The organism is Mycobacterium sp. NGS51 (assembly GCF_059812525.1).
Genome location: NZ_JCALCV010000001.1, coordinates 55,860 through 167,345, shown reverse-complemented (window position 1 = coordinate 167,345; position 111,486 = coordinate 55,860). Strand labels below are relative to the sequence as shown.

Here is a 111,486-nt window from a genome sequence, read left to right as displayed (position 1 = left end):
GGGCGGCATCCCGATGGCCGGATTCCCGGTGCTCGGCGGCCACGAGGGCGCGGGCATTGTGGTCGAAGTGGGCGAGGGCGTCGAAGACTTCGCGGTCGGCGACCACGTGGTGCTGTCCTTCATCCCGTCCTGCGGGAAGTGTCCAACCTGTCAGGCCGGCATGCGCAACCTTTGTGATCTGGGTGCCGGGCTGCTGAACGGTGCATCGGTGACCGACGGCAGCTTCCGCGTTCAGGCCCGCGGCCAAGATGTCTACCCGATGACGCTGCTGGGGACGTTCTCGCCGTACATGGTGGTGCACAGAAGCTCGGTGGTGAAGATCGACCCGTCGATCCCGTTCGAAGTGGCCTGCCTGGTGGGCTGCGGTGTGACTACCGGCTACGGTTCGGCAACCCGGACCGCCGACATCCGCCCCGGCGACGACGTCGCGATCGTCGGTATCGGCGGCGTCGGCATGGCAGCGCTGCAGGGTGCGGTCAACGCCGGTGCCCGCTACATCTTCGCGGTCGACCCGGTGGAGTGGAAGCGCGACCAGGCGCTGAAATTCGGTGCCACCCATGTCTATCCGGACATCGAAGCCGCGCTGCTGGGCATCATGGAGGTCACCGCCGGCTTGATGGCCAAGAAGGTGATCATCACCGTCGGCGAACTGCACGGCGCCGACGTCGACAACTACCTGAACGTCACCGCCAAAGGCGGCACCTGTGTGCTGACCGCGATCGGCAGCCTGCTGGACACCCAGGTGACGCTGAACCTGGCGATGTTGTCGCTGATGCAAAAGAACTTGCAGGGGACCATTTTCGGCGGCGGCAACCCCCAGTTCGACATCCCGCAGCTGCTGTCGATGTACAAAGTGGGCAAGCTCAACCTCGACGACATGATCACCCGACAGTACAAACTGGAGCAGATCAACGACGGCTACCAGGACATGCTGGACGGCAAGAACATTCGCGGCGTCATCCGCTACACCGACGACGATCGGTAGCCACATGACCGGCCCGCTGCGGGTGTTCCAGGTGGCGTCCGGAAACGTCGGAACCGAGATGGTCAAACGAATCGCCCGTCATCCCGATCTGGAACTGGTTGGACTGCATTGCTATTCGCCAGACAAGGTGGGGCGTGACGCCGGGGAAATCGCCGGTATCGAGCCGATCGGGGTGACTGCCACCGCAACGGTCGACGACATCATCGCCGCTCGGCCGGATTGCGTCACCTTCCACGGCGTATGGCCGGATTTTTCGCTCTACGAGCAGGTGCTGGCGGGCGGGATCAACATCGTCACCACAGCGGACTGGGTCACGGGCTATCACCGCGACACCAACCACCGCTTGCCGGACGGACGCAGCGAGTCCGAGGTGCTGCAGGCGGCATGTGTGCGCGGGAACGCCACGTTCTACGGCACCGGGATGAACCCTGGTCTGGCGCAGATCCTTACGATCGTGCACAGCGCCGACGTGGCCGACATCGAGAACGTTACCTGCATCGAATCGGTGGACGTGTCGTGTCACCACTCGGCTCCGACGTGGGCGAATTGCGGTTTCGGCCGGCCGGTCGGCGATCCGGAGGTTCCGCGGCTGCTGGAGGTGGGCACCCGGGTGTTCGAGGACGGGGTGCGGCTGATGGCCGACTGTCTCGACATCACGCTCGACGAGGTCAGGTTCAACTTCGAGTTAGGCGCCTGCACCAAGGATGTGGATCTGGGCTGGTACCAGTTGCCGGCCGGGTCCGTCGGCGGCGCGGCATTCCAGTACGTCGGCATCCGCGACGGAGTGCCTCGGGTGGAATTGCATCTGGAATGGCAGATGACGCCGCACACCGACCCGCACTGGGACATTCAGGGCTGCTACATCACCAAGATCCAGGGTGATCCGTGTATCTACAGCAAGCATCTGATCTTGCCCAAGCCGGGAACCGACTTCTCGTCGTCTGACGCGTTCGCGGCGATCGGCATGACGGTGACCGGGCTGCCGGCGCTCAACGCGATCCGAGCGGTTGTCGACGCGCCACCCGGCATCGTCACCAGCGCCGATCTACCGCTGCGCGCGTTCGCGGGCCGCTTCAGCAGGTGAAAGAGTTTCCGAACCTCCTTCAGCCGGGGCGCATCGGTGCCATGACGCTGCGCAACCGGCTGGTGATGTCGCCGATGGAGACGATGTACGGCACACCTGATGGGCTGCCGTCACAGCGCAGCTGCGACTATTTTGCCGCGCGCGCGCAAGGTGGGATCGGCCTGATCACGGTGGGAGCCACCGGGGTTGACCATCGGCATCCGGAAACACCGGGCGGCTTGCATTTGGGCACCGACGCCGCGGTCGATGCGCACCGCAAGTTGGTGGACGCGGTGCACGAACACGGCGCCAAGATCCAGCCGCAGATCGTGCACGCCGGACCCGACGGCTTGGGCCCGGAAATGCACCGGGTGACCTCTTTGGGCCCGTCGGTGATCCCGTCGTATCTGACCGGACGGCCCTCGGAGGAGATCAGCACACGACAGCTCACCGAAGTACTCGACCTGTTCAAGGCTGCAGTGCGTCGCGCCGCCGAAGCCGGCTACGACGGCATTGAACTGCACGCTGCGCACGGTTACATGTTGCTGGGGTCGTTCCTTGCGCCGCAGCGTAATCGGCGCACCGACGACTATCGCGGCGACTCGGTTCGCGGCCGAATCCGGATCGTGCTGGAAACATTGGTCGCAATCCGCTCCGAGGTCGGCGACGCATTGCCGATCACGCTGCGGATCTCTGGATACGAGCGGGTGGCCGGCGGCCGTCCGATCCACGAAACCGCGCAGGTGGCACCGGAATTGGTAACGGCCGGAGTGGACGCCTTCCATGTCAGCGGCGGGGTGATCGACCGGCTCGTCACCCAGATGGTCAACGGCGCCGACGACGGCGACGAACTCAACGTGGGCGCCGCCGCCGCGGTCAAGGAGGTGGTCGACGTGCCGGTGATCGCGGTCGGCCGCATCCACGACCCGGTGCGCGCCGAGAAAATCCTGTCCGAGGGCCGCGCCGATTTCATTGCAATGGGACGGCCACTGCTCGCCGACGCAGAGCTGCCGCGAAAGCTCCGGATGGGCCAGGCGCGCCGCATTCGCAGATGTATCTCGTGTGAGAACTGCATCGACGCCATGGAACAGCGGTTTTCGGTCGACTGCGCGGTCAATCCGCGTACCGGCAAGGAACGTGACTTGGCGGCCAAGCCGGCCGGGCACGCCAAGCGGGTGGTGGTGATCGGCGGCGGTCCCGCCGGCTTGGAAGCCGCGCGCGTCGCATCCGCACGGGGACATCGTGTCACGCTGTTCGAGCGCGCTGGGCAACTGGGTGGCGCGCTGCGCTGGGCAGCGATCCTGCATCCGGAGAACGAGCCGTTTCTGCGATACCTGCGCGACGAGATCAGGATCAGCGACACCAAAGTGGTGCTGGGCCAAGCTGCGTCGATAACCGACGTCGTCGAGTTGAAACCGGACGCGGTGGTGGTGGCCACCGGCGGCCGCATCGTCGTCCCGGCGATCCCAGGCGATCACCTCCCACACGTGCAGACCGGACCGACGTTGCGCCAGTTGCTGGCCAAATGGACACCGCGGCTGGTGTCGCCGAAAGCAGTCCGATTCGCCACCCGCGCATGGATGCCGATGGGACGGCGCGTCGCAATCATCGGAGGTGACCTGGTCGCCCTCGAACTCGCCGAATTCCTGGCAAAAAGAGGACGTTTCGTGTCGATTCTCGAATCCGGCAAAGCCATTGCCCCGGAGGTGGGCAGCAAGCGCAAAACCGAACACATGGATCGTCTCGACCGCCTCGGAGTCACCGTGCACGTCCGAGCGGCCGTCGAACGCATCGCTGACGACGCGGTGGTCTTCACTCCGGCGGGCGGCACAACCCGCCAGTTGGCTGCCGACACCGTCGTCGTAGCAGGAACACCCGAGTCCGACACCGCCTTGTTCGACGCGGTGGTGGCTGCCATGCCCGACACTGAGGTACATGCCGCCGGCGACTGCACCGGGCTGGGACTAATCCGCAAGGCAACCGAGGACGGCGCCCGTGCCGCCTGTGCCATTTGATGATTGGAGTGAGAATGTCAGAAGAAACCGTTCAGCAATTGCCGGCGCTGGCTGCGTCACAGTCGTCGTGGCGCTGCGTGCAAGCCCATGACCGGGAGGGCTGGTTGGCGTTGATGGCCGACGACGTCGTCATCGAGGACCCGATCGGCAAGGCGATCACCAACCCGGACGGCACCGGCGTGCGGGGCAAGGACGGGGTCACCGGGTTCTACGACACCAACATCGCCGCCAACCAGCTGACGATCACTTGCGAAGAGACGTTCCCTTCCAGCTCCCCCAACGAGATCGCCCATATCCTGGTGCTGGACAGCAAGTTCGACAACGGGATCACCAGTTCGGTGCGCGGCGTGTTCACCTACCGGGTCAACGACACCGGACTGATCACCAACATGCGCGGCTACTGGAACCTCGACGCGATGACATTCGGCCCCCCGGAGTGAGCCGGCTGCTGGCCGGCCGCGCTGCCGTCGTGGTCGGCGGGTCCCGGGGTATCGGGAGGGCGGTAGCCAGCTTGCTGGCCCAGCACGGCGCGGCTGTGGTGGTCAACGGCCGAGATGCCGCCACCGCTCAGGCCACTGCCGATGCGATCACCGCCGACGGCGGCCGCGCGGTGGCTCACCCGGGTTCGTCGGCCGAGCCGGTGGCTGCAGAAGCGTTGGTGGACAGATGTATTGACGATTTCGGCGCCATCGATATCCTGGTGAACTGCGCGGGCATCGCCGAGCCACCGGGTTCGTCGATCCTCGACATCAGCGCAGCGCAATTTCGCGAGCTGCTCGACGCGCACGTGGGCACGGTGTTCGCCACCTGCCGCGCGGCCGCACCAAAGATGGCCGCCCAGGGCGGCGGCAGCATCGTCAACACCAGCTCGATGGCTTTCCTCGGTGATTACGGCGGCACTGGATATCCCGCCGGCAAAGGCGCGGTCAACAGCTTGACCCTGGCGATCGCCGCCGAGCTCAAGGAACAGCGGGTCCGGGCCAATGTGGTGTGCCCCGGCGCTAAGACGCGGTTATCCACCGGGCAGCACTACGAGACTCATATCAGGGACCTGCACCGGCGGGGTCTGCTGGACGAGGTCAGCATGCGCGGGTCGCTGGACGTGGCATCACCGGACTACGTCGCGTCGACGTATGTCTATCTGGCCAGCGACCTGGCCGCGCAGGTGACCGGTGAAATCTTCGTCGCCGCAGGTGGTTTCATCGGCCGGTTTCCGCGGCCGTCGCCGGCCTTCATCGCATACCGCGACCACCACGACTCGCCGCCGTGGTCGGTGACGGAGTTGGCCGGTTTGATCGAGGGCGCACTTAGCCAGTGATCGCGACCGTCGGGGCAAACTCGACGACGGTCGGCCCATATGCTGGTCGGTATGGCCACTGTGTTCACCAAAATCATCAACGGCGAAATTCCGGGACGGTTCGTGTATGAGGACGACGAGGTCGTCGCGTTCTTGACCATCGAGCCGATGACGCAGGGGCACACGCTGGTAGTGCCGCGCGCAGAGATCGACAATTGGCAAGACGTCGACAGCGCTGCGTTCGCCCGCATCATGGCGGTGGCGCAGCTGATCGGCAAGGCGGTGTGCCGAGCCTTCAACACCGAGCGGTCCGGCGTCATCATCGCCGGGTTAGAAGTTCCGCACCTCCACGTGCATGTCTTCCCGACCCGCAGGCTCAGCGATTTCGGCTTCGCCAACGTCGATCGCAACCCGTCGCCGCAATCCCTGGATGAGGCGCAGGCCAAAATTAAGGCTGCACTAGCCGAACTGACGTGATGCTCAACTGACCTGTGCCGGCACGTCGGCGATGCGCGGCAAGCTGACACGGAAACGACAACCCTCCTCGGGAGCGGTAGTCACCGTCACCGACCCGCCGTGGGCATGGACCAACGAGTCGACGATCGACAGGCCCAGCCCGGTGCCGCCGCTGGTTCGCGCCCGCGACGAGTCGGTCCGATAGAACCGCTCGAAGATGCGCAGCGCATCCTGCTGACTCATCCCCGGCCCTTCGTCGGCGACCTCGAGCACCGCGTTGTCGCCGTCGGTGCCCACCCGCACGGTGATGTCGGCGCTTTCGGGGGTGTGCTGCAACGCATTGGTCACCAAGTTGCTCAGGACCTGGCGCAGCCGGGCCTCGTCGCCGAGCACCTCGGGGGTGCCGGGCCCGTCGAGCACATCCATGGTGAGGTTGCGCTTGGGGGCGATCGCCTGCGCATCGTGCACTGCGTCGCTGGCCAGCGCCAGCAGGTCCACCCGGCGACGCTCGAGGGGGCGTTGGGCGTCCAATCGGGCAAGCAGCAGCAAATCCTCGACCAACAGGCCCAATCGACTCGCTTCGCTCTCGATCCGCGACATCAGCATCTCGAGGTCGCGCGCCGCGCCCTGGCGGTACAACTCCGCGAAACCGCGGATCGTGGTCAGCGGCGTGCGCAGTTCGTGGCTTGCGTCGGTGATGAAGCGTCGCATCCGATCTTCTGAACTGCGTGCCTTCGCCGCGGAGGACTCGGACGACGCCACCGCACGCTGAATCTGTGCGAGCATGCCGTTGAGCGCCAGGGACAATCGGCCCACCTCGGTTCGCGAACTGCGCTCGGGGACGCGGCGATCCAACTGGCCGGCCGCGATCGCGGCCGCGGTCTGCTCGACCTCGGTCAGTGGCCGCAGACTTCGGTGCACGACCGCATATCCGGCGATGCCGAGAACCAATAGCACCGCCGCGCCGATGCCAACCTGCAACCAGACCAGTGACCGCACGGTGTGCTGGACGTCGGAAAGGTCATAGGCGACGGTGATCAGTCGACCGAGCGGTCCCCGCACCGACACCGCGCGCCACTGCACACCGGATTTGTCGACGGAGCCGATGGTGGTGGGCTCGGGCCCGACATCGTTGTTGTTGGGCAGCGCGGGTTCGGCGTTGCGATCGTTGACCACCGTCCAGGTGCGGCCGTCCTTGCCAATGCTGCGCACGTAGAAGTTTGAGGGCGGGCGATCGGCGTTCGGCCGTTCGTTGGCGCGTGATGACGTGTGGCGCGGAGCCTGTGCCCAACCTCGGGATGCGTCGATCAGGTTCTGGTCGACCCGATTGATCAGGCTGTGCCGCAGGATCGACGTGACCGCGATACCCGAGGTCGCCAAGCCACCCGCTACCAGCACCAGGGTGGCCGCGACGAGGCTCACCCGGAGCGGCAGCGCTCCTCGATGAAGTTTGGCCATTCTTGTATTCTTCGCCTACGACGCGCTATCGCGGCTCGCGCAACACATATCCCACTCCGCGCAATGTGTGCAGCAGGCGCTTGTCGCCGGTGTCGATCTTGCGTCGCAGATACGACACATAGGACTCGACGACATTGACATCGCCGCCGAAGTCATAGCGCCAGACGTGATCGAGGATTTTCGGCTTGCTCAATACCGTGCCGGCGTTGATCACGAAGTAGCGCAACAGCGTGAACTCGGTGGGTGACAGCGACACCGGCTCGCCAGCCTTCCACACCTCGTGAGTGTCCTCGTCGAGTTCGATGTCGGCGAACGTCAGTCGGGCGTTGCGGTCCTCGGTGATGCCTTTGCCGGCGCGGCGCAGAATGACGCGCAACCGAGCGACGACTTCTTCCAGGCTGAACGGTTTGGTCACGTAGTCGTCGCCGCCGAGGGTGAGGCCGGCGATCTTGTCCTGCAACGAGTCGCGCGCGGTCAAAAACAGCGCGGGCGCATCGATGCCGTCGGCGCGCAGACGACGCAGCACCCCGAAGCCATCCATGCCCGGCATCATCACGTCGAGGATCACCGCGTCCGGTTTGACTTCGCGGGCCAAGTCAAGGGCTGCGGGCCCGCTGGCGGCGGTGTGGACCTCGAAGCCCTGGAATTTGAGGCTCACTGCGAGGAGTTCCAGGATGTTGGTTTCGTCGTCGACGACAAGGACTCGAGCCTCGGGGATGGTTCCGTCTGTGGATGCCGATGCCATATCGCTAATCTCCTCGCACTTCATTGAACGGAACCTCCATGGCAGCTGTGATGTTCCTGTGAATGCGTTGCCAGTTTGATCTGCGCGGTCCCGGGTCAGCGCAGGTCGGCGCGCATAGACTCGGGGGATGAATCTCGGGAAAAGCCTGGCGACGCTCGCCACCGCACCGCTGCGGGTCGGGCTGACCGCGGCCGACGCGGGCCTGGGCGTTGCGGCCTCGGCGGTTGGCCTGGCGAAGCAGACTATCGGCGAGGCCGGCGTGCAAACCCGGTCTAACGCCGTCGTTCACATGCTGGGCATCGATGACGCGCTCGTGCGAGCAAACCGCATTGCCGGGCTTCTCGACGACGACGCTCCGCTGGGACGCGCCTTGGCAGCCGACGGGCCGGTGGACCGGCTGCTGCGCCCCGGCGGGATTGTCGACATGCTGACCGCCCCCGGCGGGCTGCTGGACCGGCTGACTGAAGAGGGCGGTGGTCTGGAGCGGGCGCTGAAGCCCGGCGGGCTGGTGGATCAGCTGGTCGCCGACGACGGTCTGATCGAACGCGTCCTGGCCGAGGATGGGCTGGCTGACCGGTTGCTGGCCCAAGGTGGTCTGATCGACAAGTTGACCGCCCGGCACGGGCCGCTGGAACAGCTCGCCGATGTCGCCGACACTCTGAGCCGGCTGACGCCGGGGATGGAGGCGCTGGAGCCGGCCATCGAGACCCTGCAGGAGGCCGTCATCGCCTTGACGATGGTGGTCAACCCGCTGAGCAATATCGCTGAGCGGATCCCGTTGATACCGCGGCGGTCCTCGCGCCGCTCCACGCCGCGTCCCGTGCGTTCCCCGCGCGTTATCGAGGAGTAGGCGGGTTGGCTGCCAGCGGCTCGGCGCTATCCCTGAGGGCCGAGAGGTAATGGAGCCGCGTGAGAGACTCGAACTCTCGACATCCGCTTTACAAGAGCGACGCTCTACCAACTGAGCTAACGCGGCCAGGGCCGGCTCGATGAGCCATGGCGATTCTACGACGGGGTCGCGGCGTCGCTGCGGCGCGCTAAACGAGCGGTCCTCTGGTCAGCCGTGGGGCGCCTCAGAAATCTTGCTATCCGGCTTGCCGACTGTTTGGCAGTAGGTCGTCGCCGACAAACGCGTAACCGAGATCTCCATATTGTTGGGGTCAGCTCCGCTCTTGTCTTTAAGCATTTTGCTGATCTCCTCGTTTTGCTTCTTCTCGTCCTGCGTGGTGAAGTCCTTGCACTTGGTGTCGCCGCCGGTATTGATCACCTCTGAGGCCGAACATCCACTGAACAGCAGCGCAGCGGCCACAATCGTGACAGGAACAATCGACTTCATCGTCGGCCTTTCGGGTCGGAGTAGCTAGACATCTATAGACGGGCGCATCGGACTTTAAACGCCAGCACGCACGGAACCTGATCACCGCACGCCAACAACACCGGGTCAGCCGCTGGTATGCACGATCAGCACGTCGACCTTGGCCTTGCTGGCGACACTTCCGGGGATCGAAAACACCCGTCCGATGATCGCCGATCGTGCGTTCAGTCCCACGTTCCCGACCACGAGCAGATCGGCTTGAACCTCTTCGGCGAGGTCAACCAGCGCATCGACCGGAGCATCCTGAATCGGCCGCTCCTCGATGTCCTTCGCGCCGGCCGCCTTGGCCCGGTCGCGGCCCTCGCGCAACATCGCGTAGATCGGCGCATTGCCCTGCACTTTGTAGCCTTCGTCCCCGAGCGCGTCGGCGGCGCGCGGATCCTCCTTGTCAGGAACATAGCCGGTCACGATGATCAGCTTCGCGTTCGATTCGGCGGCAATCGCACCTGCGCGCTCGACCGCACCCAGCGACGAAGCCGAGCCGTCGGTACCGACCACCACAGTTTTATAGGCGGTCATCAGCCCTCTCCAGCGTCTTAGCAGTGCCTTTCGCAGACACTAACGCTGCGACCCGAGACGGTTATCAGGATCCGCGAAATGCATCGTCAACCGCTGGTCACACACTTGGACGAGGGTCTTCGCAGCAAGCTGCGGCATACTGGACGTCAAGCATTAAACGTCGTCGCCGCAAATTGCCGTCGGGGGCAGGGGCGGCGCTCAGGACAGAGTCGAGATTGTGGTGGCCAACCAATCCGGCGGTAGGCACCGCCGCCCAAAACCGGCACCCTGGCAGATCCGCCGCCGATTGACCCACGGCGCGGTGGCCACGGTGTCGGTGTTGGCCGTGCTGGCGACCGGCGCCGGCTGGTGGATGGCCCATGGGGTACTGGGCGGAATCACGGTGTCCGAGGCGTTGAGCTCCGACGACCCGCATTCCAGCGGCGGCGAGATGAACATCTTGCTCATCGGCTTGGACTCGCGCAAAGACCAAGACGGCAACGAACTGCCCAACGCGATCCTGAACCGGCTGCACGCCGGTGACTCCGACGCCGGCGGCTACAACACCAACACGCTGATCCTGGTGCACGTCGGCGCCGACGACAAAGTCACCGCATTCTCCATTCCCCGCGACGACTATGTGCCGTTCAGCGGCGTCCCGGGATACAACCACATCAAGATCAAAGAAGCGTACGGACTCACCAAGGACTACGCCGAGCAGAAGCTGATGAACAAAGGCGTCAGCGATCAGCGGGAACTCGAGACCAAAGGGCGCGAAGCCGGCCGGACAGCGACCTTGCGGGCGGTGCGCAACCTGACCGGCGTACCGATCGACTACTTCGCCGAGGTCAATCTGGCCGGGTTCTACGACCTGGCCCAAACCCTCGGCGGCGTCCAGGTATGCCTGAAACACGCCGTCTACGACTCCTATTCGGGCGCCGACTTCCCGGCCGGGCGCCAGACACTCAACGCCGAACAATCGCTGGCGTTTGTGCGGCAGCGCCACGGCCTGGAGAACGGCGACCTGGACCGCACCCACCGCCAGCAGGCGTTCCTGTCCTCGGTCATGCACCAACTCCAAAGTTCAGGCACCTTCACCGATCTGAGCAAGCTGAAAAGCCTGATGTCCGTTGCTCGTAAGGATGTGGTGCTGTCGGCGGGCTGGGACGAAAGCCAGTTCCGCCGGATGGGCGCGCTGGCCGGCGGCGACATCGAATACCGCACGCTGCCGGTCGTCCGGTACGACAACATCAACGGCCAGGACGTCAACATCGTCGACCCCGCCGCGATCAAGGCCGAGGTGGCAGCGGCGTTCGGTACCGGCGGGTCGTCCACCACCACAACCAGCACCGCGCCCAACCCGGCAACCGTCGTCGACGTCGTCAACGCCAGCAGCACATCCGGACTCGCCAGCACCGTGTCACGCACCCTTAGTCACCGCGGTTACACCAAGGGCACTGTGCGCGACCGGGAATACGGCGAACCAAGCGCCACGACAGTCGACTACGGGCCGGGTGCCAAGAGCGATGCACAGACGATCGCGGCGCTGCTAGGCATCGAAGCGGCCGATCATAGTGATTCGGCGCTGACCGCTCATCGCGTTCAAGTCTTTGTCGGCGACGACTACTCCGGGTCGTCGCATGACGCAACATCTGCTGCCACACCGATGGCCGGCTCCTACCACGGTTCACGCACCACCACCAGCACCGAGCCGACCCCAGATCAGGGCGCACCCATCGATGGTGGCGGAGTGCCCTGCGTCAACTAGGCCTGTCGCGAGAGTGCAACTGCCGACGCATTTCTCGAGTAGACCCGTCGCCAGTTGCACTTTCGCGGCGAAGAAGGAACGCCAGCGCCGCGCTCTCGAACCCTTCCTTCGCTTCGATCATCGTCCAGTGCCCGCAGTTAGGGAATACGTGCAGTTCGGCATTCGGGATGGTGCGCATCGGGATCAGCGCCATGTCCAGCGGGCTAACCCGATCATCGCGGCCCCAGGTGATCAACGTCGGCGCCATCACCCGGTGCATCATCGCCCACGGTTGCGGACCTTTCGATGACTCCATGGCTTGGATCATCTGCTCGAATGCCGCCCTGCTGTACATCCGCCGCGCACCGGCCAGCGTGGCGGGATCGGTGGCGTGCTGCCAGCGCTCCTCGATCAGGTCCTCGGTCACCACTGCAGGGTCATACACCATCGAGTGCAGCCAGCGGATCAGCCGCTCGCGTGACGGCTCTTCGGTGAACTCCTGCAGCAGTCGGATGCCCTCGGCTGGGCCGGGACTGAAGACGTTACGTCCGATACCTCCGATGGTTACCAGTCGGCCCACCCGGTCGGGCTGGGCCATGGCGAAGTTGAGCGCGACACCCCCGCCCATCGAATTACCGATGATATCGACAGTGCCGAGGCCCAGCACGTCGACGAACCGCCCCACCGCGTCGAACGCGGTGATCATCGGGTGGCCACCGAAGTCGTCGCTGACACCGAAACCGGGGAATTCCAAGACGAGGCAACGGAAGTGCTCGGCGAATGCGCCCAGCACACCGCGGAAGTTGCGCCAGCCAGTAACCCCGGGCCCCGACCCGTGCAACAGCAGCAGTGGTGGCCCGTTGCCAGCCTCGTGATAGCGCAGAACACCTGACTCGGTGGAGATTTCGCGAATAGTGCCTTCGTAGGTGACGCTGGCTGTCATGCGTGAGTTCCGCCGTCGATGCGGATCTCAGTGCCGGTGATGAACGCGCCGTCATCAGACACCAGCATGGCGATCACCCCGGCGACGGCGGAGGGAGCGGCCATCGGCGCTCCGCTGGATTCCTCTGTGGTGGGCATGATCGGTGACAGCCTGCCGAACAGCGTCCAGTCCGCATCCGGCGGAATGAATCCGCCAGTGGCATCGGTGATTCCGGATTTGATGCTGCCCGGCGCCACGCACACCGCGCGCAACCCTTGCTTTGCGTACTCAAGCGCCAGCGCATGGGTAAACGACTGGACACCGCCCTTACTGGCCGCATACGCCGCCATGTAGGGGTGCGCGAAGGACGCCGATGTCGAGCTGAAGTTGACGATCGCGCTGCGCGGATTGCTCAGTAGCGTCGGCAACGCCTCGCGTACCACCAGAAACGTCCCGGTGAGGTTGACACCGATGATCTGGTTCCACAGGTCGGTCGTCATCTGATCGGTGTGCGCGGCGCGCAGCATGCCGGCGGCATTGACCACCGAATCCAGGCCGCCGAGCGTGTCGACGGCCGACCGCACGCCGGCAACTACCGACGTCTCGTCGCCGACATTCATCCCCAGTGTGGTGAGGCGTTCGCTGACCCCGGCCTCTCCGGCCTGTGCACGGGTCTTGTCCAGTCCGTCCGCAGCGATATCCGCGGCGACGACGGCAGCGCCCTCGTCGAGCAGCCGCAGTGCAGTGGCCTGGCCGATACCTGACGCGGCTCCGGTCACCAGGATCCGGTTACCGTCCAGTCGTTTCATGTGAACTCCCTTTGATCAGGTTAAAGCCCTTGTAGCCGACCGCGGCCACCTCTGCACAGATGTCGTTGTAAACGGCGAACCCGCCGGTGAACAACATAAACACACGTGGCTTGCCGGGGACGTTGGCGCCCAGATACCAGGAGTTCGCTTTCGGGAAAAGCGTTGCCCCGGCCCGCTGGGCGCACTCGGTAATCCAGTTGTCTACCGACTCCCTGCTGGGCTCGATCGCGGTGTAGCCGTGCCCGTCGAGATAGCCGATGCAATCGGCGATCCAGTTCACGTGTGCCTCCGCGTGCAACACCATGTTGGCCAGCACGCCGGGCGCTCCCGGGCCGGAGACCATGAACAGGTTGGGGAACCCGTCCACACCCAGGCCCAGATAGGTGCGCGGACCGTCCTGCCAGTCGTCGCGCAGTGTTTGGCCTCCGCGGCCAGCGATGTCGATCTTGGCCAGCGAACCGGTCATCGCGTCGAAGCCGGTGGCTAACACGATCGCATCGACGTCGTAATGCGCGTCGGTGGTGTTGATACCGGTCGCGTCGATCGACGTGACCGGTGTCTTGCGCACGCTGACCAGCTTCACATGCGGCTTGTTGAAGGTCTGAAAGTAGTTGGTGTCGGTGCAGATACGCTTGGTCCCGATCGGATGGTCGCTCGGGATCAGCAGGTCGGCGACCTCGGGGTCGTCGATCACGGCGCGTACCTTCTCCTCGTAGAACCTTCTGGCCTCTTCGTTGGCATCCGAGTCGGTCATCTGGTCAGGGAAGGTTTTGGAAAACAGCACACCACCTAGCTGCCAACGCTTTTCGAACGCTGCTCGGCGCTCTTCTGCGGGTACTTCCATCGTCTTGCTCGGGTGCGCGATATGCGGTGAGCCTCCGCCGCTGCGCCACGAAAGCCGACGCCGCTCCGCGTAACTCGCCTTGATCGCGGTCACGTCCGCGGCAGTCAGCGGCTTGTTGCCTGCAGGAACGCTGAAGTTGGGGGTGCGCTGAAACACATAGAGTTGCGCCGCTTGCTCGGCGATCACCGGAATCGATTGGATGCCCGAGGAACCGGTGCCGATGACCGCGACCCGCTTGCCGGTGAAATCGACAGGCGTATGCGGCCACTGAGCAGTGTGGTACACCTCGCCGGCGAAGGTATCCAGGCCCATGAAATCGGGTGTCATCGCGGCAGAAAGCGAGCCGGTAGCCATCAGGCAGAACCGGGCGGTGACCACCTCGCCACCGTCTGTGGTCAACGTCCAGTGCAGGGTCTCCTCGTCGAGGACCGCCGAGCAGACACGGGTGTTGACGGTGATGTCCGTACGCAGGTCGAGCTTGTCGGTGACCCAGTTGATGTAGCGCAAGATCTCGGCCTGGGTCGCGTACTTCTCGGTCCAGTTCCATTCCTGCTGCAGCTCGTCGGAGAACGAGTAGCAGTAGTCGACACTCTCGACATCGCACCGGCAACCGGGATACCGGTTGAAGTACCAGGTGCCGCCAACATCGGGAGCGGCTTCCAAAACCCGCACCGACAACCCCTGTGAGCGCAGTTTGTGCAAGGCGTACAGTCCGGCGAATCCGGCACCGACAACCACCGCATCAAGGGTCACGACGTGACGGTAGGCCCATTCGATCGCGAACAACAGTTGCTTCCCGGTCACTGGGATCGCCAAAGGTGTCATCATCACGGGCAGGAGACCATCGATCGCGGCCCACGACGTAAGGACAACACCATGACCGAACGAGCAATCGACCGGGTGATGGCGATGGCGGAGCAGTTGCGCGACCAGGCCGCCGAAGCCGAACACATTGGCCGGCTCACCGACGACACCGTCAAGCTGATGAAGGGCGCCGGCCTGATCCGGCTGCTGCAGACCAAGCAATACCAGGGCTTCGAGGTTCGTCCCCGCGAGTTCGCCGAGACGACGATGGCCACCGCGGCGCTGGATCCGGCGGCCGGCTGGATCGTCGGCGTGGTGGGTGTGCACCCCTACCAGTTGGCCTATGCGGACCCGAGAGTCGCTGCTGAGATTTGGGCCGACGACGTCGACACCTGGATGGCCTCGCCGTACGCGCCGCAGGGCGTGGCTACGCCGGTCGACGGCGGGTATATCTTCAACGGCCGCTGGCAGTTCAGTTCGGGCACCGACCATTGCGACTGGATCATCCTGGGCGCCATGCTCGGCGACGACAAAGGCATCCCGTTGATGCCGCCGCAGATGCTGCACATGATCCTGCCGCGTAACGACTACGAGATCGTCGAAGACTCGTGGAATGTGGTGGGGCTGCGGGGAACCGGCTCCAGGGACGTCATCGTCAAAGATGCATTCGTCCCGACCTACCGGACGATGGATGCGACCAAGGTGATGGACGGCACCGCCCAGCGCGAGGCCGGGATGACCGAGCCGCTATACCTGATGCCGTGGTCGACGATGTTCCCTCTCGGCATCTCGGCGGCCACCATCGGTATCGCCGAGGGCGCGCTGGCCGCGCACCTGGATTACCAACGCGGCCGGGTGGGCGCCACCGGGACCGCGATCAAGGACGACCCCTACGTGATGCACGCGATCGGCGAGGCCGCCGCCGACATCAACGCCGCCCGCCAGGAGCTACTGGCCAACGCCGACCGCATCTACGACATCGTCGCGGCCGGCAAGGAGGTGTCATTCGCCGACCGCGCGGCCGGGCGCCGCACCCAGATTCGTGCGGTGTGGCGCGCGGTTTCGGCGGTCGACGAGATTTTCGCCCGCTCGGGTGGCAACGCGGCGCGGATGGACAAGCCGCTGCAACGGTATTGGCGCGACGTGCACGTCGGTCAGATGCACGCCATCCATGTCCCGGGCACCACCTATCACGCGTCGGCGCTGAGTTCGATCGGCGTCGACCCGCCCGAGGGCCCGCTGCGGGCTTTGATCTAGGAGCAGACAGTGACCGACCTGAAAAGCCTGGGTTACATCACGATTTCGACCAATGGCATCGACCGGTGGCGCCATTTCGCTTTCGACATCCTGGGTTTCGCGGAGGGCAAGGGACCCGATTCGTCGGCGCTGTATTTGCGGATGGACGAGCGCGCTGCCCGGCTCATCGTGGTGCCCGGCGAGTCTGACCGGGTGCTTACCGTGGGCTGGGAAGTGCGCGACCATCCCGGGTTGCAGCGCGTCAAGGCCGCACTCGATGGAGCGGGGGTGGCATTCAAACAGCTCTCCCTCGATGAGGCCGAGGCCCGCCGCGTGGAAGAGGTCATCACCTTCGAAGACCCGGCCGGCACCACGGTAGAGGTGTTTCACGGTGCAGTGCTTGACCACAGCCCTGTCGTCACCCCGTTCGGGGCGAAATTCGTCACCGGTGATCAGGGACTGGGCCACGTCGTCGTGCCGGCCACCGATCCCAACGGGCTGTTCGACTTCTACACCGATGTGCTGGGCTTCCGTTCCCGCGGCGCCTTCCGCGTGCCACTGCCGAAAGAGTTTGGCCCAGTCCGCGTTCGCTTCCTCGGCATCAACGAACGACACCACAGTCTGGCGATTGTCCCGGCCGCGCATCAGCGTGATCCACGCCTCGTCCACATCATGGTGGAGGTCGACAGCCTCGACGCCGTGGGTCAGGCGCTGGACCGCGTCAACGCCGAGGGTTTTCAGCTGTCGTCAACCCTGGGCCGCCACACCAACGACAAAATGGTGTCGTTCTACGTGCGCGCACCCGGTGACTGGGACATCGAATTCGGCACCGATGGCATGCGCGTCGATGAAACATATTACACCGCAGAGGAAATCACGGCCGACAGCTACTGGGGCCACCAGTGGGTCGGAGAAATGCCCGCGGCAATGCGGCTATGACACCTGACACCGACGTCACGCCCGTCCCGGCCGCAACCATCAGCTCCTGGGACCACCAGGCCGACGTCGTCATCGCCGGATACGGAGTTGCCGGCGCGGCCGCCGCGGTCGAAGCCGCTCGATCCGGTGCCGACGTCCTGGTACTGGAACGCACGGGCTCGTGGGGCGGCGCGGCGGCGATGGCCGGTGGCTTCATCTATGTCGGCGGTGGTACGCCACTGCAAAAGGCTTGTGGCTTCGATGATTCCGTCGAGAACATGACAGCATTCCTCAACGTCGCGATGGGACCGGGCGCCGACGAGAACCGCATCGCCGACTACTGTGCCGGCAGCATCGATCACTTCAACTGGCTTGTCGACTGCGGTGTGCCGTTCAAAGCGGAGTTCTTCTCCGAGCCCGGCTGGGAGCCGATGGGCGACCAGGGCCTGATGTACAGCGGTGGCGAGAATGCGCACCCCTTCAACACGATCGCGACGCCGGCCCCGCGCGGCCACGTCCCCCAGATGTCGAACAAGAAGCAGGGCGAGGCCAGCGCCGGCTACATGCTGATGAAGCCCCTCGTGGAGACCGCGACCGCGGCTGGCGCACAAGCGATTTACGACGTGCGGGTGCAGCGCCTTGTTGTCGAGTCCGACGGCCGGGTGGTTGGCCTGTGTGCGCGTCGGTACGGAATCGACGCGACGATCCGCGCCCGCCGGGCGGTGGTGGCCTGAAGACCACCCTGGATTCCGAAGTGCTGCACGTGAGCGGAGAGCCGATCTCCGGTCTGTATGCGGCGGGCCGCTCCACCGCGGGCTTGGCTGCGTGGGGTTACGCCAGCGGCATCTCGCTCGGCGACGGCAGCTTCTACGGGCGCCGTGCCGGCCGCGCCGCCGCCCAAGCCTGAGTCTTTCTGCCACCATCGCTTCGCACACCGGCGATGTGTGCTGCATCAATCCCATGCCGCTATGTGACAGCAACCACACCATGTGGTACAAAAAGGAATATTTCTATTAGAAATATCAAGGAGCGTGCCGTGGCTATCGAAACCAACACTCCAAGTGCTGTCATCGACCGGGTCTCGTTGGTGCTGGATGCCTTTGATGGGCCCGGCCGGCTGACGCTGGCGCAGATCGTGCGCCGGACCGGCCTACCTCGCTCCTCCGCGCACCGGATGCTGGAGCGGTTGGTGCAATTACGCTGGCTGCGCCGCGATGGTCGCGACTACGAACTTGGCATGCGACTGGTCGAACTCGGGTCGCTCGCCGTTCATCAAGATCGGCTGCACCGCGCGGCCATCCCGCTGTTACACGATCTGCACCGGTCTACCGGGCTGGTCGTGCATCTGGCCGTCCTGGACGGCGCCGACGTGGTGTACCTAGAGAAGATCGGCGGCCCGATGACCGCGGCGATCCCCAGCCGTGTCGGCGGACGGCAGCCGGCACACTGCACAGCTGTGGGCAAAGCGATGCTGGCCTACAGCGACAACGTCGAGGCCGTCGACCTCGCCACCCGCAAAACCAGATATTCGATCAGCAGCGGCGCACAGTTGACTGCCGAACTGACCAAGACGCGTGCGCACGGGGTGGCGGTCGACCGCGAGGAGTCGCTGGCCGGATTCGGCTGTGTGGCGGCGCCCATCGGTGACCCGGGCAAGGCCATCGCCGCCGTTTCCGTGTGCGGACCGATGAACGGGATGAGGTTCGACCATCTTATGGCGGCGCCGGTGCGCATGACGGCAATGCGCATTTGGCACAACATCGATGACGGTGCGCATCGAGTGGCGCCGACGCTGCAGCAGGTGCGCCCATGCCACGCGATCTCAGCGCCGCGTCCCGAACGGAGACCGGCCGCGTTGCAGTTCGCATGAGACTCGACCCGCAAATTGCGGACATGCGAGAGGCACTCGACGCGGGCTTCCCACAGGTGGAGACGATGACCGGAGCACAAGCACGCGAGGCGATCCGGGCACGAGTCGTCGCCCCGGCACAGCCTGAAGGCGTCGGCTCGGTGCACGACCAGACCATCCCTGGCGACGTCAGCGTCCGCATCTACCGGCCAGCCGCGGAGTCACTGCTGCCGATTCTGGTGTACGCGCACGGCGGCGGCTTTGTGTTCTGCGACCTCGACAGCCACGACGGCCTGTGCCGCAGCTTCACGAATCGCATTCCGGCCGTTATTATTTCAGTTGCATACCGGCTGGCTCCGGAGCATCCGTGGCCGGCCGCCGCCGAGGACGTCTACGCAGTGGCGCAGTGGGCGGCCCGCAATGCCGACGCACTTGGCGGCGACGCGAGTCGCATCGCGGTCGGCGGCGACAGCGCGGGCGGCAACCTGGCTGCCGCGGGGGCGCTGATGGCACGCGACCGTGGCGGACCATCGCTGGCAGGACAGCTGTTGGTCTACCCGATGGTCAACGCCGACTTCGATACCGAGTCGTATCGACTGTTCGGGGAGGGCTACTACAACCCACGCGTCGCGCTGCAGTGGTACTGGGATCAGTACGTGCCCATTGCCGCCGACCGCGAGCATCCCTACGCGTCGCCGCTAAAGGCCGACTTACGCGGTCTGCCACCGACCGTCGTGGTCACCGTCGGCCATGACCCGTTGCGGGATGAGGGCAGTGCGTTCGTCGCCGCGCTGAAGACGGCGAATGTGCAGACAGCGCACTACCACTACGAAGGCGGCATCCACGGTTTCATGACGATGCCGGTGCTGCACTTGGCTCAGCGGGCACGCGCGGAGGTCTGCGGCGAGCTGTCCCGTCTACTGCAACTGGCCCAGCGATCGGCCGGAATCTCCTAGGCGCGGCGAATGGCTGATGGTCAGGTGTATGTGATTGACCGGGTCATCACGCGGCCCGGCTGCGCCAAGACGTTCGTCGACACGTATCTGTCCGGCTACGCGCCAGGGGCACGTAGCCGTGGAATGACGTTGCAGCGAGTGCTGGTCAGTCCGCCGATCTGGGATGCCGACCAGCCCACCACGGTCACAATCGTCTGGTCGCTGCCCAGCCCACAGGCCTGGTGGGAGATGATCTGGCAGGCTCGGCCCGACCCCGCGGTTGGGCAGTGGTGGGCCGATCTCGCCGACCTGGTGATCGAACGCACCCGCAGCGTCGCAGCCGACGCCACAGACGTGGACGGACTGTGCGGTGTTTAGCGTCGTCAGGCTGATCGACGTAGCCGCTGAGGAAAACCGCGACCGTATGCTGGCAGCGTTGCGCAGCGCGGCCTCCCAGACCGGGGCCGAGCGCATGCTGGTGGAGCCGACACTGCCCGGCTCCCGCAACGGTGGCGACATCCTGATACGTCTGCGGTTTGCCGATCAACACCAATGGAATTGTGTCGCAGACCAATTCAATCGTGTGCTGGCACACTCCGCGATAAGCCACATCAACGGCGCCAGCTACACCGGCAGCCCCGCCAGCACCGATTGGTCAGAGGACCCAGGCACCGTCTACCGCACACTTTTGCTGCGTGTGACACCTCGTACAGACGACGCCACCCTCGCCCGTTTCGAGGCCGACCTGAAGTTGATGCCTAAATACGTGCGCACCATCACCGCCTGGCAGCTCAGCCACGTCGAACAAGCCACCGGCGCTTCGGGGTGGACGCACGTGTTCGAGCAGCAATTCACCGACATCGAAGGGTTGACCGGCCCGTATCTCATGCATCCGATTCATTGGGCCTACGTGGATCGCTGGTTCGATCCCGAATGCCCTGAGGTCATTGTGCGCGATCGCGTCTGCCACAGCTTCTGCCGGGCTGACACGGCGGTACTCGGCTGAGGGCTTGGCGGTGCTACAGCCCGGCGGGCAAGATATTCGGGTTGGCAGACGTCGGGGGCTCCAACCGGGGCAGCCGCGTCTTGCCGTCGAGGCTGTGCACCGGCAACCCTTGAGACCACGGGTAGTGCAGGCTGAACGCCACCAGCCCGGTGCGCTCAGCCGCGGCAAAATGACACATTGCCAGCACGGTTTCAGCCAGGTACTCGACAGGTTCGGTCGGGAACGTATCCGGAATCAATTGCGCTGCACCGGGAGTACGCACCGCGGTGGACGGGCCGACGCAGTTGACGGCGATATTCGCATCAAGCAACTCGGCGGCCAGCCCTTGGCTGAATCGGTGCAACGCCGCCTTTATCGACGCGTAGACCACGTCACCGGCGGTCTTGTTGTAATCGCGATACGGTCGGATCGGGGCCAGCCCGGTCGCCGATCCGATGTTGACGATCCAGCCCTCGCCCTGATTGCGCATGTGCGGCACCGCCGCCTTCGTCAACGCGAACGGTGTCCTCAGGTAGTGCTCCACCGTCCGGTCGAATGTCTCCAGCGGCATGTCTTCGACTAGCGAGTAATCGGCGTATCCGGCGTTGTTGACCAGAATGTCGAGTCTTCCGGTGCGATCGACCACCTCGTCGATCAACTGCTCGCGCTGTTCGACGTCCTCGAGGTCGGCGGCGATGCCCAGTGCACGCCCGCCGGCCCGCTCGATCGATGCCACGGTTTCCCCGATCGTCCCGGGCAGTTCAGCAGCCCTACCGGCGCGCAGCGATGGCGAGGGCTCATGGGATCGTGCTGTCACCACGACGACGGCACCCTCGGCCGCCAATCGTTGCGCGATAGCACGTCCGATGCCGCGGCTGCTGCCGGTGACCAACGCCGTTCTGCCAGACAACAGTTGGGTCATCGCAGCTCGAAGTGCTCTTCGACGGGCGCGCGGTGTTCTTCCCACCAGTCGATCATCCGGAGCGGGTTGGCCACCACGACGCGGCCGGAGGCCACCCGGTAGTAGGTGTGCGCGGTCGGGGTGTGCCGCCAAACCAGCCCTTCCATCGCATCGTCGAGACGAGCCACGTACTCGTCGTAGGCCTCGCGAGTGGGTTCCATCGACCCCGCACCCCGCAACGCCATCAGTTGCAGGCACTCCATGATGTAGTGCACGGCCACCTCGACGCCGAAGTTGTGACCGCCGCCATGGCCCGGACTGCCGTTGGGATGCGACGTGATGAACAGGTTCGGAAAGCCCGGCACCGTGCCGCCGCGATAACTACGCGGGGTGCCCGCCCATTCGTCGGCCAGGGACCGCCCGTCGCGCCCACGGATGTCGATCGTCGACAGGAAGTCGAGGTAATAACCCGTGGCATAGACAATTACGTCAAGCTCGACCTCGCGTCCATCCTCGGTGACGATCCCGTTGGGTGTGACTCGTGCCGGCTCGCTGGCCTCCACGTCGACATGCGGGCGGGTGAGCGCGGCATAGTAGCCGCCGGGGTCGCGGATGATGCGCTTACCGTACGGGGCGAAGTCGGGGGTGACCTTTTTGGCCAACTCGCTACCCGCACCGAAGACACGGTCGATGTAGTCCAGGCAATACCGCAGTAGCACATCGTTGGCGGGTGAGATCGACAGGTGCGAGGCCGACCACTCGTCGTCCACCTGGATGACCGGATAGTTGTTGTCGGCTGTCGACCAATACGACTTCAGCCGAATCCAATTCGCGTAGTGCGGCACCTGCCGGGCCAGCCACCGGTGATAGCCAGGCACGTCGTCGGATGGCCGGCGGCGCGGCGCCACCCAGTGCGGCTGGCGCTGGAACACGGTGAGGTGCTCGACGTCGTCGACAACCGCATCGACGATTTGAACCGCCGTGCAGCCGGCCCCGATCACCGCGACCCGCTTGCCGGTCAGGTTCAGTTCGGGATCCCACTGCGCCGAATGAATGCTGATGCCGCCGAACGTCTCCCGACCTTCAAGCTCCGGGAACCGGGGCCTGTTGAGGTAGCCGGCCGCGGTAATGACCACGGTAGCGTGGCTGACAGTGCGAGTGCCGTCGGCCGATCGGGCATGAATCTGCCAGCGCTGCTGTTCGTCGTCCCAACACAGCGCCTCGACCTCGGTATTGAACCAGGTGTGGTCACGGATCTTGTACTTGCCGGCGACGGCCTGCAGGTAGGACTGGTACTCCCACCCCATCGGGTAGTAGCTGGACCAGTCGGGGTTGAGTTCGCACGACAGCGAGTAATAGGTGGATGGCGTATCCACCCCGATGCCCGGGTACGTGGTGGTTAACCAGGTGCCGCCGACCTCTGGGTGGCGCTCATAAATCTCATAGTCGACGCCAGCGGCGGTCGCTGCGATCGCGGTCGCGATGCCGGCCAAGCCGCAACCGACGATGGCAACCTTGGTTGCCGACGGAATCGGGACCGTACGCGGCAGCACCGGACGGGACTTATGAAAACCACCCTGTTCCAACAGCATCGGTACTTCACGGTCGCTGACCGCCACGCCCAGCCCGATGGATGCGATCCGCGCGAACAGCGCAGGATCGTCATGGGCGACCGCGCCGGCGGGCGTCGAGACTCCCGTCAGGATGTCGATCAGCGAGTCGACGACGGCAGCGGCGGTCTGCGGATCGGTGACACCGGCTTGTTCGGGCGGATCGGGCAGGTGTGAGATCGCCGGCCCGAACTTGTCGACGATCGCGGGATCACCGCTTAGTTGCGCCAACACGGCGACCAGCACGCCGGGATCGGCTTGCTCCAGGTTGGCCCGCAGCCCCGTGGCCATGGATTGGGTACGCATGTCGACGCCAGTATCAGCTCAGCCCGATTGCCCAGCCCCGGTTGTGTCTACTGAGCGGGAAGCCTTTCGCGCCGGCGCGGATGATGTTCCACTGACCGGTCAACAACGATTCCGTCGCCACCGCGTAGCGGCTTGACTGAAGAACTGTGAGCAACGACATCTCGCTGGCCGAGCTGCAAGAATTCATCGCCGAGTTCTGGTACCACTACGACGCGGCGCACTACGACGAGCTGGCAGCGCGATATGCCGATAACGTCCGGTACCTGACTCGAAGCGATTCGGGCGCCAGTCCGTTCGAAGAACTGATGTCACCGGAGCTGCGCGGCCGCAACGCGGTGATGGAGTGGCTGACCGATCATCGCCAGCAAAGCCCGTACCCGCTGCGCCATCACGCCACCAACGTGCACCGCGCCGGCACCGACGGCGAGATAACCCGCGCGCGTTTCTACATATTCGTCAACCAGATTGCGAACTTCATTCCCTTCGCGGTGTCCAGCGGTGTAGCCCACGTCGCTGTACGGCGCTGCGCCAACGGGCTGGAGCTCACCGAGATGGATATCGTCCTCGACACCACCGACTCGGTTCCGCTGTCCGAGGCCACCGTCGTCAGCGCCGCCGGTTCCTAACCGATGGACGCCCGGGAAGTATTCTGCGGCGGCGTGGCCGTCATCACCGGTGCCGGCGCGGGAATCGGTGCCGGACTGGCACGGTATGCCAACCGGCTGGGGATGACCGTGCTGCTCGCCGACGTCGATGCTGCCGCGGTCGTCGCGCTCCGGGAAGAGCTCTGTGCCGCCGGCGGATCAGCCCAGGACGTGGTATGCGACGTGCGCGATCCCGAAGCAGTACAGCAGCTTGCCGAACGGGTTTATCGCGACTTCGGACCGGTGCGCCTCCTGGTCAACAATGCCGGGGTCGAACAGTTCGGGTATCTGTGGGACACGCCGGTACAGAACTGGCAGCGTGTCGTCGACGTCAACATCAGCGGGGTCTTTCACGGTGTACGTGCGTTTTTGCCGAAGATGCTGGCCACGCCAGAACCCGCGTGGGTGTGGAACCTGTCGTCGATCGGCGGGGTTGCGGCCGTGCCACTCCAGGCGCCCTACATCATGAGTAAGCATGCGGTGCTTGCGCTCACCGAATGTCTGCGGTTAGAGGTGCAGTTGGCCGGGCACGACGATCATGTCCACGTGCAAGCTGTGCTGCCAGGCGCGGTGGTGTCCAACATCTTTGAGTCCGCTGGCGGAGTCGACGACGGCGACGTGGCCGCCGCAGAATCGCAGCGTTCGGTCATGCTCGACATCAAAGCCGACGCCATGGACGCCATGGCCGCCGCCGAAGCACTGTTCGACCAGGCCGCCGAAGGACGCTTCTACCTGCTCACCCAGCCTGAGTATGTCGGCTCGGCTATGGCAGGGCGCGCCGAAGCCCTTGTCTCGCAGCGTCCCCCAACGTTACGCGGTCGCCGATTTGACCCCTCGCAGCAGTGAGACTTGATCCCGACGCCGCCGCGCGCGTCGCCTCGTTCGGTGACATTCCGCCCATGCGTCAGCGTGGCCTGCCCGCCGTGCGGGAAGCGATCGAATCGGCGCCGCTTCCCGGCGATATGCCGAAAATGGCGGCCATCGAGGACTGTGCGGCACCCGGTCCGGGCGGGCCAATCCCGCTGCGCATCCACCGGCCCAGCCGTGCAACCGACGCGCCGGTGTTGCTGTATTTCCACGGTGGCGGAATGGTTCTCGGCTCCAACCATTCCTTCGAGCCGCTGGCACGCACGCTGGCCGCCGAGAGCAATGCCACGGTGGTCGCCGTTGATTACCGGCTTGCGCCCGAGAATCCGTCTCCCGCACAGTTTGACGACGCCTACCGTGCGACCACCTGGGTTGCCGAAAACGCCGACCGACTCGACGTTGATCCGACTCGGCTTGCGGTGGTCGGCGACAGCGCCGGCGGCTCGTTGGCGGCCGCCGTAACGCTGGCCGCCCGCGACCGTGACGGCCCGGTGATCTGTTGTCAGGTGTTGCTGTACCCGGGACTCGACCGCGACATGAGTGCACCGTCGATCACGGCCCTGAGCGACCCCCCGATGCTCTCCCTCGACGACATCAACTACATGCACGAACTGGCCGACAGAGGTGCCGCCACAGGGACCGACGCGTATCGGGTGCCCGCAGATGTCACTGACCTTTCCGGGCTGCCGCCGGCGATCATGGTCACCGCCGAATGCGATCCAATCCGGGACTGGGGTGAGCGCTATGCAAACCGCTTGCGCAATGCCCGGGTACAGGTGACCATGACCCGCTACCCCGGTATGTATCACGGCTTCTTGATGCGCTCTGAGGCCACCGCACGGGGTCGACTGGCGATCGCCGAAGTCGGCGCGCTGCTGCGTGCGAAGTTCGCTCATCCGTTGAAGTTCTGACGGTTTGACGTCCCGATCACCGGACACCTGCGCGCTGCAATGCCGCTGGCAGCCGCAGAATCGAAAAACCAGCGGCAACCAAGAGGAGACCCGATGCTCACCGATCAGCGGCGCATGGAACTGTCCAACGTCCTGCGGCCCGCGTCGCCGCCACGGGAGGTCGACGATGTCTACACCGACGACCAGCGCGAGCTACTGCTGGACACAGTGCACGGCAACGGGCCGTGGAAGCTGATCCTCGCTCACCACTTCGCGTCGGCTGAAGAGCTCATCGCGACCATGAGCGGCATATTTCCCGAAGGCTTCGAACCCTCGCTGGATCTGTTTCTGACCCCGACCTTCCGCGGCTTCCTGGCGAACTACGGCGCCGTGCTGTATCCAGAACTGCACGATTGCTTTTACAACGCGCGCTTTGTGGAGATGGCCAAGGCCTACTGGAAAGCCGACTACGCCAAACCACAGATGATGCTGTTCAACATCAACGGCCCATGCGCCAATCGCGACCCGGGACATCTGGATTCGCCGAGCTTCCGCGGTGTGCGGTATGAGAACGCGCCGACGTGGCTGACCAGTGTCATGGGCAAGTCCGGGCTATTTCAGGATTACCTGATCAAGATGGCGCAGGTGATTACCTGGTTCTCACTGGATTCGGGCAGCGGCTTCACCTATTGGCCGGATGGGCCGCTCAAGCCGCCGCAGCGGGTGCTGCCACCGGTATACAACCGCGGCGTCGTGGTGCAAAACGAGATGATGGTGCACCGCGGCGAAGCCAACGGGCCCCTGGATGAGCAGATCCCCGCCGGGCTGAGCTTCGGCACTGTCTTTACCGGCGACCCGACCGAGCGCGACTGGTGGCTGCTGAAGAACGGCGACGACGTGATCGCCCGCCACCACACCGACCAACTGCGCTTCCTGGTGCACTGGTCGGCGGAGGTGTTCTCCGACTTCGACGAGTTGAAGAAGAACATGGACGGCTCCGATGACCTGACCATCGAGCAGGCTATCGACACCTTGGTCAAAGATGTCAACGCGCAGGGCATCAAACTCGCGACGCCGGACGACCCGCTGCACGACCCGGAGTTCATCCGCACCCTCAACGCGGCCTATGACTTCGGCGGCCCGTCGGTCTACCCGGAAGAAGCACCGATCAGCGCCTTCCAGTTGGCTTAAGGTGACCGGCGGGTGCCTGCTATCTGGACCGTTTCATCGACAACCGGCAGGTCGCCGTGGCGGGCTGCGTCGGCAAGCGAGCCGCTGAGCGCCGAACACGCCAGGAACACACCGCGTCCCGAGTGTGCGGCGAGGTTCTGGGCGTCCCGCCGTTCAAGGCAAAGGGCGGAGGCTTGCGCATCCCATTGCACGCTGGTCTGATCCCAGCTGCTCTTTCGCGCCAGGACCTGCGCGCCGCAGCGCCGGCAGGCTACCGACACCATTGGACAGTCGGATAGCCGGTTGTCGACCCGAGCAGTCATCAGGTGGCTCCCGCCGCAGACCTCGCGGCGAGGTTCGCTTCAACCACCTTCATCCACTCCTGGCGCGGACTGGTGGTATCCAGCTCATACTCGAAGCGATCCACCATGTCCGGCGTCACGTCGGCGACGTCGACGTAGAACTGCTCATACCAGCGGCGTAGTTGATAGACCGGGCCGTCCTCCTCGCACAACAGTGGATTGTCGATGCGCGCCTTGGTCTTCCAAATCGCAACGTCCTGCTCGAAGCCCATCTTGACGAAATCGCCCAGGCCGATCGCGGTCTGCACCGCGAGCTCATCGGGCAGCGCCTCGGACTTTTTCACGATGATGCCGTACTGCAGCACAAAGGATTTGGCGTCGATCGGGTAGTGGCAGTTGATCAGCACCGTCTGGTGGTCGGCGTCCTCATAGTGATACGTCAGGTCGTCGATCATGAAGGAAGGCCCGAAATACGATGCGACTGACGTGGTTCCGAGCATCTGCGACGTGCCCGGTTCGCCGACATCCGGGCGCCCCGCGCTGTTCATGTACTGAGTCGCAATGTGACCTTCGAAGATGTTCTTGAAGTGCGTTGGCAGCGACCCATGGATGTAGAAGAAATGCGCCATGTCGACGACGTTGTCGATGATCTCACGACAGTTGCTATTGACGGTTGTCGTGTACCAATGCCAGTCGGTCCATTCGTCAGTGGTCGCACCCTCGATACGCGGGATGGCGACTTCCGGCGGCGGCGGGTTGCCCTGCGGGTCGTTCCACACGAACAACATCCCGTCTTGCTCCAGCGTGGTCCACGTCGCGGTGCGGGCCAGCCTGGGGACCCGCTTGCTGTAGGGAACCTGCTTGCAGCGGCCGTCTCCGCCCCACCGCCAATCGTGGAATGGGCAGGCGATCTCGTTGCCCTTCACTTCACCTTGCGACAGATCACCGCCCATGTGGCGGCAATACCCGTCGAGGACATTGATCCTGCCGTCCCCGCTCCGGAAGATCACCAGCTTCTGTCCGAACGCATGCACGGCATGCGGCTTGCCGTCGCCGAACTCCTTGGCCAGGCCGAGACAGTGCCAGCCGCGAGCGAACCGAGACGGGACGGCCTCCACTTCGATGTGCCGAATCTGGTCGGTGTTGACTTGCAACGTCATGTCCTTGTTCTACGACTGCCGGTCGGCTTATCGGGGTGGCCATCCCGCTGGCAGGGAGAACAGCTCACGGCGGCAACTTGGCGACCTAGTGTCATTGTCGTGGCGACTTTTCCCTCCGGCACTATCCCGGCCGGTTTGCCTGTCCGCGATACCACCGTTGACCTCCTAGTCGTCGGCTCGGGCACCGGAATGGCAGCGGCGCTAGCCGCCCAGGAACGCGGATTGACCGTGTTGATCGTTGAGAAGTCGTCGTATGTCGGCGGCTCGACCGCCCGATCGGGCGGCGCGTTGTGGTTGCCGGCGAGCTCCGTCCTTGCCGAACGCGGCGGTCACGACACCGTTGAACGCGCCCGGACATATCTCCAGTCGGTGGTGGCCGGCAGCGCTCCTGCCGAGCGGTCCGACGGCTATCTGCGCAACGTGACCGCCACCGTCGACATGCTTCGACGCACCACGCCGATGCGGTTCATGTGGGCCAAGGACTATTCGGACTACCACCCCGAGGAACCGGGCGGAACCGCCGTCGGCCGTACCTGCGAGTGCCGGCCCCTGAACTCGGCGATCCTCGGCGAGTACCGATCCCGACTGCGACCGGGGGTGCTTGAGGTCAAGCTGCCAATGCCCACCACCGGCGCCGACTACCGGTGGATGAATTTGATGGCGCGGGTTCCACGGCGGGGGATACCGACCATCGCCAAACGCTTCGGCCAAGGCGTGGGCGGACTGCTGCTCGGTCGGCGTTATGTCGCAGGTGGGCAGGCCCTGGCGGCCGGGCTGTTCGCCGGGATTCTGCGGGCCGGGATCCCGATTTGGACCGGCACCGAACTGCACCGGTTGACCACCGACAGCGGCCAGGTCACCGGTGCCGTCGTCGGCCACAAGGGACGCGAGGTCACCGTCGCCACGCGGCGCGGGGTAGTGCTGGCCGCCGGCGGGTTCGACCACAACATGGCGATGCGGTGGAAGTTTCAGTCGGAATCTCTCGGCAAGAACATGAGCCTGGGCGCGGAAACCAACACCGGTGACGCGATCCGCACCGCTCAAGATATCGGTGCCGCAATTGATCTGATGGATCAAGCGTGGTGGTTTCCGGCCGTGGCGCCGCTGACCGGCGCCGCTCCGTCGGTGATGCTGGCCGAGCGGTCCCTGCCGGGTTCGCTGATCGTCGATCAACACGGCGCCCGGTTTGTCAATGAGGCAACGGATTACATGTCGTTCGGGCAGCGGCTGCTGCAACGGGAACGCTCCGGCAGCCCGGTGGAATCCATGTGGATCGTGTTCGATCAGCAGTATCGAAACAGCTATGTCTTTGCCGGCGAGCAGTTTCCCCGTATGTCGCTTCCGCAAAAGTGGTACGACGCCGGTATCGCCCACCGCTCGGATGACCTTGCCGACCTGGCCGGCAAGTTCGGCGTTCCCCGATCGCAGTTCACCACCACCGTGGCTCACTTCAATGAGATGTCGCGAGCCGGAGTCGATTCCGACTTCCGCCGAGGCAGCAGCGCCTACGACCGTTACTACGGCGATCCGACGATCAACCCCAATCCCAATCTCCGCCCTCTGGATAAGGGGCCGTTCTACGCGGTGAAGATGGTGCTCAGCGATCTCGGCACTTGCGGCGGTCTACGGGCTGACGATCGCGCTCGGGTGTTGCGCGAGGATGGCAGCGTCATCGAGGGGTTGTACGCGATCGGGAACACTGCAGCCAACGCGTTCGGAACTACATATCCCGGTGCAGGTGCCACGATCGCCCAGGGATTGGTGTACGGCTACATCTCCGCCCGCCACGCTGCCCGAGTGTGATCAGTCCGGTTCGTCGGCGTCGGCCTTCTTTTCGATCTCGTACCAGTATTCCGGTGTGGGCCATGGCACTTTGGAAGGGCCGCCCTTCCCTGGCTGGGGGAAGGCCGCTTCCGCCTCGTCAAGGTCCTTGATCATCTTCAGGGTAAGCTCCCGCTCATTGGCGTAATACCGCTCTGCCCACTGCAATGCGACGCGCGCGTATGCCCAGGACGGATCGGCGCCGGCCCACCGGGCGTCCTTGGCCGCCCTGCGGTGCATTTCATCGGCAAATGCCAGGTGGTCTTGCAGCACCTGCTTGAGTCTTTCCGGGGTGGTGAGATGTCCAAATGTCATCCGCAGCAACGGGCCATGCTTGAGCGTCGGGTGGTCGACTGGCGCCTCGTTTGCCCACCGAGTCACCGCCGCCAGCCCGGCCTCAGTGATTTTGTACAGTCGACGATTGCGCGTGCGACCCGTGTTCTCGACGCGCGAGGTCACCAGGCCCAGCCGCTCCAGCTTCTTGAGTTCGGAGTAGATCTGGCTGTAGGCCGGACTACCGTAGTAAAAGCGCATACTCCAGTCGATCCACTTGCGGATGTCATAGCCGGAGAGCTCGTACTCATACGACAACATGCCGAGCAATGCCCAGCTGGTTGCCGCAAGACTCGCCTTAACGGGCGGATCGCTGCCGTTCATTTGGCCAGGTTAACAACGCAGGGTAGCTGCTCGTCGGTCGCTCACCGCTGGCCGGGACACCGCGTTGCCTAGCGGGCCGGCCATCACGCAGGCTTTGTCCGTGATATCCGAACAGGAACGTGGACAGCTCGAGGCGGTATACGGGCCGTTGGCCGATTCGGTGCGCCGCCTCATCGACGCCACAATCAGAACGCAAGTCGACGCGGCAGCACTCGTTGAAGTGAAGAACAAGATCGATTGCGCCACCGAGGAATTGAGCGCGGCATTGATGCCGGGATCCTTCGGTGTGCGGCAGACCACCGATGGTCAACCCATGGCATGGGGCAACGTCATGATCGGACTGCGCAACCCAGTCGCCCCGCCGCTGGTCATCCACCATGGAGCCGACGGCGTGGTGTGGACCGAGTTCGGCCTCGGCGCGGCCTACGAGGGTCCGCCCGGACAGGTGCACGGCGGCGTGTGCGCGATGGTCCTCGACCATGTCCTGGGCGCAACCGCGCACAAGCCGGGACGGCCTGCCTACACCGGCACTTTGCGCGTCCGTTATCTGCGTGGCACGCCACTCGGTGCGCTACGCGCCGAGGCACGCGTCGACCGCGTGGAGGGGGTTAAGACATTCGCCGTGGGCCACATTGCCGACGCCCAGGGCGTCACGGTCGAGGCTGAAGGCGTGTTCATCCACCCGCGGGAGAATCGGCGCTGAATCGCTAACCGCGTGCCGGGGCCAGTCGCTTGAGGGCCAACCCGCCTTCGAACGGCCGGTAACCGAACGCCGCCGGGGCACGGTATCCGGTGTCCTCGAGCGGCGTGTGCACCTCGGTGACCTTCGGCCCGATCTTGGTGGCGACGAGAGCTAACGCGTCGAGGTCGAACCGATACAAGCGAGCTGCGTTGCCGCCCAAGATCTTCCGGCATTCGTCCGTTGACCTGTCGTGCAAAGCCCAGCGGATCGCCAACTTGGAGTGCGGCGCGAACCCCTCCTCGTGCGGATAGTCACTGCCCCACATAATGTGGTCTGCTCCCATGAAATCGATCATCATCGAGTCGTAGGGCGCCAGCTCGCTGGCCAGATAGCAGTTCCGCTGGGCGTATTCGCTCGGGGACATGGTCAGCTGGTCGACCGAGGACCCGCCGAACATCCCGTAGGTGCGGTTGCCGGCCTCGGTCTTCATGGTGGGCACCATGGCGTCGAGCACGGCCAATTGCGGCTGCACCCAGAGGGTGCCCTGTTCAGTGGGCACGAAACGCAAGGTCGGATATCGTTCGAATACCCCGGCGAGAATCAGGTGCCCGAGCGTGCGGTTGGCCCAAATCGCCATCTCGGTAATCAACACCGCGTTCGACGCAGGCTGGTCCATCGGCATCTCGGGGCTACCGGCCCCCGCATGCTGCACCACAGTCAGGTCCAAATCCGCGCACAGCGCCCAGATCGGTTCGTAGCGAGTGTGGAAGAGCGGGGCGACGTTCGGGTCACCCGGCGAGACCGGCGGGATCAGCACACCACCGAAGCAGTCCTGCTCGACGCCCCAGCGGATCTCCGCCAACGCCAGCTCGACATCGTTCGGGAAAATCTGAATCAACCCGCGGCGCCGGGCCGGAGCCAGCGAGCAGAAGTCGACCTGCCAGCGATTGTGGGCTTGGACGCCGGCCCAACGCTTCTCGAACTCGTCACGTGTCCGGGGCAGGCTGATGGTGATGTTGGGAGTAGTCGGGAAAAACGGCGGAACGGTGTTGGGCAGCAGCACTTCGGCGGCCACCCCGTCGGCGTCCATCTCGGCGATCCGGAGCTCATGGTCCCAGTTCCGGTTAGCGGTGGCGATGATCAGGTCGTCGAACGGACTGACGTACTCCTTCGCCCAGGCGTCAAACTCGTCGTGCAGGCACGCCGGCAAATACGGCTTGTAGTCATGCAGATCTGCCCCAGCATGAGTGTCCGTCGAAATGACCACATACCGATCGATCGTGTCCCAGGTTTCACGGTTTCCAGTCATCGGGTCCTCCGGCCTTGTCGCTATCTGAGGCTAGCCTCCCGAATGGTGCGACGAGCGCAAGATCCTCATCTCATTGAGCGGACGCACGCCGCAGCAGGCGGCATGGTGGAGACCATGGACATCGGATTCATCGGTTTGGGAAACATGGGCCGCGGTATGGCCGCCAACCTGATCGAGGCGGGGCACGCCGTCACCGTCTACAACCGCTCCCCCGCCAAGGCCGAGACGTTGGCTCAGCAAGGCGCGGCACACGCGCGCACGGTGGCCGACGCGTGCGGCGGTGACGTCGTCGTCACGATGCTGGCCGACGACCCGGCGGTCGAGGACGTGGTGTTCGGTGAGCGCGGTGTGCTGTCGTCGTTGCCGGCCGGCGCCACGCACGTCTCAGCGAGCACCATCAGTGTCGAACTGTCCAAGCGCCTGACCGCCGCGCACGCCGACGCCGGCCAGCGCTACGTCGCCGCGCCCGTGTTCGGCCGTCCCGAAGCCGCAGCTGCTGCAAAGCTTTTCGTGGTCGCCGCCGGCCCACCGCAGGTGCTCGAGTCACTGGCCCCGCTGTTCGACGCGATCGGCCAGCGAACCTTCGTGGTGTCCGAGCAGCAGCACGCCGCCAACCTGGTCAAGCTTTCCGGCAATTTTTTGATCGCGTCGGTGATCGAATCGCTAGGCGAGGCGATTGCATTGGTCGGCAAGGCCGGCGTCGATCCACTGCACTACGTCGACATTCTGACGTCGACGCTGTTCCGCGCGCCGGCCTACCAGACCTACGGCAAGTTGATCGCGAGCCAAGAGTTCGAGCCGGCCGGATTCGCCGCAACGCTAGGGCTCAAAGATGTCCGGCTGGTGCTCGCCGCGGCCGAGGACATGCAGGTGCCGCTGCCGGTCGCCAGCCTGCTGCGTGACCGCTTCCTCACCCTGCTGGCCAACGGCGGTGGGCACTTGGATTGGTCGGCGATCGCCACGCTCGCCAGCCGGGACTCGGGCTCAGACCACTCCGCGTAATCCGTCGGCCCCGAACGCCGGTTCCAGCATCGCGGTGAAGTCAGGGCCTCGGCGCAACATGTGCCCGCCGTCGACGTTGATGATCTGACCGGTGATCCAGCCGGCGGCGTCGCTAAGCAGAAACATCGCCATGTTGGCAATGTCTTCGACCTCGCCCACTCTGGGCAGCGGAGTGCACATCCGGTAGTCCTCGCTCAGCTCCGGCGATTCGGTGATCGCCGCGACGAGTTCGGTGCGAATCAGTCCGGGACGGATGCCGTTGACCCGCACCCACGATGGGCCAAGTTCGTCGGCAGCCAACATCATCAAGTGGTCGAGCGCCGATTTGGTCACCCCGTAGGCGCCGAACCAGCGGTGGGTATTACTGGCCGCGATCGACGAGATCCCGACGAATGACCCGCCGCCGCCGCGGACCAGTTCGCGGGCGGCGTGTTTGAGCACATACATGGTGCCGTTGACGTTGAGGTCGACGGTGCGACGCCACGCGTCGGAGTCGACTTGCGTGATCGGCCCGATGGTCTGCGACCCACCGGCACAATGCACCACCCCGTGCAGGCGGCCGTGCCAGGCGGTGGCGGCGTCGACGACCCGGGCGGTTTGGTCTTCGTCGGTGATGTCGGCGGGCTCACATCGGATCTCACCGGCGCCGCCGGCCGGCGCGATCTCCTGGGCGGCGGTATCCAGTCTGTCGGGGTCGCGGCCCACGATCATGACCGCAGCCCCGGCGGCCGCCAAGCCGGCAACTACGCCCTTACCGATTCCGCTACCACCGCCGGTGACCAGGTAGGTACGGTCCTCGAACGAAAGCTGCACATTGGCTCCTCAGAATGAAGTGTTCTGCCGAGCGTCACGCCAGCGCGACCGTGGCCGCCGAGCGTCACGCCAGCGTGGCGCTGGGTCCAAGAGGGGTTACGGCTCGTCCCGGCGGGCCACTTTCGACGGCTTCGCGGTACGCCAATCCTCGACATCGGGTGGCAGGCCGATGGGGTACCGATTCTCGTTGTGCGCCGCCCAGTGCGCATGCCCGAGCTCGTGAACGTGGAATGCGTGCCGCAGCGCCTCGGTGAATCCCATCGCATCGGAAGCCGCGTTGACCGAGTCCTTGATCAGCAGCGCTCCCATCGTGGGCCGTTCGGCGATACGTCGCGCAAACTCCAACGTCTTGTCCTCGAGCTCGTCGCGCGGAAAGACTTTAGACACCATGCCCAGCCGGTAGGCCTCGTCGGCGTCCAGCGAATCACCGGTCAGCAGCAGCTCTTTGGCTTTACGTGGACCGAATTCCCAAGGGTGAGCATAGTATTCGACGCCCGGCATACCCATGCGGACGCCGACGACGTCGCTGAACTTCGCGTTGTCGGCGGCGACGATCAGATCACAGGCCCAGATCAGCATCAGACCCGCGGAGATCGCGTTGCCCTGGACCGAGGCGATGGTGATCTTGCGCAGATCGCGCCACCGGCAGGTGTTCTGGAAAAAGAAGTGCCACTCTTGCAAGTAGGTCTTCTCGGCGATCGGTTCCCGGGTCGCGCCGTACCCGCGGAACGTCGGGTGCTGACTCGGGCCGGGCTTACGCTCCAGCAGTGCTGCTTCCGACCCCAAGTCGTGACCGGCGGAGAAGTTCTTGCCACGCGCCGCCAGGATCACCACCCGAACGTCGTCGTCCGCCTCGGCGCGGGCGAACGCCTCATCGAGCTGCACCAGCAGAGTCCGGTTCTGCGCGTTGTGCGCGTCGGGCCGATTAAGCCAGATCCGGGCGATTCGGCCCTCGTCGAGAGTTTCGTAGGCCACCAGATCGGCGGATTCGCCGTTGACCGCGCTGGCGCCGGCCTGATCCGGGCTCGTCATTGTGCCCACCTCGCTTGTTCTCGTTCCAGACGCTTTGCACATTACGGCCAGAACGTAACGCGTGCGGCGCCGGGTGCCACGTCGAACAACGGCTCCGTCAACGCCGGCTGCCAGCGCGGCTGCGACGCAAAACACACTTCGCATACAGTTATGTCATGCCTGCCAAATCAGATACTGCCGAAATCGGCGATGTGGAACCTTTAGCTGACAGCACCGCGCGCCAGGCCAGGCGGGTAGTCGCCGCCTACGCGAATGACGCCGACGAGTGCCGCATTTTCCTGTCGATGCTCGGTATTGGACCAGCGAAAACCGAGAGTTAAATGGCTCCCGGGGGCGGCAAGAGCTCCAAAGACTCGGGCCCCGGGGATTCCGACTTCGTGGTGGTCGCCAATCGGCTGCCCATTGACATGGAGCGGCTTCCCGACGGGAGCACCACCTGGAAGCGCAGCCCCGGCGGGCTGGTCACGGCGCTGGAGCCGCTGTTGCGACGTCGGCGTGGCGCCTGGGTCGGTTGGCCGGGCAGTAGCGATGGCGCCGTTGATGGGGACGACGCCCCGATCGAGGCGGAAGACCTGCGGCTTCACCCGGTACGGCTGTCCGCTGACGACGTCGCCGAGTACTACGAGGGGTTTTCCAACGCCACGCTGTGGCCGCTGTATCACGATGTCATCGTCAAGCCGATCTACCACCGTCAATGGTGGGACCGCTACGTCGACGTCAACCGCCGGTTCGCCGAAGCCGCCTCACGCGCTGCGGCCCGGGGCGCGACGGTGTGGGTGCAGGACTACCAGCTGCAGCTCGTCCCCAAGATGCTGCGTGAGCTACGGCCGGACCTGACCATCGGGTTTTTCCTGCATATCCCGTTTCCGCCGGTCGAACTGTTCATGCAGATGCCGTGGCGCACCGAGATTGTCGAAGGGCTCCTTGGCGCCGACCTGGTCGGCTTCCACCTCGCCGGTGGGGCGCAGAATTTCCTGATTCTGTCCCGACGTCTGGTCGGCGCGAACACCTCTCGCGGATCAGTGGGGGTGCGGACGCGGTTCGGCCAGGTGGAGCTTGATTCCCGCACCGTGCGGGTGGGCGCTTTCCCGATTTCCATCGACGCGGGCGATCTGGACCACAAGGCCCGGGACCGCGCCATCCGGCGGCGCGCAAGAGAGATCCGGGCCGAGATCGGCAATCCTCGCAAGGTGCTGCTCGGCGTCGACCGGCTGGACTACACCAAGGGCATCGACGTTCGCCTGAAAGCGTTCTCCGAACTTCTCGCCGAGGGCCGCGCCAAACGCGACGACACCGTGCTGCTGCAATTGGCCACCCCCAGCCGCGAACGGGTCGAGAGCTATCAGATCCTGCGCAACGACATCGAACGCCAGGTCGGCCACATCAACGGTGAGTACGGTGAAGTCGGCCATCCGGTGGTGCATTATCTGCACCGTCCAGTCCCACGCGACGAGCTCATCGCATTTTTCACGGCCGCCGACGTCATGCTGGTCACGCCGCTGCGCGACGGGATGAACCTGGTGGCCAAGGAGTATGTCGCATGCCGCAGCGATCTCGGCGGCGCACTGGTTCTCAGCGAATTCACTGGCGCCGCAGCTGAACTCAAGCAAGCTTACCTGGTCAACCCGCACGACACGGAAGGCATCAAGGACGCAATCGAGGCTGCGCTCAACCAGTCCGAGGAAGACGGCCGGCGCCGGATGCGGGCCATGCGCCGTCAGGTGCTTGCCCACGATGTGGACCGCTGGGCCCGGTCGTTTCTCGATGCGCTTGCCGAAGCCCGCCCCCAGAACAGCTGAATCGTTGCCTCCGGCGCTGCGACGCTGCGATACTCAACGCGTGAACATCTTCCGCGGCCTGAGCGCCGCTGCCGGCATGGCACTGGTGGCTGTGGGATCCGCGAGCCCCGCCCAGGCGCTGGGCCCGCCGCCCGACGGTATCTACACGTTCACCGAAGCGGGTGTGCCGGCAGGGACTTGGAAGATCACCGCGCTGTGCGACCCGATATCCCGCCAGCGTGCGATTCCGGACTTCACCGACCCCGTGATCGCCGCAGACCTTTGCGCGCTTAATGTCTCGAGCACGACGCCACGGGTCATCTCTGTCGGCGAGAAGCGGGCGAACTACATCGGGCGGGCCCGGTTGACGAGCGATCTGTGGACATTCAAGGTGGGGAAGTCCAATGGCGTGTCTTGTCCGGACGGCAGCACCGCGGCGTCCACGGACACCTACGCCTTCGACGACGTATCGCTGACCGGCACCCACACCAGCCTCCACGGCGCGGTGTGCGGCATGGAGCCGGCGATGACGAAAACACCGTTCACGCTGGCGCTCAAGGGGCCGCTGCCCAACCCGGTCGAGCGCTACCCGCTGGACTGTGACCCGATCGGCAGTTGCCGCTGAGCCGAACTGCCCGGCGGCCTAAATCGGGGTGATGTAGTTGATCAACCACTTTCCGCCGACGCGCTTATAGTCAACCCGCAACCGGCTACCGTCGTAGACCGGTTGCCGGGATTTATCGGTCACCGTGCGGTTCAGGTAGACCATGACCGACGCCGAATCACATTTGGCTACCATGACTCCCACACCGACAACGTTGGCCTGGACGACCACTTCGCGTTTCTTGGCTTCCGGGATGATCTGCTGGGTGGCGCTCTTTTCGAACTCCTGCCGATAACCGGGTGTGAGCAGCTGATAGGTGGCGGTCAGGCTGCGCTCGACCGTCTGGTAGTCGTAGCCGAACACCTGCGGTATCTCCTTGGCGGCCAACGGCGCCAGCACGGCGCGCGCCGACTGCTCGCCGTGAGCCTGCACCCGGTCCCAGTAGAACCAGCCTCCGGCCGCGGCCAACCCGACGAAGGCGGTAGTCATCAGGCTGACGGCGGCGGCGATCAACCACCGCATCAATTGCCACCCTCCGGATACTTCAGGTCATATCCGGTCATCCGTCCAGCGTCGTCCTGGTGCACGATGACTCGCATCCGGTAGGGCGACGACGGCTTGTTGACGCCGTCGAGGTCGGTAACGGTGACCCGCACCGACACCAGCACCGACGCATTGTCGGTGACATCGTCGACGCCCTCCAACGCGGCGCCGTTGACCACCACTTCTGAGGTGGCGTCGGTGTGGCGGTACAGGGTCTTGATGTTCTCGGCGTTGCTGCTGAGCATGCCCCGCAACGGCCCGCTGGTGCCCTCGACCGCTCGAGTCACGCTCTCGTCGATGCTTTCCTGCGTGTAGCTGAACATATTGACCACCGTCTGGGTGGCAGTGTCGACGAAGCGCTGGTCGCGCGCCCGCTGGGCGTCGGCATCGCGCTGCTGAAAGAACAACAGGCCCACCCCGGCAGTCAGCGCTGCGATCCCAACCAGTCCGGCCGTCAGCGCGACCACGCCCACCAGCCGGCGATGTGCGGGCCGGCGTGGCGGCGGCCCGAGCGGCGCGGCCCGCCGCTTGGCCGGTTCGGACGGTGTCTCTACGTGGACCGTGGCAGCGGTAGCCGCCTCACCGCCGGTCGGGCCGGCCGCGCGCGAAGCCCGCCGACGCGTGCGACGCTTCGTCGACTCGGGGTTCGTCGACTCGGGGTCGGGCTCGGCCGCGGTTGCGGTCGGCTCGGCGTCGGTCACAACTGCCTCGGATCGCGCATTAGGTCCACCCAGTTCTCCGCGGTCGATGGTCTGCCGGGCGCGAAGATACCAGTGCCGCCTGACGGGTCCTGGAAAGTCCCAGTGGCCTGGTCATAGGTCGTGTAGGCCGCACCGCTGGCCTGCGGCACCGGTCCGGGCGGCGGGCCCCACGGCTTTTCCGGCGGCGGGCCTTGCGGCGGATTGATTCCGATCGGCGGCGGCGGCGGCGGTTGGTTCTTTGGGAACGGGATTTGCGGTGGCTGCGGCGGGTACGGCGCCGGCGGTATCCACGCCTGTCGGCCATCGGTCCCGCCGGTGTTGGGTGGCGGCGGCGTCGGGAACGGCTGGTGCGGAGCGGGACCGGGTCCGGGAACCACACCAGGCGGGGGCGGGCCCACTATCGGTGTGCCCGGGTCCGGGTCGGCGCCCGGCGGGATATACGGGAAATGGTTGGGCGGCAGGATGTTCAGCCCATTGGTCATCGGGGTGCCGTAGGGGATCGGCGGTCCGCGCCACGGATTGGTGCCGATTGGCACGTAGCCGCGCGGGTCGCGGCACAGTGCCACCGTCGGCGCCCGCTTGCCTGGGAACTCCTGGCAGGGATAGTTGCGCGCGCCGCGGACGGTGGACGCGTCGTTCTGGGCGGTCTTGCAGTACATATCGGTCGGGATTTCGCGCACCGTCTCGTCGGCGGGTGTGCGGATCATCGGCGGCGGGATGAAGCCGGTGTTGCAGGGCGGCGGGTCGATATTGATCTTGAAGTCCAGCTTGGCGCCCTCGTCCTGGGGTGCACCGTTGGCGGCCGTGGTGATCGCGGCGAACAGCGCCGGCAACACCACCAGCAGCTGTTCGATCGATTTGTGGTAGATGACACCAACCCGCCCCAGGTTGGCCAGGCTGGCCGCCAGCATCGGGAACGACGGGCGGATGCCGGAGAACGCCGTGTTGGCTTCGTCGGCCGCGGAGGGAACCACCGCCAACAGCTCGCGAAGCTGTGGGTCAGCCTGGTGCACCTCGGACGTGAACCGCGCCAGCCCGTCGGCCAGCGACTTGATGTCGTCTCCCGAGCGGATTTGGGCTTGCAAGAACGGACCCGCCTGATCAATCAACTGCGAGGTCTGCGGATAGAAGGCGTTGGCCTCATCCACCAGCAGCCGCGACGACTCGATCAGCCTTGCCAAATCCGGGCCGGTTCCGTTGAACGCCTTGAACGTCTCGTGCAGCAGCTCCCGCAGCCGGGTGTCAGCCACGCTGTTGACCAGCGTCTCCGACTGACGCAGCAGGGTGGCGACGTCCAGGCCGATCCGGGTGTTCTGCTGGCCGATCCGAGATCCGTTGTGCAGCTTGGACGCCGCCGGGCTGTCGCCGGGTACCAGGTCGACATACTGCTCGCCGATGGCCGACACGCTCTTCACTGTGGCAGTCACATTCGACGGGACCGTAGTTCCACTGTTGAGCCGCATGACCGCATCGACGCCATGCGAGTTCAGCGTCACCGACTCCACCCGGCCGACCTCGACACCGCGATAAGTGACGTTGGCGTTCTTGTACAGACCGCCGCCGGCGACGAAGTCGGCGGTCACCCGGTAGGTACCGACGCCCAGCGCGGCGGGCAACCGTAGGTAGAACGTCGCCATCACGGCAACCGTGATCACGGTGACCACCCCAAAGATGATCAGTTGCGTTCTGGTCAGCCGGTCGATCATCAGCTCTGCCCTCCGACCGCCCCGGGCGGAATCTTGAACGGGTCAGCCGCCTGGCCGGACAGGTTGGCCATCGAGCCGATCAGCCAGTCCGGCGGGTTGAGGATCTCGTCCATGTGACGCATGTTCGGATCCAAAACCGATGTGGTGAAGAATGTTTCACCCAGCCGCCGCACGGTCAGGTCGAACGTGGTGAACACGTTGAGGTAGTCACCACGCACAGCCTGCTTGATGCCGTAGTTCGGGAATGGGAATGTCAGCAATATCTGCAGCGAGCTGACGAATTCTTTCTTGGTGTCAGCGATCGCTTTGGTCGCCGAGTAGATGTATTTGACGTCCTCGGTGAAGTCGACCTTGGTTTGCGCGAGCACATGCGAGGCCACCGTCGCCATTTTCTTGAGCGCGGCGAACGCATCGACGATGTGGTCCCGGTTCTTGTTGAGAACCAGCAGCGCCTCCGGCAGCGAGTCCAGCGCCCGTCCGAGACTGTCCTTGTTGTGCGCCAGGATCGTCGAGAACCGGTCCAGGCCGTCGATGGCGGCGATGATGTCGTTGACTTGAGTGTTCAATCCCGCGGTCAACTCCGCGAGCCGCGGCACCAGGCCCTCGAATGCGCCTTCCCGGCCTGCCACCGCGCGATATGTCTCGTCGGTGATCTCTTGCAGCGCGCCGAGATTACCTTTGTTGACCACCACGCCCAGCGCCGAGAGCACCTCTTCGGTGGTGGGATAGCGACTGGTGTGCGACTCCTGGATGGTCGATCCGTCGGCCAGCCTGCCCGCCGGATTCTTCTTCGGAGCAGCCAGTTCGATGTGCTGGGAGCCCAGCAGCGAGGTCTGCGCCACCTTGGCGGTCGAATTGGCCGGCAGCACCACATTGCGGTCCAGCGCCAACTTGACTGCGGCAAAGAAACTTCCGTCCGGGCGCTGCACCGCGTCGATTCCCGAGACACTGCCGACGGTGACGTCGTCGACCATGACCGGCGAGTTCTGCGGCAGCGTTGCCACGTCGGCCAAATCCACGGTGATCGAGTAAGCGCCAATGCCGTGACCGGCGGTGCCAGGCAGTGCGATGGAGTTCAAGCCGCCGAACTGGCAGCCGGCGAGCAGCACGCTGCCTGCCCCGATTACTGCGCCACGCAGCACTTTTCGGCTCATCCGCCGGCTCCCTGCTCAGCGGGCAACGGGCCGATCGGGGCGCCGGCGGGCGACGATGCAGGTCCGGGTGCCGGACCGCTGGGCGCGCTGGGGGCGGGCGGAACCAATAGCGCCTGCAGATCGTCCGGGTTGGGCGGAGTAACACCGGGCGCCGGTATCCAGGTCAGCTCCGGAATCGGTGTCTGCGCCTTGGCTTCGGTGGCCGGCGTGTCATAGATGATCTGACCCTTGTACGCGGTGATCGAGTTGATCGGGTGGAACATCATCGGCGGGTAGTTCGCCGTCAACCGGCGTAGCGGTGGAGCCAACCGCTCCCGGCAGATCTCGGAGCGCTTGTAGTAGTCCGGCCCCACCAAACCGGCGGCGGTGTCGAACGAGCCGCCGCAGATGAACTGAACCGGGTTGGAGAAGTTGGGGATCGACAGCAGACCGTTCAGCGTGCCCTGCGCAGGGTCATAGATATTGTAGAAGTTGCTGATCCCCGGACCGGCAACGTGCATCACCTGTTCGATGTTCTCGCTCTCGTCGCTGAAGGTCTTGCTCAAGTCGCCCACCTTGTTGACCGTTCCGATCAACGTCGAGTTGTTCTCGTGCAAAAAGCCTTTGACATCGTTGAGCGCCTGGTTGAGCGTGCCGATGGTCTGATCGAGATGGTCCGAGCTGTGGGCGAGCACCTGCGACACCGAGGCCACATGCCCGGAGAACGCGACGATCTGTTCGTTGCTCGACGACAGCGCTTCGACCAACACCTGCAGGCTCTTTACCGCGCCGAAGATGTCGGTGCGGGAATCGCCCAACCTGCCGGCGGCTTGCGACAGTTCGCTTAGCGCGCTGTGAAACGAGTCGCCGGTGCCGTCGAACGTGTCCGCGGCCTGGTTGATCACCTTGCCCAGCGGTCCCTGCATCTGTCCCGCGGCCGGACTGAGCCGGTTGGCCAGATCCGTCAGCGCTTCTTTGACCTCGTCCCATTCCACCGGCGCGGCGGTGCGAGACAAGTCGATGCTTGCCCCGTCAGGCATCGCCGGCCCGCCGGTGTAGGCCGGGGCGAGCTGAATGAAGCGCGCTGCCACCAGGTTCGGAGCCATGATGACCGCCCGGGCATCCTGGGGGACTTTGACGCCGCGGTCTACCGACATGGTGATCTTCACGTCCGCCGCGCGCGGTTCGATCGAGTCGATCTTGCCCACCGGCACCCCGGTAATGCGGATTTGGTCTCCGGGATAGAGCCCGACAGCAGACGTGAAGTAGCCGACGATCTTGTGACCGGTGCGGGCCGGAAACACCAGGTAAGCGCCCGCCGCGATGAGCACCGCGAGCGCGACGACCAGCGTCAGCCGCAGGGCGCGACTGCGTTGTTGGAGGACAGAGGCGATAGTCATGGGCGCCGCTCCTCCTCATCACTTCGTTCTGCATCGTCGACGGCGCGGGTCATGGCGACTGCGGCCTAATGATCCACCGCTCCTGGATCAGCCCGCGCAGGTAATCTGCCAAGCTGTCCGGGATCTTGCCGGGCTGGAAGACGGCGTCGAACATGATCCCGACGATCGGTGCCGGTATCACGCCGTACACGTTCACGTTGAATCCGGGTCCGGACCCAACCACCTCGCCCAGCGTGGTCGCGTATGAGGGCAGTCGTTTGAGCGCCTCACTGATGTATTCGTGGCGTTCGTTGAGCTGATCCAGCACCAGGTTGAGTTTGGAGAGCGACGGGCCGAACTCCTTGCGGTTGTCGGCCACGAAACCGGATAGCTGGTGGGAGACATCGTCGATCCCGCCGATCAACTGACCCAGAGCAGCACGGCGCGCATCTAGCGCGGCGAACAATTGGTTACCGTCCAGGATCAGCTGGTTCACCTGGCCGGCGCGGTCAGCCAGGATGGCCGTCACCGACTTCGCGTGTGCCAGCAGGCTTCCCAACGCTTCGTCACGACGGTTGAGCGTGCGAGACAATGACGTCACGCCGTCCAGGGCACCGCGCAACTGCGGGGTGGCATCCCGTAGCGAATCGGTGAGAACCTGCAGCGACTTTTCGAACTGGTCCTTGTCCAGGTCGCCGGAGTTGCGGCCCAGATCCTGCAGCGCGGAGTTGAGGGCATACGGTGTCGTCGTCCGGCTCAGCGGGATCACCGTGGCGCTACCGCTGCCCGCCGGGGTCACCGCGATCGCTCGCTGACCCAGGATGGTGCCGGTCCGAATCGATGCCAGCGACTGACTGCCGACGGCGATGTGGCGGTCCACGGTGAAGGACACCTTGGCGGCGTCCCCGGCCAGCGCGACCGACTTCACCTGGCCCACTTTGATACCCGACACGTAGACGTCGTTGCCGGGCGTGATGCCGCCGGCGTCGGTGAAGTAGGCGTCGTAACCCCGGCCCTGCGGCCAGAACGGCAGCCCGGTGTAGCCGAATGCGACCAACACGATGCAGATCACCAGGGTCAGTCCGAAGATGCCGGTCCGCAGCGGATCGCGGCCTTCTGCTCTATTTGGCAAAAGCGCACCTCCCCTTGCTGGGGTCCGGCTGGCCGCCCATCGGGATCAGGATGTCGCTACCGGCCGGCCCGTTGATCTTGATCGACACCGTGCAGAAGTAGATGTTGAAGTACGCCCCGTACGCACCGAGCGCGGACAGCCGCAGATAGTCCTCGGCCAGCTGTTCGATGTCGTTGTTCACTTCGTCTTGGCGATCGTGAAGTTCGGTGGCGATGGGCCGAGTGTTTTCGATGACGCCCTGCAGCGGCCTGCGTGCGCCCTTGAGCAACTCGGTCAAATCGGAGGTCGTGGATGCCAGCGGGGGGATTGCACCGGCCACCGCGTCGCGGTTCTGCGCCAGCCCGGTGATCAATTGCTGCAGCTGATCGACGCTGGCCGAGAATTGTGCACCCTTGTCGTCGACGGTAGTCAGCACGGCGTTGAGGTTGGTGATCACGTCGCCGATGATCTGGTCACGTGCGCCCAGCGCCGAGCTGAAGGCGTTGGTGTCGGCCAGCAGGTTGGACAGCGCTCCGCCCTGACCCTGCAGCAGTTGGATCACGTAGCCGCTGATCGTGTTGACCTTGTCGGCATCCAAGCCCTTGACCACCGGGCGCAGACCGCCGAGCAGCGCATCGAGATCGAGCGCCGGCTGGGTGTGGTTCCGGTCGATGGTCGCGCCCGCGGGCAACTTGCGCAGCTCGCCGGGACCGGAGGTGATCTCCAAAAACCGGTCGCCGACCAGGTTGTCGTAGCGGATCACCGCTCGGGTCGACGAATACAGCGTGTAGCGCTTGTCAACGGTGAACGCCACGTCAACGCTGTTGTCGTGGTTGAGCTTGACGCCCTTCACCGCGCCGACCGGCACACCTGCGATGCGGACTTTCTGCCCGGACTTCAACTTCGTCGCGTCGGAGAAGTTGGCGTGATAAGAGTTCGACGGGCCGAACCGGAACTCACCGAAGATCACCACCAGCCCGAGGGCGACCAGCAGCATGGTCAAGGTGAAGATGCCGACTTTCACCATCATCGAGCGGTGCGACTCGTGCACGGCGGCCATCAGAAATCGTCCCGTTCCGCGAAGGCGCCGTGGAACAGGAACTGCAGCGTCGAGGGCGCATCCACCTGCATTTCGGTGAACGGCTCGTACGGAATATAGGCGTTGTCGGTGACCAGGAACGGTGACCGGAACCAGGAGCCGCCGGTCTGCTTGGTCGGAATGTCGGGTAGCCCACGGCAATTAGGCCCGCCGGAGGCGTTGACGATCGGCAGGCTCTCCGGATAGGTGTACGACGGCGCGCCCAGAATAAAGCTCGACGAGGTGAACAGACCGGCCTTGTTCACGCCAAGCAGCGGCGCGAACTCGTCGAGACCCCGCTGGATTCCCTTGAACATGCAGCCGAACTCCGGCGAGTAGTCGCCGGCGACCTTCAGGGGAGCTCGCAGCCGCTTGATGGCGTCGATGATGTCGTGCTCAGCGGGTGCCAGCGTGTCATAGATGTTGTTGGACAGGCCAATTGTCGCCAACAGCGTGTCATTCAAGTTGCCTTGCTGGTCCACGACGGTCTTGGCGATCGTCGGCGTGTTCTGAAAGACGGTGACGAGGTCGGGTGCAGCGGCCGCGTAAATGTTGGCCACCTCGGCCACCTTGGCGAAGTCTTGCCGCAGGGTCGGCAATTGCGGGTTTGCCTGTTGGGTGAGGGTATTCGTCCCCGCCAGCAGCGCGCCCAAGTCATCGCCGTGACCGCGCAGCCCCTCGGCGACGGCACTCAGGGTGGCATTGAGGTCCACCGGGTCGATCTTGTGCAGCAGATCGATCAGCGACTGGAACAACGTGTTGACTTCCAGCGAAACCGCGTCCGCCTTCAAGTGCGCTCCCGGGCGAAGGGAATTCACCGACGGTGTCTGCGGCGGAATGAATTCCACCGACTTGGCCCCAAAGATGGTGTTGCTGGCGATGTGGACGGTGGCATTGGACGGAACGAAACGCAGTTCTCGGCTGTCGATAGCCAACTCGAGCTGGGCCTGCTCGTCGGCGTATTTGACGTTCTTGACCTTGCCGATCTGGATGCCGCGGTATTTCACTTTGTTGTCGCGGTCCATCACCAACCCGGCGCGCGGCGCGGTCAGCGTGACGGTGTCGGTCGAGGAAAAGGCGGCGTTGTAGGACAGGTACGTCAACAGCGCAAAGCCCACTAATAGAGAGGCCAGCAGCGTTGCTGCCAGCCTGACATGTGTGCGTCGCGCGCCCGTGCTTGCCATCGCTCCCTTTATCCGGAGAGGTTGAAGTTACCGGACGCGCCGTAAACGGCCAGCGAGATGAACAAAGTAATGACCACGACGACGATCAGCGACGTGCGCACCGCCTGCCCGACCGCTAGGCCGACGCCTACCGGGCCGCCAGAAGCGTTGTAGCCGTAGTACGTATGGACCAGCATGACCGCAATCGACATCACGATGGCTTGCAGGAACGACCACAGCAGGTCGGTCGGATTCAGGAATGTATTGAAGTAATGGTCATACAGCCCCGCCGACTGACCGTTGATGAACACGGTGGTGAACCGAGCGGCGAAAAATGAGGCCAGCACGGCCAACGAATACAGCGGGATGATCGCGATCAGGCCGGCGATCAACCGGGTGGACACCAGATAGGAAACCGAGTGCACGGCCATCGATTCGATCGCGTCGATCTCCTCGGCCACCCGCATCGCGCCGAGCTGTGCGGTGGTGCCGGCGCCGATAGTGGCGGCCAGCGCAATACCGGCCACCACGGGGGCGACGATGCGGACATTGAGAAACGCCGACAAAAACCCGGTCAATGCCTCGATGCCGATGTTGCCCAACGACTCGTAGCCCTGCACCGCGATGACACCGCCTGATGCCAACGTCAGAAACGCTGCGACACCGACCGTTCCACCGATCAGGACCAGCGCGCCGGTGCCCATCGTCATTTCGGCGATCAGCCGGATGGTCTCTTTGCGGTAGCGGGTCAGCGCATTCGGGATATAGCGCATCGATTCGCCGTAGAACAGCGCCTGCTCGCCGAAGTTGTCGACCGGTTCGGCGAACCGGGAAAAGAACCGGCGGAAGCGCAGCGTGGCGTCGTAACTCATCGATTCACCGGGCCAACACTCGAACGCCGATCGCCGTCATGATCACGTTGATCACGAACAGGCAGATGAATGCGTAGACCACGGTTTCGTTGACGGCGACGCCGACCCCTTTCGGACCGCCCTTGACCGTCAGCCCCCGATAGCAGCCGACCAGACCAGCCACCACACCGAACAACAGCGCCTTGACTTCGGAGAGGACCAACTCACCCAGGTGAGTGAGCACGGTCAGTCCGTTGACGAAGGCACCCGGGTTGACGCCCTGCAGCAACACCGAGAAGACGTACCCGCCGGCGATGCCGATCGCCGAGACCAGGCCGTTGAGCAACAGCGCGACGAACGTCGACGCCAACACTCTGGGGACGACCAGCCGCTGGATCGGGTCGATACCCAAGACCCGCATAGCGTCGATTTCCTCGCGGATGGTCCGGGCGCCGAGGTCGGCGCAGATCGCGGTGGCGCCCGCGCCGGCCACCACCAGCACGGTGACGACGGGACCGAGTTGGGTGATGGTCCCGAAGGCGGTTCCCGCGCCGGATAGGTCGGCTGCACCAAGTTCGCGCAGCAGGATGTTGAGAGTAAACGCCACCAGGACTGTGAACGGGATCGCGACCAGCAGCGTCGGGATCAGGGAGACCCGGGCGATCATCCAGGTCTGGTCGAGAAACTCGCGGAATTGGAATGGGCGCCGGACCGTCTTGCTGAACGTCTCCAGCGACATTTCGACGAATCCGCCCACGGCCCGGGCCGGAACCGCAAGTTGTTCGATCAACCTGGTCCCTTTCTCCCGCGGCTGCCTGCAACTTGGAGCGAAGCTACACTTCCCCGGTCGGCGCCGCCTAAGCTGCCTTCTGAGCGGACGACGCTCCGCGTGAGCGGGATCATATTAACTAGAACAAGTTCGCAGTGTCAAAGAACTGCAAAATTAGGTCAAGATTAGTAGTTTGACCAGGTCAGAAGCTATTGTGACCTAGGTCATTCTGAAACGTGTTCTAGCTCCATCGGGCCGACACACCTGTCTCCCGCACCGGATCAGGACTCCATCAAGGTGGACGCGGAAAAGTTCACCTCGGGGTCGCGTTCAGCAAAGTAATCGTGCAATGTTGCGCTGAGCTCGTCGGGGTCCCACGCCTGCGCGTCCGAGGTGAACTGACGTTCTGCAGTTGGCGCCGCCACCAGCGTGACCCGGGGTCCGTAGACGATGAAAACCTGGCCGTTGACCGCTTCAGCCGCCGGGGAGGCCAGGAAACCGACCAGCGTGACGACGTGCTCGGGTGAAAGCGGGTCGATCTGGCCCGCGCCGACCTCAGGTGCCTCGCCGAAGACCTCGGCGGTCATCGCGGTCCGCGCTCTCGGGCAGATCGCATTGGCGCAGACCCCGTAGCGGCCCAGCGCCCTCGCAGCAGACAGGGTCAGCGCGGTAATGCCGGCTTTGGCGGCACCGTAGTTGGCTTGCCCGACCGGACCGACCAAACCCGCTTCCGACGACGTGTTGACGATCCGGCCGTAGACCGACCCACCGGCTTCCTTGGCCTTGGACCGCCAGTAGGTGGCCGCGTTGCGGGTAAGCAGGAAGTGGCCGCGCAGGTGCACCGCGATGACCGCATCCCAGTCCTCGTCGGACATGTTGAACAACATCCGATCGCGGGTGATCCCGGCGTTGTTGACCACGATGCTCAAGCCGCCCAAGCCGTCGGCGCAGCTGACCAGTTCGTCGGCGGTCGAGCGCTGACTGATGTCGCCGGCCACCGCGACCGCCTTGGCTCCAGCCGCGCTGATCTCGTCGAGGACGTCGGATGCGTCCAGCGCGGCGGCGATGTCATTGACGACAACGCTGGCGCCGGCTCGGGCTAAGCCGATCGCCTCGGCACGTCCCAAGCCCGCGGCCGCACCGGTGACCACCGCGACCTTCCCGGACAGATCGGTCGCGTTCGTGCTGCTAGTCAATTTATGAATACCTCTAGTCTTCGCGTTTCAGCGCCGCACGCGGGCATTCGGCAATGGCCTGCTCGGCCAACACCTCCCGATCGGCAGGAATCGGATCGGTTTTGACCACGGCGTAATCCTCGTCGTCCAGTTCGAAGACATCCGGCGCGATTCCTACGCATATCGCGTTGCCCTCGCACCGATCGCGGTCCACTATCACTCGCACGGGATCCTCCTTGGGCGTTTCCGACTGCCGGTATTCCCACCATACGACGGAAGGTTGGGCGAATCGGCCGCTGGACCCCCAGACTAGAACGTGTTACAACCAGGGAGGTAAACGGGATCCCGAAGGGACGGCCAATGCGCATCAGTTATACCCCGGAGCAGGAGGAACTGCGCCGCGAACTGCGGTCGTACTTCGCCACGTTGATCACTCCCGAGCGTCGGGAGGCCCTGAGCTCCACGTCGGGCGAAGTGGGCGAAGGCAACGTCTACCGAGAGACCGTCGCACAGATGGGCAAGGACGGGTGGCTCACCCTGAACTGGCCCAAGGAGTACGGCGGCCAGGACCGCTCCTCGATGGACTCGCTGATCTTCGCCGACGAGGCCGCGATCGCCGGGGCCCCGGTGCCGTTTTTGACCATCAATAGCGTGGCGCCCACGATCATGGCGTTCGGCACCGAGGAGCAAAAGAAGTTTTTCCTGCCCAAGATCGCATCCGGTGACCTGCATTTCGCTATCGGCTACTCCGAGCCCGGAGCGGGTACGGACCTGGCGAACCTGCGGACCTCTGCGGTGCGCGACGGCGACGACTACATCGTCAACGGGCAGAAGATGTGGACCAGCCTGATCGCCTACGCCGACTACGTGTGGCTGGCGGTGCGCACCAACACCGAAGCCAAGAAGCATCGAGGCATCTCGATGCTGATCGTCCCCACTGCCGCCGAGGGCTTCTCCTGGACTCCGGTGCACACCATGGCGGGCGTGGACACCAGCGCCACCTACTACTCCGACGTCCGGGTACCGGTGGCCAATCGGGTCGGCGAGGAGAACGGTGGGTGGAAGCTGGTCACCAACCAACTCAACCACGAGCGCGTCGCACTGGTGTCCGCGCAACCGATCATCCTGGCGCTCAACCAGGTCCGGGAATGGGCGCAGAACACCAAAGACGGCGGCGGGGCCCGGCTGATCGACTCCGAGTGGGTTCAACTCAACCTGGCGCGGGTGCACGCCAAAGTCGAGGTGCTCAAGCTGATCAACTGGGAGTTGGCGTCGGCGGCTGACGCCGCCCCGTCGCCGGCGGATGCGTCGGCCGCCAAGGTGTTCGGCACCGAGTTGGCCACCGAGGCCTACCGGCTGCTGATGGAGGTGCTCGGCACCGCCGCGACGGTGCGGCAGAACTCGCCCGGTGCGTTGCTGCGCGGTCGGGTCGAGCGGATGCACCGGGCCTGCCTGATTCTCACGTTCGGCGGCGGCACCAACGAAGTCCAGCGCGACATCATCGGCATGGTGGCGCTGGGTCTGCCCCGAGCCAACCGGTAAAGGATTCTGATGGATTTCTCGACGACAGAAGCGGCGCACGACCTCGGTGATTTGGCCGGCACGATCGTCGACGCCGTGTGCACGCCCGAGCACCAACGCGAATTGGACGGCCTGGACCAACGGTTCGACCGCGACCTTCTGCGCAAGCTCATCGAGGCCGACATTTTGAGCACCGCGGCACCGGAGTCGCTGGGCGGCGGCGGGTACGGGGTGCTGGAGCAGACCGCCGTGCTGGTTGCGCTGGGCCGGGGGCTGGCCGCGGTGCCGTATCTGGAGTCGGTGGTGCTGGCCGGTGGCGCGCTGGCCCGGTTCGGCTCCGCGGACCTCCAGCAGCAGTGGGGCGCGCCAGCGGTGAGCGGCGAGAAGATCCTCACCGTGGCGCTGGACGGTGAAATGGGCGACGGACCGGTGCAGGCCACGCGTTCCGGTGCGGGCTACCGGCTGACCGGAACGCGTACTCAAGTCTTCTACGGGCCGGTGGCTGATGCATTTTTGGTGTCAGCCGAAACCGATTCCGGCACAGCTGTTTTCGTGGTTACTGCTGAAGAGGCATCGGTAACCGCGCTGGAGACCACCGGTCTGGGCAGTGTGGGACATCTGCGACTCGACGGGGTCGAGGTGGGTGATGCGCGGCGGGTCGGCGGCGGCGACGTGGTCGCTTGGCTTTCCACGCATGCTGCGCTGGGTCGCAGCGCATTTCAGCTCGGTGCGCTGGATCGCGGGCTGCAGTTGACCGCCGAATATGCGCGCACCCGCGAACAATTCGATCGTCCGATCGGCAGCTTCCAGGCGGTGGCCCAACGACTGGCGGACGGCTACATCGACGTCAAGGGTTTGCGGTTGACACTCACTCAGGCAGCATGGCGGCTGACCGAGGACTTGCCTGCCGACACCGAGGTGGCGACCGCGGCGTTCTGGGCTGCCGAGGCGGGACACCGGGTGGCGCACACCATTGTCCACGTGCACGGCGGTGTCGGTATCGATATCGACCACCCGGTACACCGCTACTTCCTGGCGGCCAAAGAGACCGAGTTCGCGCTGGGCAGCGCCACCGGGGCGCTGCGCAAGATAGGTCGTGAACTGGCGGACACGCCTGCGTGACGCAAGATCTCCCGACCGTCACCGACCTGCTCAAGCCGTTGGTCGACGTCGACGATCGTGGCATCTACTTCGAAGACTCGTTCACCAGTTGGCGGGAGCACCTTCGGCACGGCGCAGCGGTGGCCGCCGCGTTAGGCGAGCGACTCGACCCCGGGCGGCCACCGCACGTCGGGGTGTTATTGGAAAACACTCCGTTCTTCTCTGCCCTACTGATCGCGGCCGGCTTATCGGGCATCGTGCCAGTCGGGCTCAACGCCGTCCGCCGGGGAACCGCGCTGGCCCGCGATGTCGACCACGCAGACTGCCAGCTGGTGTTGACCGATTCGAAATCTGCTGCGGCACTGGGTGGTACGCCGCATATCGATGTGGACTCGACGACCTGGGCCGACGAGGTGGCCGCACACGCGGGTGCACAGGTGCAGTTCCGGTCCGCGACGGCCGCCGATCTGTTCATGCTGATCTTCACCTCCGGCACCAGTGGCGATCCCAAAGCAGTGAAATGCAGTCAGGGCAAGGTCGCGATCGCCGGCGTGACGATGACCGAACGCTTCGGCCTGGGCCGCGACGACCGCTGCTATGTGTCCATGCCGTTGTTCCACTCCAACGCGGTGCTGGTCGGGTGGTCGGTGGCCGTCACGTGCCGCGGCTCAATGGTGTTGCGCCGCAAGTTCTCGGCTTCGGGGTTCATGCCCGATATCCGACGCTACGGTGTCACCTACGCCAACTATGTCGGCAAGCCGCTGTCGTATGTGCTCGCCACTCCCGAGCTGCCCGACGACGCCGACAACCCACTGAAAGTGGTGTACGGCAACGAGGGTGCACCGGCCGACGTGGAGCGGTTTGCCCGCAGATTCGGCTGTATCGCCGTCGACGGCTTCGGTTCTACCGAGGGCGGAGTCGCCATCGCCCGCACACCGGACACGCCGGAGGGCTCGTTGGGTCCACTGCCCGACGGCATCGGGATCATCGACGTCGACACCGGTGACCCCTGCCCGCCGGGAGCGATCGGTGAGTTGGTGAACATCGCCGGCCCAGGCCGCTTCGAGGGTTACTACAACGATCCGGAGGCTGACGCGCAACGGATGGCTGACGGTGTCTATCACAGCGGTGATTTGGCTTACCGCGACGAGAACGGGTACGTGTATTTTGCTGGGCGGCTCGGTGATTGGTTGCGGGTCGATGGGGAGAACCTCGGCACTGCGCCGATCGAGCGGGTACTGGCCCGCTACCCGGGGGTCAGCGAGGTCGCGGTGTACGCCGTGCCCGACCCGGCCGTCGGCGACCAGGTGATGGCCGCAGTGGTAATGGCCGCGGGCACGGAATTCGATGCCGACACGTTCCGCGCATTCCTGGCCGAGCAGCCCGATCTGGGGCCCAAGCAGTGGCCGTCCTACGTCCGCATCAGTACGGCGCTGCCGCGCACCGCGACGTTCAAGGTGCTCAAACGGGAGCTCTCCGGCGAAGGTGTCGAGTGTGCGGATCCGGTGTGGCCGATCAAACGCTAGTGGGCGCCACTGAGATCGACTTGGTGTCCAGGTAGCTCTCAATTCCTTCGCGGCCCAACTCCCGGCCGTAGCCGCTGGACTTGACGCCGCCGAACGGCGCGTAGGGGTCCATCGTGTAACCCTGGTTGACACCGAAGGTGCCGGTGCGGATTCGGGCAGCCAACTCCACCCCGCGCCCGGTGTCGTCGGTCCATACCGACCCTGCCAGACCGTAATCGGAGTCGTTGGCGATGTGCACCGCGTCGTCGTCGTCGCGGTAGCCGATGACGGTGAGCACCGGTCCGAAGATTTCTTCGCGGGCAATCCGCATGGTGTTGTCGGCGTCGGCGAACAGCGTGGGCCGGACGTACCATCCGCGCTCGACGCCATCCGGCATCCCGGTGCCGCCGGTGATCAGCCGGGCACCCTCGGCCTGGCCGGTCTGGATGTAGCCGGTCACCCGCTCCTGCTGCCGCCGCGCCACCAGGGGGCCCATCTGGGTCGCGGGATCGGTAGGGTCACCGACGACGATCGTCTGCATCTCGGTCGCCAGTGCGTCGATGAAACCTTCTCTTCGGCTGTCCGGCACCAGGATTCGGGTTAGCGCATTGCAAATCTGCCCGCTGTTTGACAGGCTGGCTGACCGGATGCCGGCCGCCACCGTGCCCGGGTCGGCATCGTCGAGGACGATCGCCGCGGATTTGCCACCAAGCTCCAGGCTCACCCGTGTCAAACCGGCGGCACAGGTTTCGGCTACCCGTCGGCCCGCAGCCGTCGACCCGGTGAACGACACCTTGTCCACGCCGGGATGGCCGACCAAGTACTCACCGGCGTCGGCGCCGCCGGGCAACACGCTGACCACACCGGGTGGCAGCTCGAGTTGCTCGATGAGCTCGGCGAGCAGCAGCGCGTCCAGCGGCGATTCCGGCGCCGGCTTGAGCACCACGCAACAACCGGCGAGCAGCGCCGGCACCAGCTTGGTGACGATCAGGAACTGCGGCATGTTCCACGGCACGATCGCGGCAACCACCCCGACCGGTTCGCGGCGAATGTGAATATCGGCGCCGTAGCGGCCGGCCCGAATCTCGTGCCACGACAGGCTTTCAGCCAGATCACAGAACGCGGTCATCATCATCCACGGCAGTCCGACCTGGGCGCGCTGGGCGAAGCTGATTGGAGCGCCGATCTCAGTGGTGATGAGCTCGGCCATTGCCGAGCGCCGCTCGCCGTAGCGTTCGACCAGTCGCCGTACCGCGGCAATGCGCTCGGCGGGATCGAGCCGCGGCCACGGCCCCTGGTCGAATGCGGCACGCGCAGCTGCGACGGCAGCGTCGACGTCGGCAGGTCCGGCCGACGCCACGCGCGCAACCGGAGCTTCGGTGGCCGGTGAGGTCACCTCGATCACCGCGTCGCTACGGGGTGATGACCAACTCCCACCGATGAACAGTGCGTCGTGTCGCTGCACGCAGACCTCCCCGCGGCTGAATATCAACTACTTGCGATTGCGGTCTCGAGCATATACGGTCAGCGCTGCAGGCGGGTGGTCGTGAGCGACAGGAGTAGGCATGGCTCGTTTCCCCAAGCCGGCGGAAGGCAGCTGGACGCAGCACCACCCAGCGCTCGGAATCGGTCCGGTGTCATACGAGGACTCCATCTCAGCGGAGTTCTATGAGCTCGAGCGGGCCGCAATCTTCAAGCGGGCCTGGTTGAATGTCGGCCGCGCCGAGCAACTTCCGCGCAAAGGCCGCTACTTCACCAAGGAGCTGCAGGTTGCCAACACGTCGATCATCGTGGTGCGCACCATGACCGGCGACATCAAAGCGTTCCACAACATTTGCCGCCACCGTGGCAACAAACTGGTGTGGAACGACATGCCGCAGGAGGAAACCAGCGGCTTTTGCCGCCAATTTCGGTGCAAGTACCACGCCTGGTGTTACGACCTGGACGGCAACCTCACCCATGTCCCGCAGGAAAACGAGTTCTTCGCCTTCGACAAGAACCGCTACGGGCTGGTGCCGGTGCACTGCGACGTCTGGGAAGGCTTCATCTTCGTCAGCTTCGCCGCCGAACCCGAGCAGTCGCTACGGGAGTTTCTGGGGCCGATGATCACCGACCTGGAGGGCTACCCGTTCGGTCAACTGACGTCGCGGTGGTGCTACCGCTCGGAAGTGAAGGCGAACTGGAAGCTTTACCTGGACGCGTTTCAGGAGTTTTATCACGCGCCGGTGTTGCACGCGAACCAGTCGCCGACCAAATACTCCAAGGCGGCGGCAGAAGCCGGCTTCGAGGCGCCGCACTACCGCATCGACGGCCCGCACCGACTGGTGTCGACGTCGGGTGTGCGAGCCTGGGAGATGGATGCCGAGATGCGCAAGCCCATCGAAGACATCTGCCGCAGCGGGCTTTTCGGTCCGTGGGACGGCCCCGATCTCGGCACGCTGCCTGCTGGCGTCAACCCGGCTCACTGCAACCCATGGGGACTGGACTCGTTTCAGATCTTCCCCAACTTCGTGATCCTGATCTGGGGACAGGGCTGGTATTTGACCTATCACTACTGGCCGTCTTCGTATAACAGTCACGTATTCGAGGGCACCCTGTACTTCCCGCCGCCGCGCACTCCGCGCGAACGCGTCGCCCAGGAGCTGGCGGCAGTGACCTTCAAGGAATTCGGTCTGCAGGACGCCAACACACTGGAGGCCACTCAGTCGATGATCGAATCGCGTGCGGTTGACCGATTCCTCCTCAACGACCAGGAGGTGCTGCTACGGCACCTGCACCACGAGACCGCGGCGTGGGTCGAGAACTATCGGCGCAACTCGGTGGGGGTCTGATGTCGGCTAACCTGCCACCCGAATTCGCAGACCTGGAACAGTTTTCCGATTGGTGTCTCGCAAGCGAACCGCAGCGCTACCACAAGCGGCTCACCAGCACGATGGTCGAGATGCAGTCCCTCTACGATGCCATCACACCGCGCGCCGAGGATGCGCTGGCCTACTGCGACAAGTTCAGTCTTGACGACATGCCCGACGACGTCATGAACCTGATGTATCTGCTGTACTCGATGATCATGGTGTCTTTCCCGGTCGAATGCTGGAAGCAGCCGCGCATTCCCGATTCGGGCGCATCGACGTTGGATTGCGTCAGCGAACCCGTGCCGTGATCGTGCTGCGGGCCGCCCGCTGGGCGGATGTCGACTCCGGACAGGTGCACTCACCGGCGGTGGTCGTGATTGACGATGGCCGGATCGCCGCAGTCAATCCGTCTGAGCCGCCGCCAGCTTCGGCGGCCGAGATCGACCTCGGCGATGTGACGCTGCTACCCGGGCTGATGGACATGGAACTCAACCTGCTCATCGGCGGCCCCGGCGGGCCGGAGGGGTTGCCGTCGCCGATGCACGGTGTGCAGGACGACCCGGCCTACCGCACCCTGCGCGGCGCGGTGAACGCCCGCACCACCCTGGACGCGGGTTTTACCACCGTGCGCAATCTGGGCCTGATGGTCAAGAGCGGCGGTTACCTGCTCGACGTGGCGCTGGAACGCGCGATCGATCAGGGCTGGCATGCCGGTCCACGGATCGTGCCGGCCGGGCATGCCGTCACACCCTATGGCGGACACCTGGATCCGACGGTCTTCCAACGCCTGGCTCCCGGCATCATGCCGCTGTCGGTGGCCGAAGGGATCGCCAACGGCGTACCCGACGTGCGCGCCTGTGTGCGCTACCAGATCCGCCACGGCGCCAAGGTGATCAAGGTGTCCGCCTCCGGCGGTGTCATGTCGCACAGCACCTCGCCGGGCTCGCAGCAGTACTCCGACGAGGAGTTCGCCGCGATCGCAGACGAGGCACACCGCGCCGGGATCCGGGTGGCCGCGCACGCGATCGGCGATAGCGCGATCCGGGCCTGTATCAACGCCGGAATCGACTGCATCGAACACGGTTTCCTGGCCACCGACGACACCATCCAGATGATGGTCGACCACGGCACCTTCCTGGTTTCGACGACGTATCTCACCGAAGCGCTAGCCGTTGACCGCGTGGCACCCGAGCTTCGCAAGAAGGCGGCCGAGGTATTCCCGCACGCTAAAGCCATGCTGCCCAAAGCGATTGCGGCCGGAGTACGGATCGCATGCGGCACCGATGCGCCCGCAATCCCGCATGGCCAGAACGCCAAGGAACTCTGCGCACTGGTCGATCGCGGCATGACACCGATGCAGGCGATCCGCGCGGCAACCGTGACCAGCGCCGAGCTCATCGAAGCGGACCACGAACTCGGCCGGCTGGCAGCTGGCTATCTCGCCGACATCATCGCCGTACCAGGCGACCCGTCCCGCGACATCGCCACCACGCTGGACGTGTCGTTCGTCATGAAAGACGGTCGCGTTTACAAGCGCGCCTAGGACACACCATGGAACTCACGGACAACATCTTGTGGCTGCTGAAGCAGGCCTTCCACTTTTCGCTCAAAACCGTCAATGATGCGATCAGCAGCCACGGAGTGACCACCGCACAGATCGGATTGATGCGTCAGTTGGCCAACGAACCCGGCCTGTCCGGGGCCGAGTTGGCCCGGCGGCTGCTGATCAGTCCGCAGGGCGTGCAGTTGGCGATCAGCGCGCTGGAGAGCCGCGGCCTGGTGGAGCGCAAACAGGATCCGCAGCACGGCCGGATCCTGCAGTCCTATCTCACCGACCAGGGCCGCGCGGTCGTCTCGGCTGTACTCGCCGACGCGCTGACCGCCCACGAAAGGGTCTTCGGCGTACTGGACGCCGACGAGCGACAGTTGCTGCATGATCTGCTCGCCCGGGTGGTCGAACAAGGCACCGGCAATCCGCTCTTCACAGATCACCATGAATCAAGTACTTGATACTAATCACAAGTACTTGATACTCTGCTGGGCGATGGAGCAGACGACGAACGACGCTGTCACGGAGGAAGTGACGATTCAGCTGGACCGGCGCACTACCGTCGTGCCGTACCGGGACGGCAACACCGTTCTGCAGACCGCCCGGATGGCCGGCTTGGCCGCGCCGTCGTCATGCGAAACCGGCTCGTGTGCAACCTGTATGGCACGCCTGGTACACGGCAGCGTGCGCATGATCAACAACGACGCGCTGACCGAAGAAGAAGTTGACGACGGCTGGATCCTCACCTGCCAGTCGTTGCCGACCAGTCGTTTGGTGAGGGTGGTCTATGACTAGTCAGCGAGTTGCGGCGGTGACCGGCGGCGCGTCGGGCATGGGTGAAGCCACCTGTCACGAGCTTGGCCGCCGCGGGCACAAGGTCGCCGTTCTCGATCTCAACGGCCAAGCGGCCCAGCGGGTTTGCGACGAGCTGCGAAGCGATGGCGTCACCGCACTGGCGGCGGAGGTGGATGTCACCGATCGCCAAGCGGTCGAGGAGGCGTTCGCCAAGGTACGCAGTGAGCTCGGCCCGGTAGGCATTTTGGTGACCAGCGCGGGCATGGTGGGTTTCGAGCCGTTCAGCGAGATCACGCCAGAGTCATGGCAGCGGATCATCGATGTCAACCTCACCGGTACGTTTCACTGCTGTCAGGTGGCGCTACCCGACATGGTGGCCGCGGACTGGGGCCGCATCGTGATGATCTCGTCGTCCAGCGCCCAGCGCGGATCACCGGGCATGGCGCACTATGCCGCTTCGAAAGGCGCGCTGATCACCCTGACCAAATCGCTGGCGCGTGAGTATGCCGGTGCGGGAATCACGGTCAACAACATTCCGCCGTCGGGTATCGAGACTCCGATGCAGCACCAATCACAAGCCGACGGAAACCTGCCGTCGAACGAGACGATGGCCGCTCAGATTCCGGTGGGACACCTCGGCACCGGTGACGACATCGCGGCGGCGGTCGGGTTCTTGTGCTCCCAAGCGGCGGGGTTTATCACCGGACAGGTGCTCGGCGTCAACGGCGGAGCAGTGATGTGACAGGAGGTTCACGTGGCGCGATGGCCTAAACCGGCGGAGGGCAGCTGGACCGGCCACTACCCAGATCTGGGCACCGGGCCGGTTTCCTTCCGAGATTCCACGTCACCGAAGTTCTATGCGGCCGAACGGGAGGCGATCTTCAAGCGCGCCTGGCTCAACGTCGGCCGCATCGAGGACGTCCCGCGCGTCGGCAGCTACTTCACCAAGGACATCGCGGCAGCAGGCACGTCGATCATCGTGGTCAAAGGCAAAGACAAGGTGGTGCGCGCCTTCCACAATATTTGCCGACACCGCGGAAACAAGTTGGTGTGGAACGACTTTCCCAATGCGGAAACCAAGGGCGTGTGCCGACAATTCACCTGCAAATATCACGGCTGGCGCTACGACCTCGACGGTGCGTTGACATTCGTACAGCAGCCAGGAGAGTTCTTCGACCTGGACACCGACTCATACGGGCTGCGTTCGGTGCACTGTGACATCTGGAACGGCTTCATCTTCGTCAACTTCGATGCCGAGCCGCGGCAAAGTCTGCGGGAGTTTCTCGGGCCGATGATAACCGGACTCGACGATTATCCGTTCCACAAGCTCACTGAACGCTACGACTGGGTGGCCGACAACAACAGCAACTGGAAGATCTTTGCCGACGCGTTCCAGGAGTATTACCACGTTCCCGCGCTGCACCCACAACAGGTTCCACCCGCGGTGCGCGACCCCAATGCCGGATTCGAATGCGCCCATTTCCAGATCGACGGACCACACCGCTTGGTGTCTACCGCCGGTACCCGCCGCTGGCTGATGGCACCGGAGTACATGTACCCGATCGAACGAGCCACGCGCAGCGGTCTTGTCGGGCCCTGGCGAACCCCGGATTTGGGTGACCTGCCCGCCGGGCTCAACCCCGGTGGCATCGATCCATGGGGCATCAGCAACTTCCAGATTTTCCCCAACCTGGAGATCCTGATCTACGGCGGCTGGTACCTGCTCTACCGGTATTGGCCGACCTCGCACAACACCCATCGGTTCGAGGCCTACACCGCGTTTCACCCTGCTCGCAGCGTGCGTGAGCGCATCGAACACGAGGTCGCCGCGGTGGTGCTCAAAGAGTTCGCGCTGCAAGACGCCGGCATGCTGGGCGGCACCCAGGCCGCACTGGAAACCGGCATCGTCGACGACTTCCCACTCAACGATCAGGAAATCCTGGTCCGCCACCTGCACAAGGCGGTCGGCGACTGGGTCGCCGAATACCAACGCGAGCACGAACCGGCAGGGGCGGCCCATGTCTGACCCGCTTCTGCCCAGTGCCTTCGCCGAACTCGAGCCTTACGCCGAAACCTGGTGTCTACCGACGGAATCTGAGCGGTGGGATAGACGAATGGCCAGCAGCATGGCCGACATGCGGCAGTTTTACGACGCCTTTTTCCCGCGGCTGGAAGAGGCAATCGAATACTGCGACAAGTTCTCGCTCGACGACCTTCCCGACGACGCGCTGCATCTGCTGCACCTCATCTATTCGCTGATCCTGGTCGCGATGTCAGTGGAGGTCATGCATCAAATCAAACCCACCGACGCCGCCGACGCCGTCATGACGCGAATCAGCGAACCGGTGCCATGAGGAAAGGACAGGCGATGAGTCTGCTTGCCATCAACAAGCTCACGACCACGGTGGGCGCCGAGGTCGACGGTATTGATCCCGATCGACTGGCCACCGACGACACTCTCGGGGAGGCGGTCCTCGACGCGTTGGAAGAAAACGGCGTGCTGGTCTTTCCCGGTCTGCACCTGAATCCTGAAGCACAGGTGGCGTTTTGCCGTCGGCTCGGCGAGGTCGACTACTCCTCAGACGGACACCATCGGGTGCCGGGAATCTATCCGATCACCCTGGATGTGTCGAAGAACTCCTCGGCGGCCTATCTGCGAGCCACTTTCGACTGGCATATTGACGGCTGCACCCCGATCGACGACGAATGCCCGCAGAAAGCTACCGTGCTGTCGGCCGTCCACGTCGCCGAACGCGGCGGCGAAACCGAGTTCGCCAGCTCATATGCCGCCTACAACGCGTTGAGCGACGACGAGAAGCAGCACTACGGGTCGTTGAAAGTTGTTCACTCCCTGGAGGCCTCGCAGCGGCGCGTCACGCCTGATCCCACACCCGAGCAGCTGGCGCGGTGGCGGGCGCGCCGCACCCACGACCATCCGCTGGTGTGGACACATAGCAGCGGCCGCAAGTCGCTGGTGCTCGGCGCGTCCGCCGACTACGTCGTGGGTATGGATCTCGACGCGGGCCGCGAGCTGCTGGCCGAACTGCTCGACCGCGCCACGGTGCCCGCCAAGGTCTACAGCCACTGGTGGTCGGTTGGCGACACGGTGATCTGGGACAACCGCGGGGTACTGCACCGGGCTGCACCCTACGATCCGGACTCACCGCGAGAGATGTTGCGCACCACCGTCCTTGGTGACGAGCCGATCCAGTAGCCCGGCGACGCTGGCGCCGAGACTGCAATGAACGCGCCCAAACTGCGCTGAGAGTGCGTTTTTGCTCGATCGATCGCGCTGGACGCAGTTTCGATGGGAAGTCATTAGCCGAGCATTGAGGGAATGACGGCCTCGACGAGGTGCGGCCCTGGTTCGATGAACGCCGCGCGCAGCGCGTCGGCGAACTCCTCGGCGGTGGCGACCCGCCGCGCCGGCACCCCCATTCCCTCGGCGAGCTTGACGAAATCCATTCTTGGGCCAGTTAAGTCAAGCAGTTGCTGCGCTTTGGGTCCGGGCGCACCCTCGGCTCCGACGCGTTGCAGTTCGAGCCGCAGAATGTCGTAGGCGCCGTTGCTGTAGATGACGGTGGTGACGTCGAGATTCTCCCGCGCCTGGGTCCACAGGCCCGAATTGGTGTACATCGCCGAGCCGTCGGATTCCAGGCACAGCACCGGACGATCCGGCGCAGCGACTGCGGCACCCACCGCCGCGGGAATGCCGTATCCGATCGCCCCGCCGGTCAGGGTCAGCCAGTCATGGGCCGGTGCCCCGGCCGTCGCGGCAGCCAACGGCAGCCCGGAGGTGTTCGACTCGTCGACCACAATTGCGCGTTCCGGCATGAGCGCACCGATCACGTCGGCGGCCGAAACGGCGGTCAACGCGCCCGTGGGCAGCTGCGGGCGCGATGGCGCCGCAGTCTCGGCGACGGTGCCTGGCGCCACCTCGTCTGCCAATGCCGCCAGCGCGTCGGCAGCCCCGGTGTGATGCGCGAGCACGTGTACTTCGCAGCCATCCGGCACCAAGTCGCTGGGCTTGCCCGGATAGGCGAAGAACGACACCGGTGAGGCCGCACCGGCCAGGATCAGATGTTTGGCGCCGTCGAGTTGCGCGGCAACGGCTTCCGCGAAGTAGGCGATGCGCTCGACGGCGGGAGTACCGGCGCCGCGCTCCAGCCGGGTCGGGAACGTCTCGCAATACCAGCGGGCACCGCAGGCCGCCGCAGCCCGGGCCGCCGCCTGCAGGCCGGGAGCTCGGGTGGCGTCGCCGCCGACCAGAATCACCGCGGGCTCGCCGGAGCGCAGCACCTTGGCTACCAGCTTGACCGCGTCCGTGTCGACGGTTGACGTCGTTGGCTGGGGAGGCGCCGGACGACTGGTTTGCGCGACCTCGCTCCACGAAAGGTCCGCCGGCAGAATCAGGGTGGCGACCTGTCCCCCACTTTGGCTAGCGGCGATAGCCTCGGCGGCGGCGGCCGCGACATCGCCGTCGGTTCGGCGCAGCCACCCGGACACGCTACCGGCCACCGCGTCAATGTCGGATTCCAGTGGTGCGTCGTACTTTTTGTGATAGGTGGCGTGGTCGCCGACAACCACCACCATCGGCACCCTCGCCCGACGCGCGTTGTGCAGGTTGGCCAGGCCGTTGCCAAGCCCCGGCCCGAGGTGCAGCAGCACCGCCGCGGGACGTCCGGTGATGCGCGCATAGCCGTCGGCCGCTCCGGTGGCCACGCCTTCGAACAGGGCCAGCACGCCACGCATTCGCGGCACCGCGTCCAGTGCGGCCACGAAATGCATCTCGGAGGTACCGGGGTTGGCAAAGCACACGTCGACCCCGCCGTCGACCAGAGTGTTGATCAGCGCATGGGCACCGTTCATGTGTGCAGTCTTGCAGATCTGGTTCGGGGCGCCGCGAGCTCCTGGAGGGCGGACAGAAACAGCTCGTCCATCTGTGGGCTCAGGTCAGTCAGGGTTGCAGCGTTGGCGTAGCTGACGGCGCCGAAGACGCGCTCGAGCGCATCGGTGGCGGAGCCGCTCCCGATGGAAAGGCACAGGCAGGCAACGCCTTCCGTTCGGAGTTCTTCTAGCGCCTTGGAAGCGTCGGCTTCTGCATAACGGCCTTCATAGCCGTCGTCGTAGGGAAACCCATCCGAAAGCAGGAGCAATAGCCGATTCGGTGTACCGGCCTGGGTTTTGAGGATTTCGCCCGCGCCACGGATCGCGCCGCCCAGGCGGGTGTAGCCCGATGGCTGCAGCTGGTTGAGTCGCGCCTGCGCGACGACGCCGAATCGTTGTCCGAAGGTCTTGATGGCCGGCAGTTGGACGGCGTGCCGGCCCTGTGACCGGAATGCGTAGACAGCGACGCGATCACCCAGTTCCTCCAGCGTGACCGCCAGGGAAGCGGCCGCCCGCCGCTGATGGTCGTGTACCGCGAGTCCGTCCGGATCAGTATCGGTGGCGGACCCCGAGGCGTCCAGCAAGATGAGAACACCGAGGTCGCGCGCGAGTTTGCGGCGTTCTGCGTATACGCGCTCCGGTGTGGAGTAACCACTGCGCAAGTCGACGAACAGGTCGATGAGTGCCTCGATGTCGAGGTCGTCGCCGTCGGGACGGCCACGCAGAACCTTGGGACCGAGGCCGACGCGAGACAAGCGCCGCCGGAGCACCTCGTCGTGCGCAACGCCGGCCGCCGAGACATCCCCGCCGGCGGTCAGTGGAAAATCGATGACCCGGCACCAGTCAGGCCGATACCGGTTGTTGAAGACATCCCACTCTGGATGCAGGGCGCCGCCGACGCCCAGCGCCGCGCCGGGCTTGCCGTCGTTAGTGAACCGGATCTGCGTCGGAAGTGGCCGGACATTCGGGCCGAGCGCGTGCGCCCGACGCAGGGAGTTCACCTGTAACTCGCCACCGGCGGCAGCATCGCCCTGCGATCGCGAATTGCCGAACAGCTTGCGGAGAACGTCCGACACCAGCCGCGAGTTGAACAACGGATTTTCGAACAGTCGGAGAATTTTGCTCTCCCCGGCTCGTTCATCGTCGGCGTCGTCGCCTGCCTCGGGCGAGTCGACGAAGTCGAATTGCAGCCGCAGATCCTTCTCGGTAGCCGGTGTGCCCGGTCCGGAAGCTGATGCCAGCAGCCGCGACGGCTTGATGACACCGAACCACTCCGGAGCGGCGCCGACTTGCGCTCGGCTCCTTGCGATTTCGAGTGACTCGTCAGCGGTCACGGTGCGCGGATTCCCGTCAGGGCGCAACGCGGCTGCGACTGGAACCTGGTCGGCGAGTTCGGCAAGAACACGGTGCGAGGATCAACATCCGGGTGGATGCCACTTCGCGCAGCGGCGAGCCATCCAGGTTCCGGATGGTGTTTCCGAGGCCGACCAGGGCATGCGCCGTCTCGGTGTCGATTCCAGCCTCGTGGGCCACGATTTGCGTTTCGATTTCGGCGGGCGGGAAGCCGAGTTCGATGGCGACGAAACGTTGACGAGTCGACTCCTTGATGTTCTTCAGGACGCTCTGGTAGCCCGGGTTGTAGGAGATAACGAGCTGAAACCCCGGCGCCGCAGGCAAAGTCGTGCCGAGCCGATCGACCGGCAGCTCACGGCGATGGTCAGTGAGTGGATGGATCACCACGGTGGTGTCCTGGCGTGCCTCCACCACCTCGTCGATGTAACAGATCGCGCCCGTACGGACCGCCCGCGTCAGCGGCCCGTCCACCCAGACCGTTTCGCCGCCTTTGAGCAGGAAACGACCCACCAGATCCGCCGAGGTCATGTCTTCGTGGCCGGCAACGGTGATCAGTTCGCGGCCGAGCTCGTGGGCCATCGCCTCGACGAAACGGGTCTTTCCACATCCCGTCGGCCCCTTCAACAGCACCGGCAAACCGCGCCGGGCTGCCGCGCGGAACACCGCCACTTCATCATTCACCGCCCGGTAAAACGGGCCCTGCGAACGGCTTTCAGCAACAGCTTGGTGGCTGTTGGTCGACATCTCAGTCCCCGCGCTCGAAGGGCATGACGTGCGGAACCGCCACACCGTCGGGCATCACCAGCCGACCGTCGACATCGATGTAACCGGAGTGCTTGGTCGGCAACGGCAGCGCCGGATTCGGGCATGGCTTGTCAGTCCCCTCACCGCAGATGCCACCGTTGAAGTACGAGCGCTTCTGGTGGTCGTCGGGCCAGGGATCGGCGTGCATGCCGATCCATTGCGCGGGGACCATGTAGATGAAGAAGAAGCACCCGCTGACCCCGGCGAAGATCGCCAGGAACCGGGTGAACTGCTGTCTTGCGAACCCGCCTCGAACCTGGTCCAGGCCGCGTTCGACGAGTGTGCGGCCGCGGTCGTCGGTGAAGTAGCGCAGACAGCACAGCGCTGCCTGCACGCCTCCCCACATCAGTCCTTCGTAGACGGGCCATTGGTAATAGGTGTCGGCATTGATCGATACGGACCGGATGGCGCCAGGATAGGTGTAGAAACCGATCGGCAGGAGGATCAGGCCTTCCATGACGAAGTCGAAGACGAATGCGATCGCATAGGTTGCCGCTATCAGTCGGAGGTTGCTGATGTTGGGCCAGCGCGCCTTGATCTTTCGCATGAGCCAGCACCCGACAATGGTGATCAGCAGAACGCCGTAGGCGTATCCGGGAACGTTCGTCAACAGCGGTTCGGCGACCTGATGACCCGGTTCCTCGGGCGACAGCCAACCCGGAATGTGCGACGTCCACGAGCCCCGGTTGAACAGCCAGGTGTTGTAGGTGCACCAGGTGTTGAGGTAGTTGAGCAACGGGTCCTGGAAGAACATCAGGCCCATCGAGATCAAGAGCATGCCGTCCAACGTGATCCGCCGCTCGCGGCGCCACGGCCTGATGAAGAACCACCATATGGCGAACGGCAGGGCGGCCCAAAGAATGATGGCGTTCGCCAGCAGCGGCACTTTCATGTACATCGGCGGATCACTCGGGCCGGTGGGCACTCGCACGAAATAGGGGCCGGTGATCCACCGGACCCACACGTACAACTGCAGCGCCAGTAGCGCACCGCCGATGGCGGCCCAAATCTTGACCGGCTTGACCGCCGCCTGAACATCGGCGCCGAGCGAAGCCACTCCGCCAAGCGGCTCGGTGACCACCGCTGCAGGCCGGTTATCCGGTCGATCGCTCATGCCACCTTCTCCTACTCAGAGGTGCCGCCGTGGACGGCCGAGTCGTCCGGTAATATACCAATCAGTATCTCAGCATCCAATAAGTTTCTCAGAAACTATGACACAATCTTCCCCATGGTGGAGCGTTGGACGCGGGAGCGACGCCTCGAGCACACTCGTTCGCTCCTGCTGGATGCCGCCGAGGACGTGTTCGCCGAAAAGGGTTTCACCACAGCGACTGTCGATGACATCGCCTACGCTGCCGGGTACACGAAGGGCGCGATCTACAAGCACTTCGCCACCAAGGAGGACCTCTTTTTGGCGGTGAGCGACCGATACTGGCGACGCTACTTCGACAATTTCGCGGAGGTGATGTCCACGGCGCGGCAGATCGGGGCGCGCGAACTCGACGAGATCGCCGAGCGGTGGCGCCAACTGAGCCGCGACCGCGGCGCCGAACACGCCGCGCTGGGCCACGAGTTCACCCTGTATCTGCTCCGCAATCCGGATGCGCGGGAACGGGTGGCTGCCAAGAGATCAGAGGTCGTCGCGGCGTTGGCGAAGTTCATCGTCGAGGGCATCGACCGGCTCGGCGGGACGTTGCGCATCCCCGCGTTGACGTTCGCCCAAGCACTCGTCGCCACTAGCGATTCTGTCGTACTGGGTAGTCAACTCGATGAGGTCGACCTCTACCGGCCGATTGTCGAAATGTACGTGTCGGTGATCAAACTGCCCTGACTCAGGCACTTCAGGGTGATTTAGTGGCGACCCGCTGCGCCCGGCTCCGCCGCGCTAGCGGTCGCCACGTGGTTTGCGTGCCTGTCGTCGGCCGGCCTTGCCTCGGTCTGCTCCTTGGCCCAACGGTAGTCGGGCTTGCCGGCCGGTGAGCGCTTGACTTCATCGACAAACCAAAGTGCGCGGGGGACTTTGTATCCCGCGATCTCGGCGCGAACAAACTGATCGAGCTCGGTCAACGCCGGACGGGTTCCCGGCCGCGGCTGCACGACGGCGGCCACGCACTGGCCGTAGCGCTCGTCGGGCACTCCGACCACCAGCGCGTCGAACACGTCAGCATGGCCCTTGAGAGCGGCCTCGACTTCCTCGGGGTAGATCTTCTCCCCGCCGCTGTTGATCGACACCGAACCGCGGCCCAGCATGGTGACCGTTCCGTCGGCCTCTACCTGTGCGTAGTCCCCGGGGATCGCGTACCGCACACCGTTGATGGTTTTGAACGTCTCGGCGGTCTTCTTCTCGTCCTTGTAGTAGCCGACCGGGATATTGCCCTTCTTGGCGATGATGCCGCGCACACCAGAGCCCGGCTTCACTTCGTTGCCGTCGTCGTCGAGCACGACCGTGCGATGGTCGATGGTTACCCGCGGGCCGCCGGTGTGCGCTTCCCCTGCCGCGACGATGCTGGTGCCGCCGAAACCGGTCTCCGACGAGCCAATTGAGTCGGTGATGACCCGGTTGGGCAGCAGCTCGAGAAGCTTCTCCTTGATGCTCGGTGAGAACAGCGCCGCGGTGCTGGCCAACAAGAACAGCGATGACAGGTCGTAGTCGTTGTCTTTCATGAGTGCGTCGAGTAGCGGGCGGGCCATCGCGTCGCCAGTGAAAAACAGCAGATTGACCTTGTGGTCGTGGATTGTCCGCCACACTTCGTCGGCGTCGAATTCCGGTGCCAGAACGGTGGTTTGACCCGAGAACAGCGACATCCACGTGGCCGACTGCGTGGCACCGTGGATCATCGGCGGGATCGGGTAGCGGATCATCGGCGGATTCGCCGCGGCCTGCTTGGCCAGGTCGTACTCATCCTTGACGAATTCGCCTGTCGCGAAGTCGGTTCCGCCGAAGAGCACGCGGTAGATGTCCTCGTGCCGCCACATCACGCCCTTCGGGAACCCCGTGGTGCCGCCGGTGTAGAGCAGGTAGATGTCATCAGCGCTACGTTCACCGAAGTCACGCTCTGGTGAGCCTTCTTCGAGCGCGGAATAGAACTCGACTCCGCCGTAGCGCTGGTAGTCGTTGCCGCTGCCGTCCTCGACGACCAGGACGGTCTTCACATTCAGGGTTTCCGGCAACACGTTGGCGACGCGGTCGGCGTACTGACGCTCATGCACCACCGCCACCATGTCGGAGTTTTCGAACAGATACCGCAGTTCACCCTCGACATAGCGGAAGTTGACGTTGACCAGGATGGCGCCGGCCTTCACGATGCCCAGCATCGCGATCACGATCTCGTTGCGGTTGCGACAGTACAGCCCAACCTTGTCGTCCTTTTTGACGCCCTGGTCGATCAGGTAGTGCGCCAGGCGGTTGGCCTTCTCCTCCAACTGCGCATACGTCAGCTGGTCGTCGCCGCAGATCAGCGCGACACGGTCAGGCACGGCGTCAATGGCATGCTCGGCAAGGTCGGCGATATTCAGAGCCACGGACCCAAACTAGAACGTGTTACATTTCTTGACAAGTTTGTGACAGCCGCGCAGAAAGGCAGACACCGGTGAGCGAGGCTCATGCACTGATTGACCAGCGCGGACATACCCTGATCGTCACGCTGAATCGCCCCGAGGCCCGCAACGCGCTGAGCGGCGAAATGATGCAGGTCATGGTCGAGGCCTGGGACCGCGTCGACAACGACCCCGACATCCGCTGCTGCATCCTGACCGGGGCGGGCGGCTACTTCTGCGCCGGCATGGACCTCAAGGCGGCCACCGCCAAGCCGCCGGGTGAGTCGTTCAAAGACGGCAGCTACGACCCGTCGCGCATCGACGCTCTGCTCAAGGGCCGCCGGCTCACCAAACCGTTGATCGCCGCGGTCGAAGGCCCGGCTATCGCCGGGGGCACCGAGATCCTGCAGGGCACCGACATCCGGGTCGCCGGCGAAAGCGCCAAGTTCGGGATCTCCGAGGCCCGCTGGAGCCTGTATCCGATGGGCGGCTCAGCGGTGCGGCTGGTTCGGCAGATCCCCTACACGGTGGCGTGTGACCTGTTGTTGACCGGGCGACACATCACCGCCGCCGAGGCCAAGGAGATGGGGCTGATCGGGCACGTCGTTCCGGACGGGCAGGCGCTGACCAAAGCGTTGGAGATTGCTGACGCGATCTCCAACAACGGGCCGCTGGCGGTGCAGGCGATCCTGCAGTCCATCCGGGAGACCGAGGGCCTGGCCGAAAACGACGCGTTCAAGATCGACACCCAGATCGGTATCAAGGTGTTCTTGTCCGACGACGCCAAAGAAGGGCCGCTGGCCTTCAAAGAGAAGCGCGCCCCCGTTTTCCGCAGCCGCTAACGCGCCCGCTATTGCGCCGAACGTAACGCCAGCGCGAATTCTCGCCCGGATTTTCGCACTGGCGTTACGCTCGCGCTACGCGTTCACCGGCGCGCTGGGCGTGAACACGACCGGCATCGACTCGAGGCCGCTGACGAAGTTGGCCGGCCGCAGCGGCAAAGCTCCGTCGTGATAAGAGGCCAGTCGCAGATCGGGGAGACGCTGCAGAACGCGCGACGTCATCAGCGAAAGCTCCAGGCGGGCCAGCTGATTGCCCAGACAGAAGTGCGTGCCGAAGCCAAAGGCCAGATGGCTGTTGGGGTCTCGCCGGATGTCGAACTGCTCTGGGTTTCCGAACACGGACTCGTCGAAGTTCGCCGACTCGAACAGCAGCATGATCTTCTCGCCGTCGCGAAGCGAGGTGCCGTGAAAGTCGGTGTCGGCGGTCAACGTCCGGCACATGTTCTTCACCGGCGACGTCCAGCGCAGCATCTCCTCGATGGCGCCTCCTAGCAACAGCGACGACGGGTCAGCCGCTAGTTGCTCCCACTGGTCGCGGTGTCGAAGAAGTTGTTCGGTGCCGCCGGACAGCGTGTGCCGGGTGGTCTCGTCGCCGCCGATGAGGATCAGCAAGGTCTCGAAGACGATCTCGTCATCCGACATCCGCTGTCCCTCAACCTCGGCGTTGACCAGGATGGAGAACAGGTCATCGGTCGGTTCGGCCCGACGCATGGTGATGATGCCCATCGTGAATTCGGTATAGGCCGCAAACGCGTCCATGACCGCCTGGAACTCTGCCGACGTCGGGTCGATGTGCGAGCTCAGCCCGGTGACCAGGTCATCAGACCACTTGAGCAGCATCCCGCGCTCTTCGGGCAGCACGCCCAGCATGTCGCCGATCACGGCCATCGGCAGCGGCGCGGCGATGTCACGGACAAAGTCACACTCGCCGCGCTCACAGACCGCGTCGATCAGCGTGTCGCAGAGCCGCGCGATCGATGGCTCCTTCTCGCGGACTCGCTTGCGGGTGAAACCGGCGTTGACGAGCTTGCGCCGCAACAGGTGCGCGGGGTCGTCCATGTCGATCATGTACGGCATGCCGGGCTGGTCGGGACGAATCCCTCCGGTGCTGGAGAACAGCTCTGGGTTGCGCTCGGCATCGATGATGGCCTGATAGGTCGTGGCCGCGGCCAGCCCGTTGCGATCCCGAAACACCGGCTGGTTGGCGCGCATCCAGCGATACGCCTCCCGGGCTTGCCGGCCGTCGGCGTAGAAGGTGCCGTCTGTCAAATCGACATCGGGAATCGTGACTGTCATGGACTAACCTCCAGATATGCCTGAATCACAACACACCATTGCCGGAACGGTACTGACTATGCCGGTGCGGGTTCGAAAGGCAGACGTGCACACGGCGATGTTCTCGGTGGACGCCGAGGCGGCCCAGCGGCTCATCGACTACAGCGACCTGCAGGTCTGCCAACACCGCCCCGGCCGCGCCGTGGTCAACTTGATGCTGGCGCGCTACATCGACGGCGACCTCGGGCAGTACCACGAATTCGGCACCTGCGTGATGGTCAATCCGCCCGGCTCGCAGGCCCACGGCTGGCGCGCGCTGCAGGACGCGGCAGCGTTCATCCACCACCTGCCGGTCGACCAGAGCTTCACGTTGGAGGCTGGGCGCACCATCTGGGGATTTCCGAAGATCATGGCGGACTTCAGCGTTCGTGAAGGCGGCAACTTCGGGTTCGACGTCAGCGCCGAAGGCTCGCACATCGCGGGCATCGATTTCGGCCGCGGTCTGCCCGTCCCGTCGCTGTTCACGTCGAAACCGCAGGTGCTCAAGACCTACACCTACGCCGAGGGCACTACCCGCGAGGTGCCGTGGGAGATGAAGGTCAGCGGGTTGCGCGGCCGGATCGGCGGGGCGACGCTGCGATTGGGCGATCACCCCTACGCCGCGGAGTTGGCGTCGCTGGGCCTGCCGAAGCGAGCAATGGTGTCGGGATCGGTCGCCAATGTGGAAATGTCGTTCGGCGACGCCCACCCGCTGGGCTGACCGACGTCGATTGCCCGGCTCCTCCTCATCGCGCTGCGCACTCTGCATCATCGCCGGGCGGCTCATCCGGCCAATCTAGAACGTGTTCTAGTCGAGCCGCAAGGACTCTGACGAGCAGACGCAGAATCGCACGATTCGCTGCTCGAACGTGCGATTCTGCGTCTGCTCGCGGGGGGAACTAGACCAATGCGGCCAGCTCGCGGACCTGCTCTACGCTGCGCGCTGAGACCACCATCATCGTCACGCCTGCGGCCTCCCAGACCGTGATCTGCTTACGCACGTAGTCGATGTCGCCAACGATCACCGCGTCATCGACGAGTTCATCGGGAATGACTTTGGCGGCCTCGTCCTTGCGGTTACCGCGAAACAGTGCGGTGACCTCGTCGACGACCTCGGCGTAGCCCATCCGGCGGTAGACGTCAGCGTGGAAGTTGGTGTCCTCGGCACCCATGCCGCCCATGTAGAGCGCCAGGAACGGCTTGATGCCGGCGAACGCCGCCGGCCGATCGTCGGTGATGACCACCTGGGCGGTCGCGCAGACCTCGAAATCCTCGCGACTGCGACGGGCCCCCGGGCGGGCGAAACCCTCGTCGAGCCATTCGTTGTACATGTCGGCCAGTCGCGGGGTGTAGAAGATCGGCAGCCAGCCGTCGCAGATCTCTGCGGCCAGTGCCACGTTCTTCGGGCCTTCCGCGCCCAACATGATCGGAATGTCGGACCGCAGCGGATGGGTGATGGGTTTGAGCGCCTTGCCCAGACCCGTTGTGCCGTCACCTGTTAGCGGCAGCGGATAGTGCGGGCCGTCGCTGGTGACTGGCTTCTCCCGGGCCCATACCTGCCGGATGATGTCGATGTATTCGCGGGTGCGGGCCAGCGGCTTGGGGAATTTCTGCCCGTACCAGCCTTCGACCACCTGCGGACCGGACACGCCCAGGCCCAGCAGGTGGCGCCCGCCGGAAAGGTGATCCAGGGTCAGCGCCGCCATCGCGCACGCGGTCGGGGTGCGCGCAGACAGTTGCACCACCGAGGTGCCCAGCCGCAGCCGGCTCGTCGACGCTCCCCACCAGGCCAGTGGCGTGTAGGCATCCGAGCCCCAGGCCTCCGCGGTGAACACCGCGTCGAAGCCGGCGTCTTCGGCCGCCGCCACCAGCTCACCCGCGTTCTCCGGCGGCTGTGCGCCCCAGTAACCCAGTTGCAGTCCCAGCTTCATTCCCGGCTCCTTGCTCAGATTCTTAGAACCTGTTCTACTCGTTGCTGTGACCACCAGCCAAAGCAGCCCGGTGCAGATCGATACCGATCAGCGGCCTCTCGCGGCACCTCTGAAGCTGTCCTTCGACTACACCCGTTCAGTCGGACCTACCCTCAGCCAGTTCTTCACCGCCCTGCGTGAGCGACGCATCGTCGGTGTCCGGGGCTCGGATGGCCGGGTTTACGTCCCGCCCGCCGAGTTCGACCCCGTGACCTATGAACGATTGACCGAGATCGTACCGGTGGCCAGTGTCGGGACCGTGCTGTCGTGGACCTGGCAGCCCGAGCCTCTACAGGGGCAGCCGCTGGACCGGCCGTTCGCCTGGGCACTGATCAAGCTCGACGGTGCCGACGTCGGCCTGCTACACGCCGTTGATGTTGGATCGTCCGACGCGAGCATTACCGGGGCGCGCGTGCATGCGCGCTGGGTCGACCAGCCAGTGGGAGCGATCACCGATATCGCCTACTTCGCGCTCGGCGAGCAGGCCGAACCCAGTAACCAAACTGCCGATACGACTGACGACCGTGACCCGGTGACCGTCCAGGAGACGCCCAGCAGCATCGAAATCCAGCACACCGCTTCACTTCCCGAGACCGCGTTTCTGCGCGCCCTTGAAGAGGGCAAGCTGCTCGGCGCCCGCACCGGCAAGGACGGGAAGGTGTATTTCCCGCCGAAGGAAGCAGATCCAGCAACCGGCCGCGAACTCGACAACTTCGTCGAACTGCCCGACAAGGGCATAGTGACGACGTTCGCGATCATCAACATCCCGTTCGCCGGCCAGCGCATCAAACCGCCGTACGTCGCCGCCTACGTCCTCCTCGACGGCGCCGACATCGCCTTCCTACACCTGATTCAGGAGATCGACGCCGCCGAGGTGCGGATGGGCATGCGGGTGCAAGCGGTGTGGAAGCCTCAGGAGGAATGGGGCCTGGGCATCGACAACATCGAATACTTCAAGCCGACCGGCGAACCCGACGCCGACTACGACACCTACAAACACCACCTGTAAGAGGGATAACGTGACCGATCGCGATGTAGCTGTCGTCGGATTCGCCCATGCGCCGCATGTGCGCCGCACCGACGGCACCACCAACGGCGTCGAAATGTTGATGCCGTGCTTCCATTCACTTTATGACGAACTCGGGCTTGAGCAGACCGACATCGGCTTCTGGTGCTCCGGCTCGTCGGATTACCTTGCGGGCCGAGCATTTTCGTTTATCTCCGCAATCGACTCGATCGGGGCGGTACCCCCGATCAACGAGTCGCACGTGGAAATGGACGCCGCATGGGCGCTGTACGAGGCCTACATCAAGCTGCTGACCGGTGAGGTCGACACCGCGCTGGTCTACGGCTTCGGCAAGTCCTCCGCCGGCACGCTGCGCCGGGTGCTTGCGATGCAGACCGATCCGTACACCGTCGCGCCGCTGTGGCCGGACGCAGTGTCGATGGCCGGGCTGCAGGCCCGTTTCGGCTTGGACGCCGGCAAGTGGACGGCCGAGCAGATGGCGCAAGTGGCGCTGGACTCGTTCGCGGCTGCGGAGCGCACCGATTCGGAAAGGCCGGCGAAGAGCATCGACGAACTGCTGGCCCGGCCGTTCTTCGCCGATCCCCTTCGGCGCCACGACATTGCGCCGATCACCGACGGCGCGTCGGCGATCGTGCTGGCTGCCGGCGACAAAGCCCGCGAGCTGCGGGAGAACCCAGCCTGGATCACCGGGTTCGAGCACCGCATCGAGACCCCGATCCTCGGCGCCCGCGACCTGACCACCTCGCCGTCAACGGAGGCGTCAGCCAAGGCCGCCACGGGCGGAGATACCAGCTCGATCGAGGTGGCCGAGATCTACGCGCCGTTCACCCATCAGCAACTGATCCTGACCGAGGCGATCGGCCTGCAGTCGTCAACGAAGGTCAACCCGTCGGGCGGCACACTGGCCGCCAACCCGATGTTCTCCGCAGGATTGGAGCGCATCGGCTTTGCAGCACAACACATTTTCGACCGTTCGGCAGGCCGGGTGCTGGCACACGCCACCAGCGGCCCAGTGTTGCAACAGAATCTCGTCGCCGTGCTGGAAGGGAAATAAGATGGCAGGCCAGCTTGCGGCGGTGCTCGGCACCGGCCAGACGAAGTACGTCGCCAAGCGCCAGGACGTCTCGATGAACGGGCTGGTTCGCGAGGCCATCGACAAGGCATTGTCCGACTCCGGGTCGACCATGGCAGACATCGACGCCGTGGTGGTCGGCAAGGCGCCCGACTTCTTTGAGGGCGTGATGATGCCGGAGCTGTTCATGGCCGACGCCGTCGGCGCGACGGGCAAGCCGCTGATCCGGGTGCACACCGCGGGTTCGGTCGGCGGGTCAACCGGTGTGGTGGCGGCCAGCCTGGTGCAGTCGGGCAAGTACCGGCGGGTGCTGGCGATGGCCTGGGAAAAGCAGTCCGAGTCAAATGCCATGTGGGCGTTGAGTATTCCAGTGCCGTTCACCAAGCCAGTCGGCGCCGGCGCGGGCGGCTATTTCGCGCCGCACGTGCGCTCCTACATCCGCCGATCCGGCGCACCGACGCACATCGGTGCCATGGTGGCGGTCAAAGACCGGCTCAACGGCGCCAAAAACCCGTTGGCGCATCTGCATCAACCAGATATCACACTGGACAAGGTGATGTCGTCGCAGATGCTGTGGGACCCCATCCGTTTCGACGAGACGTGCCCGTCGTCCGACGGCGCCTGCGCGGTGGTGATCGGCAACGAAGACGCCGCCGACACGCGGGTCGCCGACGGCCATCCGGTGGCATGGATCCACGCCACCGCATTGCGCACCGAACCGCTGGCGTACTCCGGCCGCGACCAGGTCAACCCGCAGGCCGGGCGCGACGCCGCCAAGGCGCTGTGGAAGGCGGCCGGCATCACCAGCCCGATCGACGAAATCGACGCCGCCGAGATCTACGTGCCGTTCTCGTGGTTCGAGCCGATGTGGCTGGAGAACCTCGGGTTTGCCCCCGAGGGCGAGGGGTGGAAGCTCACCGAAGCCGGCGAAACCGCGATCGGCGGGCGCATCCCGCTCAACGCCTCCGGCGGCGTGCTGTCGTCTAACCCGATCGGCGCCTCGGGTTTGATCCGGTTCGCCGAAGCCGCCATTCAGGTGATGGGCAAAGCAGGCGATCACCAAGTACCCAACGCCCGGAAGGCACTCGGACACGCCTACGGCGGTGGCTCGCAGTATTACTCGATGTGGGTGGTGGGGGCAGACAAGCCATGAAGTACACCTGCAGCGTCGCGATGGGCCCGATCGACCAGCTGACCGAGCTGGCCAGAACCGCCGAGGAGGTGGGGTTCGACGCGATCGCGCTGCCAGACTCGCTGTTCTACATGGAAAAAGCCGCGGCCGACTATCCCTACACCCCGGACGGGTCGCGGATGTGGGACGAGAACACGCCGTGGGTGGACCCGCTGATCGCCGCCGGTGCGATGGGCGCAGTGACCTCGACACTGCGGTTCTACACCAACGTGATGAAACTCGGCTCCCGCAATCCGCTGCTGCTGGCTCGCCAGGTCGGCTCGGTGGCCAACCTGACCGGCAACCGGTTCGGCTTCGGTGTCGGGATCGGCTGGGCGCCGGAGGAATTCGAGTGGTGCGGGGTGCCCTACAAGCGCCGCGGCGCACGCGTCGATGAAATGATCGAAGTCATCAAACTGGTACTGGGCGGTGGGATGGTCGAATTCCACGGCGATTTCTACGACTTCGACCGACTGCAGATGAGCCCGGCCCCCAGCCAGCCGGTGCCGTTCTACGTCGGTGGCCACACCGACGTCGCACTCAAGCGCGCGGCGCGCGTCAGCGACGGCTGGACCAGCGCCATGATGACCGCGGACCAACTCGCCGAAACCATCGGCAAGCTCAATGCTTTGCGCACCGAATACGGCCGTGCCGACCAGCCTTTCGAGTTCCAGGCGGTATGCATCGACAAGTTCGGGGTCGACGGCCACCGCGAGCTTGCCGAGATCGGCGTCACCGACAACATCGTGGTTCCCTGGGTGTTCGACGGACTGGGCTTCGACGCGCCGCTGGAGGCGAAGAAGGATTCGCTGAAGCGTTTCGCCGACACCTATATCCACTCGGGATGGCAACAGTGACAGACTCGCCCGCACACCTGGCCGGCAAGCGTTCCCGCGACGCGGTGATCGCCCGCGACAAGGCAGCCTGGTTGGAGGTTTTCGCCGACGACGCGATCGTCGAAGACCCCATCGGTCCATCGCATTTCGATCCGGAGGGTAAGGGCCATCGCGGCCGCGACGCCATCTCGGCGTTCTGGGACAAGGCGATCGCCCCGACCGACAAGATCGAGTTCAACTTCGTCGACACCTTCCAGTGCGGCAACGAGGAAGCCAACGTCGGCAACATCGTGATCACCATGGGCGGGTACCGGATCACCACCGACGGCGTCTTCACCTACAAGGCCGACGACGACGGCAGACTGGTGGCACTGCGCGCGTACTGGGAGGTCGACCGCGCCACGGCGTCGGCGCGCAAAATCTAGAGCGGTTCCAGCCCGGTGAGGTAACGGCGGCCCAGGTCCTGATAGGCCTGCGGGTTGGCCTTCACCCACATCTCGGCCCCAGTGCCCGCGATCGGCCCCTTCACCGTGGCCGGTGCCCCCACCACCAGCACCTCGTCGGGGATCTTCGTGCCACCGAGCACCAGCGCACCGGCTGCGACCATGCTGCGTGCGCCGATCACCGCCCCGTCCAGGACGGTGGCGTGGTTGGCGATCAGCGCCTCAGCCCCGACGTGCACGCCGTGGATGGTGCACATATGCGCCACCGTGGCCCCCGGGCCGATGTCGACCGGGATCCCGGGCGGTGAATGCAGCACCGATCCGTCCTGAACATTGGCGCCCTCGCGCACGACGACCGGCCCGTAGTCGGCGCGCAGTACGGCGTTGAACCACACTGACGCGCCGGCTTGGATCGTCACGTCACCGATCAAGGTCGCGGTGGGCGCAACGAAGGCGGTGGGATCGATCTTCGGCGCGCGGCCTTCGAAGGAAAACAACGGCATCGTTCAGATATACCTCACAGCGGGTAGGCCCTAGTGAGAGCGGCCATGATTGCGCGATCCGATAGAAAAACTGTAACGTGTTCTAGTTAGAAGCTGACAAAGTTGGAGGCGTAGCATGGCTACCGAGACGGCCGGCATTCGCGAGATCGACACAGGCACCCTGCCCGACAGGTTCGCCCGGGGTTGGCACTGCTTGGGCCCGGTCAAGGACTTCCTGGACGGGCAGCCCCACGGCATCGAAATCTTCGGCACCCACCTCGTCGTGTTCGCCGACTCGCAGGGCGGACTGAACGTCCTCGACGGCTATTGCCGGCACATGGGCGGCAACCTGGCGCAGGGCACCATCAAAGGCGATGAACTCGCCTGCCCATTCCACGACTGGCGCTGGGGCGGTGACGGCAAGTGCAAGCTGGTGCCCTACGCCAAGCGCACGCCTCGACTGGCCCGCACCCGTGCCTGGACCACCGATGTCCGCGGCGGACTGCTGTTCGTCTGGCACGACCCTGAAGGCAACCCGCCGCCGGACGAGGTACGGATCCCGGAGATCCCCGAGTGGTCCGGTGGTGAGTGGACCGACTGGCGGTGGAACAGCATGGAGATCAACTCCAACTGCCGCGACATCATCGACAACGTCACCGACATGGCGCACTTTTTCTACATCCACTACGGGCTGCCCACGTACTTCAAGAACGTGTTCGAGGGCCACATCGCCTCGCAGTACCTACACAACGTCGGCCGACCCGACGTGAACGACATGGGCACCACCTACGGGGAGGCACACCTGGATTCGGAGGCCAGTTACTTCGGACCGTCGTTCATGATCAACTGGCTGCACAACAGCTACGGCGGCTACAAGGCCGAATCCATCCTGATCAACTGCCACTACCCGGTGACACAGGAAAAGTTCGTCCTGCAGTGGGGTGTGATCGTCGAGAAGCCCAAGGGCATGGACGAAGCGATGACCGAGAAGCTCGCCGATGCGATGACCGACGGGGTCAGCAAGGGCTTTTTGCAGGACGTCGAAATCTGGAAACACAAGACCCGCATCGACAATCCGCTACTGGTCGAGGAGGACGGCGCGGTCTACCAGATGCGGCGCTGGTATCAACAGTTCTATGTCGATGCCGCCGATGTCACCGCGGAGATGACCGATCGCTTCGAAATCGAGGTGGACACCACTGTGGCCAACGAGAAGTGGCACGTCGAAGTGGAAGAGAACCTCAAACGGCAGGCCGAGGAAGAAAAGGCCGACCAGGCATCGTCATGACCGGCAGCGAGCAGCCGCCCAACGTCGACCAACTTGCCCGGTCGATGTTGGCCCTGCACGGCCCACACGACGACCACGACCATGCGCCGTCCGGCGATCCCGCCGGCAGATGCTGGGCGAAGGCACCGGATTTCGCGAACGACCCTCAGCGGGCCGCCGCTATCGCCGAATCCTCCCGCGCCGACCGCGAGCGTTACCTCTCGGCGGGCCTGGTGCCGGTGGACTGCCGGTTCTGCCACGCAACCGTTGCTGTCAAGAAGCTCGGACCGGGACACACTGCGGTGCAGTGGAATTCCGAGGCGGCGCAGCGCTGCGCATTCTTCGCCGACCTGCGCGCCGAAGGCGGACACAGCAGCCGCGCCCGGTCATGCCCGAAGCTGGCCGACAGCATCAAACACGCAGTCGCCGAAGGCTGTCTGGAGGAAGAGTCCAGCGCACCGGCCCCCGGCGACGGCTAGCGATTACAGCCCGGCGAAGCGTTCCCTGACTGCCTCGGCGGTCAGCCCGTAATCGGCCAGCGAATACGAATGTTTGGGCGCGCGCGGGCCGGTCTGGCTTTCGGCGTGGCTGAGTTCCATCGCGGCCCGCGCCTCATCGGTCAACGTCAAGCCGAAGTGCCGGTACACACCTTCCGCGGTGCCCACCGGGTCCGCGACGAAGTTTGCGTAGTCCACATCGCAGAACTGTGCCGGATCGTACTCAGCCCGTGCCGCATTGAACCGCTCCAGCCCGCGTGACCACGTATCCATCGAGTCGTGTCCGATCTGAGCGCCGGTGTACGTGTTCGACCAACCCTCGGCGGTGTGCTGGGCCAGCGAGCACATCGACGCCATGATCGTCTCGACCGGGCGATGCGTCTGCACCACCAGCGCGTCGGGATAGGTGGCCATCAGCGCGTCCAAGGCGAACAGATGGCTGGGATTCTTGAGCACCCAGCGTTTTCCGGGATCGTTGAGTCCGATGAGCTGAAGGTTCTTGCGGTGCCGTCGATATGCCGGGCCCCAATCTTGGCCCGACAGCCATTTCGCGTAGCTGGGCAGGTGCGCCAACGTCTCGTAGGACACCGAATGAAACGACTGCCGCAGCAACTGCCAGCACTCCTCCAATTCGTCGGCGGCCATGAAGTGCAGCCCCGTGTAGTCCGGGTTCTCGTTGTGGTGCTGGGTGAACCGGGCGTCGATTTCTCGGTGGATGGGATTGGAGTCCCAGGTTTCCCGCGGCGGACGCGGCTGCGGGTATTCGGCCAGCCACATTTGCAAGCCTTGATGCGCGGGATCGGCGCCGAGCAGGCGGTGCAGCGCAGTGGTTCCCGTGCGCACCAGCCCGGTGACGAAGATCGGCCGCTCGATCACAACGTCGGCATGCCCGGGGTATTGCTGCCAGGCGGCTTGGGACAGCAAGCGGGCGACCAGCGCGCCACGCAAAAAGAATCGGTTCATCTTGCTGCCCAGTTCGGTGAGGTTGGCCTCCCGCTGATAGGACTCGAGCAATACGCCCAGTGCCTCCCGATAGTTGTCGTCGTCGGTGCCGAAATCGTCCAGCCCAACCAACTTGGTCGCCGAGGCGTGCAAGTCGTCGACGGTGCCGACGTCGGTTCGCGAGGTCATCAGGCCTTGTACTCTCCGCAGTTGACGTCGAGCGTCTGTCCGGTGATGCCACTGGACAGATCGCTGGCGAAAAACAGGATCGCCGACGCGACCTCGTCTTCGGTGGGCAGCCGCTTCAAGTCGGAGTTCGTGGCGGTGGCGGCGTAAATTTGATCCACCGTCGTCCCGTATTTGCCGGCCTGATGCGTGAAGTATCCTTTGAGGGTGTCTCCCCAGATATAGCCTGGTGCAACTGAATTGACTCGAATTCCGTCGTCACCGAGCTCGGTGGCCAGTGACTGGGACATCGCCAGCAGCGCGGACTTGGCCATTTTGTAAGCGCCGTATTTGGCCTGCGAGTGCCGAATCACCATCGAATTGACGTTGACGATCGAGCCGTTCGATTCGGCGAGCGCGGGCGTGAATCGCTGGATGAGCCGCAACGCGCCGAGCACAGTGAGCTCGATGGCATCGCGGATATGTTGAAACGTGGTGCCGGCCAACGGTTTCATCGACGGCACCCGAAACGCGTTGTTGATCAACACGTCGACTTTGCCGTAGGCGGCCAGCGAAGCTTCCACGAGGTTAGCCACCTGATCGTCGTCGGTGATGTCAGTGGAGACCGCCACCGCGCGCCGGCCGGTGTCGGTGATCTGCTTGGCGACGTCGTCGAGGCGTTCGACCGTGCGCGCCGCCAGCACGAGGTCGGCGCCATCTTCGGCACAGCGCCGGGCCAGCGTGGTGCCGAGGGCAGGGCCCACGCCGCTGATCACCACGACCTTGCCGTCGAGCATTCCTGGCATCACTACCCCAGCATTCTGTTGGCGATTTGGTTTTGGCGCTGGGCGATTCGCGCGCGCCAGCCGTCCTCGGAGATCTTGTTGTGCTCGTAATGCGGCAGCGCGGCCGGGACGGCGTCGAAGTCGACGAGCTCGACGCTGGGTCCGTCCGCCTCGGTGAGCTGACGTGAGACCCGTTGCCAGCGGAACTGCAGGAATCCGCGACGGTGCCCCAGTGTTTCGACCCAGTTGGTGACGCCGGGGTTCTGGTCGGCGACGACGATGCGGATCTTGCCGTCGGGATCTGCCTGAGCCTGAGCGGCATTCAGCGAGGTTTGGTGGTTGATGTAGTCCAGCGAGATGTACCACATGCTGCCCAGTTGGAAGCCGAGATACGGCGCGTCCGTCACCGGCAACGTGATGATCAGAGCCTGGTCGGGGCGCAGGTCGAAATGCCCGGCGGACGAGTACTGGGTTGACAAGCCGCCCGGCGTGAGCCGCGGTGAGACCATGGTGTTGACCGGGATGTTCAGATAGAACCACTGCGGGAACTGGATCCAGGTCTTTATCCGGTTGACGAGTTGCTTTCCTGCTGTGCTGTAACGCTTTTCGATCGTGGCGCGGGTCAGCGGCGGTGGCGCGGTACCCGCGGTGTCCAGGCGGGTGACCGCCACGGTGCCGCGCTGCTGCGACCAATCGCCGTAGACCTCGCGAATCACCAGCTGTGCGGGACCGGTCGGCCGCACCCGCCACTCGAAACTGCCGTCCTCGGCGATCTCGAGCTCGCGGTCGTCGAACGCGGCCTGACTGGCCGGCACATTGTCGTCGGTGTATTCGCCGCCGAGCAATTGGAAGCTCAGGTCCGTCGTGGTGCCGCGCGTGCCGGTGACCAGGTAGTCGTGGTTGGCATGCACCCGGCAGCCGAAGTAAAGGGTGTCCGGATTGTCCAGGCCCATCTTGGTGAACGGACCAGTGCCAGAGAGCAGGAATGGATGGTCGCGTTCATAGTCGAACGCCAGGTGCGTGCAGGCGGCGATGCAGCCGGCCAGGTATTGCAGTCCTTCGAGCAGGTCGGCTTCGGTCTCGATGTGCGGCGCGGCCACTACGAGTTCCTCGGCCTCGGCGATGGCGTCGATGAGCGGCTGGGAGAACACGCCTAGACGCTAGAACGTGTTCTATTTTTCGTCAATGGGCGAACATTCCGGGGCGTCGGCCGCGGCGTTCAAAGACGAGGCCGACTCACTAGGGTGGGCACGCGTGGGACAGCTCGATCAGGTGCTGGCGTACGTCGGGATGCCGGTTCAGGTAGTCGATGACGCTGCCGTTACCGCCCTCCCCCCGTGACTTGTCCTGCAGCTGCTGATGGAGGTCGGGATGGCGCTGCAGGTACGCGTCGATGGAACTACCCACGTCCTGATTGCACTCTGGCTGTGCGTTCGCCACCGACACCGCCGCCGGCAGCGGCACCGCGATCACCGCAGCGGCAACGGCGCTCAGCAGGCCACCAGCAACCAGGCCGGACAGTCGGCGCCGATTAGGGCTGGAATTCACGATCATTGGCTCGGTCCTCATCACGCGGTTATGCATCACTTTTGGTTGTAAATCGAGAATACGCGCGACAGCGTTACTGCAGCTGGCGGTGGTGGGCGAGCGAAAGTCAATCAGCGATGGGCTGCTGACATCCGGCATCAGCCAACACCTGCGCCTGGTGTATCGAGCTGCAGGGGCTCGGCGCGGAGTGCGCAGCGGGCACCATGGCCACCACCCCGGCCGTCAGTAGCGCGCCGGCAAACATTCCGTAAAGCCCACGACGAAGGGCCGTCGCTGACATGTGCATCGGACTGCTCCTCGCAGTTAGAAAAATCCCACCCGCCCACAACCATTGCCCGATGCGGCGCGGGCCAAACATGGATCGGTTGAGCGGCCGGCGTGAAACGACGACGCCGCGGGCGGTCGGCGTCGCAGGTGGCGTCATAAAGTTATGCGCGACAGGCGATGTGCAACGACGCGCTAGCGGCATCACGTCCGCCGGGTAGGAGGAGACATGCCGATATCGCCACAGATCTCGCTTCAGCTGCGCACATTTACCGACGATCAGGACTACGCGTGGACTTCGACGCTGGCGTTGGGGCAAGCCATGGATGCTGCGGGCGTAGACCGCGTCGTGGTCTCTGACCACGTCGTGTTCGGCGAAAATCCGGACGCGTACAGCAACCCGGCGCTCGGTGGGATCGCCGGCGGCCGCCAACCGACAGGCCCCGATGGTCACTGGCTCGAGCCGCTGACGGTGCTCACTGCGCTGGCGGCGATGACGACCCGCATCCGGCTCGGTACAGCGGTGCTGCTGGCGGCGCTGCGCCGCCCTGCTGTCCTTGCCAAGCAGGTCTCGACCCTGGACGTGTTGTCAGGCGGCCGGGTTGATCTGGGTGTGGGTGTGGGATGGCAGCGCGAGGAGTACGAGGCAGCAGGCTTGCCGTTCGAGCGGCGGGGAAGGCTGCTCGATCACACGCTGGAAGTATGCAATGCGCTGTGGACACAGCAACGCAGTTCCTACCGGTCACCCGAATTGTCGTTCGACAAGATCCACCAGATGCCCAAACCCGTTCAGGCCGGCGGAGTGCCGATCTGGGTCAGTGGAACGGTGAACGACGCCGTCGCACGCCGGCTGAGCAAGTTCGGCCGGGGTTGGATCCCGTGGGGCCCCGCCGTGAGCGATCCCGCGGGAGCGATCGCAGCAATGAAGGACAAGATCGCCGACCTCGGTGGTGACCCCGTTGACCTGCAGGTGCTCGGTCATGCGACGACCGTCAAACGACCCGACCGTTCGGTCGACATAGCTGCGACCGTGGCATCGGCTCCGCCGCTGATCTCGGCCGGTGTGACCGACGTGCGGGTCACTATGTCGTTGCCGCGCGAGGTCGGCCGCGCGACTGATCTGCTGACCGAACTCGTCGAAGCGTTCCGCGCCGCAACCCGCTAAGCCTTCGCAGCCTCTTCGCGCTTGATCTCCAGTGCGATGTCGATCAGCTGATCCTCCTGGCCGCCGATGAGTTTCCGCTGACCGGCCCGGTGCAGCAGTTCGTGGGCGGGCACGCCGTAGCGTTCGGATTGCCGGACGGCGTGCTTGAGGAAGCTGGAGTACACCCCGGAGTACCCCATGACCAGCGCGTTGCGGTCGAGCAGGCATTCGGCGGGCATCGCCGGGCGCACCACATCCTCCGCAGCGTCGGCGATGTCGAAGAAGTCGATGCCGGTCTTGACGCCGATCTTGTCGAACACCCCGATCAGCGCCTCGACCGGTGCGTTGCCCGCACCGGCGCCGAAGCGCCGCACCGAACCGTCGATCTGCTTGGCGCCGGCACGCACCGCCTCCACGCTGTTGGCCACCCCCAGTCCGAGGTTTTCGTGCCCGTGAAAGCCGACCTGCGCGTCGTCGCCGAGTTCGGCGACCAGCGCGGCTACCCGGTCGCGCACACCTTCGAGCACCAGTGCGCCGGCCGAGTCGACCACGTAGACACACTGACACCCGGCGTCGGCCATGATCCGGGCCTGGGCGGCCAGCTTCTCCGGCGGGATGGTGTGGGCCATCATCAGAAATCCGACGGTTTCCAGCCCCAGCTCGCGGGCCAGGCCGAAGTGCTGGCGGGACACGTCGGCCTCGGTGCAGTGGGTGGCGATCCGGCAGATCGACCCGCCGTTGTTCTGGGCCTGCTTGATGTCCTCTTTGGTGCCGACACCGGGCAGCATCAAGAACGCGATCTTGGCCTCTTTGGCGGTCTCGGCGGCGAGCTTGATCAGCTCCTGCTCCGGGGTCTTGGAGAACCCGTAGTTGAAGCTCGACCCGCCCAGCCCGTCGCCGTGGGTCACCTCGATCACCGGCACGCCGGCCGCGTCCAGCGCCGCGACAATGGCACCGACCTCGTCCTTGGTGAACTGGTGCCGTTTGTGGTGGCTGCCGTCCCGCAACGACGTGTCGGTGATGCGGACGTCCCAGATGCTGGTCATCGGGTGCCCCCTGCCGTGGCAGACAGTGATTCCTTGGCGATTTCCTCGCCGACCTTGGTTGCGGCAGCCGTCATGATGTCGAGGTTGCCGGCGTAGGGCGGCAGGTAATCACCCGCGCCTTCTACCTCGACGAAGGTGGTGACCAGCGCCTGCCCACCGGAGTTCATCGACGGGTCGTCGAACTGCGGTTCGTTGAGCAACCGGTAGCCGGGCACATAGGTCTGGACCTCGGCCACCACGTCGCGAATGGACTGCGCGATCGCGTCACGGTCGGCGTCTTCGGGGATGGCGCAGAAGATCGTGTCGCGCATGATCATCGGCGGATCGGCAGGGTTGAGGATGATGATCGCCTTGCCGCGCTTGGCGCCGCCGATCGTCTCCACCCCCTTGGACGTGGTCTTGGTGAACTCGTCGATGTTGGCCCGGGTGCCCGGCCCGGCCGACACTGACGCCACCGACGCCACGATCTCGGCATAGGGCACGTCGACCACCCGCGACACCGCGTACACGATCGGGATGGTGGCCTGCCCGCCGCAGGTGATCATGTTGACGTTGGGCGCATCCAGATGCTCGCGCAGGTTCGCCGGGGGAATCACCGCCGGTCCGACGGCCGCCGGGGTCAGATCGATGGCCCGGATCCCGGCCTCGGCATAGCGCGGGGCCGCGTCGCGATGGACATAAGCGCTGGTGGCCTCGAACACCAGATCGGGCTTTTCGTCCTGCGCCAGCAGCCAGTCCACTCCTTCGTGGGTGGTCTCCAGGCCCAGTTTGCGGGCCCGGGCCAGACCCTCGGACTCCGGGTCGATGCCGACCATCCAGCGCGGCTCCAACCATTCCGAGCGCAGAAGCTTGTACAGCAGGTCGGTGCTGATATTGCCCGATCCGACAATGGCGACGGTTGCCTTGGACGGCATGTTTGCTCCTCTTATTCGAACGTCAGCCGGACGGACCCCAGTCCGGCGAAATCGGCGACGAAATCGTCGCCCGGCCGCGCATCGATGGCCCGGGTGCATGAGCCCGGCAGCACGATGTCGCCGGCCCGCAGGCGCACGCCGAAACTTTCCACCTTGCGCGCCAGCCACGCCACCGCGGTGACCGGGTTGCCCAGCACCGCGTCGCTGCGGCCCTTGGCCACCACTTCCCCGCGTCGGGTCAACACCGCGTCGATCGTCGTGATGTCGATGTCGGCCGGTGACACCCGCGCCTGGCCCAACACGAAGCCGGCCGACGATGCGTTATCGGCGATGGTGTCGCACAGTTTGATCTGCCAGTTGGTGATGCGGGTGTCGATCAACTCGATCGACGGCACAAACGCCTCGGTGGCGGCCAGTACGTCGTCCTCAGTGCAGTCGGCCCCAGGGAGGTCGGCGGCCAGGATGAATCCCACTTCGACCTCCACCCGCGGGTAGAGATAATTCGCCGCGGTGACGGGCTGGTCTTCGAAGACCTGCATTTCATCGAGCAGGTGGCCGTAGTCCGGTTCGTCGACACCCATCATCTGCTGCATCGCCAGCGACGACAGCCCCACCTTGTGGCCCACGATGCGGGCCCCCTCGGCCACCCGCTGACGGATGTTGATCAGCTGGATCTCATAGGCGTCGACGACGTCGATCTCCGGGTGCGCGGCCGTCAACGGCGAAATCGACTCACGACTCCGCTCAGCCTGCGCCAGGTCGGCGGCCAGCTCGTCACGGGTGGCAACCGGGATCATTGACCGAAGTCCCCTCGTCGGTGTGACCGGGTCGGTAGCGCCCAGCCAGGGCAATTCTATAACGTGTTCTACATGACAGCTCAGGAGTACGACGTCGTCGTAGTCGGCAGCGGTGGCGCGGGCATGGTTGCTGCCCTCACCGCCGCTCACCGGGGTCTCTCGACACTAGTCGTCGAGAAGGCCGCACACTACGGCGGTTCGACCGCTCGCTCGGGGGGTGGCGTCTGGATTCCCAACAACGAGGTTCTCAAGCGCGACGGTGTCACTGACTCCGCCGAAGCGGCACGCAAATACCTGCACGGAATCGTCGGCGACGTCGTCGAGCCCGAACGCATCGACACCTATCTGCAGCGCGGACCCGAAATGCTGTCGTTCGTTCTCGAGCACACACCGCTGAAAATGTGCTGGGTACCGGCCTACTCCGACTATTACCCGGAGGCGCCTGGCGGGCGTCCCGGCGGCCGTTCCATCGAGCCAAAGCCGTTCAACGCCAACAAGCTCGGACCTGATCTGCCCGGGCTGGAGCCGCCGTACGGCAAGGTTCCACTCAATGTCGTTGTGATGCAGCAGGACTACGTCCGACTGAACCAGTTGAAGCGACACCCGCGCGGCGTGCTGCGCAGCCTGAAAGTCGGTGCCCGCACGATGTGGGCCAAAGCAACCGGTAAGAACCTCGTCGGTATGGGGCGCGCGCTGATCGGGCCGCTGCGAATCGGGTTGCAGCAGGCCGGTGTTCCGGTGCTTCTCAACACCGCGTTGACGGATCTCTACGTCGAGGACGGCGTGGTGCGCGGCGTGTATGTCGTCGACAGCGCTTCCGACGCGGCGGAGCCCACCCTGATCACGGCGCGACGCGGCGTGATCCTCGCAAGCGGCGGCTTCGAGCACAACGAGCAGATGCGGGTGAAGTATCAGCGGGCGCCGATCACCACCGAGTGGACGGTAGGCGCCAAAGCGAACACCGGTGACGGTATCCTCGCCGCCGAAAAGCTGGGCGCCACATTGGAACTGATGGAAGACGCCTGGTGGGGGCCGACGGTGCCACTGGTCGGCGCACCATGGTTTGCGCTGTCGGAGCGCAACTCCCCCGGTTCGATCATCGTCAACATGTCGGGCAAGCGGTTCATGAACGAATCGATGCCCTACGTCGAGGCATGCCATCACATGTACGGCGGAGAGCACGGCCAGGGACCCGGGCCGGGCGAGAACATTCCGGCGTGGCTAGTGTTCGACCAGCAATACCGCGACCGTTATATTTTCGCGGGATTGCAGCCTGGACAACGTATTCCACGCAAGTGGCTGGAATCCGGCGTGATCATCCAGGCCGATACGCTCGAGCAGCTCGCCGAGAAGGCGGGCCTGCCCGTCGACGAATTCACCGCGACCGTACGGCATTTCAACGGCTTTGCGCGCTCCGGCGTCGACGAGGACTACGGCCGCGGGGAGAGCGCCTACGACCGCTACTACGGCGACCCGACCAACAAGCCCAATCCAAACCTTGGCGAGATCAGCCACGCGCCCTACTATGCGGCCAAGATGGTCCCCGGCGATCTGGGTACCAAGGGCGGTATCCGTACCGATGTCCACGGCCGCGCGCTGCGCGACGACGGCAGCGTCATCGATGGGCTGTATGCGGCGGGCAACGTCAGCGCCCCGGTGATGGGCCACACCTATCCCGGGCCGGGCGGCACCATCGGGCCCGCGATGACATTCGGCTACCTGGCGGCGCTGCACATCGCAGGGGAGAATTAGAGATGCCAATCAACCCGGAAGTCGCTCTTGCTGCCGAGCTGGATCCAATCGAATTCTCCTGGAGCAGCAGCGATGTGCAGCTCTACCACTTGGGTTTGGGCGCCGGCGCCGATCCGATGGATCCCCGCGAGCTGCGCTATCTGATCGACGAGACACCACAGGTACTGCCGACGTTCGGCAACGTGGCCGCCACCTTCCACGCCACCAAACCGCCGACCGTGCAGTTTCCCGGCATCGACATCGAGCTGAGCAAGGTGCTGCACGCCAGCGAACAAGTTTCGGCGCCGGCGTCGTTGCCGCCGTCCGGCTCGGCGCGCGCCGTCACCCGGTTCACCGATATCTGGGACAAGGGCAAGGCCGCGGTGATCTGGTCCGAAACCACGGTGACCGCACCGGACGGCACCCTGCTGTGGACGCAGCGGCGGTCGATCTTCGCCCGCGGTGAAGGCGGGTTCGGCGGTGAGCGGGGGCCGTCGACGTCGACGGTCGCACCGGATCGGGCGCCCGACGTCGAGCTGGAGATACCGATCCTGCCGCAGCAGGCGCTGCTCTACCGGCTGTGCGGAGACCGTAATCCGCTGCATTCTGATCCTGAATTCGCCGCTGCCGCAGGCTTTGACCGTCCTATCCTGCACGGCCTGTGCACCTATGGCATGACGTGCAAGGCCATCGTCGATGCGCTGCTGGACGCCGACGTCGCGGCGGTCGGCTCCTATGGCGCACGCTTCGCCGGTGTGGCGTTTCCCGGCGAGACGTTACGAGCCGACGTGTGGAAGGAAGACGGGCGCATGCTGGCCAGCGTGGTCGCGCCGTCGCGGGAGAACGCCGTCGTGCTGTCTGGCGTGGAGCTGGTGCCGGCCTAATTTTTGGCCGTCTCGCCGAGCGTGAAGTTAGATTAGGTTCACACTCGGCGGCCAACGTGAACCCAAGTTCACGCTCGCGGTTAGGGGAAGAAATTCAACCCAGGATCAGGCCGGATGTCGGCACGCCGGTGCCGGCGGTGACCAGGACGTGTTCCACATTCGGCACCGGGTTCACCGACGTTCCCCGCAGTTGCCGTACGCCTTCGGCGATCCCGTTCATGCCGTGGATGTAGGCCTCGCCGAGCTGTCCACCGTGCGTGTTGATCGGCAGCCGCCCGCCGATCTCGATCGCTCCATCGGCGATGAAGTCCTTAGCCTCGCCCCAACCGCAGAATCCCAACTCCTCCAATTGGATCAGCGTGAACGGGGTGAAGTGGTCATACAACACCGCGGTTTGGATGTCGGTGGGCTTTAGGCCGGACTGTTGCCAGAGTTGCTTGCCGACCAGCCCCATCTCCGGCAGGCCGTCGAGCTCGGGCCGGTAATAGCTGACCATCGAATACTGGTCCGGACTCGAGCCCTGGGCCGCGGCCTCGACGACGGCGGGCCGGTTCTTCAGATCCTTGGCCCGCTCCACCGAGGTGACGACGAGCGCCACCGCACCGTCGGTCTCCTGGCAGCAGTCCAGCAGCCGTAGCGGTTCGGCGATCCACCGTGAACTCTGGTGATCCTCGATCGTGATCGGCTTCTCGTAGAAGTACGCCTTGGGGTTTTTGGCAGCGTGCTTGCGATCGGCTACCGAGATCGCGCCGAAGTCGCGGCTGGTCGCGCCGGACAGGTGCATGTAGCGCTTGGCGATCATTGCCACCTGCGCGGCCGGCGTGGAAAGACCGTGCGGATACGAAAACGAGTTGTCGACCCCCGTCGAGTCCGCGTTTTCCACCAGTCGGGTCTGCACCTGCCCGAACCGCATGCCCGATCGTTCGTTGAAAGCCCGATACGCCACAACGCAATCCGCGACGCCGGTTGCCACGGCGATGGCTGCCTGCTGGATGGTGGCGCACGCTGCTCCCCCACCATGATGGATCTTGGAGAAGAACTTCAGGTCCCCGATTCCGGTGGCCCGGGCAATCGCGACCTCGGTGTTGGAGTCCATCGTGAAGGTGACCATGCCGTCGACGTCGGCCGGTGTCAGGCCCGCGTCGTCAAGCGCGTCGAGGACGGCCTCAGCGGCCAACCGCAACTCGCTGCGGCCCGAGTCCTTCGAGAAGTCGGTGGCACCGATGCCGGCAATCGCGGCTTTACCCGAGAGCATCAGGCATCTCCGATCGTCAACGTCGCATTCGCGATGACGTGGTCGCCAAGACTGTTGCTGCCCACGACCTTCAACGTGATCAAGCCATCGTCGATCGCGGTCACCTCACCGGAGAATGTCACCGTGTCGTAGGCGTACCACGGCACACCCAGCCGCAGCCCGATCGACTTGATGATCGCGGTCGGTCCGGCCCAGTCGGTGATGTAGCGCTGCACCAAACCGGTGTCGGTCAGGATGTTGACGAAGATGTCCTTGGATCCCTTGGCTTGCGCCTTGTCCCGGTCGTGGTGCACGTCCTGGTAGTCGCGGGTGGCGATCGCCGTCGAGACGATGAAGGTTGGATCGCCGTACAGTTTGAGCTCCGGCAGCATCGTGCCGACCTCGACAACTGGCGCGCTCATGCGTCGGGCTCCCACGCGTACAGCGTCCACGCCGGACCCACGTCGTTGGCCGGAAAGTCGATATACGTGGCGCGTACAGGCATTCCGATCTCCACCGCTGCGGGGTCTACGTTGCGGAGCTCGCCGAGCATCCGCACGCCTTCTTCGAGTTCGACAAGCGCAATGACGAACGGCAACGTGCGGCCGGGCACCTTCGGGGCGTGGTGCACAACGAAGCTGAACACCGTGCCCTTGCCGCTGGCGACGACGTAGTCGATCGACGCTTGTTTGTCCTGCCAGATCGCCGGTACCGGCGGATGCTGCAGGCTGCCGTCGCCCCGCTTCTGGATGCGTAACTCATGGGCGTTGACGCCATCCCAGAAGAACTTGGTATCCCGCGAGGACGCCGGCCGCATCATCTTGTCGGCCTCGAGGTCCTCGGGTACCGGCCCAGCGACCGATTGCTCGTCGCGCGGAATGAACTTCAAGATACGCCAGTTCATTTCGGCGACGTCCTCGTCGCCCACCTGCCAGGTGATGTGCTGGTTGATGAAATAGCCCTCGCCCAGCGCGGTCTGCTTGGGCCCGACGACATCTGTCAACTCAGCGGTCACGCTGACCTCCTCGCCCGGGCGGAGGTAGCGGTGGTAGGTCTGCTCGCAATTGGTGGCGACCACCCCGACGTAGCCGGCGTTGTCGAAGAGCTCGATGATCTTGCCGAGCGGATCGTCGTCCGGACGAGATCCGCCGAGCCCCATCATGGTCCAGACCTGAATCATTGCCGGCGGCGCGACAATCCCCGGGTGGCCGGCCGCTTTGGCCGCCGCCTCCTCGACGTAGATCGGGTTCTGATCGCCGATGGCGTCGACCCAGTGGTGAATCATGGACTGGTTCACCGGATCGCGGCCGAGCCGCGGCTTGCTCTTGCCCGCCGCCTTGACTTGCTCGATGGCAGTTTGCAGATCGCTCATCGCGGTACCCTCGGCACCTTGAGCCCAGCGGCCGCGATCATCTCACGCATGACCTCATTGACCCCGCCGCCGAAGGTGATCACCAGATTGCGCTTGGTCTGGGAGTCCAGCCAGCTCAGCAGCTCGCCGGTATCCCGCTCGGCGGGGTTGCCGTACTTGCCGACGATCTCCTCGGCAAGCCGGCCCACGTACTGGACACGTTCGGTGCCAAGCACTTTCGTGGCCGCAGCGTCCGCCACGTTGATGTCCTCACCTGCGGCGGCGACCTGCCAGTTGAGTAACTCGTTGATCCGCCAGATCGAATGGATTTCACCGAGCGCGCGTTTGACGTCGTCATGATCGATCGGGGTGACACCGTCGCTACCAGGCTTGGAGGCCCATGCGTGCACCCGGTCGTAGATGCTGGCAAAGCGGCCGGCGGGCCCGAGCATCACCCGCTCGTTGTTGAGCTGGGTGGTGATCAGCCGCCAGCCGCCATTTTCCTCGCCGACCAGCATGTCTGCGGGCACCCGAACGTCGTTGTAGTAGGTGGCGTTGGTGTGGTGAGCACCGTCAGCCAGGATCATCGGCGTCCACGAGTAGCCGGGATCTTTGGTGTCGACGATCAGGATTGAAATCCCCTTGTGCTTCACGGCGTCGGGGTCGGTGCGGCAGGCCAGCCAGATGTAGTCGGCATCATGGGCACCGGTAGTGAACACTTTCTGTCCGTTGACGATGTACTCGTCGCCATGGCGCACGGCGGTGGTCCGCAACGACGCGAGGTCGGTGCCGGCTTCCGGCTCCGTGTAGCCGATCGCGAAGTGCACCTCACCGGCCAGGATCGCGGGCAGGAACTTCTTCTTCTGCATCTCGCTGCCATACACCTGCAGGGTGGGGCCCACCGTCTGCAGTGTCACGGCAGGCAGCGGCACGTCAGCCCGATGCGCTTCGTTGACGAAGATCTGCTGCTCGATCGGGCCGAAACCCAGGCCGCCGAACTCTTTTGGCCACCCGACGCCGAGCTTGCGGTCCTGACCCATTCGCCGGATCACCGCACGATAAGCCTCATTGTGCCGGTCGGATTCCATCGCCTTGGCTTCATCCGAGCTGATCAGATTCGTAAAGTACTGCCGCAGTTCGGCTTGCAGCTGTCGCTGCTCCGGCGTCAGGTCGATGAACATTGCGCTCCCACCAGGTCGAGACGATGCGACGGCCCGCCCAGCAGTCGGGTCAGGTCTTTGATCGTGGAGTAGTAGCGGTGCATCGGGTAGTCGATGTCCATCCCCATCCCGCCGTGCAAATGGTGGCATATCTGCATCACCGGCGGCGCCTGCGAGGTGATCCAGTAGCCGAGCACGTCGAGGTCGTCGTCGGCGTCCCGGCCTTCGGCCAATCGCCACACCACCGACGTCGACGCCAAATCGATGGTCCGCGAAGCGATGTAGACCTCGGCGAGCTGTGCGGCCACCGTCTGAAAGGTCGACAGCGGTTTACCGAATTGCTCGCGACTGCCCACGTAGTCGGCGGTCAGCCGAAGTGCACCGGCGACCAACCCAGCGGCGTAGGCGCCGATCATCGCCAGCGCGAGTTGGTTGACGCGACGGGCGCTCGCTCCGTCCAGCACCCCGTCCACCTCGGCGTCGGAAAATGTCACCACGTACTCGTCAGATCCATTGGACGTCGGCGTTTTCTTCACCTGCACGCCATCGGCCTTCGGCGACACCACGACGACCCCGCTGTCAGCGGTGACCAGCATCCACTCGGCTTGTTCGGCATATCCGACAGCGACTTTGGTGCCGGAGAGCCGGTTGTTGGCAATAGTGGTGGCCGGCCGCTCAGGCAGCGCCGCCCCGGGCTCGTTCAGCGCGGCGGTGATCAGCGAGCCCTTGGCCAGCCCGCCGAGATAGCGGTCCTGCTGATCGTCGGAGGCCAGGTCCAGCAGCGGCACCGCGGCAAGTCCGAGGACGGCGAGTGCTGGCCCGACGAGACCGTGGCGACCGATCTCGGTCAGTGCTGTCGCCACCTCAGGCAGACCGACACCGTCGCCGCCAAGACGTTCCGGCACCGGCAGCGCGGTCACTCCGCCCGCGACTAACGCGTCAAAACTGTTGTCCCGGTCCAGCACCGAGGTGACCACATCGGCGACAGCCTGTTGTGCCGGGTCCGGACTGAAATCCACCCGAATCCTCCTTGATTCACTTACCCGCAGTCTGCGATCAGTGCGCGACGGGGCACTTTCCGCTGTAGTCGACCTGCCAGTGCTTGATGCCGTTGAGCCACCCCGACCGTAGCCGCTCGGGCTGCGCCAGCGGCAGCATGTCCGGTGCATGGTCGGCTACCGCGTTGAAGATCAGGTCGATCGTCAACCGGGCCAGGTGGGTGCCGATGCAGTAGTGCGCGCCGGTGCCGCCGAAGCCCACATGCGGATTGGGGTCGCGCAGAATGTTGAAGGTGAACGGGTCGTCGAAGACTTCCTCGTCGAAGTTGGCCGAGCGGTAGAACATCACCACTCGCTGCCCCTTCTTGATTTGCACACCGGACAACTCATAGTCCTCCAGCGCAGTGCGCTGGAAACAGGTGACGGGCGTTGCCCAGCGGACGATTTCGTCAGCGGTGGTTGCTGGGCGCTCTTTTTTGAACAGCTCCCACTGGTCGGGGTGCTCGGAGAACGCGATCATGCCGTGGGTGATCGAGTTGCGAGTGGTCTCGTTGCCGGCTACCGCCAGCATCACCACGAAAAACCCGAATTCATCGTCGGAGAGTTTCTCGCCCTCGATGTCGGCGTTGATCAGCGTGGTGACGATGTCTTCACCGGGGTTTTCCGTCTTGGCGGCGGCCAGTTGCATGGCGTACTGGATCAGCTCGACCGACGACATCTGCGGGTCGATGTCGGCGTATTCGGGGTCTTCGCTGCCGGTCATCTCGTTGGACCAGCGGAACAGCTTGTCGCGATCTTCCAACGGAACGCCGAGTAGGCCGGCGATGGCCTGTAGTGGCAGCTCGCACGACACCTGTTCGACGAAATCGCCGGTCCCGGCCGACGCGGCCGCTTTGACGATGTTTTGCGCGCGTTCGTTGAGCTCGTCACGCAGCCGTTCGATGTTCCGCGGAGTGAAGCCGCGAGAGATGATGCGGCGCAGCCGGGTGTGGTGCGGTGCGTCCATGTTGAGCATGACGAAGCGCTGAACCTCGATGTTCTCCCGTGCCATGTCGTCTTCGAACCGCGGAATCACGCAGTTCTCGTAACTGGAGAAGACCTCGCTGCGCAGCGACACTTCCTTGACGTCCTTGTGCTTGGTGATCGCCCAATAGCCGCCGTCGTTGAAGCCACCACCCTTGCCCGGGGCCTGCTCGATCCAGTGGATCGGCGCGAGGCGACGCAACTCGGCGAACTCCTCGACCGGAAGACCCTCGACATTGATGTCAGGGTTGAGGAAATCGAACCCTGCGGGCAGATTGGGGGTTGGCATGTTGTGCGCTCCTCAATGCAACGTGTTCTAGTGCCAGTAAAACACGGCTTCACCGCAGACAAAAGGCGGGAACGCATCCTCGCTTGTCAGAGTAATGAAACGTGTTCTAGCCTGGCCGTATGGGTAATCCTGTCATTGTTGAAGCCACCCGCAGCCCGATCGGCAAACGCAACGGATGGTTGTCGGGGCTACATGCCACCGAGCTGCTCGGCGCCGTGCAAAAGGCGCTGGTCGACAAGGCCGGCATCGACGCGGGCGATGTCGAACAGGTCATCGGCGGGTGCGTAACCCAGTACGGCGAGCAGTCGAACAACATCACCCGGGTGGGCTGGTTGACGGCGGGCCTGCCGGAGCACGTGGGCGCCACCACCGTGGACTGCCAGTGCGGCAGTGGACAGCAGGCTAACCACCTGGTGGCGGGATTGATCGCCGCCGGCGCCATCGACATCGGGATCGCCTGCGGCATCGAGGCGATGAGCAGGGTCGGGCTGGGCGCCAACGCCGGCCCGGACCGTGGCGCCATCCGCGCCGAATCGTGGGACATCGACATGCCCAACCAGTTCGAGGCCGCCGAGCGCATTGCCAAGCGCCGCGGCATCACCCGAGAGGACATCGACGAGTTCGGCTTGGCATCGCAGCGCCATGCCAAGCAGGCCTGGGACGAGGGTCGCTTCGACCGCGAGATCTCACCCATCGAAGCACCAGTACTCGACGAGCAGAAGCAGCCAACCGCCGAGCGGCACATGGTCGGTCGTGACCAGGGTCTGCGCGACACCACGCTGGAAGGCCTGGCCCAGTTGAAGCCGGTGCTCGACGGCGGTATCCACACCGCGGGCACGTCGTCGCAGATCTCCGACGGTGCCGCGGCGGTGCTGTGGATGGATGAAGACAAAGCTAAAGCTATCGGTTTGCGGCCGCGGGCCCGAATCGTCAGCCAAGCACTCGTCGGCGCGGAGCCCTACTACCACCTGGACGGCCCGGTGCAGTCCACCGCGAAGGTGCTGGAGAAGGCCGGCATGAAGATGGGTGATATCGACCTCGTCGAGATCAACGAGGCATTCGCGTCGGTGGTGCTGTCCTGGGCGCGGGTACACAACCCTGACATGGCCCGGGTCAACGTCAACGGCGGCGCGATCGCGCTGGGGCATCCGGTGGGTTGCACCGGCAGCCGGTTGATCACCACCGCGCTGCACGAACTGGAGCGCACCGACCAGAGCACCGCGCTGATCACGATGTGTGCCGGCGGCGCCCTGTCGACCGGCACCATCATCGAGCGGATCTAGGTGAGTCAGGTTTCCGACGCCGAGCGGATCGCGGCCGCGCAGTCGTATATCGACGCGCTGGCCACCCACCGCGCAGACGCTGTTCCGTTCGCGCCGAACTGTGTCCGGATCGAGGCCGGGCTCAAGACCGGCTTTTCCGGAAACCACCTGCGGCGCAGCCTTAATCGTGGACTGCAGTACCGGGTGATCGCGGCGACCACCACTCCGGAGTTCAGCGTCGACGGCGATCAGGTGCGGGCGCGGTTCGACGTGATCACCAAGCCGTCGTTCGCGGGGCGCCGGGTGTGCGCGCACGTCGACGAGACGTTTCTCATCCCGGATGGCACGATCCATCACATCCGGGCTCACCTTCGCCCGTTCATTCGACGTTAGGTAACACCGCCGATGGCAAATCCACCGCGCGCGCTCAACTCTGCCGGCACCGGCACTTTCATCAAATGGATGTCGCGCATCAACTCGCAGTTGTATAAGGCGACCGGCGGCAGGGTCGGCGGCAAGTTCCTGCAGGGCGCGCCGGTGGCGCTGTTGACCACCACCGGTCGCAAGACCGGGCAGCCGCGGGTCAGCCCCCTGCTGTTCCTGCGCGACGGTGACCGCGTGGTGCTGGTGGCGTCGCAGGGCGGCCGCACCAACAACCCGATGTGGTACCTGAATCTCAAAGCCAACCCGCGAGTGCAGGTGCAGATCAAAAAGGAAGTGCTGCATTTGACGGCGCGCGACGCCACCGACGACGAGCGTGCACAGTACTGGCCCCGGCTTGTCGAGATGTACTCCTCGTTTGACGACTACCAGTCCTGGACCGACCGGGTTATACCGGTCGTCATCTGCGACCCGTAACTTCTATTCTGGGTTGTGTGACGCAGCAACGCTGGATTCGCAACTCACGGTTCCTGGCCCTGTTGCTCAAATACTTCGCCCGCGCCCACATTTGGGTGTATCGCCGCACCAATGGCCGACTCGGTGCGAAATTGTTGTGGTTTCCGGCGGCGCTGCTGACCACGACCGGCCGCAAATCGGGTGAGCCACGGACCACGCCGACGCTGTATCTGCGCGACGGCAATCGGGTGATCGTGCCGGCTTCTTTCGGTGGCCGCGCCGAGAACCCCACCTGGTACCTCAATCTCCAAACCAATCCGATCGTCGAGGTGCAGATCCGCGCCGAGCGGTTACAACTTGCCGCCCGCGACGCCACCGACGAGGAGCGGGACCGCTACTGGCCGCCGCTCACCAGGATTTATCCGCCCTACCGCGGGTACCGCGACGCCACCGATCGGGTGATCCCGTTGGTGGTCTGCGAACCCGCATGAAGCTCGACGCGAATCCAGTCTTGACATCTCGGGCACCGCGGCCGACATTGGGCGACAAATTAAGTGGGTCGTGGCCGCGCAATCTGAAGTAATGACATTTGGCTTATGCAGTTACTTTGACAGGCCATGCCGACGTGCGTAGAAGTAAGTGTAAATCGTCGTCAACGCACACATGATGGTGGCAGCCCCCATTATCTGAGAAGGCGTGACCAGCAAATTGAGACTGCCGCCGAGCATGCCGCCAACGACGAAACTCATATAGAGCACAAAGTATCCCAGCCAATCCGCAGCGGTTCCGCCACCGCTGAGATGAGCTACGAGGCCCTGGGCCAGTTTCACAATCGTTCCCGTAAAATAGCCCAGTCCGATCGAGACTTCCCCGTTCTTGACGAACGAGGTGTTGAGAACGCCCATACCGAAGGCAACCACCAAGATCGCACCGAAATAGACTTTATCCATCAACCACCCCTCCAACCCGACATCGACGACCGTGGCGACGATTAGGCAAAGGGTCATAAGCATAACTGGGCCGTGCTTTCGCGCTCCCCACAGATATTGGCGACCCAGCGCCCCGGTGACCGCACCAGCGAAAAAGCACGCCAACAGTGATGACGCTGAGATGGTCAGCCAGGGACGATCGATGAAGACACCCACCACCGCGCGTTGTGTGTTGCCGCTCATCGCGGTCACGAAGTAATCAGCCGAGTGGGTGAAGGCCACCGCCCCCACCAACCCGGCCAGCCAAGCCAGGACCCACGACAACCTCGCCTCAGGGTCGAACATTTCACCGAGCCACTTTGTTGGCGACCGGCAATGGATTGTGAACGTGGGGTTGGCGGTGCTGGTTTGCCGCGGTCGATCCAACCTAAGACCGGGCAGCAGCCTGTGCCGATCGCGTGTCTTCGGCGATTCAGCCGTGTCGATCGAATCGCCTTTCGATATGCCTCGTGTGGTGGGTTCGGTCATGAGTCTGGGTTCCTCCGTGGTCGTCTTTTCAGGTCGCGCAATGTCGGCCGGACTGTGCTGGCAGGCATGCGCTGTGCTGGGGAGCTGCCCCGTCGGATAGTCGTTGTCGATACTCCGGCCGATAGCAACCGTTCACGTTTCGAGGCGTCAAACGTCTCTTGGCCAGCCTGTTCAGGCTGGTTCGTGTGATCGTCGCTACCCACCGCGGCCGCTGTCGAACGCAGCGCTGATCGATCAGCGCCGATCGACGCAGAAGTAGGTCAAAAGTTGATGACCGGCCAAGGCGATGGCGGGTGCGCTTGAGCCGGCCACCCCGAGCCGGAAACTGCAGGCGGACAGCGAAACCGACGAAGACGACCACCAGCGCAATCGCCGCACAGCGTGATGCCGCGTTGCAGCGCGAGACAACGGCTGCCATGCCGTCGACGAATCGTGACTTCCGTCGGCGCACTCGATATCGTCAGCGCCCAGCACCAGCCCAGGTGGCGGCAATGCAGAGTCCGTGGACTGGAACTGCACAAGCCCAGACCCGCTGACGCCCCCCAGAACACAGACTGCGACGACGACAACGACAAACCACCGCAATCGTCGCGGTCGGCGCGTTTCGCTGAAACTCACAGTGGGGCCACAATAGCAGCGCACCGGCAATGTCCCCGCGGCGAACCTGCTGATCCACCGCAGCTACGAAGGCACCAGCCAGATTCAGCGCCTGCTCAGTGGCCGCGCTCTAACCGGCGTCAACGCGTTCTCCTGAGCTAGTCCGCGCTGAGCCACGGAGGAGGCGAGAGTTAAGCTCCGTAGACCGGGACCGGTGGCCGCGACTTGGCCAACAGGTCAGTGACTACCGGACCGAGTTCGGCCGGATCCCACTTCGCGCCCTTGTCGACCTGCGGGCCGTGCGCCCAACCTTCGGCGACGCGGATCTTGCCGCCCTCGACTTCAAAAACCTTGCCGGTCACATCTTTTGATTCGGTGCTACCCAGCCACACCACCAACGGCGAGATGTTCTCCGGCGCCATCGCGTCGAAATCGTCGTCCTGGGTTGCCATCATCTCCGCGAAAACCGTCTCGGTCATCCGGGTGCGGGCCGACGGTGCGATCGCGTTGACGGTGACGCCGTACCGACCCATCTCGGCGGCACCGATGAGCGTCATGGCCGCGATGCCGGCCTTAGCGGCACTGTAGTTCCCCTGGCCGACGCTGCCTTGCAGGCCCGCACCGGAACTGGTGTTGATGATCCGCGCATCAACGGTTTTGCCCTCTTTCGACAGTCCGCGCCAGTACGACGCGGCGTGGCGCATCGTGGCGAAGTGTCCTTTGAGGTGCACGGCGATGACGGCGTCGAACTCCTCCTCGCTGGTGTTGGCCATCATCCGGTCCCGCACGATGCCGGCGTTGTTGACCAGAACGTCCAGGCCACCGAATGTCTCGACCGCGGTCTGAACCAAGGCGGCCGCCTGGTCCCAGTCGGCGACGTTGGATCCATCGGCGACGGCTTCGCCGCCGGCTGCGGTGATCTCGTCGACCACGCTCTGCGCGGCGCTGCCGCCGCCCGCCGGCGAGCCATCCAGCCCAACCCCGATGTCGTTGACCACGACACGCGCACCCTCGGCCGCGAAGGCCAGCGCGTGCGCGCGGCCGATGCCGCCGCCCGCTCCGGTGACGATGACCACCCGGCCGTCGGCTATGCCCATATCGTTGACTCCTCTACTTGATCGCATTCGTTGTGGCCAGGTAATGCGGCGGTTCCCCGCCACCGTGCACTTCCAACGCGGCGCCACTGATATAGGACGCCGCATCCGACGCCAGAAATGCTGCCGCCCAACCGATATCGTCCGGTTTGGCAAGGCGGCCGAGCGGGACGTTCTTCGAAATCGCCGCGATCGACTCGGCGTCGCCGTAGAACAAGTCGGCCTGCTCGGTTTCCACCATGCCGACCACCAACGCGTTCACCCTGACCTTCGGCGCCCATTCCACCGCCAACGTCTGCGTGAGACTCTCCATACCCGCCTTGGCCGCGCCGTAGGCGGCCGTGCCCGGAGTCGGTCGTCGCCCGCTGACACTGGTGATGTTGACGATCGAACCGCCGCCCGGCTGATGTTGCATCTTCTCGTTTGCATGTTGTGAAACCGACAGCGCACCAATGAGATTGAGTTCGATGATCTTACGGTTGAACTTGGCGCTGGAATCCGCGGTAAGCACGTACGGCGATCCGCCGGCGTTGTTGACGACGACGTCCAAGCTGCCGTGCCGGTCGACGACGCCGTCGATCATCGCCTTGACGGCATCGTCATCGCGAATATCGCACGAGTGAAACTCATAGGGCAGGCCCTCGACCGCACGCCGCGCACAGGTGACCACCGTCGCGCCCTGTCCGGCGAAAACCGCGCTGATACCGGCGCCCACCCCTCGGACGCCGCCGGTAACCAGCACCACCCGCCCAGGCAGGCCCAAATTGATCGCAGGGTCTCCTTCGGTGCGGGTCACTGTGCTAGCGTACCAAGCAAGTGCTTGCTTAGGTAGCCGACCCCAGGGAGTGCCAATTGACGATCACATCCGCCGTCACAGAACCGGGCATCGTCGCGGTCACCGTCGACTTTCCCCCGGTCAACGCCATCCCATCGGGCGGCTGGTTTGAACTCGCCGACGCGCTGACCGCTGCCGGCAACGACCCCGATACCCGCGCAGTGATCCTGCGGGCCGAGGGCCGCGGCTTCAATGCCGGCGTCGACATCAAGGAGATGCAGCGCACGGAGGGATTCACCGCGCTGATCGATGCCAACCGGGGTTGCTTCGCCGCGTTCCGGGCGGTCTACGAATGTGCGGTCCCGGTGATCGCTGCGGTCAACGGCTTCTGCGTCGGCGGCGGCATCGGGCTGGTCGGCAACGCCGACGTCATCGTCGCGTCGGACGATGCCACGTTCGGGCTACCCGAGGTGGAGCGCGGCGCGCTGGGCGCGGCCACCCACCTGTCCCGGTTGGTGCCGCAGCACATGATGCGGCGGCTCTTCTTCACCGCGGCCACCGTCGATGCCGCCACCCTGCACCACTTCGGCTCGGTGCACGAAGTGGTGCCGCGAGATCAGTTGGACGAGGCCGCGTTACGGGTCGCCCGTGACATCGCGGCCAAGGACACCCGGGTGATCCGTGCAGCCAAGGAAGCGCTGAACCTCATCGACGTGCAGCGCGTCAACTCCAGCTACCGCATGGAGCAAGGCTTTACCTTCGAACTCAACCTGGCCGGGGTTTCCGACGAGCACCGCGATGCATTTGCCGGCACGGAAAAGGGCAAGAAGTGAGCGACAAGCGGACCACCTTCGACGACGCCGTCGCGCAGTTGCGCAGTGGGATGACCATCGGGATCGGCGGCTGGGGGTCGCGGCGCAAGCCGATGGCCTTCGTTCGTGCGATCCTGCGTTCGGATGTCAAGGATTTGACCGTCGTCACCTACGGCGGCCCAGACATCGGATTGCTGTGCTCAGCGGGCAAAGTGCGCCGCGTCTACTACGGCTTCGTCTCGCTGGACTCGCCACCGTTCTATGACCCGTGGTTCGCTAAGGCGCGCACCAGCGGCGCGATCGAGGCCCGGGAAATGGACGAGGGCATGCTGCGCTGTGGGCTACAGGCAGCGGCGCAGCGGCTACCGTTCCTGCCGATTCGCGCCGGGCTGGGCAGTTCGGTGCTCGACTTCTTCGAGGGTGAACTGGCCACGGTCCGCTCGCCGTATCCGTCGCCGGACGGGCGGTACGAGACGCTGATCGCGATGCCGGCACTGCGACTGGACGCCGCATTCGTACACCTGAATCTCGGTGATGTCCAGGGCAATGCCGCTTACACCGGTATCGATCCGTACTTCGACGACTTGTATCTGATGGCCGCCGAGAAGCGCTACCTGTCCGTGGAGCGGCTGGTCTCGACCGAGGAGCTCGTCAAGGCAGTACCGCCGCAGGCGCTGCTGGTGAACAGGATGATGGTCGACGCTGTTGTGGAAGCCCCCGGCGGCGCCCACTTCACTACCGCTGCACCCGATTACGGACGCGACGAGAAATTCCAACGGCACTACGCCGAGGCCGCTGCGTCGGAGGAGAGCTGGCAACAGTTCGTCACCACTTATCTGTCCGGCAGTGAAGCCGACTATCAGACGGCCGTGCGTAAGTTCGAGGAGTCCGCATGATCACCCGAGCCGAAGTTTGCGTGATGGCCTGCGCCGAGCTGTTCCGCGACGCCGGCGAGATCATGATCAGCCCGATGACCACAGTGGCCTCGGTCGGTGCGAGGCTGGCCCGGTTGACGTTCTCCCCCGATATCCTGATTACCGACGGAGAGGCACAACTTTTGGCGGACACCCCGACGCTGGGTGCCACCGGCGCCGTCGAGGGCTGGATGCCGTTCGGGCGCGTGTTCGAGACGCTGGCCTGGGGCCGCCGGCATGTGGTCATGGGTGCCAATCAGGTTGACCGCTATGGCAATCAGAACCTGTCCGCGTTCGGCCCGCTACAGCACCCGACCCGGCAGATGTTCGGCGTTCGCGGCGCACCCGGCAACACGATCAACCACGCCACCAGCTACTGGGTCGGCAACCACTCCAAGCGGGTGTTCTGCGACGCCGTCGACGTAGTGTCGGGGATCGGCTACGACAAAGTCGACCCGGACAACCCGGCGTTCCGGTTCGTCAACGTGCACCGGGTGATCTCCAACCTCGGCGTGTTCGACTTCGGCGGTCCCGACCGCACGATGCGGGTACTGACCCTGCACCCGGGCGTATCCGCTGAGGACGTGCAGGAGGCCACCTCGTTCGAAGTACACGGCTTGTCTGATGCGCAAGAGACCCCGCCGCCGGGCGAGGACGAGCTGCGGTTGATCCGCGAAGTCATCGATCCGAAGTCGTTGCGCGACAAAGAAGTGCGGTCATGAGGTTGCGGACGCCGCTGACCGAGCTGGTCGGCATCCAGCACCCAGTCGTGCAAACCGGAATGGGCTGGGTAGCCGGGGCGCGACTGGTCTCGGCCACCGCGAACGCCGGCGGCCTGGGCATCCTGGCATCGGCGACGATGACCGTCGACGAGTTGGCGTCTGCGATCGGGAAAGTCAAGGCCGCCACCGACAAACCGTTCGGTGTCAACATCCGCGCCGACGCCGTCGACGCCGGCGACCGGGTGGATTTGATGATCCGCGAGGGCGTGAAAGTAGCGTCGTTCGCGTTGGCGCCCAAGCAGGAACTGATCAACCGGCTCAAAGATGCCGGCTCGGTGGTGATTCCGTCGGTCGGCGCCGCCAAGCACGCCCGCAAGGTGGCCTCCTGGGGTGCCGACGCGGTGATTGTGCAGGGCGGCGAGGGCGGCGGGCATACGGGCCCGGTGGCGACGACGCTGCTGCTGCCGTCGGTGCTGGACGCGGTGAACATTCCGGTGATCGCGGCCGGCGGCTTTTTCGACGGCCGTGGGCTGGCCGCGGCGCTGAGTTACGGCGCGGCCGGGGTGGCGATGGGCACCCGGTTTCTGCTCACCTCGGATTCCACCGTTCCCGACGCGGTCAAACAGCGCTATCTGGAGTCCGCGTTGAACGGGACGGTGGTCACCACCCGTGTCGACGGCATGCCGCACCGGGTGCTGCGGACGGGGCTGGTCGAGAAGCTGGAAAGCGGCTCGCGGGCACGGGGTTTCACCGCCGCGATACGTAATGCTGGGAAGTTCAAGAAGATGTCGCAGATGACATGGCCGTCGATGATCCGCGACGGCTTGGCGATGCGCCACGGCAAAGATCTCACGTGGTCGCAGGTGGTGATGGCCGCCAACACCCCGATGTTGCTGAAAGCCGGTCTGGTGGAAGGCAACACCGATGCCGGCGTACTGGCCTCCGGTCAGGTGGCCGGCATCCTCGAGGATCTGCCGTCGTGCGCGGAGCTGATCCAGACGATCGTGGCCGACGCCGTCAAACACCTGCAGGCCGCGGCGGCGCTCATCCACCCGCGAGTGTGAATATCACGACGCGACACGCCGATCCATCGTCGTCGATTTCACGCTCGCGGACCGGCCAGCCCACCCGGCTGCGTACATCGCTGCTTCCACGCGACCGATAAACGTGGCCTCACGGTAGCGAAGCAGGTCGGCGCTGACCCGGATGATCACCCAGCCCAGGGCGACCAGTTTCCAGTGCCGGTCGATGTCGCGCTCTCGCTGTTCCGAATCGGTCCAGTGCTGCGGGCCGTCATACTCGATCCCGACCCGAAGGTCTCGGTAGCCCATATCGACCCGTGCCACGAACTCGCCGTACTCGTCGTAAACCATGATCTGGGTCTCCGGCCGGGGTAGACCGGCGTCGACCAGCACCAGCCGGGTGCGTGTCTCCTGCGGGGATTCCGCGCCGCCGTCGACGAGCGGCAGTACCCGGCGGAGTCGGTTCAGGCTCCGTACGCCGGGGTGTGCGCCGATGACGGCCTCAACTTCGTCGATACCGACGCCGGTGGCGTTCGCCAGCGCGTCAAGCCGCTGCAGGCAGCGTAGCCGCGACTCGGTTCGCCGACCGATGTCGAAGGCAGTGCGCGCCGCCCCGGTGACCGCAATCCCGTCGACAGTCACGACCTCGTCCGGCTTCAGGGCGTCGGAGTGCACGACAAGCCTGGGCGGCGGCTTGCGGTTGTCGTGCACCAGCTCGGCGTCGAGGTCCTGACTCATCCACTTGGCGCCCAACAGTGCCGCAGCAGAGTTACCGGCGACTACACCCCGACGCCGCGACCACAACCACGCCGCCTGCGCCCGCTGTAGTGCAGTCAACTCGACCCCCCACGGCGCGTAGACGCCGGGATAGACCGGTTCGTACAGCGTCCGCATTGCGCGCTCGGGGATCGCTTTGTCGGCCAACGCCTCGGCGCCCAGAAACGGCCAGGGCAACTCCCCCATGGCCGAAGCTTGCCAGCAGCCGCCGCATACTGCCTACACCCATACACATGCCCCACGAGTGTGAACCTGACGACGCGACACGCCGTGCCGGCGTCGCCAGATTCCCAGCCGGCGCGGTGATCAGGTCTCCACGACCATCAGCGTGTGTCCGGTCGGGTCACGGAACCAAAACAGTGGCGGAACGGGTTCACCCGCTCGCGATACCTGCGCATCGACGTCGACCCCGAGCTCTTTCATCGCCTGGTGGGTGGCGTCGATGTCACTGGTGGTCAACGTGATACCGGTGACGGTCGGCTGCACCGGTCCGCTATCCGGCGGTGGCGGAGCAAGTGCGATGCCGGTGGTGCCCTCGGGCGGGTACACCTCGATCCACCGATAGCCGCCATGGAACGGCTGGTCGGTTCGCTTCTCGAAGCCTAACGACTCGTAGAACGCGACCGCTTTGTCCTGGTCGGGTGTCGGTACGCATACCAAGCTGATCGTGGTCAGGCCGGTCATCGTGCTCCTTCTGGTTGGGTGTTTCCGTACGCTCGAGCGATCTCCTGCGAGCCGGCCCAGCCGCTGTAGGTGGGACGCTGAGGCCAACCGTCCGGCGAATCCTGCCACTCTTCTTGGCGGCCGTACGGCAGTAGATCGATCAACGCAAACGAGTGACTCAGCTGTTCGGTGCCGCGTCCATTGGTGTGCCAGGTGCGATACACCGTATCCCCGCGACGCAGAAACACATTCACACCGAACCCGCCGCCCGGTGGGGCGCCGACGTCGGCGCCGAACGAACTGTTGGCAGTCGAATACCAGGTCATCCGATTGCCCACCCGCCGCTTGTATGCGAGTGCTTCGTCGATCGGTCCCTGCGTGACGATGACAAAGCGGGCGTCGTAGTTGTCGAGGAATTCCAGGCGGGTGAACTGCGAGGTGAATCCGGTGCAGCCCGGGCATTGCCATTCCTCGCCCGGAAACCACATGTGGTGGTAGACGATCAGCTGCCGTTTGCCGTCGAACACGTCGACCAACCGGATCGGTCCGTTCTCGTCTTCCAGCACGTAGTCCGGCATCTCGACCATCGGCAGGCGCCGTCGGTGCGCGGCTATCGCGTCGAGCTCGCGGGTGGCCGCCTTCTCACGGACGCGCAGCGCATCCAACTCGCGCTGCCAGGTCTGCTGGCCCACGACGGGCGGCAATCCAACGGTTCTTACCAAGGCACCTCCGTTCACGATGTTCACGCCGTCAACATGATAATGTTCACACCGTACACTTCGGTCCCGAGAATGGTCAAGAGTTGGGCGACGTGAAGACCGGTTACCACCACGGCGATCTGCGCGCGGCACTGATTGACGCAGGCCTTGAACTCACGCGGACCGGCGGGCCGGAGGCACTCACCATCCGGGAAGCAACTCGACGCGTTGGAGTTTCGCCTAACGCCGCGTACCGTCACTTCGCCGACCGCGAGGCGTTGCTGCGGGCCGTTGCGACGGCCATCCAGCACCGGATGGCTGCCCGGATGCAGACGTCGGTGCGGCGGGCTTCTGAGCGGCTGCGAGCGGTAGGACTCGGCTACATTGGATTCGCGCTCGATGAGCCCGGCTGGTTTTCGGCAGCCTTCTTGGGCGAAACTACCAGTGCACCATCGTATCTGGCGTTGGTCGAGGCACTGGACGCCATGGTGGACGCTGGCGTGCTTCCACCATCCCGGCGCGACGGCGCCGAGTGGCCCTGCTGGTCGGCGGTGCACGGGTTCGCCGAGCTGGCCCTGCACGGACCGTTAAGGCTGTCGAGTCGCGGTGAGGTCGACGCGCTCGCTCACCGCACGGTCGACGACATCATCGCTGGCGTGTCACGCCGAGCGTGAAACAGGCGACGCGACACGCCGGTGACGCGTCGTGAGCTTCACACTCGGCGGCGCGGCGGGCCGAGCTTCGCGGCTACAACCGTTCGATGATGGTGACGTTGGCGGTACCACCGCCCTCACACATCGTCTGCAAGCCGTACCGGCCGCCGGTGCGCTCGAGCTCGTTGAGCATGGTGGCGAACAGCTTGGCCCCGGTAGCACCGAGCGGATGACCCAGCGCGATCGCACCGCCGTTGGGATTCACCTTCTCCGGGTCGGCCTTGACCTCCTTGAGCCACGCCATAACGACCGGTGCGAACGCCTCGTTGATCTCGACCACGTCGATGTCGTCGATGGACAGCCCGGTCTTCTCCAGCGCATAGCGGGTCGCCGGGATGGGGCCGGTCAGCATGAACACCGGGTCGGCGCCGCGGGCGCTGATGTGGTGGATGCGGGCTCGCGGCGTGAGCTTGTGGTCCTTGACGGCCTGCTCGGAGGCCAACAGCACCGCGCTTGCGCCGTCGGAGATCTGGCTCGCCACCGCTGCGGTCAACCGGCCGCCCTCGGCCAGGGTCTTCAGTGAAGCCATCTTCTCCAATGACGTCTCGCGCGGGCCCTCGTCGATCCGGAACCCGTCGACCTCGACGATCTCGTTGTCGAAGCGACCGCCGTGGATCGCCGCCAGCGCACGCTGGTGGCTGCTCAGCGCAAACTGCTCCATTTCTTCGCGGGAGATGTTCCACTTCTCGGCGATCAGCTCCGCACCGCGGAACTGCGAGATTTCCTGGTCGCCGTAACGGTGCAGCCAGTTCTTCGACTCGCTGGTGGGAGAGGTGAATCCGAACTCCTTGCCCACCACCATCGCCGACGCGATCGGGATCTGGCTCATGTTCTGCATGCCACCGGCCAGGATCACATCCGCGGTGCCGGACATGATCGCTTGCGCGCCAAAGGAGATCGCCTGCTGGCTGGATCCGCACTGCCGGTCGACGGTGACACCTGGCACCTCTTCGGGGTAGCCGGCCGCCAGCCAGGCGTTCCGCCCGATGTTTCCGGCCTGCCCGCCCAGTGCGTCCACACAGCCCACCACGACATCGTCGACGGCGCCGGGGTCGACGTCGACGCGGTCGAACAAGCCGTGAAACGCGGCTACCCCCAAGTCGATCGGATGCACGCCGGCCAGCGATCCGTTGCGCTTGCCGACCGCGGTCCGCACGGCGTCGATGATGTACGCGTCAGTCATCAGTGTCGCTCCTCCTCATCGCTTCGCTCTGCATCGTCGCCGACACGAACCATTTCAGACTCCTTCTCTATTTGCGGTGATTCCGCCCAGGACTATCGCGAGGTATTGCTGACCCACTTGTTGAGCGGTGAGCGGTCCGCCGGGCTGATACCAGCGCACCGACACCCAGGTGGTGTCGCGGATGAATCGGTAGACCAGGTCGACGTCGAGATCGGGGCGCAAGTAGCCCTCCTCGATCCCCTGGTGCAGCACGTCGACCCACATCTTGCGCTGCCGCTTGTTGAGGTCTTCGACGTAGGAGAACCGGGGCTGCGACGTGAGCCGTTTGGCCTCGTCCTGGTAGATGACGACTTGCGCGTGACGATGTTCGATCGCGTCGAACGACGCCATGAACAGGCCCTTGAGCCGCTCCAACGGATTGGGTTCGGTGTCGATGATTTCCTGGTAACGGTCAAACAGCCAGTCCAGAAAGCCACGCAGCACCTCATCGACCATCTCCTCCTTGGAGGAGAAGTGGTGATACAGGCTGCCGGACAGGATGCCTGCGCCGTCGGCGATATCGCGGACGGTCGTCGCGCGCAGGCCGCGCTCGGCCATCATCGTCGCGGCGAGCTCCAGGAGTTCTTCACGCCGGGTCATGGATGTTGGCTCGATACCGAAATCACTTCTCCGGTCAGATAACTGGAGTAGTCGCTGGCCAAGAACGCGATCGTGGCGGCCACCTCCCACGGCTCGGCCGCGCGGCCGAATGCTTCGTCGGCC

General features: G+C 64.7%; 115 protein-coding genes, 1 tRNA gene and 3 pseudogenes (2 of these 119 running past the window's edge). 60 read left to right on the top strand and 59 right to left on the bottom strand.

What is annotated here, in order from left to right; translation table 11 throughout:
- The 6 genes in view from AC5Y5W_RS00870 to AC5Y5W_RS00845 are tightly spaced (at most 51 nt apart) and all read left to right on the top strand, a layout consistent with a single transcriptional unit that may run on beyond the window.
- On the top strand, positions 1-985 hold the 3' portion of the coding sequence (locus AC5Y5W_RS00870) for an NDMA-dependent alcohol dehydrogenase (protein WP_500008620.1). It extends 143 nt beyond the left edge of the window; the window shows 985 of its 1,128 coding nt (coding positions 144-1,128); its start codon lies off the left edge, out of view; it ends in the stop codon at positions 983-985.
- A 4-nt stretch (positions 986-989) separates the two neighbouring features.
- On the top strand, positions 990-2,069 hold the full coding sequence (locus tag AC5Y5W_RS00865) for an NAD(P)H-dependent amine dehydrogenase family protein (protein WP_500008619.1): 1,080 nt from the start codon (positions 990-992) through the stop codon (positions 2,067-2,069).
- Positions 2,066-4,063 (top strand): oxidoreductase, encoded by a 1,998-nt coding sequence (locus tag AC5Y5W_RS00860; RefSeq protein WP_500008618.1) that lies wholly within the window; start codon positions 2,066-2,068, stop codon positions 4,061-4,063. The genes AC5Y5W_RS00865 and AC5Y5W_RS00860 overlap by 4 nt, the downstream gene beginning before the upstream one ends.
- 14 nt (positions 4,064-4,077) lie before the next feature.
- Positions 4,078-4,503, top strand: coding sequence for a ketosteroid isomerase family protein (locus tag AC5Y5W_RS00855; protein ID WP_500008617.1), 426 nt, complete (start codon positions 4,078-4,080; stop codon positions 4,501-4,503).
- Entirely contained in the window at positions 4,500-5,381 is an 882-nt protein-coding gene (locus AC5Y5W_RS00850) for an SDR family NAD(P)-dependent oxidoreductase (RefSeq protein WP_500008616.1), read from the top strand. The genes AC5Y5W_RS00855 and AC5Y5W_RS00850 overlap by 4 nt, the downstream gene beginning before the upstream one ends.
- Before the next feature lie 51 nt (positions 5,382-5,432).
- The gene (locus AC5Y5W_RS00845) at positions 5,433-5,837 is read left to right on the top strand and encodes an HIT family protein (RefSeq protein WP_500008615.1); all 405 of its coding nucleotides are present in this window, start codon (positions 5,433-5,435) and stop codon (positions 5,835-5,837) included.
- 3 nt (positions 5,838-5,840) lie between these two features.
- Here the strand turns inward: AC5Y5W_RS00845 and AC5Y5W_RS00840 are convergent, their stop codons facing one another.
- Positions 5,841-7,274, bottom strand: a complete 1,434-nt coding sequence (locus tag AC5Y5W_RS00840; RefSeq protein WP_500008614.1) for a sensor histidine kinase — start codon at positions 7,272-7,274, stop codon at positions 5,841-5,843.
- A gap of 25 nt (positions 7,275-7,299) precedes the next feature.
- A complete protein-coding gene (locus AC5Y5W_RS00835; RefSeq protein ID WP_500008613.1) occupies positions 7,300-8,019 on the bottom strand; it encodes a response regulator transcription factor in 720 nt (239 codons plus the stop codon).
- Positions 8,020-8,146: 127 nt separating this feature from the next.
- Between AC5Y5W_RS00835 and AC5Y5W_RS00830 the strand changes: the two genes are divergently transcribed.
- Positions 8,147-8,869, top strand: a complete 723-nt coding sequence (locus AC5Y5W_RS00830) for a hypothetical protein (RefSeq protein ID WP_500008612.1) — start codon at positions 8,147-8,149, stop codon at positions 8,867-8,869.
- 50 nt (positions 8,870-8,919) lie between these two features.
- Here the strand turns inward: AC5Y5W_RS00830 and AC5Y5W_RS00825 are convergent.
- From AC5Y5W_RS00825 to AC5Y5W_RS00815, 3 genes are all read right to left on the bottom strand, one after another.
- Positions 8,920-8,995: transfer RNA gene (locus AC5Y5W_RS00825), tRNA-Thr, on the bottom strand.
- A gap of 81 nt (positions 8,996-9,076) precedes the next feature.
- Positions 9,077-9,355, bottom strand: coding sequence for a hypothetical protein (locus AC5Y5W_RS00820; RefSeq protein WP_500008611.1), 279 nt, complete (start codon positions 9,353-9,355; stop codon positions 9,077-9,079).
- 105 nt (positions 9,356-9,460) lie between these two features.
- On the bottom strand, positions 9,461-9,913 hold the full coding sequence (locus tag AC5Y5W_RS00815) for a universal stress protein (RefSeq protein WP_500008610.1): 453 nt from the start codon (positions 9,911-9,913) through the stop codon (positions 9,461-9,463).
- A 220-nt stretch (positions 9,914-10,133) separates the two neighbouring features.
- Here AC5Y5W_RS00815 and AC5Y5W_RS00810 point away from each other — a divergent pair, with 220 nt between their 5' ends.
- The gene (locus tag AC5Y5W_RS00810; protein ID WP_500008847.1) at positions 10,134-11,660 is read left to right on the top strand and encodes an LCP family protein; all 1,527 of its coding nucleotides are present in this window, start codon (positions 10,134-10,136) and stop codon (positions 11,658-11,660) included.
- On the opposite strand, the gene AC5Y5W_RS00805 is transcribed toward AC5Y5W_RS00810, so the two are convergent.
- Genes AC5Y5W_RS00805 through AC5Y5W_RS00795 form a run of 3 tightly spaced genes read right to left on the bottom strand, consistent with a single transcriptional unit; the run spans position 11,653 to position 15,042 of the window.
- Positions 11,653-12,582, bottom strand: coding sequence for an alpha/beta fold hydrolase (locus AC5Y5W_RS00805; protein WP_500008609.1), 930 nt, complete (start codon positions 12,580-12,582; stop codon positions 11,653-11,655). The two genes, AC5Y5W_RS00810 and AC5Y5W_RS00805, sit on opposite strands and share 8 nt — an antisense overlap.
- A complete protein-coding gene (locus AC5Y5W_RS00800; protein WP_500008608.1) occupies positions 12,579-13,370 on the bottom strand; it encodes an SDR family NAD(P)-dependent oxidoreductase in 792 nt (263 codons plus the stop codon). The genes AC5Y5W_RS00805 and AC5Y5W_RS00800 overlap by 4 nt, the downstream gene beginning before the upstream one ends.
- Positions 13,351-15,042, bottom strand: coding sequence for a flavin-containing monooxygenase (locus AC5Y5W_RS00795; RefSeq protein ID WP_500008607.1), 1,692 nt, complete (start codon positions 15,040-15,042; stop codon positions 13,351-13,353). Before AC5Y5W_RS00795 ends, AC5Y5W_RS00800 begins: the two co-directional genes overlap by 20 nt.
- Before the next feature lie 48 nt (positions 15,043-15,090).
- Here AC5Y5W_RS00795 and AC5Y5W_RS00790 point away from each other — a divergent pair, with 48 nt between their 5' ends.
- The 8 genes and pseudogenes from AC5Y5W_RS00790 (at position 15,091) to AC5Y5W_RS00755 (ending at position 20,962) form a co-directional block, all read left to right on the top strand.
- Entirely contained in the window at positions 15,091-16,275 is a 1,185-nt protein-coding gene (locus AC5Y5W_RS00790) for an acyl-CoA dehydrogenase family protein (protein WP_500008606.1), read from the top strand.
- Between the two features lie 9 nt (positions 16,276-16,284).
- Positions 16,285-17,193 (top strand): biphenyl-2,3-diol 1,2-dioxygenase, encoded by a 909-nt coding sequence (gene bphC, locus AC5Y5W_RS00785; RefSeq protein WP_500008605.1) that lies wholly within the window; start codon positions 16,285-16,287, stop codon positions 17,191-17,193.
- Positions 17,190-17,900 (top strand): annotated as a pseudogene (locus AC5Y5W_RS00780) (FAD-dependent oxidoreductase); the annotation flags it as partial. The gene bphC and the pseudogene AC5Y5W_RS00780, both read left to right, overlap by 4 nt.
- A gap of 35 nt (positions 17,901-17,935) precedes the next feature.
- Positions 17,936-18,079 (top strand): hypothetical protein, encoded by a 144-nt coding sequence (locus AC5Y5W_RS00775; RefSeq protein WP_500008604.1) that lies wholly within the window; start codon positions 17,936-17,938, stop codon positions 18,077-18,079.
- 129 nt (positions 18,080-18,208) lie between these two features.
- Positions 18,209-19,042, top strand: coding sequence for an IclR family transcriptional regulator (locus AC5Y5W_RS00770; protein WP_500008603.1), 834 nt, complete (start codon positions 18,209-18,211; stop codon positions 19,040-19,042).
- The gene (lipP1, locus tag AC5Y5W_RS00765; protein WP_500008602.1) at positions 19,039-19,977 is read left to right on the top strand and encodes a LipP1 family hormone-sensitive lipase; all 939 of its coding nucleotides are present in this window, start codon (positions 19,039-19,041) and stop codon (positions 19,975-19,977) included. The genes AC5Y5W_RS00770 and lipP1 overlap by 4 nt, the downstream gene beginning before the upstream one ends.
- Before the next feature lie 9 nt (positions 19,978-19,986).
- Entirely contained in the window at positions 19,987-20,334 is a 348-nt protein-coding gene (locus AC5Y5W_RS00760) for a hypothetical protein (RefSeq protein ID WP_500008601.1), read from the top strand.
- Complete coding sequence (locus tag AC5Y5W_RS00755; protein WP_500021961.1) at positions 20,327-20,962, top strand: Dabb family protein; 636 nt, start codon at positions 20,327-20,329, stop codon at positions 20,960-20,962. Before AC5Y5W_RS00760 ends, AC5Y5W_RS00755 begins: the two co-directional genes overlap by 8 nt.
- Before the next feature lie 13 nt (positions 20,963-20,975).
- Here the strand turns inward: AC5Y5W_RS00755 and AC5Y5W_RS00750 are convergent, their stop codons facing one another.
- Positions 20,976-21,863, bottom strand: a complete 888-nt coding sequence (locus AC5Y5W_RS00750) for an SDR family NAD(P)-dependent oxidoreductase (RefSeq protein ID WP_500008599.1) — start codon at positions 21,861-21,863, stop codon at positions 20,976-20,978.
- Positions 21,860-23,758, bottom strand: a complete 1,899-nt coding sequence (locus AC5Y5W_RS00745) for a flavin-containing monooxygenase (protein ID WP_500008598.1) — start codon at positions 23,756-23,758, stop codon at positions 21,860-21,862. The genes AC5Y5W_RS00750 and AC5Y5W_RS00745 overlap by 4 nt, the downstream gene beginning before the upstream one ends.
- 146 nt (positions 23,759-23,904) lie before the next feature.
- Here AC5Y5W_RS00745 and AC5Y5W_RS00740 point away from each other — a divergent pair, with 146 nt between their 5' ends.
- The 4 genes from AC5Y5W_RS00740 (at position 23,905) to AC5Y5W_RS00725 (ending at position 27,350) form a co-directional block, all read left to right on the top strand.
- Complete coding sequence (locus AC5Y5W_RS00740) at positions 23,905-24,384, top strand: nuclear transport factor 2 family protein (protein WP_500008597.1); 480 nt, start codon at positions 23,905-23,907, stop codon at positions 24,382-24,384.
- A gap of 3 nt (positions 24,385-24,387) precedes the next feature.
- Positions 24,388-25,248: an SDR family NAD(P)-dependent oxidoreductase gene (locus AC5Y5W_RS00735; protein ID WP_500008596.1), complete on the top strand. Its 861-nt coding sequence runs from the start codon at positions 24,388-24,390 to the stop codon at positions 25,246-25,248.
- A gap of 53 nt (positions 25,249-25,301) precedes the next feature.
- Positions 25,302-26,180: an alpha/beta hydrolase gene (locus AC5Y5W_RS00730; RefSeq protein ID WP_500008846.1), complete on the top strand. Its 879-nt coding sequence runs from the start codon at positions 25,302-25,304 to the stop codon at positions 26,178-26,180.
- Positions 26,181-26,273: 93 nt separating this feature from the next.
- Positions 26,274-27,350, top strand: a complete 1,077-nt coding sequence (locus AC5Y5W_RS00725; protein ID WP_500008595.1) for a hypothetical protein — start codon at positions 26,274-26,276, stop codon at positions 27,348-27,350.
- Here the strand turns inward: AC5Y5W_RS00725 and AC5Y5W_RS00720 are convergent.
- Together AC5Y5W_RS00720 and AC5Y5W_RS00715 are read right to left on the bottom strand one after the other, a co-directional pair.
- Positions 27,347-27,652: a ferredoxin gene (locus AC5Y5W_RS00720; protein WP_500008594.1), complete on the bottom strand. Its 306-nt coding sequence runs from the start codon at positions 27,650-27,652 to the stop codon at positions 27,347-27,349. The two genes, AC5Y5W_RS00725 and AC5Y5W_RS00720, sit on opposite strands and share 4 nt — an antisense overlap.
- The gene (locus AC5Y5W_RS00715) at positions 27,652-28,791 is read right to left on the bottom strand and encodes a 3-ketosteroid-9-alpha-monooxygenase, oxygenase component (RefSeq protein WP_500008593.1); all 1,140 of its coding nucleotides are present in this window, start codon (positions 28,789-28,791) and stop codon (positions 27,652-27,654) included. The genes AC5Y5W_RS00720 and AC5Y5W_RS00715 overlap by 1 nt, the downstream gene beginning before the upstream one ends.
- A 99-nt stretch (positions 28,792-28,890) precedes the next feature.
- On the opposite strand from AC5Y5W_RS00715, the gene AC5Y5W_RS00710 reads away from it, so the two are divergent.
- Positions 28,891-30,594 (top strand): 3-ketosteroid-delta-1-dehydrogenase, encoded by a 1,704-nt coding sequence (locus AC5Y5W_RS00710; protein WP_500008592.1) that lies wholly within the window; start codon positions 28,891-28,893, stop codon positions 30,592-30,594.
- On the opposite strand, the gene AC5Y5W_RS00705 is transcribed toward AC5Y5W_RS00710, so the two are convergent.
- Positions 30,595-31,269, bottom strand: coding sequence for a PadR family transcriptional regulator (locus tag AC5Y5W_RS00705; RefSeq protein WP_500008591.1), 675 nt, complete (start codon positions 31,267-31,269; stop codon positions 30,595-30,597).
- A 100-nt stretch (positions 31,270-31,369) separates the two neighbouring features.
- On the opposite strand from AC5Y5W_RS00705, the gene AC5Y5W_RS00700 reads away from it, so the two are divergent.
- The gene (locus AC5Y5W_RS00700; RefSeq protein WP_500008590.1) at positions 31,370-31,972 is read left to right on the top strand and encodes a PaaI family thioesterase; all 603 of its coding nucleotides are present in this window, start codon (positions 31,370-31,372) and stop codon (positions 31,970-31,972) included.
- A gap of 4 nt (positions 31,973-31,976) precedes the next feature.
- On the opposite strand, the gene AC5Y5W_RS00695 is transcribed toward AC5Y5W_RS00700, so the two are convergent.
- Positions 31,977-33,260, bottom strand: coding sequence for an amidohydrolase family protein (locus AC5Y5W_RS00695; protein ID WP_500008589.1), 1,284 nt, complete (start codon positions 33,258-33,260; stop codon positions 31,977-31,979).
- 114 nt (positions 33,261-33,374) lie between these two features.
- Between AC5Y5W_RS00695 and AC5Y5W_RS00690 the strand changes: the two genes are divergently transcribed.
- Positions 33,375-34,262: an NAD(P)-dependent oxidoreductase gene (locus tag AC5Y5W_RS00690; RefSeq protein WP_500008845.1), complete on the top strand. Its 888-nt coding sequence runs from the start codon at positions 33,375-33,377 to the stop codon at positions 34,260-34,262.
- Here the strand turns inward: AC5Y5W_RS00690 and AC5Y5W_RS00685 are convergent.
- Both AC5Y5W_RS00685 and AC5Y5W_RS00680 read right to left on the bottom strand, forming a co-directional pair.
- Positions 34,245-35,075 (bottom strand): SDR family oxidoreductase, encoded by an 831-nt coding sequence (locus tag AC5Y5W_RS00685; RefSeq protein WP_500008588.1) that lies wholly within the window; start codon positions 35,073-35,075, stop codon positions 34,245-34,247. The genes AC5Y5W_RS00690 and AC5Y5W_RS00685 overlap by 18 nt on opposite strands.
- A 96-nt stretch (positions 35,076-35,171) precedes the next feature.
- Positions 35,172-36,107, bottom strand: coding sequence for an enoyl-CoA hydratase (locus AC5Y5W_RS00680; RefSeq protein ID WP_500008587.1), 936 nt, complete (start codon positions 36,105-36,107; stop codon positions 35,172-35,174).
- A gap of 155 nt (positions 36,108-36,262) precedes the next feature.
- Between AC5Y5W_RS00680 and AC5Y5W_RS00675 the strand changes: the two genes are divergently transcribed.
- The 3 genes from AC5Y5W_RS00675 to AC5Y5W_RS00665 are packed head-to-tail and all read left to right on the top strand — an operon-like array spanning position 36,263 to position 38,510.
- Entirely contained in the window at positions 36,263-36,427 is a 165-nt protein-coding gene (locus AC5Y5W_RS00675) for a hypothetical protein (RefSeq protein ID WP_156657405.1), read from the top strand.
- Positions 36,428-37,906: an alpha,alpha-trehalose-phosphate synthase (UDP-forming) gene (locus AC5Y5W_RS00670; protein ID WP_499988951.1), complete on the top strand. Its 1,479-nt coding sequence runs from the start codon at positions 36,428-36,430 to the stop codon at positions 37,904-37,906.
- Positions 37,907-37,946: 40 nt separating this feature from the next.
- Entirely contained in the window at positions 37,947-38,510 is a 564-nt protein-coding gene (locus AC5Y5W_RS00665) for a hypothetical protein (RefSeq protein WP_499988953.1), read from the top strand.
- An 18-nt stretch (positions 38,511-38,528) separates the two neighbouring features.
- Here the strand turns inward: AC5Y5W_RS00665 and AC5Y5W_RS00660 are convergent, their stop codons facing one another.
- The 12 genes from AC5Y5W_RS00660 to AC5Y5W_RS00605 all read right to left on the bottom strand — a co-directional run bounded on the left by AC5Y5W_RS00660 (position 38,529) and on the right by AC5Y5W_RS00605 (position 50,324).
- Entirely contained in the window at positions 38,529-39,011 is a 483-nt protein-coding gene (locus AC5Y5W_RS00660; protein WP_499988956.1) for a mammalian cell entry protein, read from the bottom strand.
- Positions 39,011-39,733 (bottom strand): Rv1363c family protein, encoded by a 723-nt coding sequence (locus tag AC5Y5W_RS00655; RefSeq protein ID WP_499988958.1) that lies wholly within the window; start codon positions 39,731-39,733, stop codon positions 39,011-39,013. The genes AC5Y5W_RS00660 and AC5Y5W_RS00655 overlap by 1 nt, the downstream gene beginning before the upstream one ends.
- Positions 39,730-41,439, bottom strand: a complete 1,710-nt coding sequence (locus AC5Y5W_RS00650; protein WP_499988963.1) for a virulence factor Mce family protein — start codon at positions 41,437-41,439, stop codon at positions 39,730-39,732. Before AC5Y5W_RS00650 ends, AC5Y5W_RS00655 begins: the two co-directional genes overlap by 4 nt.
- The gene (locus tag AC5Y5W_RS00645; RefSeq protein WP_499988967.1) at positions 41,439-42,593 is read right to left on the bottom strand and encodes an MCE family protein; all 1,155 of its coding nucleotides are present in this window, start codon (positions 42,591-42,593) and stop codon (positions 41,439-41,441) included. The genes AC5Y5W_RS00650 and AC5Y5W_RS00645 overlap by 1 nt, the downstream gene beginning before the upstream one ends.
- Positions 42,590-43,972, bottom strand: coding sequence for a virulence factor Mce family protein (locus AC5Y5W_RS00640; protein ID WP_499988972.1), 1,383 nt, complete (start codon positions 43,970-43,972; stop codon positions 42,590-42,592). The genes AC5Y5W_RS00645 and AC5Y5W_RS00640 overlap by 4 nt, the downstream gene beginning before the upstream one ends.
- Positions 43,973-44,021: 49 nt before the next feature.
- On the bottom strand, positions 44,022-45,083 hold the full coding sequence (locus AC5Y5W_RS00635; RefSeq protein ID WP_499988973.1) for an MCE family protein: 1,062 nt from the start codon (positions 45,081-45,083) through the stop codon (positions 44,022-44,024).
- Complete coding sequence (locus AC5Y5W_RS00630) at positions 45,073-46,122, bottom strand: MCE family protein (protein ID WP_499988976.1); 1,050 nt, start codon at positions 46,120-46,122, stop codon at positions 45,073-45,075. Before AC5Y5W_RS00630 ends, AC5Y5W_RS00635 begins: the two co-directional genes overlap by 11 nt.
- Positions 46,122-47,324: an MCE family protein gene (locus AC5Y5W_RS00625; protein WP_499988978.1), complete on the bottom strand. Its 1,203-nt coding sequence runs from the start codon at positions 47,322-47,324 to the stop codon at positions 46,122-46,124. Before AC5Y5W_RS00625 ends, AC5Y5W_RS00630 begins: the two co-directional genes overlap by 1 nt.
- 8 nt (positions 47,325-47,332) lie before the next feature.
- The gene (locus tag AC5Y5W_RS00620; protein WP_499988980.1) at positions 47,333-48,175 is read right to left on the bottom strand and encodes an MlaE family ABC transporter permease; all 843 of its coding nucleotides are present in this window, start codon (positions 48,173-48,175) and stop codon (positions 47,333-47,335) included.
- Positions 48,176-48,179: 4 nt separating this feature from the next.
- Positions 48,180-48,944, bottom strand: a complete 765-nt coding sequence (locus AC5Y5W_RS00615) for an MlaE family ABC transporter permease (protein WP_499988982.1) — start codon at positions 48,942-48,944, stop codon at positions 48,180-48,182.
- 260 nt (positions 48,945-49,204) lie between these two features.
- On the bottom strand, positions 49,205-50,119 hold the full coding sequence (locus tag AC5Y5W_RS00610) for a 3-oxoacyl-ACP reductase (protein WP_499988984.1): 915 nt from the start codon (positions 50,117-50,119) through the stop codon (positions 49,205-49,207).
- Between the two features lie 13 nt (positions 50,120-50,132).
- Complete coding sequence (locus AC5Y5W_RS00605) at positions 50,133-50,324, bottom strand: ferredoxin (RefSeq protein WP_065012624.1); 192 nt, start codon at positions 50,322-50,324, stop codon at positions 50,133-50,135.
- A gap of 134 nt (positions 50,325-50,458) precedes the next feature.
- Here AC5Y5W_RS00605 and AC5Y5W_RS00600 point away from each other — a divergent pair, with 134 nt between their 5' ends.
- The 3 genes from AC5Y5W_RS00600 to fadD17 are packed head-to-tail and all read left to right on the top strand — an operon-like array spanning position 50,459 to position 54,246.
- A complete protein-coding gene (locus AC5Y5W_RS00600; RefSeq protein WP_499988986.1) occupies positions 50,459-51,640 on the top strand; it encodes an acyl-CoA dehydrogenase family protein in 1,182 nt (393 codons plus the stop codon).
- Between the two features lie 9 nt (positions 51,641-51,649).
- Complete coding sequence (locus AC5Y5W_RS00595; RefSeq protein WP_499988988.1) at positions 51,650-52,741, top strand: acyl-CoA dehydrogenase family protein; 1,092 nt, start codon at positions 51,650-51,652, stop codon at positions 52,739-52,741.
- Positions 52,738-54,246 (top strand): long-chain-fatty-acid--CoA ligase FadD17, encoded by a 1,509-nt coding sequence (gene fadD17 / locus AC5Y5W_RS00590; protein ID WP_499988990.1) that lies wholly within the window; start codon positions 52,738-52,740, stop codon positions 54,244-54,246. The genes AC5Y5W_RS00595 and fadD17 overlap by 4 nt, the downstream gene beginning before the upstream one ends.
- On the opposite strand, the gene AC5Y5W_RS00585 is transcribed toward fadD17, so the two are convergent.
- Positions 54,236-55,690 (bottom strand): aldehyde dehydrogenase, encoded by a 1,455-nt coding sequence (locus tag AC5Y5W_RS00585; protein WP_499988993.1) that lies wholly within the window; start codon positions 55,688-55,690, stop codon positions 54,236-54,238. The genes fadD17 and AC5Y5W_RS00585 overlap by 11 nt on opposite strands.
- Positions 55,691-55,790: 100 nt before the next feature.
- On the opposite strand from AC5Y5W_RS00585, the gene AC5Y5W_RS00580 reads away from it, so the two are divergent.
- The 9 genes and pseudogenes from AC5Y5W_RS00580 (at position 55,791) to AC5Y5W_RS00540 (ending at position 62,635) form a co-directional block, all read left to right on the top strand.
- Positions 55,791-57,056, top strand: coding sequence for an aromatic ring-hydroxylating oxygenase subunit alpha (locus tag AC5Y5W_RS00580; protein WP_499988994.1), 1,266 nt, complete (start codon positions 55,791-55,793; stop codon positions 57,054-57,056).
- Entirely contained in the window at positions 57,056-57,385 is a 330-nt protein-coding gene (locus tag AC5Y5W_RS00575) for a hypothetical protein (protein WP_499988996.1), read from the top strand. The genes AC5Y5W_RS00580 and AC5Y5W_RS00575 overlap by 1 nt, the downstream gene beginning before the upstream one ends.
- Positions 57,361-58,620 carry a metal-dependent hydrolase family protein gene (locus AC5Y5W_RS00570; RefSeq protein ID WP_500021960.1) on the top strand — a complete coding sequence of 420 codons (1,260 nt, stop codon included), beginning with the start codon at positions 57,361-57,363 and terminating at the stop codon, positions 58,618-58,620. The genes AC5Y5W_RS00575 and AC5Y5W_RS00570 overlap by 25 nt, the downstream gene beginning before the upstream one ends.
- Positions 58,621-58,628: 8 nt before the next feature.
- Positions 58,629-59,087, top strand: coding sequence for a MarR family winged helix-turn-helix transcriptional regulator (locus AC5Y5W_RS00565; protein WP_499989001.1), 459 nt, complete (start codon positions 58,629-58,631; stop codon positions 59,085-59,087).
- A gap of 67 nt (positions 59,088-59,154) precedes the next feature.
- A pseudogene (locus AC5Y5W_RS00560) lies at positions 59,155-59,421 on the top strand (2Fe-2S iron-sulfur cluster-binding protein); the annotation flags it as partial.
- On the top strand, positions 59,414-60,163 hold the full coding sequence (locus tag AC5Y5W_RS00555; protein ID WP_499989003.1) for an SDR family NAD(P)-dependent oxidoreductase: 750 nt from the start codon (positions 59,414-59,416) through the stop codon (positions 60,161-60,163). The pseudogene AC5Y5W_RS00560 and the gene AC5Y5W_RS00555, both read left to right, overlap by 8 nt.
- A gap of 12 nt (positions 60,164-60,175) precedes the next feature.
- Entirely contained in the window at positions 60,176-61,447 is a 1,272-nt protein-coding gene (locus tag AC5Y5W_RS00550) for an aromatic ring-hydroxylating oxygenase subunit alpha (RefSeq protein WP_499989005.1), read from the top strand.
- A complete protein-coding gene (locus AC5Y5W_RS00545; RefSeq protein ID WP_499889120.1) occupies positions 61,440-61,775 on the top strand; it encodes a hypothetical protein in 336 nt (111 codons plus the stop codon). Before AC5Y5W_RS00550 ends, AC5Y5W_RS00545 begins: the two co-directional genes overlap by 8 nt.
- A 14-nt stretch (positions 61,776-61,789) precedes the next feature.
- Complete coding sequence (locus AC5Y5W_RS00540) at positions 61,790-62,635, top strand: TauD/TfdA dioxygenase family protein (RefSeq protein ID WP_499989008.1); 846 nt, start codon at positions 61,790-61,792, stop codon at positions 62,633-62,635.
- 104 nt (positions 62,636-62,739) lie between these two features.
- On the opposite strand, the gene AC5Y5W_RS00535 is transcribed toward AC5Y5W_RS00540, so the two are convergent.
- From AC5Y5W_RS00535 to AC5Y5W_RS00520, 4 genes and pseudogenes are all read right to left on the bottom strand, one after another.
- A complete protein-coding gene (locus tag AC5Y5W_RS00535) occupies positions 62,740-64,290 on the bottom strand; it encodes an acetolactate synthase large subunit (RefSeq protein ID WP_499989010.1) in 1,551 nt (516 codons plus the stop codon).
- A pseudogene (locus tag AC5Y5W_RS00530) lies at positions 64,287-65,714 on the bottom strand (nitric oxide reductase activation protein NorD); the annotation flags it as partial. The gene AC5Y5W_RS00535 and the pseudogene AC5Y5W_RS00530, both read right to left, overlap by 4 nt.
- The gene (locus tag AC5Y5W_RS00525) at positions 65,659-66,405 is read right to left on the bottom strand and encodes an AAA family ATPase (protein ID WP_499989012.1); all 747 of its coding nucleotides are present in this window, start codon (positions 66,403-66,405) and stop codon (positions 65,659-65,661) included. The gene AC5Y5W_RS00525 and the pseudogene AC5Y5W_RS00530, both read right to left, overlap by 56 nt.
- A 1-nt stretch (position 66,406) precedes the next feature.
- Entirely contained in the window at positions 66,407-67,579 is a 1,173-nt protein-coding gene (locus tag AC5Y5W_RS00520; protein ID WP_499989016.1) for a spirocyclase AveC family protein, read from the bottom strand.
- 114 nt (positions 67,580-67,693) lie between these two features.
- Between AC5Y5W_RS00520 and AC5Y5W_RS00515 the strand changes: the two genes are divergently transcribed.
- Positions 67,694-68,296, top strand: coding sequence for a TetR/AcrR family transcriptional regulator (locus AC5Y5W_RS00515; RefSeq protein ID WP_499989018.1), 603 nt, complete (start codon positions 67,694-67,696; stop codon positions 68,294-68,296).
- Between the two features lie 20 nt (positions 68,297-68,316).
- Here AC5Y5W_RS00515 and AC5Y5W_RS00510 read toward each other — a convergent pair whose 3' ends face one another.
- The gene (locus AC5Y5W_RS00510) at positions 68,317-69,987 is read right to left on the bottom strand and encodes an acyl-CoA synthetase (RefSeq protein ID WP_499989020.1); all 1,671 of its coding nucleotides are present in this window, start codon (positions 69,985-69,987) and stop codon (positions 68,317-68,319) included.
- 68 nt (positions 69,988-70,055) lie between these two features.
- Between AC5Y5W_RS00510 and AC5Y5W_RS00505 the strand changes: the two genes are divergently transcribed.
- Positions 70,056-70,844, top strand: a complete 789-nt coding sequence (locus AC5Y5W_RS00505; protein WP_499989022.1) for a crotonase/enoyl-CoA hydratase family protein — start codon at positions 70,056-70,058, stop codon at positions 70,842-70,844.
- Between the two features lie 75 nt (positions 70,845-70,919).
- On the opposite strand, the gene AC5Y5W_RS00500 is transcribed toward AC5Y5W_RS00505, so the two are convergent.
- Complete coding sequence (locus tag AC5Y5W_RS00500) at positions 70,920-72,140, bottom strand: cytochrome P450 (RefSeq protein WP_499989024.1); 1,221 nt, start codon at positions 72,138-72,140, stop codon at positions 70,920-70,922.
- Between the two features lie 16 nt (positions 72,141-72,156).
- Between AC5Y5W_RS00500 and AC5Y5W_RS00495 the strand changes: the two genes are divergently transcribed.
- Positions 72,157-72,879 carry an acetoacetate decarboxylase family protein gene (locus AC5Y5W_RS00495; RefSeq protein WP_499989026.1) on the top strand — a complete coding sequence of 241 codons (723 nt, stop codon included), beginning with the start codon at positions 72,157-72,159 and terminating at the stop codon, positions 72,877-72,879.
- A 178-nt stretch (positions 72,880-73,057) separates the two neighbouring features.
- On the opposite strand, the gene AC5Y5W_RS00490 is transcribed toward AC5Y5W_RS00495, so the two are convergent.
- On the bottom strand, positions 73,058-74,089 hold the full coding sequence (locus AC5Y5W_RS00490; RefSeq protein ID WP_499989028.1) for an LLM class F420-dependent oxidoreductase: 1,032 nt from the start codon (positions 74,087-74,089) through the stop codon (positions 73,058-73,060).
- A 46-nt stretch (positions 74,090-74,135) separates the two neighbouring features.
- Here AC5Y5W_RS00490 and AC5Y5W_RS00485 point away from each other — a divergent pair, with 46 nt between their 5' ends.
- The 5 genes from AC5Y5W_RS00485 to AC5Y5W_RS00465 are packed head-to-tail and all read left to right on the top strand — an operon-like array spanning position 74,136 to position 78,659.
- Positions 74,136-75,137, top strand: a complete 1,002-nt coding sequence (locus tag AC5Y5W_RS00485) for a Zn-ribbon domain-containing OB-fold protein (RefSeq protein WP_499989030.1) — start codon at positions 74,136-74,138, stop codon at positions 75,135-75,137.
- Between the two features lie 10 nt (positions 75,138-75,147).
- Positions 75,148-76,209: a thiolase family protein gene (locus AC5Y5W_RS00480; RefSeq protein WP_499989032.1), complete on the top strand. Its 1,062-nt coding sequence runs from the start codon at positions 75,148-75,150 to the stop codon at positions 76,207-76,209.
- A 1-nt stretch (position 76,210) separates the two neighbouring features.
- Positions 76,211-77,380: a thiolase family protein gene (locus AC5Y5W_RS00475; RefSeq protein ID WP_499989034.1), complete on the top strand. Its 1,170-nt coding sequence runs from the start codon at positions 76,211-76,213 to the stop codon at positions 77,378-77,380.
- Positions 77,377-78,255, top strand: a complete 879-nt coding sequence (locus AC5Y5W_RS00470) for a TIGR03619 family F420-dependent LLM class oxidoreductase (RefSeq protein ID WP_499989037.1) — start codon at positions 77,377-77,379, stop codon at positions 78,253-78,255. Before AC5Y5W_RS00475 ends, AC5Y5W_RS00470 begins: the two co-directional genes overlap by 4 nt.
- Complete coding sequence (locus AC5Y5W_RS00465) at positions 78,243-78,659, top strand: nuclear transport factor 2 family protein (protein WP_499989040.1); 417 nt, start codon at positions 78,243-78,245, stop codon at positions 78,657-78,659. The genes AC5Y5W_RS00470 and AC5Y5W_RS00465 overlap by 13 nt, the downstream gene beginning before the upstream one ends.
- Here AC5Y5W_RS00465 and AC5Y5W_RS00460 read toward each other — a convergent pair.
- Complete coding sequence (locus tag AC5Y5W_RS00460) at positions 78,656-79,180, bottom strand: gamma carbonic anhydrase family protein (protein ID WP_499989044.1); 525 nt, start codon at positions 79,178-79,180, stop codon at positions 78,656-78,658. The genes AC5Y5W_RS00465 and AC5Y5W_RS00460 overlap by 4 nt on opposite strands.
- 115 nt (positions 79,181-79,295) lie before the next feature.
- Between AC5Y5W_RS00460 and AC5Y5W_RS00455 the strand changes: the two genes are divergently transcribed.
- Positions 79,296-80,447, top strand: coding sequence for a 3-ketosteroid-9-alpha-monooxygenase, oxygenase component (locus AC5Y5W_RS00455; protein WP_499989046.1), 1,152 nt, complete (start codon positions 79,296-79,298; stop codon positions 80,445-80,447).
- Positions 80,444-80,905: a hypothetical protein gene (locus AC5Y5W_RS00450; protein WP_499989049.1), complete on the top strand. Its 462-nt coding sequence runs from the start codon at positions 80,444-80,446 to the stop codon at positions 80,903-80,905. Before AC5Y5W_RS00455 ends, AC5Y5W_RS00450 begins: the two co-directional genes overlap by 4 nt.
- Positions 80,906-80,908: 3 nt before the next feature.
- Here AC5Y5W_RS00450 and AC5Y5W_RS00445 read toward each other — a convergent pair whose 3' ends face one another.
- The 4 genes from AC5Y5W_RS00445 to AC5Y5W_RS00430 all read right to left on the bottom strand — a co-directional run bounded on the left by AC5Y5W_RS00445 (position 80,909) and on the right by AC5Y5W_RS00430 (position 84,369).
- Positions 80,909-82,054: a sulfotransferase family protein gene (locus tag AC5Y5W_RS00445; protein WP_499989051.1), complete on the bottom strand. Its 1,146-nt coding sequence runs from the start codon at positions 82,052-82,054 to the stop codon at positions 80,909-80,911.
- Entirely contained in the window at positions 82,054-82,836 is a 783-nt protein-coding gene (locus AC5Y5W_RS00440; RefSeq protein ID WP_499899814.1) for an SDR family oxidoreductase, read from the bottom strand. Before AC5Y5W_RS00440 ends, AC5Y5W_RS00445 begins: the two co-directional genes overlap by 1 nt.
- A gap of 2 nt (positions 82,837-82,838) precedes the next feature.
- Positions 82,839-83,966: a hypothetical protein gene (locus tag AC5Y5W_RS00435; RefSeq protein ID WP_499989053.1), complete on the bottom strand. Its 1,128-nt coding sequence runs from the start codon at positions 83,964-83,966 to the stop codon at positions 82,839-82,841.
- A gap of 88 nt (positions 83,967-84,054) precedes the next feature.
- On the bottom strand, positions 84,055-84,369 hold the full coding sequence (locus AC5Y5W_RS00430) for a hypothetical protein (RefSeq protein WP_499989068.1): 315 nt from the start codon (positions 84,367-84,369) through the stop codon (positions 84,055-84,057).
- Positions 84,370-84,856: 487 nt separating this feature from the next.
- On the opposite strand from AC5Y5W_RS00430, the gene AC5Y5W_RS00425 reads away from it, so the two are divergent.
- Positions 84,857-85,792, top strand: a complete 936-nt coding sequence (locus AC5Y5W_RS00425; RefSeq protein ID WP_499989055.1) for a TIGR03619 family F420-dependent LLM class oxidoreductase — start codon at positions 84,857-84,859, stop codon at positions 85,790-85,792.
- Here the strand turns inward: AC5Y5W_RS00425 and dmpG are convergent.
- From dmpG to AC5Y5W_RS00410, 3 genes are read right to left on the bottom strand one after another with little or no spacing between them, the layout of a single operon-like run.
- Complete coding sequence (gene dmpG / locus AC5Y5W_RS00420; RefSeq protein WP_499989056.1) at positions 85,789-86,817, bottom strand: 4-hydroxy-2-oxovalerate aldolase; 1,029 nt, start codon at positions 86,815-86,817, stop codon at positions 85,789-85,791. The genes AC5Y5W_RS00425 and dmpG overlap by 4 nt on opposite strands.
- Positions 86,814-87,731, bottom strand: coding sequence for an acetaldehyde dehydrogenase (acetylating) (locus tag AC5Y5W_RS00415; RefSeq protein ID WP_499989058.1), 918 nt, complete (start codon positions 87,729-87,731; stop codon positions 86,814-86,816). Before AC5Y5W_RS00415 ends, dmpG begins: the two co-directional genes overlap by 4 nt.
- An 11-nt stretch (positions 87,732-87,742) precedes the next feature.
- Positions 87,743-88,528, bottom strand: a complete 786-nt coding sequence (locus tag AC5Y5W_RS00410) for a 2-keto-4-pentenoate hydratase (protein ID WP_499889074.1) — start codon at positions 88,526-88,528, stop codon at positions 87,743-87,745.
- Between the two features lie 72 nt (positions 88,529-88,600).
- Here AC5Y5W_RS00410 and kstD point away from each other — a divergent pair, with 72 nt between their 5' ends.
- The gene (gene kstD, locus AC5Y5W_RS00405) at positions 88,601-90,280 is read left to right on the top strand and encodes a 3-oxosteroid 1-dehydrogenase (protein WP_499989060.1); all 1,680 of its coding nucleotides are present in this window, start codon (positions 88,601-88,603) and stop codon (positions 90,278-90,280) included.
- A gap of 2 nt (positions 90,281-90,282) precedes the next feature.
- On the top strand, positions 90,283-91,143 hold the full coding sequence (gene chsH3, locus AC5Y5W_RS00400) for an enoyl-CoA hydratase ChsH3 (protein WP_499989062.1): 861 nt from the start codon (positions 90,283-90,285) through the stop codon (positions 91,141-91,143).
- 94 nt (positions 91,144-91,237) lie between these two features.
- On the opposite strand, the gene ltp2 is transcribed toward chsH3, so the two are convergent.
- From ltp2 to AC5Y5W_RS00370, 6 genes are read right to left on the bottom strand one after another with little or no spacing between them, the layout of a single operon-like run.
- Positions 91,238-92,398: a 17-hydroxy-3-oxo-4-pregnene-20-carboxyl-CoA lyase gene (gene ltp2 / locus AC5Y5W_RS00395; RefSeq protein ID WP_499889068.1), complete on the bottom strand. Its 1,161-nt coding sequence runs from the start codon at positions 92,396-92,398 to the stop codon at positions 91,238-91,240.
- On the bottom strand, positions 92,398-92,799 hold the full coding sequence (locus AC5Y5W_RS00390) for a MaoC family dehydratase (protein WP_499889066.1): 402 nt from the start codon (positions 92,797-92,799) through the stop codon (positions 92,398-92,400). Before AC5Y5W_RS00390 ends, ltp2 begins: the two co-directional genes overlap by 1 nt.
- The gene (locus AC5Y5W_RS00385; RefSeq protein WP_500008582.1) at positions 92,796-93,749 is read right to left on the bottom strand and encodes a bifunctional MaoC family dehydratase N-terminal/OB-fold nucleic acid binding domain-containing protein; all 954 of its coding nucleotides are present in this window, start codon (positions 93,747-93,749) and stop codon (positions 92,796-92,798) included. Before AC5Y5W_RS00385 ends, AC5Y5W_RS00390 begins: the two co-directional genes overlap by 4 nt.
- A complete protein-coding gene (gene fadE29 / locus AC5Y5W_RS00380) occupies positions 93,746-94,909 on the bottom strand; it encodes an acyl-CoA dehydrogenase FadE29 (RefSeq protein ID WP_500008581.1) in 1,164 nt (387 codons plus the stop codon). The genes AC5Y5W_RS00385 and fadE29 overlap by 4 nt, the downstream gene beginning before the upstream one ends.
- Positions 94,894-95,907: an acyl-CoA dehydrogenase family protein gene (locus AC5Y5W_RS00375; RefSeq protein ID WP_500008580.1), complete on the bottom strand. Its 1,014-nt coding sequence runs from the start codon at positions 95,905-95,907 to the stop codon at positions 94,894-94,896. Before AC5Y5W_RS00375 ends, fadE29 begins: the two co-directional genes overlap by 16 nt.
- A gap of 37 nt (positions 95,908-95,944) precedes the next feature.
- Positions 95,945-97,198 carry a cytochrome P450 gene (locus tag AC5Y5W_RS00370; RefSeq protein WP_499889056.1) on the bottom strand — a complete coding sequence of 418 codons (1,254 nt, stop codon included), beginning with the start codon at positions 97,196-97,198 and terminating at the stop codon, positions 95,945-95,947.
- A gap of 119 nt (positions 97,199-97,317) precedes the next feature.
- Here AC5Y5W_RS00370 and AC5Y5W_RS00365 point away from each other — a divergent pair, with 119 nt between their 5' ends.
- Genes AC5Y5W_RS00365 through AC5Y5W_RS00350 form a run of 4 tightly spaced genes read left to right on the top strand, consistent with a single transcriptional unit; the run spans position 97,318 to position 99,788 of the window.
- Positions 97,318-98,481, top strand: coding sequence for a steroid 3-ketoacyl-CoA thiolase (locus tag AC5Y5W_RS00365; RefSeq protein ID WP_499889054.1), 1,164 nt, complete (start codon positions 97,318-97,320; stop codon positions 98,479-98,481).
- Positions 98,482-98,853, top strand: a complete 372-nt coding sequence (locus AC5Y5W_RS00360; protein WP_499889053.1) for a DUF8021 domain-containing protein — start codon at positions 98,482-98,484, stop codon at positions 98,851-98,853.
- Between the two features lie 12 nt (positions 98,854-98,865).
- Entirely contained in the window at positions 98,866-99,318 is a 453-nt protein-coding gene (locus tag AC5Y5W_RS00355) for a nitroreductase family deazaflavin-dependent oxidoreductase (protein WP_500008579.1), read from the top strand.
- 17 nt (positions 99,319-99,335) lie between these two features.
- Positions 99,336-99,788, top strand: a complete 453-nt coding sequence (locus AC5Y5W_RS00350) for a nitroreductase family deazaflavin-dependent oxidoreductase (RefSeq protein ID WP_499889050.1) — start codon at positions 99,336-99,338, stop codon at positions 99,786-99,788.
- 111 nt (positions 99,789-99,899) lie between these two features.
- Here AC5Y5W_RS00350 and AC5Y5W_RS00345 read toward each other — a convergent pair whose 3' ends face one another.
- The 3 genes from AC5Y5W_RS00345 to AC5Y5W_RS00335 all read right to left on the bottom strand — a co-directional run bounded on the left by AC5Y5W_RS00345 (position 99,900) and on the right by AC5Y5W_RS00335 (position 103,214).
- Positions 99,900-100,571: a YoaK family protein gene (locus tag AC5Y5W_RS00345; RefSeq protein ID WP_500008844.1), complete on the bottom strand. Its 672-nt coding sequence runs from the start codon at positions 100,569-100,571 to the stop codon at positions 99,900-99,902.
- Positions 100,572-101,542: 971 nt separating this feature from the next.
- On the bottom strand, positions 101,543-102,448 hold the full coding sequence (locus tag AC5Y5W_RS00340; RefSeq protein WP_500008578.1) for an SDR family oxidoreductase: 906 nt from the start codon (positions 102,446-102,448) through the stop codon (positions 101,543-101,545).
- A gap of 13 nt (positions 102,449-102,461) precedes the next feature.
- Positions 102,462-103,214 carry an SDR family oxidoreductase gene (locus AC5Y5W_RS00335; protein WP_500008843.1) on the bottom strand — a complete coding sequence of 251 codons (753 nt, stop codon included), beginning with the start codon at positions 103,212-103,214 and terminating at the stop codon, positions 102,462-102,464.
- Positions 103,215-103,297: 83 nt separating this feature from the next.
- Here AC5Y5W_RS00335 and echA20 point away from each other — a divergent pair, with 83 nt between their 5' ends.
- From echA20 to ipdC, 4 genes are read left to right on the top strand one after another with little or no spacing between them, the layout of a single operon-like run.
- Positions 103,298-104,053, top strand: a complete 756-nt coding sequence (gene echA20 / locus AC5Y5W_RS00330; protein ID WP_500008577.1) for a (7aS)-7a-methyl-1,5-dioxo-2,3,5,6,7,7a-hexahydro-1H-indene-carboxyl-CoA hydrolase — start codon at positions 103,298-103,300, stop codon at positions 104,051-104,053.
- Positions 104,050-104,928 (top strand): cholesterol ring-cleaving hydrolase subunit IpdA, encoded by an 879-nt coding sequence (ipdA, locus tag AC5Y5W_RS00325; protein WP_500008576.1) that lies wholly within the window; start codon positions 104,050-104,052, stop codon positions 104,926-104,928. The genes echA20 and ipdA overlap by 4 nt, the downstream gene beginning before the upstream one ends.
- On the top strand, positions 104,925-105,668 hold the full coding sequence (ipdB, locus tag AC5Y5W_RS00320) for a cholesterol ring-cleaving hydrolase subunit IpdB (protein ID WP_500008575.1): 744 nt from the start codon (positions 104,925-104,927) through the stop codon (positions 105,666-105,668). Before ipdA ends, ipdB begins: the two co-directional genes overlap by 4 nt.
- The gene (ipdC, locus tag AC5Y5W_RS00315; RefSeq protein ID WP_500008574.1) at positions 105,665-106,732 is read left to right on the top strand and encodes a (3aS,4S,5R,7aS)-5-hydroxy-7a-methyl-1-oxo-octahydro-1H-indene-4-carboxyl-CoA dehydrogenase; all 1,068 of its coding nucleotides are present in this window, start codon (positions 105,665-105,667) and stop codon (positions 106,730-106,732) included. Before ipdB ends, ipdC begins: the two co-directional genes overlap by 4 nt.
- A gap of 3 nt (positions 106,733-106,735) precedes the next feature.
- Here ipdC and AC5Y5W_RS00310 read toward each other — a convergent pair whose 3' ends face one another.
- The 3 genes from AC5Y5W_RS00310 to AC5Y5W_RS00300 form a co-directional block, all read right to left on the bottom strand.
- The gene (locus tag AC5Y5W_RS00310; protein WP_500008573.1) at positions 106,736-107,653 is read right to left on the bottom strand and encodes an endonuclease domain-containing protein; all 918 of its coding nucleotides are present in this window, start codon (positions 107,651-107,653) and stop codon (positions 106,736-106,738) included.
- Positions 107,654-107,773: 120 nt separating this feature from the next.
- Positions 107,774-108,151: a VOC family protein gene (locus AC5Y5W_RS00305; protein ID WP_500008572.1), complete on the bottom strand. Its 378-nt coding sequence runs from the start codon at positions 108,149-108,151 to the stop codon at positions 107,774-107,776.
- Positions 108,148-108,876, bottom strand: coding sequence for a DUF899 domain-containing protein (locus tag AC5Y5W_RS00300; RefSeq protein WP_500008571.1), 729 nt, complete (start codon positions 108,874-108,876; stop codon positions 108,148-108,150). The genes AC5Y5W_RS00305 and AC5Y5W_RS00300 overlap by 4 nt, the downstream gene beginning before the upstream one ends.
- Before the next feature lie 65 nt (positions 108,877-108,941).
- Here AC5Y5W_RS00300 and AC5Y5W_RS00295 point away from each other — a divergent pair, with 65 nt between their 5' ends.
- Positions 108,942-109,502 (top strand): TetR/AcrR family transcriptional regulator, encoded by a 561-nt coding sequence (locus tag AC5Y5W_RS00295; protein ID WP_500008842.1) that lies wholly within the window; start codon positions 108,942-108,944, stop codon positions 109,500-109,502.
- Between the two features lie 73 nt (positions 109,503-109,575).
- Here AC5Y5W_RS00295 and fadA6 read toward each other — a convergent pair whose 3' ends face one another.
- The 3 genes in view from fadA6 to ipdF are tightly spaced (at most 54 nt apart) and all read right to left on the bottom strand, a layout consistent with a single transcriptional unit that may run on beyond the window.
- A complete protein-coding gene (gene fadA6 / locus AC5Y5W_RS00290) occupies positions 109,576-110,724 on the bottom strand; it encodes a steroid 3-ketoacyl-CoA thiolase FadA6 (protein ID WP_500008570.1) in 1,149 nt (382 codons plus the stop codon).
- A 54-nt stretch (positions 110,725-110,778) separates the two neighbouring features.
- A complete protein-coding gene (kstR2, locus tag AC5Y5W_RS00285; RefSeq protein ID WP_500008569.1) occupies positions 110,779-111,363 on the bottom strand; it encodes a TetR family transcriptional regulator KstR2 in 585 nt (194 codons plus the stop codon).
- On the bottom strand, positions 111,360-111,486 hold the final stretch of the coding sequence (gene ipdF / locus AC5Y5W_RS00280) for a (5R,7aS)-5-hydroxy-7a-methyl-1-oxo-2,3,5,6,7,7a-hexahydro-1H-indene-carboxyl-CoA reductase (protein WP_500008568.1). Its footprint extends 662 nt past the window's final position; only the last 127 of its 789 coding nucleotides appear in the window; its start codon lies beyond the right edge, outside the window; its stop codon occupies positions 111,360-111,362. Before ipdF ends, kstR2 begins: the two co-directional genes overlap by 4 nt.

Bases quoted from the DNA above. Each gene is read 5' to 3' on its own strand.
- AC5Y5W_RS00865 (WP_500008619.1), top strand. From the start codon at position 990: ATGACCGGCCCGCTGCGGGTGTTCCAGGTGGCGTCCGGAAACGTCGGA.
- AC5Y5W_RS00855 (WP_500008617.1), top strand. From the start codon at position 4,078: ATGTCAGAAGAAACCGTTCAGCAATTGCCGGCGCTGGCTGCGTCACAG.
- AC5Y5W_RS00845 (WP_500008615.1), top strand. From the start codon at position 5,433: ATGGCCACTGTGTTCACCAAAATCATCAACGGCGAAATTCCGGGACGG.
- AC5Y5W_RS00840 (WP_500008614.1), bottom strand. From the start codon at position 7,274: ATGGCCAAACTTCATCGAGGAGCGCTGCCGCTCCGGGTGAGCCTCGTC.
- AC5Y5W_RS00835 (WP_500008613.1), bottom strand. From the start codon at position 8,019: ATGGCATCGGCATCCACAGACGGAACCATCCCCGAGGCTCGAGTCCTT.
- AC5Y5W_RS00830 (WP_500008612.1), top strand. From the start codon at position 8,147: ATGAATCTCGGGAAAAGCCTGGCGACGCTCGCCACCGCACCGCTGCGG.
- AC5Y5W_RS00820 (WP_500008611.1), bottom strand. From the start codon at position 9,355: ATGAAGTCGATTGTTCCTGTCACGATTGTGGCCGCTGCGCTGCTGTTC.
- AC5Y5W_RS00815 (WP_500008610.1), bottom strand. From the start codon at position 9,913: ATGACCGCCTATAAAACTGTGGTGGTCGGTACCGACGGCTCGGCTTCG.
- AC5Y5W_RS00805 (WP_500008609.1), bottom strand. From the start codon at position 12,582: ATGACAGCCAGCGTCACCTACGAAGGCACTATTCGCGAAATCTCCACC.
- AC5Y5W_RS00800 (WP_500008608.1), bottom strand. From the start codon at position 13,370: ATGAAACGACTGGACGGTAACCGGATCCTGGTGACCGGAGCCGCGTCA.
- AC5Y5W_RS00795 (WP_500008607.1), bottom strand. From the start codon at position 15,042: ATGATGACACCTTTGGCGATCCCAGTGACCGGGAAGCAACTGTTGTTC.
- AC5Y5W_RS00790 (WP_500008606.1), top strand. From the start codon at position 15,091: ATGACCGAACGAGCAATCGACCGGGTGATGGCGATGGCGGAGCAGTTG.
- lipP1 (WP_500008602.1), top strand. From the start codon at position 19,039: ATGAGACTCGACCCGCAAATTGCGGACATGCGAGAGGCACTCGACGCG.
- AC5Y5W_RS00760 (WP_500008601.1), top strand. From the start codon at position 19,987: ATGGCTGATGGTCAGGTGTATGTGATTGACCGGGTCATCACGCGGCCC.
- AC5Y5W_RS00750 (WP_500008599.1), bottom strand. From the start codon at position 21,863: ATGACCCAACTGTTGTCTGGCAGAACGGCGTTGGTCACCGGCAGCAGC.
- AC5Y5W_RS00745 (WP_500008598.1), bottom strand. From the start codon at position 23,758: ATGCGTACCCAATCCATGGCCACGGGGCTGCGGGCCAACCTGGAGCAA.
- AC5Y5W_RS00735 (WP_500008596.1), top strand. From the start codon at position 24,388: ATGGACGCCCGGGAAGTATTCTGCGGCGGCGTGGCCGTCATCACCGGT.
- AC5Y5W_RS00730 (WP_500008846.1), top strand. From the start codon at position 25,302: ATGCGTCAGCGTGGCCTGCCCGCCGTGCGGGAAGCGATCGAATCGGCG.
- AC5Y5W_RS00725 (WP_500008595.1), top strand. From the start codon at position 26,274: ATGCTCACCGATCAGCGGCGCATGGAACTGTCCAACGTCCTGCGGCCC.
- AC5Y5W_RS00720 (WP_500008594.1), bottom strand. From the start codon at position 27,652: ATGACTGCTCGGGTCGACAACCGGCTATCCGACTGTCCAATGGTGTCG.
- AC5Y5W_RS00715 (WP_500008593.1), bottom strand. From the start codon at position 28,791: ATGACGTTGCAAGTCAACACCGACCAGATTCGGCACATCGAAGTGGAG.
- AC5Y5W_RS00705 (WP_500008591.1), bottom strand. From the start codon at position 31,269: ATGAACGGCAGCGATCCGCCCGTTAAGGCGAGTCTTGCGGCAACCAGC.
- AC5Y5W_RS00695 (WP_500008589.1), bottom strand. From the start codon at position 33,260: ATGACTGGAAACCGTGAAACCTGGGACACGATCGATCGGTATGTGGTC.
- AC5Y5W_RS00690 (WP_500008845.1), top strand. From the start codon at position 33,375: ATGGACATCGGATTCATCGGTTTGGGAAACATGGGCCGCGGTATGGCC.
- AC5Y5W_RS00680 (WP_500008587.1), bottom strand. From the start codon at position 36,107: ATGACGAGCCCGGATCAGGCCGGCGCCAGCGCGGTCAACGGCGAATCC.
- AC5Y5W_RS00675 (WP_156657405.1), top strand. From the start codon at position 36,263: ATGCCTGCCAAATCAGATACTGCCGAAATCGGCGATGTGGAACCTTTA.
- AC5Y5W_RS00670 (WP_499988951.1), top strand. From the start codon at position 36,428: ATGGCTCCCGGGGGCGGCAAGAGCTCCAAAGACTCGGGCCCCGGGGAT.
- AC5Y5W_RS00660 (WP_499988956.1), bottom strand. From the start codon at position 39,011: ATGCGGTGGTTGATCGCCGCCGCCGTCAGCCTGATGACTACCGCCTTC.
- AC5Y5W_RS00650 (WP_499988963.1), bottom strand. From the start codon at position 41,439: ATGATCGACCGGCTGACCAGAACGCAACTGATCATCTTTGGGGTGGTC.
- AC5Y5W_RS00645 (WP_499988967.1), bottom strand. From the start codon at position 42,593: ATGAGCCGAAAAGTGCTGCGTGGCGCAGTAATCGGGGCAGGCAGCGTG.
- AC5Y5W_RS00640 (WP_499988972.1), bottom strand. From the start codon at position 43,972: ATGACTATCGCCTCTGTCCTCCAACAACGCAGTCGCGCCCTGCGGCTG.
- AC5Y5W_RS00630 (WP_499988976.1), bottom strand. From the start codon at position 46,122: ATGGCCGCCGTGCACGAGTCGCACCGCTCGATGATGGTGAAAGTCGGC.
- AC5Y5W_RS00625 (WP_499988978.1), bottom strand. From the start codon at position 47,324: ATGGCAAGCACGGGCGCGCGACGCACACATGTCAGGCTGGCAGCAACG.
- AC5Y5W_RS00620 (WP_499988980.1), bottom strand. From the start codon at position 48,175: ATGAGTTACGACGCCACGCTGCGCTTCCGCCGGTTCTTTTCCCGGTTC.
- AC5Y5W_RS00600 (WP_499988986.1), top strand. From the start codon at position 50,459: ATGCGCATCAGTTATACCCCGGAGCAGGAGGAACTGCGCCGCGAACTG.
- AC5Y5W_RS00595 (WP_499988988.1), top strand. From the start codon at position 51,650: ATGGATTTCTCGACGACAGAAGCGGCGCACGACCTCGGTGATTTGGCC.
- AC5Y5W_RS00580 (WP_499988994.1), top strand. From the start codon at position 55,791: ATGGCTCGTTTCCCCAAGCCGGCGGAAGGCAGCTGGACGCAGCACCAC.
- AC5Y5W_RS00575 (WP_499988996.1), top strand. From the start codon at position 57,056: ATGTCGGCTAACCTGCCACCCGAATTCGCAGACCTGGAACAGTTTTCC.
- AC5Y5W_RS00565 (WP_499989001.1), top strand. From the start codon at position 58,629: ATGGAACTCACGGACAACATCTTGTGGCTGCTGAAGCAGGCCTTCCAC.
- AC5Y5W_RS00555 (WP_499989003.1), top strand. From the start codon at position 59,414: ATGACTAGTCAGCGAGTTGCGGCGGTGACCGGCGGCGCGTCGGGCATG.
- AC5Y5W_RS00545 (WP_499889120.1), top strand. From the start codon at position 61,440: ATGTCTGACCCGCTTCTGCCCAGTGCCTTCGCCGAACTCGAGCCTTAC.
- AC5Y5W_RS00540 (WP_499989008.1), top strand. From the start codon at position 61,790: ATGAGTCTGCTTGCCATCAACAAGCTCACGACCACGGTGGGCGCCGAG.
- AC5Y5W_RS00535 (WP_499989010.1), bottom strand. From the start codon at position 64,290: ATGAACGGTGCCCATGCGCTGATCAACACTCTGGTCGACGGCGGGGTC.
- AC5Y5W_RS00525 (WP_499989012.1), bottom strand. From the start codon at position 66,405: ATGTCGACCAACAGCCACCAAGCTGTTGCTGAAAGCCGTTCGCAGGGC.
- AC5Y5W_RS00520 (WP_499989016.1), bottom strand. From the start codon at position 67,579: ATGAGCGATCGACCGGATAACCGGCCTGCAGCGGTGGTCACCGAGCCG.
- AC5Y5W_RS00515 (WP_499989018.1), top strand. From the start codon at position 67,694: ATGGTGGAGCGTTGGACGCGGGAGCGACGCCTCGAGCACACTCGTTCG.
- AC5Y5W_RS00500 (WP_499989024.1), bottom strand. From the start codon at position 72,140: ATGACAGTCACGATTCCCGATGTCGATTTGACAGACGGCACCTTCTAC.
- AC5Y5W_RS00495 (WP_499989026.1), top strand. From the start codon at position 72,157: ATGCCTGAATCACAACACACCATTGCCGGAACGGTACTGACTATGCCG.
- AC5Y5W_RS00490 (WP_499989028.1), bottom strand. From the start codon at position 74,089: ATGAAGCTGGGACTGCAACTGGGTTACTGGGGCGCACAGCCGCCGGAG.
- AC5Y5W_RS00475 (WP_499989034.1), top strand. From the start codon at position 76,211: ATGGCAGGCCAGCTTGCGGCGGTGCTCGGCACCGGCCAGACGAAGTAC.
- AC5Y5W_RS00470 (WP_499989037.1), top strand. From the start codon at position 77,377: ATGAAGTACACCTGCAGCGTCGCGATGGGCCCGATCGACCAGCTGACC.
- AC5Y5W_RS00465 (WP_499989040.1), top strand. From the start codon at position 78,243: ATGGCAACAGTGACAGACTCGCCCGCACACCTGGCCGGCAAGCGTTCC.
- AC5Y5W_RS00460 (WP_499989044.1), bottom strand. From the start codon at position 79,180: ATGCCGTTGTTTTCCTTCGAAGGCCGCGCGCCGAAGATCGATCCCACC.
- AC5Y5W_RS00455 (WP_499989046.1), top strand. From the start codon at position 79,296: ATGGCTACCGAGACGGCCGGCATTCGCGAGATCGACACAGGCACCCTG.
- AC5Y5W_RS00450 (WP_499989049.1), top strand. From the start codon at position 80,444: ATGACCGGCAGCGAGCAGCCGCCCAACGTCGACCAACTTGCCCGGTCG.
- AC5Y5W_RS00445 (WP_499989051.1), bottom strand. From the start codon at position 82,054: ATGACCTCGCGAACCGACGTCGGCACCGTCGACGACTTGCACGCCTCG.
- AC5Y5W_RS00440 (WP_499899814.1), bottom strand. From the start codon at position 82,836: ATGCCAGGAATGCTCGACGGCAAGGTCGTGGTGATCAGCGGCGTGGGC.
- AC5Y5W_RS00430 (WP_499989068.1), bottom strand. From the start codon at position 84,369: ATGATCGTGAATTCCAGCCCTAATCGGCGCCGACTGTCCGGCCTGGTT.
- AC5Y5W_RS00425 (WP_499989055.1), top strand. From the start codon at position 84,857: ATGCCGATATCGCCACAGATCTCGCTTCAGCTGCGCACATTTACCGAC.
- dmpG (WP_499989056.1), bottom strand. From the start codon at position 86,817: ATGACCAGCATCTGGGACGTCCGCATCACCGACACGTCGTTGCGGGAC.
- AC5Y5W_RS00415 (WP_499989058.1), bottom strand. From the start codon at position 87,731: ATGCCGTCCAAGGCAACCGTCGCCATTGTCGGATCGGGCAATATCAGC.
- AC5Y5W_RS00410 (WP_499889074.1), bottom strand. From the start codon at position 88,528: ATGATCCCGGTTGCCACCCGTGACGAGCTGGCCGCCGACCTGGCGCAG.
- kstD (WP_499989060.1), top strand. From the start codon at position 88,601: ATGACAGCTCAGGAGTACGACGTCGTCGTAGTCGGCAGCGGTGGCGCG.
- chsH3 (WP_499989062.1), top strand. From the start codon at position 90,283: ATGCCAATCAACCCGGAAGTCGCTCTTGCTGCCGAGCTGGATCCAATC.
- ltp2 (WP_499889068.1), bottom strand. From the start codon at position 92,398: ATGCTCTCGGGTAAAGCCGCGATTGCCGGCATCGGTGCCACCGACTTC.
- AC5Y5W_RS00390 (WP_499889066.1), bottom strand. From the start codon at position 92,799: ATGAGCGCGCCAGTTGTCGAGGTCGGCACGATGCTGCCGGAGCTCAAA.
- AC5Y5W_RS00385 (WP_500008582.1), bottom strand. From the start codon at position 93,749: ATGAGCGATCTGCAAACTGCCATCGAGCAAGTCAAGGCGGCGGGCAAG.
- fadE29 (WP_500008581.1), bottom strand. From the start codon at position 94,909: ATGTTCATCGACCTGACGCCGGAGCAGCGACAGCTGCAAGCCGAACTG.
- AC5Y5W_RS00370 (WP_499889056.1), bottom strand. From the start codon at position 97,198: ATGCCAACCCCCAATCTGCCCGCAGGGTTCGATTTCCTCAACCCTGAC.
- AC5Y5W_RS00365 (WP_499889054.1), top strand. From the start codon at position 97,318: ATGGGTAATCCTGTCATTGTTGAAGCCACCCGCAGCCCGATCGGCAAA.
- AC5Y5W_RS00355 (WP_500008579.1), top strand. From the start codon at position 98,866: ATGGCAAATCCACCGCGCGCGCTCAACTCTGCCGGCACCGGCACTTTC.
- AC5Y5W_RS00345 (WP_500008844.1), bottom strand. From the start codon at position 100,571: ATGTTCGACCCTGAGGCGAGGTTGTCGTGGGTCCTGGCTTGGCTGGCC.
- AC5Y5W_RS00340 (WP_500008578.1), bottom strand. From the start codon at position 102,448: ATGGGCATAGCCGACGGCCGGGTGGTCATCGTCACCGGAGCGGGCGGC.
- ipdB (WP_500008575.1), top strand. From the start codon at position 104,925: ATGATCACCCGAGCCGAAGTTTGCGTGATGGCCTGCGCCGAGCTGTTC.
- ipdC (WP_500008574.1), top strand. From the start codon at position 105,665: ATGAGGTTGCGGACGCCGCTGACCGAGCTGGTCGGCATCCAGCACCCA.
- AC5Y5W_RS00310 (WP_500008573.1), bottom strand. From the start codon at position 107,653: ATGGGGGAGTTGCCCTGGCCGTTTCTGGGCGCCGAGGCGTTGGCCGAC.
- AC5Y5W_RS00305 (WP_500008572.1), bottom strand. From the start codon at position 108,151: ATGACCGGCCTGACCACGATCAGCTTGGTATGCGTACCGACACCCGAC.
- fadA6 (WP_500008570.1), bottom strand. From the start codon at position 110,724: ATGACTGACGCGTACATCATCGACGCCGTGCGGACCGCGGTCGGCAAG.
- kstR2 (WP_500008569.1), bottom strand. From the start codon at position 111,363: ATGACCCGGCGTGAAGAACTCCTGGAGCTCGCCGCGACGATGATGGCC.